The organism is Isoptericola sp. NPDC057653, assembly GCF_042799955.1.
GTDB lineage: Bacteria > Actinomycetota > Actinomycetes > Actinomycetales > Cellulomonadaceae > Isoptericola.
Genome location: NZ_JBHVHP010000001.1, coordinates 428,313 through 542,697 on the forward strand (window position 1 = coordinate 428,313; position 114,385 = coordinate 542,697).

The 114,385-nt window shown below is 73.0% G+C and carries 95 protein-coding genes, 3 tRNA genes, 1 pseudogene and 1 riboswitch (2 of these 100 only partly in view); of the genes and pseudogenes, 46 read left to right on the top strand and 53 right to left on the bottom strand.

All coding sequences use genetic code 11. The features are described from left to right. Window positions 1-440, top strand: partial view of an MATE family efflux transporter gene (locus ACFU9A_RS01925; RefSeq protein WP_430575322.1) — the end only. 865 nt of this gene lie to the left of the window's left edge; the window shows 440 of its 1,305 coding nt (coding positions 866-1,305); its start codon lies beyond the left edge, outside the window; the stop codon is at window positions 438-440. Between the two features lie 42 nt (window positions 441-482). Here ACFU9A_RS01925 and ACFU9A_RS01930 read toward each other — a convergent pair whose 3' ends face one another. Further along, complete coding sequence (locus ACFU9A_RS01930) at window positions 483-1,181, bottom strand: winged helix-turn-helix domain-containing protein (protein ID WP_430573577.1); 699 nt, start codon at window positions 1,179-1,181, stop codon at window positions 483-485. A 389-nt stretch (window positions 1,182-1,570) separates the two neighbouring features. On the opposite strand from ACFU9A_RS01930, the gene ACFU9A_RS01935 reads away from it, so the two are divergent. Then, window positions 1,571-5,542 carry a carboxypeptidase regulatory-like domain-containing protein gene (locus tag ACFU9A_RS01935; RefSeq protein ID WP_430573578.1) on the top strand — a complete coding sequence of 1,324 codons (3,972 nt, stop codon included), beginning with the start codon at window positions 1,571-1,573 and terminating at the stop codon, window positions 5,540-5,542. Between the two features lie 70 nt (window positions 5,543-5,612). On the opposite strand, the gene ACFU9A_RS01940 is transcribed toward ACFU9A_RS01935, so the two are convergent. The 5 genes from ACFU9A_RS01940 to ACFU9A_RS01960 form a co-directional block, all read right to left on the bottom strand. Continuing rightward, the gene (locus tag ACFU9A_RS01940; RefSeq protein WP_430573579.1) at window positions 5,613-6,614 is read right to left on the bottom strand and encodes a phosphotransferase family protein; all 1,002 of its coding nucleotides are present in this window, start codon (window positions 6,612-6,614) and stop codon (window positions 5,613-5,615) included. 118 nt (window positions 6,615-6,732) lie between these two features. Further along, window positions 6,733-8,673, bottom strand: coding sequence for a beta-L-arabinofuranosidase domain-containing protein (locus ACFU9A_RS01945; RefSeq protein ID WP_430573580.1), 1,941 nt, complete (start codon window positions 8,671-8,673; stop codon window positions 6,733-6,735). Between the two features lie 11 nt (window positions 8,674-8,684). After that, on the bottom strand, window positions 8,685-9,605 hold the full coding sequence (locus tag ACFU9A_RS01950; protein WP_430573581.1) for a carbohydrate ABC transporter permease: 921 nt from the start codon (window positions 9,603-9,605) through the stop codon (window positions 8,685-8,687). Then, a complete protein-coding gene (locus ACFU9A_RS01955) occupies window positions 9,602-10,546 on the bottom strand; it encodes a carbohydrate ABC transporter permease (protein WP_430573582.1) in 945 nt (314 codons plus the stop codon). The genes ACFU9A_RS01950 and ACFU9A_RS01955 overlap by 4 nt, the downstream gene beginning before the upstream one ends. A gap of 10 nt (window positions 10,547-10,556) precedes the next feature. Beyond that, complete coding sequence (locus ACFU9A_RS01960; protein WP_430573583.1) at window positions 10,557-11,846, bottom strand: ABC transporter substrate-binding protein; 1,290 nt, start codon at window positions 11,844-11,846, stop codon at window positions 10,557-10,559. 163 nt (window positions 11,847-12,009) lie between these two features. On the opposite strand from ACFU9A_RS01960, the gene ACFU9A_RS01965 reads away from it, so the two are divergent. Further along, window positions 12,010-13,008 carry a LacI family DNA-binding transcriptional regulator gene (locus ACFU9A_RS01965; protein ID WP_430573584.1) on the top strand — a complete coding sequence of 333 codons (999 nt, stop codon included), beginning with the start codon at window positions 12,010-12,012 and terminating at the stop codon, window positions 13,006-13,008. A 93-nt stretch (window positions 13,009-13,101) separates the two neighbouring features. Here the strand turns inward: ACFU9A_RS01965 and rplI are convergent, their stop codons facing one another. The 5 genes from rplI to ACFU9A_RS01990 form a co-directional block, all read right to left on the bottom strand. Then, entirely contained in the window at window positions 13,102-13,551 is a 450-nt protein-coding gene (gene rplI / locus ACFU9A_RS01970) for a 50S ribosomal protein L9 (protein WP_430573585.1), read from the bottom strand. Window positions 13,552-13,570: 19 nt separating this feature from the next. Continuing rightward, window positions 13,571-13,807 (bottom strand): 30S ribosomal protein S18, encoded by a 237-nt coding sequence (gene rpsR, locus ACFU9A_RS01975; protein ID WP_100422261.1) that lies wholly within the window; start codon window positions 13,805-13,807, stop codon window positions 13,571-13,573. Window positions 13,808-13,896: 89 nt separating this feature from the next. Next, window positions 13,897-14,448: a single-stranded DNA-binding protein gene (locus tag ACFU9A_RS01980; RefSeq protein ID WP_380318860.1), complete on the bottom strand. Its 552-nt coding sequence runs from the start codon at window positions 14,446-14,448 to the stop codon at window positions 13,897-13,899. 104 nt (window positions 14,449-14,552) lie between these two features. After that, window positions 14,553-14,843, bottom strand: coding sequence for a 30S ribosomal protein S6 (gene rpsF, locus ACFU9A_RS01985; RefSeq protein WP_430573586.1), 291 nt, complete (start codon window positions 14,841-14,843; stop codon window positions 14,553-14,555). Between the two features lie 157 nt (window positions 14,844-15,000). Continuing rightward, on the bottom strand, window positions 15,001-17,550 hold the full coding sequence (locus ACFU9A_RS01990; protein ID WP_430573587.1) for a transglycosylase domain-containing protein: 2,550 nt from the start codon (window positions 17,548-17,550) through the stop codon (window positions 15,001-15,003). A 312-nt stretch (window positions 17,551-17,862) separates the two neighbouring features. Here ACFU9A_RS01990 and ACFU9A_RS01995 point away from each other — a divergent pair, with 312 nt between their 5' ends. Both ACFU9A_RS01995 and ACFU9A_RS02000 read left to right on the top strand, forming a co-directional pair. Continuing rightward, entirely contained in the window at window positions 17,863-18,537 is a 675-nt protein-coding gene (locus ACFU9A_RS01995) for a PadR family transcriptional regulator (RefSeq protein ID WP_430573588.1), read from the top strand. Then, window positions 18,534-19,625: an inositol-3-phosphate synthase gene (locus tag ACFU9A_RS02000; protein ID WP_430573589.1), complete on the top strand. Its 1,092-nt coding sequence runs from the start codon at window positions 18,534-18,536 to the stop codon at window positions 19,623-19,625. Before ACFU9A_RS01995 ends, ACFU9A_RS02000 begins: the two co-directional genes overlap by 4 nt. A 108-nt stretch (window positions 19,626-19,733) precedes the next feature. Here ACFU9A_RS02000 and ACFU9A_RS02005 read toward each other — a convergent pair whose 3' ends face one another. The 7 genes from ACFU9A_RS02005 to ACFU9A_RS02035 are packed head-to-tail and all read right to left on the bottom strand — an operon-like array spanning window position 19,734 to window position 26,464. Next, window positions 19,734-20,792 carry a Gfo/Idh/MocA family protein gene (locus tag ACFU9A_RS02005; protein WP_430573590.1) on the bottom strand — a complete coding sequence of 353 codons (1,059 nt, stop codon included), beginning with the start codon at window positions 20,790-20,792 and terminating at the stop codon, window positions 19,734-19,736. Continuing rightward, complete coding sequence (locus tag ACFU9A_RS02010; protein WP_430573591.1) at window positions 20,789-21,871, bottom strand: Gfo/Idh/MocA family protein; 1,083 nt, start codon at window positions 21,869-21,871, stop codon at window positions 20,789-20,791. The genes ACFU9A_RS02005 and ACFU9A_RS02010 overlap by 4 nt, the downstream gene beginning before the upstream one ends. An 8-nt stretch (window positions 21,872-21,879) precedes the next feature. Continuing rightward, the gene (locus tag ACFU9A_RS02015; protein WP_430573592.1) at window positions 21,880-22,767 is read right to left on the bottom strand and encodes a carbohydrate ABC transporter permease; all 888 of its coding nucleotides are present in this window, start codon (window positions 22,765-22,767) and stop codon (window positions 21,880-21,882) included. Then, entirely contained in the window at window positions 22,760-23,734 is a 975-nt protein-coding gene (locus ACFU9A_RS02020; RefSeq protein ID WP_430573593.1) for a carbohydrate ABC transporter permease, read from the bottom strand. The genes ACFU9A_RS02015 and ACFU9A_RS02020 overlap by 8 nt, the downstream gene beginning before the upstream one ends. After that, window positions 23,731-25,032: an ABC transporter substrate-binding protein gene (locus ACFU9A_RS02025; RefSeq protein ID WP_430573594.1), complete on the bottom strand. Its 1,302-nt coding sequence runs from the start codon at window positions 25,030-25,032 to the stop codon at window positions 23,731-23,733. Before ACFU9A_RS02025 ends, ACFU9A_RS02020 begins: the two co-directional genes overlap by 4 nt. A gap of 29 nt (window positions 25,033-25,061) precedes the next feature. Beyond that, window positions 25,062-25,211 (bottom strand): hypothetical protein, encoded by a 150-nt coding sequence (locus ACFU9A_RS02030; protein WP_430573595.1) that lies wholly within the window; start codon window positions 25,209-25,211, stop codon window positions 25,062-25,064. Continuing rightward, a complete protein-coding gene (locus ACFU9A_RS02035; protein ID WP_430573596.1) occupies window positions 25,211-26,464 on the bottom strand; it encodes an ROK family protein in 1,254 nt (417 codons plus the stop codon). Before ACFU9A_RS02035 ends, ACFU9A_RS02030 begins: the two co-directional genes overlap by 1 nt. Before the next feature lie 220 nt (window positions 26,465-26,684). Between ACFU9A_RS02035 and ACFU9A_RS02040 the strand changes: the two genes are divergently transcribed. Beyond that, window positions 26,685-28,028 carry an MFS transporter gene (locus ACFU9A_RS02040; RefSeq protein WP_430573597.1) on the top strand — a complete coding sequence of 448 codons (1,344 nt, stop codon included), beginning with the start codon at window positions 26,685-26,687 and terminating at the stop codon, window positions 28,026-28,028. Between the two features lie 370 nt (window positions 28,029-28,398). Then, window positions 28,399-29,862, top strand: coding sequence for an MDR family MFS transporter (locus ACFU9A_RS02045; protein ID WP_430575323.1), 1,464 nt, complete (start codon window positions 28,399-28,401; stop codon window positions 29,860-29,862). A gap of 82 nt (window positions 29,863-29,944) precedes the next feature. Here ACFU9A_RS02045 and ACFU9A_RS02050 read toward each other — a convergent pair whose 3' ends face one another. Further along, complete coding sequence (locus ACFU9A_RS02050; RefSeq protein WP_430573598.1) at window positions 29,945-31,252, bottom strand: MFS transporter; 1,308 nt, start codon at window positions 31,250-31,252, stop codon at window positions 29,945-29,947. Window positions 31,253-31,351: 99 nt separating this feature from the next. Next, entirely contained in the window at window positions 31,352-32,833 is a 1,482-nt protein-coding gene (locus ACFU9A_RS02055) for a CCA tRNA nucleotidyltransferase (RefSeq protein WP_430573599.1), read from the bottom strand. Window positions 32,834-32,916: 83 nt separating this feature from the next. Here ACFU9A_RS02055 and ACFU9A_RS02060 point away from each other — a divergent pair, with 83 nt between their 5' ends. The 6 genes from ACFU9A_RS02060 to trxA all read left to right on the top strand — a co-directional run bounded on the left by ACFU9A_RS02060 (window position 32,917) and on the right by trxA (window position 41,440). After that, on the top strand, window positions 32,917-33,567 hold the full coding sequence (locus ACFU9A_RS02060; RefSeq protein ID WP_430573600.1) for an NUDIX hydrolase: 651 nt from the start codon (window positions 32,917-32,919) through the stop codon (window positions 33,565-33,567). 10 nt (window positions 33,568-33,577) lie between these two features. Further along, on the top strand, window positions 33,578-35,866 hold the full coding sequence (locus ACFU9A_RS02065; RefSeq protein ID WP_430573601.1) for a DUF6049 family protein: 2,289 nt from the start codon (window positions 33,578-33,580) through the stop codon (window positions 35,864-35,866). Then, complete coding sequence (gene murJ / locus ACFU9A_RS02070; RefSeq protein WP_430573602.1) at window positions 35,863-37,827, top strand: murein biosynthesis integral membrane protein MurJ; 1,965 nt, start codon at window positions 35,863-35,865, stop codon at window positions 37,825-37,827. The genes ACFU9A_RS02065 and murJ overlap by 4 nt, the downstream gene beginning before the upstream one ends. 148 nt (window positions 37,828-37,975) lie before the next feature. Then, window positions 37,976-39,913 (top strand): hypothetical protein, encoded by a 1,938-nt coding sequence (locus tag ACFU9A_RS02075; RefSeq protein ID WP_430573603.1) that lies wholly within the window; start codon window positions 37,976-37,978, stop codon window positions 39,911-39,913. Window positions 39,914-40,022: 109 nt separating this feature from the next. Beyond that, complete coding sequence (gene trxB, locus ACFU9A_RS02080; RefSeq protein WP_430573604.1) at window positions 40,023-41,072, top strand: thioredoxin-disulfide reductase; 1,050 nt, start codon at window positions 40,023-40,025, stop codon at window positions 41,070-41,072. Window positions 41,073-41,107: 35 nt separating this feature from the next. Continuing rightward, complete coding sequence (gene trxA, locus ACFU9A_RS02085; protein ID WP_430573605.1) at window positions 41,108-41,440, top strand: thioredoxin; 333 nt, start codon at window positions 41,108-41,110, stop codon at window positions 41,438-41,440. 2,941 nt (window positions 41,441-44,381) lie between these two features. Here the strand turns inward: trxA and ACFU9A_RS02090 are convergent. The 8 genes from ACFU9A_RS02090 to rpmH form a co-directional block, all read right to left on the bottom strand. Beyond that, on the bottom strand, window positions 44,382-45,815 hold the full coding sequence (locus tag ACFU9A_RS02090; protein WP_430573606.1) for a ParB/RepB/Spo0J family partition protein: 1,434 nt from the start codon (window positions 45,813-45,815) through the stop codon (window positions 44,382-44,384). Between the two features lie 163 nt (window positions 45,816-45,978). Next, window positions 45,979-46,923, bottom strand: coding sequence for a ParA family protein (locus tag ACFU9A_RS02095; protein WP_430575324.1), 945 nt, complete (start codon window positions 46,921-46,923; stop codon window positions 45,979-45,981). Between the two features lie 306 nt (window positions 46,924-47,229). Beyond that, on the bottom strand, window positions 47,230-47,895 hold the full coding sequence (rsmG, locus tag ACFU9A_RS02100) for a 16S rRNA (guanine(527)-N(7))-methyltransferase RsmG (RefSeq protein WP_430573607.1): 666 nt from the start codon (window positions 47,893-47,895) through the stop codon (window positions 47,230-47,232). A gap of 78 nt (window positions 47,896-47,973) precedes the next feature. Beyond that, window positions 47,974-48,507 carry a protein jag gene (locus ACFU9A_RS02105; RefSeq protein ID WP_430573608.1) on the bottom strand — a complete coding sequence of 178 codons (534 nt, stop codon included), beginning with the start codon at window positions 48,505-48,507 and terminating at the stop codon, window positions 47,974-47,976. 22 nt (window positions 48,508-48,529) lie between these two features. Next, window positions 48,530-49,462, bottom strand: a complete 933-nt coding sequence (gene yidC / locus ACFU9A_RS02110; RefSeq protein WP_430573609.1) for a membrane protein insertase YidC — start codon at window positions 49,460-49,462, stop codon at window positions 48,530-48,532. A 61-nt stretch (window positions 49,463-49,523) separates the two neighbouring features. Next, window positions 49,524-49,853 carry a membrane protein insertion efficiency factor YidD gene (gene yidD, locus ACFU9A_RS02115; protein ID WP_430573610.1) on the bottom strand — a complete coding sequence of 110 codons (330 nt, stop codon included), beginning with the start codon at window positions 49,851-49,853 and terminating at the stop codon, window positions 49,524-49,526. Beyond that, window positions 49,850-50,239, bottom strand: a complete 390-nt coding sequence (gene rnpA, locus ACFU9A_RS02120; protein WP_430573611.1) for a ribonuclease P protein component — start codon at window positions 50,237-50,239, stop codon at window positions 49,850-49,852. Before rnpA ends, yidD begins: the two co-directional genes overlap by 4 nt. 3 nt (window positions 50,240-50,242) lie before the next feature. Beyond that, window positions 50,243-50,380 (bottom strand): 50S ribosomal protein L34, encoded by a 138-nt coding sequence (rpmH, locus tag ACFU9A_RS02125; RefSeq protein ID WP_013840089.1) that lies wholly within the window; start codon window positions 50,378-50,380, stop codon window positions 50,243-50,245. Between the two features lie 405 nt (window positions 50,381-50,785). On the opposite strand from rpmH, the gene dnaA reads away from it, so the two are divergent. The 5 genes from dnaA (at window position 50,786) to ACFU9A_RS02150 (ending at window position 56,744) form a co-directional block, all read left to right on the top strand. Continuing rightward, entirely contained in the window at window positions 50,786-52,201 is a 1,416-nt protein-coding gene (gene dnaA / locus ACFU9A_RS02130) for a chromosomal replication initiator protein DnaA (RefSeq protein ID WP_430573612.1), read from the top strand. 633 nt (window positions 52,202-52,834) lie between these two features. Next, a complete protein-coding gene (gene dnaN, locus ACFU9A_RS02135) occupies window positions 52,835-53,968 on the top strand; it encodes a DNA polymerase III subunit beta (RefSeq protein WP_380321040.1) in 1,134 nt (377 codons plus the stop codon). A gap of 41 nt (window positions 53,969-54,009) precedes the next feature. Further along, window positions 54,010-54,906 carry a phosphogluconate dehydrogenase (NAD(+)-dependent, decarboxylating) gene (gene gnd / locus ACFU9A_RS02140; protein ID WP_430573613.1) on the top strand — a complete coding sequence of 299 codons (897 nt, stop codon included), beginning with the start codon at window positions 54,010-54,012 and terminating at the stop codon, window positions 54,904-54,906. 31 nt (window positions 54,907-54,937) lie between these two features. Beyond that, entirely contained in the window at window positions 54,938-56,134 is a 1,197-nt protein-coding gene (recF, locus tag ACFU9A_RS02145) for a DNA replication/repair protein RecF (protein WP_430573614.1), read from the top strand. 100 nt (window positions 56,135-56,234) lie between these two features. After that, a complete protein-coding gene (locus tag ACFU9A_RS02150) occupies window positions 56,235-56,744 on the top strand; it encodes a DUF721 domain-containing protein (protein ID WP_430575325.1) in 510 nt (169 codons plus the stop codon). Window positions 56,745-56,829: 85 nt separating this feature from the next. On the opposite strand, the gene ACFU9A_RS02155 is transcribed toward ACFU9A_RS02150, so the two are convergent. Beyond that, entirely contained in the window at window positions 56,830-58,386 is a 1,557-nt protein-coding gene (locus ACFU9A_RS02155; protein WP_430573615.1) for an LPXTG cell wall anchor domain-containing protein, read from the bottom strand. 448 nt (window positions 58,387-58,834) lie between these two features. Between ACFU9A_RS02155 and gyrB the strand changes: the two genes are divergently transcribed. The 8 genes from gyrB (at window position 58,835) to ACFU9A_RS02195 (ending at window position 66,353) form a co-directional block, all read left to right on the top strand. Next, complete coding sequence (gene gyrB, locus ACFU9A_RS02160) at window positions 58,835-60,934, top strand: DNA topoisomerase (ATP-hydrolyzing) subunit B (protein ID WP_430573616.1); 2,100 nt, start codon at window positions 58,835-58,837, stop codon at window positions 60,932-60,934. A gap of 103 nt (window positions 60,935-61,037) precedes the next feature. After that, complete coding sequence (gene gyrA, locus ACFU9A_RS02165) at window positions 61,038-63,644, top strand: DNA gyrase subunit A (protein WP_430573617.1); 2,607 nt, start codon at window positions 61,038-61,040, stop codon at window positions 63,642-63,644. Then, window positions 63,644-64,561, top strand: a complete 918-nt coding sequence (locus tag ACFU9A_RS02170) for a DUF3566 domain-containing protein (RefSeq protein ID WP_430573618.1) — start codon at window positions 63,644-63,646, stop codon at window positions 64,559-64,561. Before gyrA ends, ACFU9A_RS02170 begins: the two co-directional genes overlap by 1 nt. Before the next feature lie 117 nt (window positions 64,562-64,678). After that, window positions 64,679-64,752 (top strand) — tRNA-Ile (locus tag ACFU9A_RS02175). Between the two features lie 65 nt (window positions 64,753-64,817). Next, on the top strand, window positions 64,818-64,937 hold the full coding sequence (locus ACFU9A_RS02180) for a DLW-39 family protein (RefSeq protein ID WP_430573619.1): 120 nt from the start codon (window positions 64,818-64,820) through the stop codon (window positions 64,935-64,937). Between the two features lie 33 nt (window positions 64,938-64,970). Beyond that, window positions 64,971-65,043: transfer RNA gene (locus ACFU9A_RS02185), tRNA-Ala, on the top strand. Between the two features lie 115 nt (window positions 65,044-65,158). After that, on the top strand, window positions 65,159-65,911 hold the full coding sequence (locus ACFU9A_RS02190) for an MBL fold metallo-hydrolase (RefSeq protein WP_430573620.1): 753 nt from the start codon (window positions 65,159-65,161) through the stop codon (window positions 65,909-65,911). Between the two features lie 73 nt (window positions 65,912-65,984). Continuing rightward, window positions 65,985-66,353: a YciI family protein gene (locus tag ACFU9A_RS02195; protein ID WP_430573621.1), complete on the top strand. Its 369-nt coding sequence runs from the start codon at window positions 65,985-65,987 to the stop codon at window positions 66,351-66,353. Window positions 66,354-66,389: 36 nt separating this feature from the next. On the opposite strand, the gene ACFU9A_RS02200 is transcribed toward ACFU9A_RS02195, so the two are convergent. The 3 genes from ACFU9A_RS02200 to ACFU9A_RS02210 all read right to left on the bottom strand — a co-directional run bounded on the left by ACFU9A_RS02200 (window position 66,390) and on the right by ACFU9A_RS02210 (window position 68,544). Further along, window positions 66,390-66,605, bottom strand: coding sequence for a helix-turn-helix domain-containing protein (locus tag ACFU9A_RS02200; protein WP_430573622.1), 216 nt, complete (start codon window positions 66,603-66,605; stop codon window positions 66,390-66,392). Beyond that, window positions 66,605-67,381, bottom strand: coding sequence for a DUF2975 domain-containing protein (locus ACFU9A_RS02205; protein WP_430573623.1), 777 nt, complete (start codon window positions 67,379-67,381; stop codon window positions 66,605-66,607). The genes ACFU9A_RS02200 and ACFU9A_RS02205 overlap by 1 nt, the downstream gene beginning before the upstream one ends. A gap of 176 nt (window positions 67,382-67,557) precedes the next feature. Next, window positions 67,558-68,544: a hypothetical protein gene (locus tag ACFU9A_RS02210; protein ID WP_430573624.1), complete on the bottom strand. Its 987-nt coding sequence runs from the start codon at window positions 68,542-68,544 to the stop codon at window positions 67,558-67,560. Window positions 68,545-68,637: 93 nt separating this feature from the next. On the opposite strand from ACFU9A_RS02210, the gene ACFU9A_RS02215 reads away from it, so the two are divergent. Continuing rightward, window positions 68,638-69,177 (top strand): peptidylprolyl isomerase, encoded by a 540-nt coding sequence (locus ACFU9A_RS02215; protein ID WP_430573625.1) that lies wholly within the window; start codon window positions 68,638-68,640, stop codon window positions 69,175-69,177. 260 nt (window positions 69,178-69,437) lie between these two features. Beyond that, window positions 69,438-70,226 carry a rhomboid family intramembrane serine protease gene (locus ACFU9A_RS02220; protein WP_430573626.1) on the top strand — a complete coding sequence of 263 codons (789 nt, stop codon included), beginning with the start codon at window positions 69,438-69,440 and terminating at the stop codon, window positions 70,224-70,226. 55 nt (window positions 70,227-70,281) lie between these two features. On the opposite strand, the gene ACFU9A_RS02225 is transcribed toward ACFU9A_RS02220, so the two are convergent. Then, window positions 70,282-70,545: a cell division protein CrgA gene (locus ACFU9A_RS02225; RefSeq protein WP_430573627.1), complete on the bottom strand. Its 264-nt coding sequence runs from the start codon at window positions 70,543-70,545 to the stop codon at window positions 70,282-70,284. A gap of 135 nt (window positions 70,546-70,680) precedes the next feature. On the opposite strand from ACFU9A_RS02225, the gene ACFU9A_RS02230 reads away from it, so the two are divergent. Both ACFU9A_RS02230 and ACFU9A_RS02235 read left to right on the top strand, forming a co-directional pair. Next, entirely contained in the window at window positions 70,681-71,412 is a 732-nt protein-coding gene (locus tag ACFU9A_RS02230) for a DUF881 domain-containing protein (RefSeq protein ID WP_430573628.1), read from the top strand. Window positions 71,413-71,440: 28 nt separating this feature from the next. Further along, window positions 71,441-72,115, top strand: a complete 675-nt coding sequence (locus tag ACFU9A_RS02235; RefSeq protein ID WP_430573629.1) for an aminodeoxychorismate/anthranilate synthase component II — start codon at window positions 71,441-71,443, stop codon at window positions 72,113-72,115. 73 nt (window positions 72,116-72,188) lie between these two features. On the opposite strand, the gene pknB is transcribed toward ACFU9A_RS02235, so the two are convergent. From pknB to ACFU9A_RS02270, 7 genes are read right to left on the bottom strand one after another with little or no spacing between them, the layout of a single operon-like run. Continuing rightward, a complete protein-coding gene (gene pknB / locus ACFU9A_RS02240; RefSeq protein WP_430573630.1) occupies window positions 72,189-74,207 on the bottom strand; it encodes a Stk1 family PASTA domain-containing Ser/Thr kinase in 2,019 nt (672 codons plus the stop codon). After that, entirely contained in the window at window positions 74,208-75,824 is a 1,617-nt protein-coding gene (locus ACFU9A_RS02245; RefSeq protein ID WP_430573631.1) for a protein kinase, read from the bottom strand. Beyond that, a complete protein-coding gene (locus tag ACFU9A_RS02250; protein ID WP_430573632.1) occupies window positions 75,821-77,290 on the bottom strand; it encodes a peptidoglycan D,D-transpeptidase FtsI family protein in 1,470 nt (489 codons plus the stop codon). Before ACFU9A_RS02250 ends, ACFU9A_RS02245 begins: the two co-directional genes overlap by 4 nt. Continuing rightward, a complete protein-coding gene (locus ACFU9A_RS02255; RefSeq protein WP_430573633.1) occupies window positions 77,287-78,846 on the bottom strand; it encodes an FtsW/RodA/SpoVE family cell cycle protein in 1,560 nt (519 codons plus the stop codon). The genes ACFU9A_RS02250 and ACFU9A_RS02255 overlap by 4 nt, the downstream gene beginning before the upstream one ends. Next, window positions 78,843-80,219: a Stp1/IreP family PP2C-type Ser/Thr phosphatase gene (locus ACFU9A_RS02260; RefSeq protein WP_430573634.1), complete on the bottom strand. Its 1,377-nt coding sequence runs from the start codon at window positions 80,217-80,219 to the stop codon at window positions 78,843-78,845. Before ACFU9A_RS02260 ends, ACFU9A_RS02255 begins: the two co-directional genes overlap by 4 nt. 7 nt (window positions 80,220-80,226) lie before the next feature. Further along, complete coding sequence (locus ACFU9A_RS02265) at window positions 80,227-80,724, bottom strand: FHA domain-containing protein (RefSeq protein ID WP_430573635.1); 498 nt, start codon at window positions 80,722-80,724, stop codon at window positions 80,227-80,229. A gap of 10 nt (window positions 80,725-80,734) precedes the next feature. Beyond that, complete coding sequence (locus ACFU9A_RS02270; protein ID WP_430573636.1) at window positions 80,735-81,454, bottom strand: FhaA domain-containing protein; 720 nt, start codon at window positions 81,452-81,454, stop codon at window positions 80,735-80,737. A gap of 251 nt (window positions 81,455-81,705) precedes the next feature. On the opposite strand from ACFU9A_RS02270, the gene ACFU9A_RS02275 reads away from it, so the two are divergent. Further along, window positions 81,706-81,789 (top strand) — tRNA-Leu (locus ACFU9A_RS02275). Window positions 81,790-81,947: 158 nt separating this feature from the next. On the opposite strand, the gene ACFU9A_RS02280 is transcribed toward ACFU9A_RS02275, so the two are convergent. Beyond that, window positions 81,948-82,373, bottom strand: coding sequence for a winged helix-turn-helix transcriptional regulator (locus ACFU9A_RS02280; RefSeq protein ID WP_430573637.1), 426 nt, complete (start codon window positions 82,371-82,373; stop codon window positions 81,948-81,950). Between the two features lie 132 nt (window positions 82,374-82,505). Between ACFU9A_RS02280 and ACFU9A_RS02285 the strand changes: the two are divergent. From ACFU9A_RS02285 to ACFU9A_RS02295, 3 genes and pseudogenes are all read left to right on the top strand, one after another. Further along, a pseudogene (locus ACFU9A_RS02285) lies at window positions 82,506-83,430 on the top strand (oxidoreductase). 4 nt (window positions 83,431-83,434) lie between these two features. Further along, window positions 83,435-84,304 (top strand): DUF3800 domain-containing protein, encoded by an 870-nt coding sequence (locus ACFU9A_RS02290; RefSeq protein ID WP_430573638.1) that lies wholly within the window; start codon window positions 83,435-83,437, stop codon window positions 84,302-84,304. A 198-nt stretch (window positions 84,305-84,502) separates the two neighbouring features. Then, entirely contained in the window at window positions 84,503-87,202 is a 2,700-nt protein-coding gene (locus tag ACFU9A_RS02295; protein ID WP_430573639.1) for a polysaccharide lyase family 1 protein, read from the top strand. Between the two features lie 102 nt (window positions 87,203-87,304). Here the strand turns inward: ACFU9A_RS02295 and ACFU9A_RS02300 are convergent, their stop codons facing one another. The 3 genes from ACFU9A_RS02300 to ACFU9A_RS02310 all read right to left on the bottom strand — a co-directional run bounded on the left by ACFU9A_RS02300 (window position 87,305) and on the right by ACFU9A_RS02310 (window position 92,460). After that, a complete protein-coding gene (locus tag ACFU9A_RS02300) occupies window positions 87,305-88,105 on the bottom strand; it encodes an alpha/beta hydrolase (protein WP_430573640.1) in 801 nt (266 codons plus the stop codon). Continuing rightward, complete coding sequence (locus tag ACFU9A_RS02305) at window positions 88,102-89,004, bottom strand: GNAT family N-acetyltransferase (RefSeq protein ID WP_430573641.1); 903 nt, start codon at window positions 89,002-89,004, stop codon at window positions 88,102-88,104. The genes ACFU9A_RS02300 and ACFU9A_RS02305 overlap by 4 nt, the downstream gene beginning before the upstream one ends. Window positions 89,005-89,070: 66 nt before the next feature. Then, window positions 89,071-92,460 (bottom strand): DUF5979 domain-containing protein, encoded by a 3,390-nt coding sequence (locus ACFU9A_RS02310; RefSeq protein WP_430573642.1) that lies wholly within the window; start codon window positions 92,458-92,460, stop codon window positions 89,071-89,073. 193 nt (window positions 92,461-92,653) lie between these two features. Between ACFU9A_RS02310 and ACFU9A_RS02315 the strand changes: the two genes are divergently transcribed. Beyond that, window positions 92,654-93,613 carry a diguanylate cyclase domain-containing protein gene (locus tag ACFU9A_RS02315; RefSeq protein ID WP_430573643.1) on the top strand — a complete coding sequence of 320 codons (960 nt, stop codon included), beginning with the start codon at window positions 92,654-92,656 and terminating at the stop codon, window positions 93,611-93,613. A gap of 379 nt (window positions 93,614-93,992) precedes the next feature. Here ACFU9A_RS02315 and ACFU9A_RS02320 read toward each other — a convergent pair whose 3' ends face one another. Further along, on the bottom strand, window positions 93,993-94,916 hold the full coding sequence (locus ACFU9A_RS02320; RefSeq protein WP_430573644.1) for an SDR family oxidoreductase: 924 nt from the start codon (window positions 94,914-94,916) through the stop codon (window positions 93,993-93,995). A 102-nt stretch (window positions 94,917-95,018) separates the two neighbouring features. Here ACFU9A_RS02320 and ACFU9A_RS02325 point away from each other — a divergent pair, with 102 nt between their 5' ends. Then, complete coding sequence (locus ACFU9A_RS02325; protein WP_430575326.1) at window positions 95,019-95,525, top strand: low molecular weight protein-tyrosine-phosphatase; 507 nt, start codon at window positions 95,019-95,021, stop codon at window positions 95,523-95,525. Between the two features lie 79 nt (window positions 95,526-95,604). Next, window positions 95,605-96,147 carry a GNAT family N-acetyltransferase gene (locus ACFU9A_RS02330; RefSeq protein ID WP_430573645.1) on the top strand — a complete coding sequence of 181 codons (543 nt, stop codon included), beginning with the start codon at window positions 95,605-95,607 and terminating at the stop codon, window positions 96,145-96,147. Here ACFU9A_RS02330 and ACFU9A_RS02335 read toward each other — a convergent pair. The 4 genes from ACFU9A_RS02335 to ACFU9A_RS02350 are packed head-to-tail and all read right to left on the bottom strand — an operon-like array spanning window position 96,101 to window position 101,759. Then, window positions 96,101-97,270: an alpha/beta hydrolase gene (locus tag ACFU9A_RS02335; protein WP_430573646.1), complete on the bottom strand. Its 1,170-nt coding sequence runs from the start codon at window positions 97,268-97,270 to the stop codon at window positions 96,101-96,103. The genes ACFU9A_RS02330 and ACFU9A_RS02335 overlap by 47 nt on opposite strands. 58 nt (window positions 97,271-97,328) lie before the next feature. Next, window positions 97,329-98,753, bottom strand: a complete 1,425-nt coding sequence (locus ACFU9A_RS02340; RefSeq protein WP_430573647.1) for a gluconate:H+ symporter — start codon at window positions 98,751-98,753, stop codon at window positions 97,329-97,331. Window positions 98,754-98,794: 41 nt separating this feature from the next. Continuing rightward, window positions 98,795-100,411, bottom strand: coding sequence for an amidohydrolase family protein (locus tag ACFU9A_RS02345; RefSeq protein WP_430573648.1), 1,617 nt, complete (start codon window positions 100,409-100,411; stop codon window positions 98,795-98,797). 10 nt (window positions 100,412-100,421) lie between these two features. Beyond that, window positions 100,422-101,759 (bottom strand): amino acid deaminase, encoded by a 1,338-nt coding sequence (locus tag ACFU9A_RS02350; protein WP_430573649.1) that lies wholly within the window; start codon window positions 101,757-101,759, stop codon window positions 100,422-100,424. A 169-nt stretch (window positions 101,760-101,928) separates the two neighbouring features. Between ACFU9A_RS02350 and ACFU9A_RS02355 the strand changes: the two genes are divergently transcribed. Together ACFU9A_RS02355 and ACFU9A_RS02360 are read left to right on the top strand one after the other, a co-directional pair. Continuing rightward, complete coding sequence (locus tag ACFU9A_RS02355; RefSeq protein WP_430573650.1) at window positions 101,929-102,711, top strand: IclR family transcriptional regulator; 783 nt, start codon at window positions 101,929-101,931, stop codon at window positions 102,709-102,711. Then, window positions 102,708-103,115, top strand: a complete 408-nt coding sequence (locus ACFU9A_RS02360) for a RidA family protein (RefSeq protein WP_430573651.1) — start codon at window positions 102,708-102,710, stop codon at window positions 103,113-103,115. The genes ACFU9A_RS02355 and ACFU9A_RS02360 overlap by 4 nt, the downstream gene beginning before the upstream one ends. Window positions 103,116-103,128: 13 nt before the next feature. Here ACFU9A_RS02360 and ACFU9A_RS02365 read toward each other — a convergent pair whose 3' ends face one another. Genes ACFU9A_RS02365 through ACFU9A_RS02375 form a run of 3 tightly spaced genes read right to left on the bottom strand, consistent with a single transcriptional unit; the run spans window position 103,129 to window position 105,051 of the window. Continuing rightward, window positions 103,129-103,926 carry an HAD-IIA family hydrolase gene (locus tag ACFU9A_RS02365; protein ID WP_430573652.1) on the bottom strand — a complete coding sequence of 266 codons (798 nt, stop codon included), beginning with the start codon at window positions 103,924-103,926 and terminating at the stop codon, window positions 103,129-103,131. Continuing rightward, window positions 103,923-104,492: an AAA family ATPase gene (locus ACFU9A_RS02370; protein ID WP_430573653.1), complete on the bottom strand. Its 570-nt coding sequence runs from the start codon at window positions 104,490-104,492 to the stop codon at window positions 103,923-103,925. Before ACFU9A_RS02370 ends, ACFU9A_RS02365 begins: the two co-directional genes overlap by 4 nt. A gap of 7 nt (window positions 104,493-104,499) precedes the next feature. Further along, a complete protein-coding gene (locus ACFU9A_RS02375; protein ID WP_430573654.1) occupies window positions 104,500-105,051 on the bottom strand; it encodes a DUF1992 domain-containing protein in 552 nt (183 codons plus the stop codon). 83 nt (window positions 105,052-105,134) lie between these two features. Here ACFU9A_RS02375 and ACFU9A_RS02380 point away from each other — a divergent pair, with 83 nt between their 5' ends. From ACFU9A_RS02380 to ACFU9A_RS02390, 3 genes are all read left to right on the top strand, one after another. After that, the gene (locus ACFU9A_RS02380; RefSeq protein WP_430573655.1) at window positions 105,135-106,316 is read left to right on the top strand and encodes an aminotransferase class I/II-fold pyridoxal phosphate-dependent enzyme; all 1,182 of its coding nucleotides are present in this window, start codon (window positions 105,135-105,137) and stop codon (window positions 106,314-106,316) included. Window positions 106,317-106,466: 150 nt separating this feature from the next. Beyond that, on the top strand, window positions 106,467-107,252 hold the full coding sequence (locus ACFU9A_RS02385; RefSeq protein WP_430573656.1) for an endonuclease/exonuclease/phosphatase family protein: 786 nt from the start codon (window positions 106,467-106,469) through the stop codon (window positions 107,250-107,252). After that, a complete protein-coding gene (locus ACFU9A_RS02390; protein ID WP_430573657.1) occupies window positions 107,249-107,740 on the top strand; it encodes a DUF6328 family protein in 492 nt (163 codons plus the stop codon). The genes ACFU9A_RS02385 and ACFU9A_RS02390 overlap by 4 nt, the downstream gene beginning before the upstream one ends. Window positions 107,741-107,768: 28 nt before the next feature. Here the strand turns inward: ACFU9A_RS02390 and ACFU9A_RS02395 are convergent, their stop codons facing one another. Further along, the gene (locus ACFU9A_RS02395; protein ID WP_430573658.1) at window positions 107,769-108,092 is read right to left on the bottom strand and encodes a hypothetical protein; all 324 of its coding nucleotides are present in this window, start codon (window positions 108,090-108,092) and stop codon (window positions 107,769-107,771) included. 189 nt (window positions 108,093-108,281) lie between these two features. Here ACFU9A_RS02395 and ACFU9A_RS02400 point away from each other — a divergent pair, with 189 nt between their 5' ends. The 4 genes from ACFU9A_RS02400 to gcvT form a co-directional block, all read left to right on the top strand. Continuing rightward, window positions 108,282-109,190, top strand: coding sequence for a LysR family transcriptional regulator (locus ACFU9A_RS02400; RefSeq protein WP_430573659.1), 909 nt, complete (start codon window positions 108,282-108,284; stop codon window positions 109,188-109,190). A 72-nt stretch (window positions 109,191-109,262) separates the two neighbouring features. Next, on the top strand, window positions 109,263-109,922 hold the full coding sequence (locus ACFU9A_RS02405) for an HdeD family acid-resistance protein (protein ID WP_430573660.1): 660 nt from the start codon (window positions 109,263-109,265) through the stop codon (window positions 109,920-109,922). A 78-nt stretch (window positions 109,923-110,000) separates the two neighbouring features. Beyond that, a riboswitch (glycine riboswitch) is annotated at window positions 110,001-110,108 on the top strand. A 317-nt stretch (window positions 110,109-110,425) separates the two neighbouring features. Then, a complete protein-coding gene (gene gcvP / locus ACFU9A_RS02410; protein WP_430575327.1) occupies window positions 110,426-113,338 on the top strand; it encodes an aminomethyl-transferring glycine dehydrogenase in 2,913 nt (970 codons plus the stop codon). Window positions 113,339-113,381: 43 nt separating this feature from the next. Next, window positions 113,382-114,385: the 5' portion of a glycine cleavage system aminomethyltransferase GcvT gene (gene gcvT / locus ACFU9A_RS02415; RefSeq protein ID WP_430573661.1), read on the top strand. It continues 163 nt past the right edge of the window; 1,004 of the gene's 1,167 nt are visible here — the first part of the coding sequence; its start codon is at window positions 113,382-113,384; its stop codon lies beyond the right edge, outside the window.

A 114,385-nucleotide genomic window follows, 5' to 3' on the forward strand; every position in this document is an offset into this window, starting at 1 on the left:
GCTCGGGCGACGTCGGGCGGGTGCGCGCCGTCCTGCGCCGCTCGCTGCAGTGGGGCGTCGGCGCGGGCGTCGTCATCGGCGTCCTGTTCGCCGTCTCGGGATGGTGGGTCGCCCCGCTGTTCACCTCCGACCACGACGTGCGCGTCGCGATCGCCGCCGGCCTCCTCGTCACGGGCGTGCTGATGCCGATGGCGGGCTGGGTGTTCGTGCTCGACGGCGTCCTCATCGGCGCCGGCGACGGCCGGTTCCTCGCGTGGGCGGGCATGGTGACCCTCGTCGTCTACGTGCCCTTCGCCCTCGCGGTGCGGGCCTGGGCGCCCGACGGTGCGGTCGGCCTGGCATGGCTGTGGGGCGCGTTCGCCGGCGTCTTCATGGCGGCCCGCGCCCTGACGACCGGGCTGCGGGCGCGCGGCGACCGGTGGATGGTCACGGGCGCGTGACGCCGGCGGACCGCCCCGTGAACGCGGTGTGACGGCAGCCGGTCAGCCGGGCACCCGCAGCCGGTACCCGATGCCGCGCACGGACATGACGCGCAGCTCCGGGACCACCCGCAGCCGCTTGCGGAGGCGCTTGACGGCCGACGTCACCGGGTCCGGGTCGCCCAGGTAGCCCGTGCGCCACACGGTGCGGGTGAGCTCGGCGAACGACCAGACCCGGTCCGGCGCGGAGGCCAGCGCCGCCAGCAGGTCGAACTCGCGCATCGACAGGTGCACGGACACCCCGCCCGCGGTGACCTCCCGGGCCGCCAGGTCCACCGCGAGCTTCCCCAGCACGATCCGGCGCGCCCGGTCCGCCTCGCCCGCGAGCGCCCCCGGCCCGCCGGCGCGCGGCCCGGCGCGGTCCGGGGCACCGCGGCCCCCGGCGGGCGGGCTCGGGACGAGGACGTCGCCGCCCTGGTCGTCGTGCGGGGCGAGGGCGACGACGTGCGACGTCGGCCGGTCCTCCGCGGACGCGACGGCGGGCGCGCGGGCGTGCACCTCCAGCGCGTGCGGCGACCCGTCGTCGGGCATCACCGCGACGGCGGGCGGGCCGAGGAGCATCCGCGCCCCGTCCGTGTCGGCGGTCGCGATCACGGCCACCTTCCCGCGCAGCAGGCGGGCCACCTCGCCGACCCGGTGCAGGGGCAGGCCGATGCACAGGACGTAGCCGCCGGCCGGCTCGACCGGGTTCTCGTGGGGCATCGCCGTTCTCCGTCCGACACGTGCTCCGAGTAGGTCGTGGACACCGTTTACCCAGGTGCCTATCAGAGTTCAGCCGGGATCGCCCGGCGACCGGTGCCCGGGGCCCGACCCGGAGCTGTCCCGGGACTGACCGGAAACTGGCCGCCGCCCGCCCTTGTCCGCCGGAGGATCCCCGGCTGACCTGGAGGGTGGGCCCCGACCGGGCGCCCGTCACGACGTCCCCACACCCGGGGACTCCCCCACCGGGAGGAAGCGTGCACTCATCAACTCGCACGAGGAGGGGGTGGGTCGCGACGAGCGCGGCCCTCGCCCTCCTCGCCACGTCCGCGGCCGGGGTGGCGCCGGCATTCGCCGCCACCGCCGATCCGCCCCTCGCACCGTCGGGCACCGTGCCCGACCCCGAGGACAAGATCGCGTCCGCCGTCGAGAAGGACCTCGACGCCGGCCCCGCGGACTTCTGGCTCGAGCTCACCGACACCGCCGACCTCGGCGCGGCGCAGGACATCGCCGACTGGGACGAGCGCGGGCAGTACGTCTACGACACCCTCACCGCCGTGGCCGACCGGTCGCAGGCGGACCTCGTGAAGGCCCTCGACGCCGCGGGCACCGACTACGAGACCTTCTGGATCTCCAACCGCATCCTGGTGCGCGACGGCAACGACGCCCTCGCCACCTCGCTCGCGCGGTCCCCGGAGGTCACGCGCATCACCGCGCCCACGAGCTTCGACCTCGTCGAGCCGGTGAAGCGGGACAAGTCCGGGGAGCACGCCAAGCAGTCCGTCGAGTGGGGCGTGCAGGCGATCAACGCGGACGACGCCTGGGGGCTCGGCTACACCGGCCAGGGCATCACCGTGGCCAACATCGACTCGGGCGTGGCGGGCGACCACCCGGCGCTCGCCCCCCACTACCGCGGCCTGCAGGCCGACGGCAGCGTCGTGAACGACTACAACTGGTTCGACTCGTCGAACGCCTGCGCCGGTGACTCCCCCTGTGACACCGACGGCCACGGCAGCCACACGATGGGCACCATGGTGGGCGACGACGGCGCCGGCAACCAGATCGGCGTCGCCCCCGGCGCGGACTGGATCGCGGCCAACGGCTGCTCCACCTGCTCGGACGCCGACCTGCTCGAGTCCGGCCAGTGGGTGCTCGCGCCCACCAAGGTGGACGGCAGCGACCCCGACCCGAGCAAGCGTCCCCAGGTGGTGAACAACTCGTGGGGCCTGGACGCGTCGGGCGCCATCGACGACTTCATGGCCGCGGAGATCGCCGCGTGGGAGGCCGCCGGCATCTTCGGCACCTGGTCGGCGGGCAACGAGGGGCCGGCGTGCCGGTCCACGTCGTCGCCGGGCGCGAACTCGGCCACCTACTCGGTGGGCGCGTTCGACTCGTCGGGCAACATCGCGGCGTTCTCGTCGCGCGGGCCCGGTGAGAGCTCCGGCGTCAAGCCGAACATCGCCGCGCCGGGCGCGAACGTCCGCTCCTCCCTGCCGGGCGGCAGCTACGGCTCGTACTCGGGCACCTCGATGGCGGCCCCGCACCTCGCGGGCGCGGTCGCGCTGCTGTGGAGCGCGGCACCGAGCCTCGTCGGCCAGATCGACGAGACGCAGGCCCTGCTCGACGGCGCCGCGGTCGACGTCGACGACACGACCTGCGGCGGCACCGCGGACGACAACAACGTCTGGGGCGAGGGCAAGCTCGACGTCATGGCGCTGCTCGACGCCGCCCCCGTGGGCGACACGGGCACCGTCGCGGGCACGGTCACGGACGCCGACGGCGCTCCCGTCGCCGGCGCCGAGGTGACGTTCGACGGCGCCCGGGACCGCACCGTCTCGACGGGCACGGACGGCGCGTTCGCCGCCGAGCTGCCCGTGGGCGGCTACGCGGTCAGCGCGAAGGCCTTCGGGTACGTCGCCTCGGCGGCGACGGACGTCACGGTCGCCGTCGACGAGACGGTCACCGTGCCGATCACGCTGCAGAGGGCGGCGACCCGCACGGTCTCCGGCACGGTCACGGAGAAGGACGGCTCGCCCACGGCGGGCGCGGTCGTCAAGCTCTCCGGTCCGCTCGACGCCGTCACGACCGGCGCCGACGGGAAGTACTCCGTCGCCGGCGTCCCCGACGGCACGTACACGCTGAGCGTCTCGGCGGGCACCTGCGCCGCACCGTTCAGCACCGAGGTGGTCGTCGACGGCAACGAGACGGTCAACGCCACCCTCAAGCGGCTGCTCGACGGCTACGGCTACTACTGCACCACCGGTGACGCCGGCGTCGCGACCGGCGACACCCTGCTGGCTCTCACCGGGGACGACAAGGCCGCCCCGGTCGACCTGCCGTTCAGCTTCCCGTTCTACGGCGAGTCGTACGACAGCGCGTTCGTCTCGACCAACGGGTTCCTGAACTTCCTCGCGTCGTCGACGAGCCTGTCGAACGGTGCGCTCCCGAGCGCGGCCGCGCCGAACGGCGCGATCTACCCGTTCTGGGACGACCTGAACGTGGACGCGGAGTCGGCCGTCTACACCGGCAGCACGACCGTCGACGGCGTCGACGCGTTCGTCGTCGAGTGGCGCAACGTCCGCAAGTACACGCCGGCGACCGACCGCGTGAACTTCTCGGCCACGCTCCTCGCCGACGGCCGGGTCGTGCTGGGCTACGGCGCGATGACGGACACCGACACCGCCCGCGGCAGCTCCGCGACGATCGGCATCGAGGACGCCCGGGGCGCGGTCGCGTCCCAGTTCTCGTACAACGCGCCGGCCGTGCGCGACGGCCTGTCCGTCACGTACGACGTCACCGGCATGGGCGCCGTGAACGGCACCGTGACCGACGGCAACACGAAGGCGCCGCTCGAGGGCGTCACCGTCACGATCACGTCGAAGGACGACGGGGACGAGACGGTCGTGACCACGGGCGCGGACGGCACCTACACCGCTCGGCTCCCGCTCGAGCGGTACGGGATCACCTACGCGAAGGACGCGTACGCGGGCGCCACCCGCAACGCGGCCCTCACGGAGGACGGCCAGGTCGTGACGCGGAACGTCGCGCTCGGCGCGGGCCGTCTCGAGGTGAACAAGGAGAGCATCTCCGCCGCCCTCGGGATGGGTGGCACGGCGTCCCGCGCGTTCCGCGTGACGAACACCGGCACCGAACCGGTGGACGTCTCGCTGGGCACGGGCGGCGGCGGCTTCGAGATGCTCGGGGTCAAGGGGACCGAGGGCGCCGTGATCAACCACGTCACGGACGACGCCACCGTGCCCGCCTCGGCCGAGCCGGCGCGCGGCACGAACGGCTCCGGGTTCGGCACCGCGGACGGGAAGACGAAGGGTCTCGCGTCGTCCGGTGCGAAGTTCGGCACCGTGACGCCCGACCTGGCGGCCGTCCCGCTCGACGAGACCACCCTGACCCACTCCGCGTCGCAGGACATCGTCGCGAACAACTCGGCGGCCTGCACCAACCAGGTGACCACGGAGAACAACGCGTACCTGCGCACGTTCACCCTGAGCGACTTCGGCATCGACGGCGCGTTCGACGTGAAGAGCGTGTCGTTCGGCGTCGAGACCGTCCAGTCCGCCCAGCCGGTGACCGTGAACCTGTACACGCTGGACGGTGACCTCACGTACGCCAACATGACGAAGGTCGGCAGCGCCGACGCCACGGTCGGGACCGACGCCGGCGGCACCGTCGTGTCGGTGCCCGTCACGGGCGACGTGCCGAAGGGTGGCACGCTCGTCGTCGAGATCGACGTCCGGGCCACCGGGTTCTTCTTCATCGGGTCGAACGACGCCGGCCAGACCGCGCCGTCCTACCTGCGTGCGGAGGGCTGCGGGCTCACGGAGCCCACCGACGCCGTCGAGATCGGCTTCCCCGACATGCACATCGTCATGAACGTGTCGGGCGAGACCTCGGGCGGCGCCGGCGTCTCATGGCTGGACGTCCAGCCGCCGACGCTGACGCTGGCACCGGGGGCGTCCGTGCAGGCCGCGGCGACCCTCACCGCCGCGGTGGAGCAGCCGGGTGCCTACTCGGCCACCATCACGGTGGGCGGGGACACCCCGTACACCGCTCCCACCGTCGCCGCCCTGATGACCGTCAAGGCGCCGGCCGGCTGGGGCAAGGTCACCGGCACGGTGACCGGCAGCGGTGCGCCGATCGACGGGGCCGTGGTGCTCCTCGACGGCAAGGCGTACGACACGACGCTCGTCACGGGCGCCGACGGGAGGTACGCGTACTGGATGCCCAAGGCGAACGGGCCGCTCCAGCTCGTCGTCGCGGCGAACGGCTTCGTGCCGGCCGTCCGGACGGCGCAGGTCGTCGCCGGCCAGACGACGGTCTACGACGTCGACCTGAAGCCGCTCAAGTGACGACCTGACGGGAGGAACGACGACGGCCCCGGCCCCCTCGAGAGGGGGTCGGGGCCGTCGTCGTCGTGACCTACCAGACGAGCCCGTCCAGATGGTTGTGGCCGGACAGCAGGCGTGCGACGCGAGCCTGCGCCGCGTCACGGGCGTCGGGCCACGGGTGGTGTGCGGACAGCGTGAGCTCTCCGTACATGTCGTAGAAGTTCAGCCGCTCGCGCAGGTGCTCGCGCTCGAACAGCTCCGGGTACGCGCCGTGCAGCCAGCCGGGCACCTCCGCCAGCGTGGTCTCGTCGAGCCCTCGGTCGTCCGGCGTGGGGGGGAACTCGCGCGCTCGGGCGCACCAGCGGAGGAGGGTGTCGAGCTCGACGTCGGCCGGCTGGGCCACCGCCTCCGCGAAGTCGATGATGCCGGTGACGCGTCCGCGGTCGACGATGAGGTTCGATCCGTGGAGGTCGCCGTGGACGAGGACGGGCCGGTCGGCGGCGAACAGGTCCAGCCGCTCCCGGACCCACGCGTCGACGTCCGCGAGCAGGCGCGGGTCGTGCCCGGGCCGCCGCCGGGCAGCCTCGACCTGCTGGAGCGTCGCGCCCACCACGGGCGGGTGGAACGCCGGCCACGGGCCGCCGGCGAGCGCACCGGTCAGCCAGGGCGGCATCAGTCCGACGGGGACGGGGACGCGGTGGAGCGCGCGCAGCGCGGCCCCGAGGCTCTCGATGATCGAGCGTCGCGTGCGCCGGTCCGCCGTCGGCCACGCGTCGTAGAGGGTCCGGCCGGGCAGCCGTCCGGAGACGTACCACGGCCCGTCCGGGCCGTCGCCGTGGGCGAGGCGCCGCGCGTGCGGGACCTCGCTGCCGGCGAGCAGGTCGACGACCCGCGCCTCGTGGCGGTACGCGTCGCGGAACCGTGCGTCGGCGTTCAGCCGGACGACGAAGGCGTCGCCGACCCACGCGGTGCTCACCCAGCCCGCCGTGCGGACGAAGCGCCCCGTGGCCGGCAGGCCGGCGGACGCCAGCGTCCGCAACAGCGCCGGGTCGGTGGCCGGCTCGCCGGCGGGGGTGGTCGGTCGGGGGGTCATGGCTCCTCGGAACGGGGCGTCGGGCGGCGGCGTCGCGTGCAGGCGGGCGCCGGCCCGCGGGCACGATGGTCCCGCCGGCGAGGCGGCCGGCGGGAACCATCGGCACCCATCATCGACGTCAGGCGTACTGCGGGTCGTCCGGGTCGTCGCGGTCGGCCCAGCTCCCGACGACGGGGAACTCGGCCACGCGCAGACGCGCGAGGCCGTAGGGCACGAGGGTCACGTCGTCCCCCGCGCCGCGCTCCAGCAGCGGGCTGGGCGGCGGGGGCGGCGCGTCGACGCCCTGCGCGCGCCACTCGGTGGCGCGGGCGCCCGGGGCGTGGACCTTCACCGGGGAGCCCTCCCCCGGCCGCGGCCCGGCGAGCCCCCACGGGACCTCCCGGACGGGGGCGCGCTCGACCTCCCACGACGCGGCGTGCGCGACGTCGGCGAGCGCCTTGTTCCACGACGTGCGGCGATGGACCTCCCACTCGCCGAGGCCGGGCGCGCCCGCCACCTCGACCCAGTTCTCGCCCAGCGGGTGCACCATCGACAGCGGTCCGAGGAACACGGCCGCCGCCTGGCGCGCCCGGCGCACGACCCGCGGGGCCATCGGCAGCACGAGACGCACGTCCGCGGCGTCGGCCCACGACCGTCGCAGCGTCACGTACCCGTCCACGGGCTCGGCGTCGACGGCCTCGCCGTCCACGGTGAGCTCGAACGACGACGCCCAGCCGGGCACCCGCAGCTGCAGGTCGAACGGCTCGGCGCGGTCGGTGACGACGTCGACGGCGATCGTCTCCTCGAACGGGTAGGCCGTGCGGACGGTCACCTCCACCGGGTCGCCCCCGACGTCGGTGCGCACCACGGCGGGCGCGTACGCGACGGCGCGCAGGCCGCCGTCGTCGGCCCGCATCCACAGGTTCCGGACGAACTTGGGCCAGCCCTGGTGGAAGTTCGCCGTGCAGCACCCGAAGTGCGGCTCGAGGCCGAACAGGTTCGCGTCGTCGGAGGAGAACGACCAGTCGCGGCGTGCCACCGACACCTCGAGCTGGGTGGCCTGCTGGTGGTACTGGTGCGCCAGCATGCGCGGGTCGCACGACGCGGGCAGCAGGTTGAACGCCAGCGACTCCAGCCGGTCGCCGTGCACGCCGTCCCCGAACGTGGCGGCGAGCACGCCGCACGTGAACATCATCTCGACGACCTGGCACGTCTCGATGCCGGCCGCCGCCTCCGGGCCGCCGAGCCACTCGTCGCCGGAGAACCACCCGTGCGCCTGCCCGTGCCAGCGGTCGAGGTTCGCGAAGGAACGCTCCGTGGCGGCCCGGTGCGCGTCGTCGCCGTCGCGCACCCAGTCGACGGCGCCCTTCTTGAGGCCCATCGCGACGTTGGGCCCGTGGATGCGGTGCGAGAAGACGCGCGCGGCGCCGGTGATGAGGTCGCCGCCGAGGTAGTCGTCCCAGCGGATCGTCTGCGCGTCGAGGACGTCGACGAGGTCGAGGAGCCACTCCTCCCCCGTGCGGTGGTGCAGCCACCACACCGACAGGGCGTTGTCGGCGCCGCGCGCCCGCCCCCACGAGCGCAGCGGGCGCCCCGGCAGCTGCTCGAGCTGGTGCCGGAAGTACCGCTGGAGGAACGGCACGACGCGTTCGTCGCCGGTGGCGTCCGCGTGCTGGGTGAGCACCTTGAGGGCGACCATGCGCGGCCACCAGTCGTCGTTGGTCGCCGGCCCGAAGAAGCCGTCCTCGCGCTGGGAGGCGAGGATCGCCTCGACCCAGGGCTGCACCTGCGCGAGCAGCCCCTCGTCCTCGAGCACGTGCGCGAGGGGCAGCAGGCCGTCGAGGTAGTACGGGCCGCGCTCCCAGTCCTCTCCGTCGACGCCGCCGCGCCAGGCGTTGGTCGGGCCGACGTCCGGCCAGATCTTCTCGAGCTGGCCCGTGAGGCCGTCGGCCTGGAGGCGCAGCTGGTCGCGCAGCCAGCCCCGCGGGGTGATCGCGCCGAGGGGCAGCTCGCGCCCGGCGGGTGCCCGCGACGTGGTGCCCGACGGCGTAGTGCCCGACGGCGTGGCAGGAGTGTTCACGGTGGAGCCTTTCACTTGATCGAACCCCCGATGAGGCCCTTGGTGTAGTAGCGCTGGAGCGCGAGGAAGAGGATGACGACGGGGACGGTGGCGACGCAGGCCGTCGCCGTGAGGAGCCCGGGGTCGACGATCTGCACGCCCGGGATCTTGAACGACGTCGTGATGTTCGTGAGCGCGAGGGGCAGCGTGTACTTGTCCTCGCTCGACAGGAACACCACGGAGCTGAGCAGGTCGTTCCAGCCCGCCATGAAGCCGAACAGGCCGACGGTGACGACACCGGGCCACGCGAGGGGAACCATGACGGACCGCAGCAGCCGGCCGAGGCCGGCGCCGTCGAGCTGCGCCGCCTCCTCCAGCTCCACGGGGATGCCGTCCAGCGTGTTGCGCATGACGAACACGGAGAACGGCAGCTGGAGCGTGACCAGCACGAGGACGACGCCCGTGAGCGAGTCGAGCAGGCCGAGCTTGCCGAGCACGATCGACAGGGGGGTGAGAAGGCCCTGGTACGGCACCACCATCGGCCCGAGGAGGACGACGAAGACCAGCGCCGCGAGCGGGAAGCGCAGGCGGGAGAGCGCGTACCCCGCGAGCGTGGCGACGAGCCCGGTCAGCAGCGCCACGCTGATCGCGACGACGAACGAGTTGCGCACGTACGTCGTGATGCCGACGGACGGGTCGAAGATCCGCGCGTAGTTCGCGGCCGTGAGGTCGAGCAGCGACCCCCAGCCGATCCCGTCGGCGTCCGCGGACGGCGGCAGGAACGACCGGAGCGCGATGTACAGGACGGGCGCGAGGGACGCGAGCGCCAGGACGGTCCCCCCGACCACGTACGCGGCCGAGGACAGGGACCGGTGGCCGCCGTGCGCCCGCGGCTCGCGCCCGCGACGGACGGGGGCGGCGGCGCCCGGGGCGGTCCGGGTGAGCGTGGTCATGACTGCGCCTCCCCGCCGCCCGCCCGCAGGGCGCGCAGCTGGATCACGGCGAGCGCGAGGATGATCGCCGTGATGATCATCGACAGCGCCGCCCCGTAGCCGAGGTTGTACCGCACGAACGACTGCGCGTACGTGTACATCACGGCCGTGGTGGTGGCGCCGCTCGGGCCGCCCTTGGTGAGCACGAAGAACTGGTCGAACACGAGCAGGGTGCCGGACACCGCGAGGATGAGGCACAGCGCGAACTGGCGGCGGATGAGCGGGAAGGTCACCGACGCCTCCCGGCGCCACCAGCCCGCGCCGTCGATCTTCGCGGCGTCGTACACCTCGCCCGGCACCGCCTGCATGCCGGCCATCAGCAGGATCATCGCGACGCCCATCCCCTTCCAGACCGTCAGCACGACGATGGCCCAGAACGCACGCGTCGGGTCCGTGAACCAGGCGGTCTGGCCGTCGGACAGGCCGAGCGAGCGGAACAGCACGTTGAGCACCCCGGTGCCCGGCATGAGCATCACCGACGCCATGTAGGCGGCCGCCGTGAAGCCGATGACGACGGGCACGAAGAACGCGGTGCGCACGAACGACACCACGCGCCCCTCGCCGCGCACCATGACCGCCGCGGCGTAGGAGACCAGCAGCGAGAGCGGCACGAGGGCGACGGTGAAGAGCACGGAGAACACGAGGGCGCGCGCGAAGGTGTCGTCGCCGAACGCCCGCGCGTAGTTCGCCAGGCCGGCGGGACGGACCTGGCCCAGCAGGGGCCAGTCGGCGAACGACATGACCACGAGCAGGACGAGCGGCACCACGAAGAAGACGAGGGAGAGCAGCAGCGCCGGGGAGACCAGCAGCAGACCGAGCGCCGCCCTGCGGCCCGCGGCCCGGCGTCGTCCGACGCCGGGCCGCGGGAGCGCGCGGGTCACGGGAACGTGTGCGACGACCATGGGGACCGCCTCAGCCCACCTGGTTGTACGCGTCGGCGATGAGCTGGTCCGCCTGCTGCGTCGCCTTGTCGAGCGCGGTCGTCGGGTCGGCGCCCTGGAAGATCGCCGCCTGCGAGTTCTGCGCCCACGGGCCGTTCGGGTCATTGATGGTCGCGAAGTAGGCGATCGACTTCGGCAGCCTGCCGACGGCGAGCGACCCGACCCGGTGGGTCGCCCACTCGTCCTCGGCCAGATCCTCGGCGAGCTTCAGGTCGGGGGCGATCCAGCCGGCCTCGCCGTTGATCGTCGCGGCCTCGCGGTCGGTGACGAGCCACTCGAGGAGCGTCCACGCCTCGTCCGGGTGCTCCGAGCCGAGCGGGATGGCGGCCTGGTTGCCGCCCAGGAAGGACGCGAGCTCGCCGTCCGTGCCGGGGATGCCCGCGGCGGAGCCGAACTCGTCCTCCTGGCCGGCGAACACGTTCGCACCGGTGAACATGATGCCGACCTTGCCCGCGAGGGCGTTCTGGCTGCCGACGTTGCCCGGGTCCTGGTTGGGCTCGTCGGTCGGCTGCATCAGCCCCGACTCCCACATGTCCTGGTACCAGGACACCATGCCGACCATCGCCGGGTCGTCGAAGGTGCTCGTCTGGTCCGGCCCCGCCTCGGTGAAGACGTCCCCGCCGTCGGCCCAGCCGCTGGGGAACCCGGTGAACGCCTGTCCGACGCCGCCGATGGTCGAGAAGCCCGTGACGTCGTCGCCGAGCGCCTGGATCTTCTCGGCGTACGCCTTGACCTGGGCGAGGTCCTTCGGCGGGGTGTCGGGGTCGAGCCCTGCCTCGGTGAAGAGCTTCTTGTTCCAGAACATCTGCGACCCCGTGAGGGCCACCGGCAGGGAGTACACGGCGTCGTCGAGCGTGCCGATGTCGACCCCCGCCTCCGCGACGTCGGCGAGGTTCGGCAGGGCGTCCGCCTTGTCGGTGATGTCGAGGAGCTGTCCCTGCGTCGCCAGGAGCGGCGCGTTGATGATGTCGAAGTCGATGAGGTCGGGCACGGAGCCGGCGCGGATGGAGTTCGCGAACTTCGTCAGGTACTGGTCGTTGTTGACCAGCGTGACGTCGACCGCGATGTCGGGGTGCGCCTTCTCGAACGCGGCCACCTGCTTGTCGAGGGAGTTGTCGCCGTCGCGGGCCCACACGTCGAGCGTGACGGGCCCGCCGTCGCCGGCACCGTCGTCCGCGCCGCAGGCGGCGAGCACGGGGGTGGCGGCCAGGGCGGTGACCACGAGCAGGGCCAGCCTGCGTCGCCGGAGGGAAGGCTTCATCGTCGATCTCCTTCGTCGGGAGACGCCCGGCAACTGTGCCGCGCGTTTGCGGCAAACTATTCCGTCCGTTGCCGTGCTGTCAACGGCACAGGCGGGCGAACCTGCCCTATGATGCGGAAACGTTGCCGTCACGAAGGTCGGCAGAGCGAGGGAAGGACGGGGCATGGCGCACGGACGCGTGACGTTGGCGCAGGTCGCCGAGTCCAGCGGCGTCTCGATCGGGACGGTCTCCAAGGCGCTCAACGGTCGCGGCCAGCTGAGCGACGAGACGCGCCGGCGGGTGCTCGACGCCGCCGCGGCGCTCGGCTTCGAGCCCAGCCCGGACGCGCGGGCGCAGGCGGAGGGACGGTCGTTCATCGTCGGCGTGCTCTCGACCGACTCCTACGGCCGGTTCACCATCCCGATCCTCACCGGCGCGGAGGACACCTTCGGCGCCGGCGAGATCTCGATGCTCCTCGCCGAGAGCCGCGGCGACCCGATCCGCGAGCGGCACTACGTCCAGACGCTCCGGAGCCGTCACGTCGACGGCATCATCGTCGCCGGCCGCACCAGCGACGCCCGCACGTCGATCACGTCGCTCCTCGGCGTCCCCGCGGTGTACGCGCTCTCGCCGTCCCAGGACCCCGACGACGTCTCCGTGGTCCCGGACGACGCCGGCGGCGCCGCGCGGGCGATCGCGCACCTCGTGGGCACCGGCCGCCGCCGCATCGCCGTCGTCGTCGGCCCCCGGCGCCACACGGCGAGCAACCACCGCGTCGAGGGAGCGACCCGCGCGCTGGACGAGCTCGGCGCCGAGCTGGCGGGGGGCGAGGTCCTGTACGGGGAGTGGACCGAGCGGTGGGGCTACGAGGCGGCCCGTCGGCTCCTCGAGACCACCACCTTCGACGGGGTCTTCTGCGCCAACGACCAGATCGCGCGCGGCGTCCTCGAGTGCCTGCGCGAGAGCGGTGTCGCCGCGCCCGACGCCGTGGGTGTCGTCGGCGTCGACAACTGGGACGTCATCGTGGAGGCCGCCCGGCCCAGCATCACCTCGGTGGACCTCAACCTGCGGGCGGTGGGCCGCCGCGCGGCCGAGCTGCTCGTCCGCAAGATCGGCGGCGAGGACGTGCCCGGCGGCGTCGAGCTCGTCGACTGCATCCTCGTGCCCCGGCTGTCGACCTGAGCCGGCCGGGGCTCCCCCGCGCCGTCCCGGGGACGACAAAGGTCCCGGCCCCCTCGCGGGGACCGGGACCTTCGCGCGTCAGGCGTCAGGCGTTCAGCCGGCGACGACCTTGACGGAGATCTTCGCCGAGACCTCGGGGTGCAGGCGCACCGACACGGTGTACTCACCGGTCGTCTTGATCGGCTGGCCGATCTCGATCTTGCGCTTGTCGACCTGCGGGCCGTTGGCGGCCACGACCGCGTCGGCGATGTCACCGGTGGTGACGGCACCGAACAGACGGCCGGACTCGCCGGCGTGCGCCGAGACGACGACCGTCTTGGCGGCCAGCGAGTCGGCCACCGCCTTGGCCTCGTCCAGCGTGGCGATCTCGCGGGCCTTGCGGGCCTTGCGGATCGCGGAGACCTGGGACTCGGCGCCCTTGGTCCAGGGGGTGGCCAGACGACGCGGGATGAGGAAGTTCCGGGCGTACCCGTCCTTCACCTCGACGACGTCGCCAGGCTCACCGAGACCGGTGACCTCGTGGGTCAGGATCAGCTTCGACATGATTCAGTGATCCTTCCGGTCAGCGGGCCGAGGACGAGTACGGCAGCAGCGCCATCTCACGGGCGTTCTTCACCGCACGGGCGATCTGGCGCTGCTCCTGGACGGAGACGCCGGTCACGCGACGCGCGCGGATCTTGCCGCGGTCGGAGATGAACTTGCGCAGCAGCGCGGTGTCCTTGTAGTCGACGGACTCGATCTTGGCCGTCTTGAGCGGGTTGGCCTTCTTCTTGGGCTTGCGCACCACAGGCTTCGCCATGGTGTTGCTCCTTCTCAGGTGCAGTCCTCACGGCCGTCCGGCCACAGGGCCGGCGTCGGAGGACAGGATGATCTGGGGACTGGCGTCGATCAGAACGGGGGCTCGTCCGAGAACCCGCCACCAGAGGAGGCGGGACCGGCCGTGGCCCACGGGTCGTTGCTCTGACCGCCGCCGGAAGAACCGAAGCCTCCGCCGGGCTGGCCGCCACCCTGGGAGCCGCCGTAGCCGCCCCCCTGGTTGCCGCCGCCACCGCCGAAGCCGCCGCCGCCACCGGAGCGCTGGGCGCGGGTGACCTTCGCCGAGGCACTCCTCAGCGACGGGCCGACCTCGTCGACCTGCAGCTCCACGACGGTGCGCTTCTCCCCCTCGCGGGTCTCGTACGAGCGCTGCGTCAGACGGCCCTGCGCGATGACGCGCATGCCCTTCGTCAGCGACTCGGCGACGTTCTCGGCCGCGTCCCGCCAGATCGAGCAGCGCAGGAACAGCGTGTCGCCGTCCTTCCACTCGTTGGTCTGGCGGTCGAACAGGCGCGGCGTGGACGCGATCGTGAAGTTGGCGACGGCAGCACCTGACGGGGTGAAGCGCAGCTCCGGGTCCGCGGTCAGGTTTCCGATCACCGTGATGACGGTGTCACCAGCCATGCCAAGCTCCTTCGTTCGTCCGAGAGTCGTGAGGGGATCCCATCACGGGGCGCTGACATCCCGAAGGACGTCGCCCGCGACGGGGCAGAGTGTCGGTTCAGGTCTCAGCGGGCGTCGTTGCGCAGGATCTTGGTGCGCAGCACGGCCTCGTTCAGGCCGAGCTGGCGGTCCAGCTCCTTCGCGGTGTCCGGCGTCGAGGTGAAGTCGACGACGGCGTAGATGCCCTCGGAACGCTTGTTGATGTCGTACGCCATGCGGCGACGACCCCAGATGTCGACCTTGTCGACGGAGCCACCCTCGGTCGAGATGACCGACAGGTACTTCTCCAGCGACGGGGCCACGGTGCGCTCCTCGACCTCCGGGTCCAGGATCACCATCAGCTCGTACTGACGCATGTGTTCAACCCACCTCCTCTGGTCTCAGCGGTCACGGTCGTTCCGTGACAGGAGGGTTCATTCGTGCGTCGGCCGCGCCCCGCCCCGGAACGATCCGGGGTGGCGGGCACAGCCAGTCGACCAGGATACCCGCCCGTGCGGGTCTCCCGGAAATCGGTCAGTCGTCCTGCCCGACGCCGTCGAGGATGCCGCCCCCGTCGTCGGTGGGAGTCGGGTCGGGGCTGGGCGAGTTCCCGTTGCCGTTCCCGTTGCCGTTGCCGTTGCCGTCGTCCTTCGGCCCCTTCGACACGGTGATCGTCACCGGCGTCCCGGGGTCGACGCTGTTGCCGGAGCCGGGGTTCATGGCGATGACCACCCCGACCGGCTCGTCGCTGAACTCCTCGCGCACCTTCGGCTCCAGACTGTCCCCGCGCAGCATCTGCTCGGCGGACGTCCGGGGCTGGCCGACGACGTTCGGCACCACGACCTGCTCGGGCTGGTCGGGCTGTCCCGTCGAGACGACGATCGTGACGGTGGAGTTCTTCGGCACGTCCGTGCCCGCCCCCATGATCTGCAGCACGACGCCCTTGCGCTGGTCGCTGTTCTGCGCCTGGGTCCGGACGACGAGACCCAGCTTCTCCAGCTCGCTGGTCACCTTGGCCACGTCCTGGCCGGTGAGGTCCGGGACGGTGACCTTCTCCTCCTCGGTCTCCGTGGGCGTCGGCGTCGGCGTGAACGTGGGCTGCGCCGGCACGTACTCCGGGAAGTCCTCCTCGTCCATGCCCTCGGTCGCGACCTGCATGAAGTCGGTCCACGCGCGCACCGGCCACGAACCACCGGTGATGCCGAGCCCCTGCTGCTTCCACTCACCGAACGAGTCGATCGGGGCGACGCCGCCCAGCACCCCCTTCTCGAGGTCGACGTTCGCGTACTGGCGCAGCCCGACGACGGTGGTCAGCTGCGGCACGAAGCCGGCGAACCACGCGGACTTGTTCTGCTGCGAGGTACCCGTCTTGCCGGCCACGGGCCGGCCGAGCTCCTGCGCCGTCTTCCCGGAGCCCTTCTCGACGACCTGCGTCATGGCGTAGGTCGCGGCCGTGACGTCGTCCGCGTCGAAGACCTTCTTCTGCTCGACGGGGCCCGCGTAGACCTGGGTGCCGTCGGAGGTCTGCACCTTCTCCACGACGTGCGAGGTCGTGCGGTAGCCACCGGCCGCGATGGTCGAGTACGCCCCCGCCAGGTCGATGGGATAGACGTCCGCCGTGCCGAGCACGTTGGAGGGCACCGCCTTGATGTCGGTCGCGTCCCGGATGCCCGCGCGGTGCGCGACCTCCGCGGTGGTCTTCGGGCCGATGTCCAGGTTGAGCTGCGCGTACGCCGAGTTGACCGAGTTGGCCGTCGCGTCCGCGAGGCTGATCGCCGACCCGTAGTCGTAGTAGCCGAAGTTCTCGGGCTCCCACGGGACGCCTCCGCTGTCCACCCACGGCTTGCCCGTGTCGGGGTCGACGGGGTGCCCGGGCGAGTTGCCGTCGAACTTGTCCTCGAGGGTGACGCCCTTCTCGAGGGCGCCGAGCAGCGTGAACGGCTTGAACGTCGAGCCCGCCTGCACGGTGTCCTGGGTCGCGACGTTCAGCGACTGCTTGACGTAGTCCTTGCCGCCGTAGAGCGCCCTGACCGCACCCGTCTTCGGGTCGATCGACACGAGCGACATGCGCACGTTCTTGCTCGCGTCGTCGGGCAGCGACTTGGCGACGTCCACGGCCGCGTTCTGCAGCTTCTGGTCGATCGTCGTCGTGATCTTCAGGCCGCGGGTGTCGAGGTCGGCCTCGGTGAAGGCGCCGTCCGGGTTGGAGTCCGAGCGGAGGAGCTCCTTGCGCACCGCGGACAGGATGTACCCCTTCTGCCCGCCCCAGGTGTTGGTGGCTTCCTTCTTCTTCTGGAACTTGGGGAACTCCGCCTTCGAGCGCTCGTCCTTGGTGATGTACCCCTGCTCGTACATCCGGTCGATGCTGCGGCCCCAGCGGATCTTCGCCTGCTTCTCGTTGACCGACGGGTCCCAGTTCACCGGCGACGGGATGATGCCGGACAGCAGGGCCGCCTCGGAGGGCGTGAGGTCCTTCGCGTCCTTCTTGAAGTACTCCTGCGACGCCGCCTGGATGCCGTAGGTGCCGCGGCCCCAGTAGATGGTGTTGAGGTAGTTCTCGAGCACCTCTTCCTTGGGCTGCGTCTGCGCCACCTTGAGGGCGATGATCGCCTCGCGCGCCTTGCCCGCGTACGACGTCGTCGTGTCGAGGTAGTACCGCTCCACGTACTGCTGCGTGAGCGTCGACGCCCCCTGGCGGCCGCCGCCCTGGACGTTGCTGTAGGCGGCTCGCGCGATGCCCTTGAGGTCGACGCCGCTGTTGGTCCAGAAGGTCGTGTCCTCCGACGCGACGACGGCGTTGCCGACGTAGGGCGGGAGGTCGTCGAGCTTGATCAGCTCGCGCTTCTGCTCGCCGAACGTGCCGATGACCTTGCCGTTCGACCAGTAGACGGTCGTGGCCTGGTTGTTCACGTCGTTGAGACCGTCGGGGATCGTCGTCGTGCTCCACGCGGCCACGAACAGGCCGGCGCCGAGCGCCGTGCCGGTCAGGGCGGTGCCGACGACGATCCGCCACGAGGGCAGCCAACGTCGCACCGGGCCCTTGTTCGGGCGCGGGTAGTTCCAGAAGCGACGTCTCCTCGCCACGTCAAGCCTTTCGTCGTGCGGGACCGGCGGCGCTCTCGTACCGCGCTCGGCCGGCCTGCGGACCACAGGGAACACTAGGCGATGGCGAACGGCCGACGGGAGCCCCGTGCGCTCCGGGCGACGGTTTGCGCCGAGCGTCCCCATGCCTTTGGCCCGCGCTTCGCGGAACCTTCACATCTGGGCGGGCGTGCTGTCCGGACCTCTCCCGTTGCACGACCGTGTCGACGCGTCCTATTCTCACGATGTATCGACTCGATACGTCGTGACGACGGGTCGGCAGGGACGGGACATCGGACAGGGAGGGGAACCCTCGTGCGCAGCAGGTCTGTGGTGCTCGAGACGGCCATCCTCGGCCTGCTCAACTCCGCCCCGCTGCACGGGTACGAGCTGCGCAAGCGGCTCAACCTGCTGCTCGGCTCGTTCCGCGCGTTCTCCTACGGCACCCTCTACCCGGCGCTGAAGTCTCTCGTCGCCCGCGGCCTCATCGAGACCACCGAGCGCGAGGCCCCCGCGGCCGCGGTCCGGACGCCGGGGACCCGGCAGGCCGGCGCCAAGACCTCGGGCAAGGCACCCCTGACGGGCCGGCGCGGCAAGATCGTGTACCGGCTGACCGCGGACGGCAAGGAGCACCTCCAGACCGTCCTCGCGTCGTCCGGTCCGGCCGCCTGGGAGGACGAGAACTTCGACGTCCGCTTCGCGTTCTTCGCGCAGACGGACGCCGAGACCCGCATCCGCATCCTCGAAGGCCGGCGCACCCGGCTCACCGAGCGGCTGGAGGCGGTCCGGGAGTCCGCCGCACGCACCCGCGAGCGGCTCGACGAGTACACCCTCGAGCTGCAGCGCCACGGGCTCGAACAGGTCGAGCGCGAGGTGCGCTGGCTCGACGGACTCATCACCACGGAACGCGACCGTGCTCTCGGCCGCGACCGCGACCACAGCGCCGGGGTGCAGGATGCCCCGGCCCAGAGAAACAAGGAGCGAGGATGACCTCCGTCCGCGTTGCCATCGTCGGTGTCGGAAACTGCGCATCGTCCCTGATCCAGGGCGTGCACTACTACCGTGACGCCGACCCGACCGACACCGTCCCCGGCCTCATGCACGTGCAGCTCGGTGACTACCACGTGCGGGACCTGGAGTTCGTGGCGGCGTTCGACGTCGACGCGAAGAAGGTCGGCTTCGACCTCGCCGAGGCGATCCACGCCTCGGAGAACAACACCATCAAGTTCGCCGACGTGCCGCCGACGGGCGTCGTCGTCCAGCGTGGTCACACGCTCGACGGCCTCGGCGACTACTACTCCGCGACGATCGACGAGTCGGACGCCGAGCCCGTCGACGTCGTGCAGGCGCTCAAGGACGCGAAGGTCGACGTCCTCGTCTCCTACCTGCCCGTCGGCTCCGAGGCGGCGGACAAGTTCTACGCGCAGGCCGCGATCGACGCGAAGGTCGCCTTCGTCAACGCCCTGCCCGTGTTCATCGCCTCCGACCCCGAGTGGGCCAAGAAGTTCGAGGACGCCGGCGTGCCGATCGTCGGCGACGACATCAAGTCGCAGGTCGGCGCCACGATCACGCACCGCGTGCTCGCCAAGCTCTTCGAGGACCGCGGCGTCGTGCTGGACCGCACGTACCAGCTGAACGTCGGCGGCAACATGGACTTCAAGAACATGCTGCAGCGCGACCGCCTCGAGTCGAAGAAGGTCTCCAAGACGCAGGCGGTGACCTCGAACCTCACCGGCGCGCTCGGCGGCAAGAAGGAGGACCGCAACGTCCACATCGGCCCGTCGGACTACGTCGCGTGGCTAGACGACCGCAAGTGGGCGTACGTCCGCCTCGAGGGCCGCGCGTTCGGCGAGGTGCCCCTGAACCTGGAGTACAAGCTCGAGGTGTGGGACTCGCCCAACTCGGCCGGCATCATCATCGACGCCGTCCGCGCCGCGAAGATCGCCCTCGACCGCGGCGTGGGTGGCCCGATCCTGTCGGCGTCGACCTACTTCATGAAGTCCCCGCCCGTGCAGATGGAGGACACGGCCGGCCGCGCCCAGCTCGAGGCCTTCATCCGCGGCGACGTGGAGCGCTGAGCGCACCCCTCCCGCGTCCGACGACCGTCTGACGACGGCCTGACGACCGCGCACGACCGAGGCCGGGCACCGGGACACGGTGCCCGGCCTCGGTCGTGCCCACGACGCTCAGGCGTCGAGGCGCACCACGCTGCCGCCCTCGGCGACGGACCGTTGCGCCGCGACGACGGCGCGCAGCGTGCGCAGCCCCGTCCGGCCGTCGGGGCCGGGAGCGGCACCCGACCGCACGCACCCGAGGAAGTGCTCGAGCATCAGCGCGTCGAGGTTCTCGCCGAACCCGAGCCACGCCTGCCGGCCGCCGCCGGCCACGAGCCCGCCGACGTGCGCCCCGAACGGGTCGATCTCGACGGTGCCGCCCGTCCCCACGACCTGCAGCGTGAGCCCGCCCCAGGTGGCCGCGCCGTCGGGGACCGACCAGGAGCAGTCCACCGTCACCTCGGCGCCGCCCGCGTACGTGAGGCTCACCAGTCCGCCCGTCTCGGCGCGCACCCGCGCGTCGTCGCCGTGCAGCACGCGGTTGGTGACGGCCCGGACGGCCACGACCTCCTGGCCGAGCAGGGCGTCGAGCAGGTCGGCCACGTGCACGACGTGGTCGGCGAGCGCGCCGCCCCCGGCGAGCTCCGGGTCGGTGAACCACACGCGCCCCGCCGGGACCTTCCCGTTGTTCGTGCCCGTGCCGCCCAGGACGGTGCCGAGGGCGCCGTCCTCGACGAGGCCGCGCAGGGTCGCGAACTCGGGGCTGAAGCGCACGGGGTAGGCGGTCATCAGGTGCACCCCGGCGGCGTCGCAGGCCGCGACCATCGCCTCGGCGTCCTCGACTCGCGTGGCCAGGGGCTTCTCGCAGAGCACGTGCGCCCCGGCCTCCGCGGCGGCCAGGACGACGTCCCGGTGCCGCGCGTTCTCCGCGCACACGATCACCGCGTCCGGGCCCCAGGCGAGCGCCTCGGCGTAGCTGTCGACGTAGGGCGCGCCGTGCTGCGCGGCGAACTCCCGCCCGCGCAGCTCGTCGGCCGGCGCCGAGGCCGCGTCCGGGTCGGCGGTGAGCAGCTCCACCCCGGGCCGGTCGCGCAGGAGCGCGATGTACGACGCGGCGTGGACGTGGGCGAACGACAGGACGGCGACCCGCAGCGTGCGGGCGCCCCCTCCCGGCGTGGTGGTGTCGGTCATGCTCGGCTCCCGGTGGTGGCGAGGGTGGGGGTGGGCACCGGCGTGCTGCCGAGCTCGCGCGCGCGGGCGGCGGTGTCCACGGGGACGGGCGCCCCGGAGTCGATGGAGGCGAGGGCCGCATCGGCGAGCTCGACGGCGACCACGCCGTCGACCGCGCTGACGCGGGGCGTGCGGGGGTCGTCGGGGGCCAGCGCCGTCGGTGACGCCGCGAAGGCCCGGGCGAACTCCCGGATCTCGGTGAGGTAGGGGCTCTCCCCCGCGGCCGGGGCGGGCCGGTCCTGCCCGCCCGTGGGCACGGGCGGCAGGTCGGACCGGACGCCCCTGGCCTCCGCCGAGTCGAAGCGCAGCACGCCGGCGTCTCCCGCCACGTGGAACGACGTCCGGAAGGTGGTGTGCGGCGCGCCCCACAGCCCGCGGACGTGGGTGATCGCCCCGCCGGCGTGGGTGAGCACCACGTGCGCCAGCGTGTGCGGCCGCCCGTCCTCCTCGAGGGACCGGCGGGTGGCGAAGACGCTCGTGACCTCGCCCGCGACCCATCGGGCCACGTCGATGTCGTGGATCATGAGGTCGAGGACGACGCCGCCCGACGCCGCGTCGTCGGCGAACCACGGCGACCAGACGGGGAACATCCCGCCGCGGGCGAAGCGCAGCACGGCCGGGCGGCCGATCTCCCCGTCCTGCACGGCGCCCCGCATGAGCGCGTACTCGGGGAAGAACCGCACCACGTGCCCCGGGTAGAGCTGGCGGTCGGCCGCCCGGGCCGCGTCGAGCATGGCCACGGCGTCGGCCGACGTGCGCGCGAGGGGCTTCTCGCAGAGCACGTGCCGGCCGGCCGCGAGCGCCGCGGCGGCCACGTCGAGGTGCGTCGGCGTGGGGGTCACGACGTCGACGACGTCGACGGTGTCGAGCAGCTCGTCCAGCGTGGCGGCCGCGCGGCCGCCGTGCGCGGCGGCGAGCTCGGACGCGCCGGCGACGGAGTGGACGACGAGGTCGGCGCCGAGCGCGCGCCACGCGGGGGCGTGCGCCCGCGCGATGCCGCCCGCTCCGACGAGGCCGACCGTGAGGGTGGGGGAAGGCATGGTGCTCCCTACTTGAGTCCGGAATGGGCGAGGCCGTCGATCACACGGCGCTGCATGACGACGAAGAGCAGGAGGATGGGCGCCATCGCGAGCACGCTGGCCGCCATCATCACCGTGTAGTCGGTGGTGGTGCGACCCGCGAACGTCGCGATCCCGGCCGCCAGCGGCATGCTCTCGGCCCGGGTCGACACGACGAGCGGCCACAGGAGGTCGTTCCAGGACCAGAGCACCGTGATGATCGACAGCGCGCCGAGGCTGGGCCCGGCGAGCGGCAGCATCACCCGCCAGAAGACCTGGAACGGGTTGGCCCCGTCGAGCCGGGCCGCCTCCTCGAGCGAGTCGGGCACGCCCTTGAAGAACTGCATCATCAGGAAGGTGCCGAACGCGCTGAAGATGCCGGGCGCGGCGATGCCGGCCACGGTGTTCAGCCAGCCGAGCCCGTTGATGATCTGGTACTGCGGGATGAGGTACACCTGCGACGGCACCATGAGGATCGACAGGACCAGCGCGAGCAGCACGCCGCGCAGCGGGAACCGCATGCGGGCGAACGCGTAGCCGGCCATCGAGCACAGCACGAGCTGGCCCGCGGTCCGCACCACGGTGATGGAGACCGAGACCCAGAACTCCTGGAGGAACGGGAGCTTGGAGAACACCTCGGCGTAGTTGCCCCACTGGAGCTCCCCCGGCCAGAACACCGGGGGCACGCTCATCACCTGCGCGTTGGTGGACAGCGACGTGAGCAGCTGCCACACGAACGGGAACACCATGACCACGCCGCCGACGGCGAGCAGCACGTGCGCCCAGGTGTTCGACCCGTGGCGCGACGTGCGGCGGCGGGGCGTCCCCGACCGTCCCGCGAGCGTCGGGCCGGTGGTCGTGAGGGTCGCGTCAGGCATAGGTGACCCACCTCCTCTGCATGCGGAACTGGAGCAGGGTGACGGCGCCGACGATCAGCAGGATCACCATGGCGATGGCCGCGGCGAAGCCCTTGTCGTTGCGCAGGAACGCCTCGTTGTAGAAGAGGTAGACGAGGGACTGCGTCTGCCGCATCGCGGGGTTGCCCTGCCCCATGAGGGCGTACAGCAGGTCGAACAGCTGGAAGCCGTTGATGACCGTGATGACGGTGACGAAGAAGACGCTCGGGGTGAGCAGCGGCGCGGTGACGGAGCGGAACTGCCGCCAGGCCGACGCGCCGTCGAGCGAGGCCGCCTCGTAGAGCTCCGGCGGGATGTTCTTCAGGCCGGCGGACAGGATGATGATGGCGAAGCCGAGCGACGTCCACAGGCCGACGACGGACACGGCGACCAGCGCGAACCCCGGCGTGGAGGTCCACGCGGGACCGTCCACGCCCACCAGCCCGAGCGCCCAGTTGAGGACGCCGAAGTCGCCGTTGAAGATGAGCCGCCACACCATCGCGACCGCCGTCGGCATCGCGACGTACGGCATGAAGTACAGCACCCGGTAGAACGCGGTGAACCGCATCCCGGGCCGGTTGAGCAGGCTCGCGACGAACATCGCGATCGGGATGCCGAGCAGCACGATCGCGGTGTAGACGAGGGTGTTGACGACGGCCGTCCCGAGGTCCGGGTCGCGGGCGAGGCGCTGGTAGTTCTCCACGCCCACCCACGTCTGGCCCCCGAAGGCGCCCCACTCGGTGAGGCTGAAGTAGCCGGTCTGGATGATCGGCCACAGGTAGAACAGGACGACGCCGAACATCGTCGGCAGCACGAAGAGGACGGGCCACCAGCCGTCGTACCCCTGCCGGGGCCCGCGTGGTGCGCGGGCCCCGGCCGAGGCCGGAGGGGTGGAGCCCCGGGCGGGCGCGGCGACGCCCGCCCGGGGGCTGCGGTCGACGGAGGTCATTCCTTCGCCAGCTCCTCGTTCATGGCGTCGGCGAGCTCCTTGGCGACCTCCTCGACGGGCCGGTCGCCCGAGAACGCCTGCGGGAGGAGCTCGTTTTCGAGCGCGTTCCACGCCGCCGTGTTCTTGGAGATCGGGTACGGGAAGGACATCTCGTCCGCGGACTGCAGGAAGACGTCGATCCCGAAGCTCGGCACGGAGTCGACGAACGCCTGCTGCGTGCCCGTGTAGGCGGGGTTCGCGGCGCCCATCTCCGCCTGCGTGCGCTGCGCCTCCTCGGAGCCGAGGTAGGCGAGGAACGCGTTGGCGGCCTCCTTGTTCTCGCTGTCCGCGGCGACGACGTTCGCGAGGCCGTGGATGACGGTGGCGCGTCGCTCGGGGCCCTCCGGCAGCCGCACCGTGCCGAAGTCGTCCTTGTTCGGCGAGTCCTTCATCTCCGCGACCGACCAGTTGCCGGACCAGAACATGGCGGCCTTGCCGGAGCTGAACCAGACGTTCGGCTTGGTGTCGGACATCTGCTCGAGGGTCGGCGCGGACCCGTCCCCGACGAGGTCCGCCCAGAGCTGCAGCCCCTCGATCGACGCCGGGTCGTCGTACCCGGACGTCGTGCCGTCGTCCGAGATGACCTGGCCGCCGGCCTGCAGGATCGAGTCGTAGTAGCTGCTCTGCCCCGCGCTGTTGAGCTCGGTGACGACGCCGTAGACGCCCTGGTCGGCGAGCTCGTCGGAGATCGTGCCGGCCGCGGCGCTGAAGTCGTCCCACGTCCAGTCGTCGGTGGGGAGGTCGACACCGGCCTTCTCGAAGAGCGCCTTGTTGTACCAGAGCGCCACGGTGTCGAAGTCCTTGGGGAGCCCGTACTGGGCGTCCTCGAAGGTGTACAGCTGGTTGAGCGCGTCGGGGTACTTGGTCGGGTCCAGCTCGCCGGAGTCGACGAGCCCGGTGAGCGGCTCGAGCAGGTCGTTCGCCGCGTAGAGCTGGACGTTCGGGCCGTTCATCCAGAACACGTCGGGGAGGGTGCGCGACTCGCCCTGCGTCTGCAGCTTGGTGAAGTACTGCTGGTACGGGGTCAGGTCGACGGTGACCTTGATGTCCGGGTACTTCTTGTTGAAGTCCTTGATGTTCTGGTCGATCGCGGGCTTCTGGTTCTCGTCCCAGATCGAGTAGGTGATCTCGGCCTGGGCGTCGGTCGACGCGACCGCGCCGTCGGCCTCGGCGGCGTCGCCGCCGCTCGAGCAGGCGGTGAGCGTCAGTGCCACGGCAGCGACGCCCACGAGGGCCGAGCTGCGGATGAGGTGCTTCATCAGGGTGCTCCTCCGGTGGGGTGGGTACCTCAGGACCCGGGCGTCCTCGCCTCGGGCTCGACGACGTCGTCGAAGTGCGCCGCGACCTCGGGGGCCACGGGTCGGACACGCTGCGGCGCCGAGCCGGCGCGCAGCGAGACGGTGGCGGCGATGCCGGTCGCGACCGCGTCGCGCGCCATCACCGGCGAGGTCGTGATCGGCGTGCCGTCACGGGAGCCGCGGCGGTGGTCTGCGTCCGCGCCGCGGCGGCGAGCGCGTCGGCCAGGGACGCGGCCGGGTCGGCCACCCGCAGCGAGGGCGCCGCGATCTCGGCACTGCCGAACACCGCCTCGGAACCCACCTCGAGCGCGCGGACCAGCGCGCCCAGCGCGGCGCCGTCGGCGGCGAACGCCGACGTCACCAGCGGGGCGGCCGCCCGGGGGTGGACCAGGCGGTCGACCTCGGCCTGCAGGGGTGCGCGCAGCAGCTCGCCGGCGCGCGAGAGCCCGCCGCCGAGCACCACGCACTCCGGGTCGACGACCATCGCGAGCGTCGCGACCCCGGGGGCCACCCGCCGCACGTACTGCTCGAGCAGGTCGAGGGCCGTGCCGTCGCCCTGCTGGGCGCGGAGCGCGACCTGCTCGGCGCCGCCCGCCTGCTCGATCTCCCGGAGCAGGCTGCCCTCGTACCAGCCGTCCCAGCCCGTCCACGAGAAGTCCCCGACCTCGCCCGCGGCGAAGCGGTTGCCGCGATAGAGCTGGCCCCCGAGCACGAGGGCGGCACCCACGCGGTAGCCGAGCTGTACCAGCACGACGTCGTCGGCGAGCCGCGCCGCGCCCAGCGCGTGCTCGGCGAGCGCCGCCATGTTGATGTCGTTCTCGATCACGACCGGGTGGTCGCCGCCCGTCGAGAGGCGGGCCGCGAGGTTCACGCCCGTCCAGTCGGCGATCGGCAGGGAGAGCCGCACCCGCTCGCCGTCGACGATGCCGGGCACCGCCGCGGCGACGGCGGCGAGCCGTGACCGCGGCGCGTCGACCTCGTCGAGCAGCTCGCGCTGGACGTCGCGCGCGACCTCGAGCCGTGCCACGCCGTCGACCGGTCCGTCCACCGTGCGCCGCACGACCGCGCGGACGTGACCGGCCAGGTCGGCCACCATCCCCGTCACCGAGTGGACGCCCAGGTCGAGCCCGACGACGTACCGCGCGTCGGCGGCGAACGCGAAGTGCCGCGCGGGGCGGCCGAGGGTGGCCTCCTCCCCGCCCGGCACCTCGCGGGCCAGCCCGCGCTCCACGAGCTCCGCGACGATCGACTCGACGGTGGGGCGGGAGAGGCCGGTGTCCTTCGCCAGGGCCGTCAGCGTGCTCGTGGGGCTGCCCCGCAGCACCTCGATGCAGCTGAGCGTGTTGCGCCGTCGCACGTCCATGACGTGCCGGTCCCCGCCGCTGCGGACCATGTGCCCTCCTGTCGGTGCGCGTCGCCAGGGTGTCCTGGGTCACATCCCTCGTCGCGACTTCTGGAAGGTATCTTCATAAGTCGGCCCGCACAAGGGAATCGACGAGGAATCTCTTCCACAGAGCACTTTCACAACTCCCGGGACCCTCGCCGGACGGACCCGGGGGACCGCCCCAGCGAGGCCCGCGGGGTCGACCGCCTAGGCTGAGCAGGTGGGAGCGATGAGCGAGACCTGGCACGAGCTGCGCGCGCTGCTACGGCTGGAGGGCTTCCGCAAGCTCTTCACCGTGCGCCTCGTCTCGCAGGCGGGCGACGGGATGTTCCAGGTCGGCCTGGCGTCGCTGCTGTTCTTCTCCCCCGAGTCGCAGGGCACGGCCGCCTCCATCGCCGGGGCGTTCGCCGTCATGCTCGCGCCGTTCACGATCGTCGGGCCGTTCGCCGGCGTGCTCCTGGACCGCTGGCAGCGGCGGCAGGTCCTGGTGTGGGGCAACGCCGTGCGCGTGGCGCTCACGCTCACGATGGCCGGCCTCATGCTCGCCGGCGGCGTCAGCGGCTGGATCTACGCGGTCGGGCTGGCCGCGCTCTCCGTCAACCGCTTCCTCCTCGCCGGCCTGTCCGCGGGCCTCCCCCGCGTGGTCGACGGACCGCTGCTGCTCACGGCCAACTCGCTGTCCCCCACGCTCGGCGCGGGCGCGGCGTTCGTGGGCGGCGGCATCGGCTTCGTGCTGGGCCTGATGTTCGAGCCCGGGCGCGTCAAGGACTCGTCCGCGCTCGTGTGCGCGGCCCTCGTCTTCGCCGTCGCGTCGCTGCTCGCGACCCGGCTGGGCCGCACGCAGCTCGGGCCGGAGGCCCCCGCCGAGACCGGTCTGCGCAGCGAGATCGCCAAGGTCGCCCGCGGCCTGGCCGACGGCGCCCGGTACCTCGTCGCACGCCGCACCCCCGGCCAGGCGCTCCTCGCCATGGCCGTGCACCGCTTCCTCTACGGCGTCGTCTTCATCGCGTCGATCCTCATCTCCCGCAACCTGCTCGACCCGGGCAGCCAGAGCGCCGGGATGGGCACGTTCGCCGTCGTCATCGGGCTCACCGGCGCGGGCGGCGCCGTCGCGATGGTGCTCACGCCCACGCTCTCGCGCCGCACCGGTCCGCAGGGCTGGATCGCGATCATGCTGCTCCTGGCCGCGGCCAGCCAGCTGCTCCTCGTCACGACGCCGGAACGGGCCGTCGTCTACGCCGGCGCCACCTTGCTGGGCCTGGCCGCGCAGGGCACCAAGATCGCGGTGGACACGATCGTGCAGCGCGACGCCGAGGACGAGTTCCGCGGCCGCGCGTTCGCCTTCTACGACGTCCTCTACAACGCGGCGTTCGTCGGCGCCGCCGCCCTGGCCGCGTTCACGCTGCCCGACACGGGCTGGTCGCGCGGGGTGTTCGTCGGCCTCGCCGTCGCGTACGTGGTCGCGGCGCTCCTCATGGCCACGCGCGGCGCGCGCACCGCGGCCGAGCTGCCCCCGCGGCTCCGCCGCGCGGGCGGCGCCGGTGGCGCCGAGGACGCGGCCGCCCACGCCTGACCCGGGCGCGGCCGGCCGTCGCCGGCGGAGGGTGCGGTCGCAAAAGACCCGTCCGCCGGGCACCGACGAGTTCGGTCGAGAAATCAGGTCGTCACGGGTGCGGGAATATCGCAGGATGGTTCGTGGTCGTACACAGTACGGTCTCGCCCTCCGGCGACCGCACCGAGGGTGACCGTCCCCCGGACCACGACCGACCACGACGACGTGCCGCGCCCACGGGCGTGGTTCTTGACCTGCCCTCCGCCGGGCTCACCCGGCACCGACGCGAGCGGAGCACCGCGTGCCAGCCCCCCGACCGACAGACACCACCGTCCCGTCCGACGCGAGCACCCCGGAGGCCACCCTGACCCCCGCCACCACCGACGCGGCCATGACGACCGGCATCGTCATCGACGAGGCCGTGCCGCAGCGCCTCACGCGGCAGCAGTTCACCGTCATCGCGCTGCTGCTGGGCTCCGCGTTCGTCGTCATCCTCAACGAGACGACGATGAGCGTCGCCCTGGCGCCGCTCATGACCGACCTCGGCATCACCGCCAGCACGGGCCAGTGGCTCACCACCGCCTTCATGCTGACGATGTCGGTGATCATCCCGGCCACCGGGTTCCTGCTGCAGCGTCTCGGCACCCGCGGCGCCTACCTGCTGGCGATGTCGCTGTTCAGCGCGGGCACCCTGCTCGCCGCCCTCTCCCCCGGCTTCGGCTGGCTGCTGGGCGGCCGCATCGTGCAGGCGTCGGGCACGGCCATCATGATGCCGCTGCTCATGACCACCATCATGACGGTGGTGCCCCCGGGCATCCGCGGCAAGGTGATGGGCAACATCTCGATCGTCATGGCGGCCGCGCCGGCGCTCGGGCCGGCGATCTCCGGCGTCATCCTCGACCTGCTGAGCTGGCGCTGGGTCTTCGGCATCGTGCTCCCGATCGCCGTCCTCGCCCTGGTCATGGGCTTCCTGTACATCCGTGACGTGGCCGACCGTACGCACTCGCGCCTCGACCCGCTGTCGCTGTTCCTCGCGGCCGTGGCGTTCGGCGGGCTCGTCTACGGCCTGTCGAGCATCGGCGAGGCCGCGCGCCACGCGCCGCCGGTCGCGCCGTGGATCCCGGTCGCCGTCGGCCTCCTCGTGCTCGGCCTGTTCATCTGGCGGCAGCTGGTGCTCGCCCGCGACGACCGCGCCCTCCTGGACCTGAGCGTCTTCCGGTTCCGGGGCTTCAGCCTCGGCCTCGGCATCATGGCCGTCGGCATGATCGCCATGTTCGGCTCCCTGATCCTGCTGCCGCTGTTCCTGCAGCAGGGCATGGGCCTCGAGCCGCTGGAGACCGGGCTCGTCGTGCTGCCCGGCGGCCTCCTCATGGGCCTCCTCGGCCCGACGGTCGGCCGGCTCTACGACAAGGTCGGCCCGCGCCCGCTCGTCACGCCCGGGCTGATCGTCGTGTCGATCGCACTGGCGCTGTTCACGCAGGTGCACGCGGACTCGTCCCCCTGGTACGTGCTCGGGCTGCACGTGACGCTGAGCCTCGGCCTGGCGTTCATGTTCACGCCGCTGTTCACGTCGGCCCTGTCGTCGCTGACCCCGCCGCTGTACTCGCACGGTTCCGCCGCGATCGGCACCGTGCAGCAGCTCGCCGGCGCCGCCGGCACGGCGATGTTCGTGGCCGTCATGACCACGCGCTCCGTCGCGCTCGCCGCCGACGGCGCGTCGGCCCAGGTCGCGCTCTCCGAGGGCGTCGGCGACGCGTTCGTCTGGGGCACGGCGATCATGCTCGTCGCGGTGGGCCTGTCGTTCCTGCTGCGCCGGGTCCCGGACGGCGCCGACGGGGCGCCCGCGGCGCACTGAGCCGGCCGCCGGCCACGTCACGGGCCGGCCCCGGTCACGGGCGGCCACCGTCGTACGACGGTGGCCGCCCGTCGTCGTCCCGTCAGGCGGTGGACGTGGGGGCGTGCGCCGTGTCGCGGGCCGCGACGCGGAACGCGGGCGCGAGCACGACGACGCCCAGCGCCAGGAGCGCGGGCACGGCGAACGCGAGCCGCAGGCTCAGCAGCTCCGCCACGCCACCGATGAGGCCGGCGCCGACGACGAAGCCGACGTAGTTGAAGAGGTTGACCCGTGCGACGGCGATGCCGGTGCCCTCGGGGTCCAGGCGCCCGGCGACGGAGAACGACAGCGGCACCACGACGCTCAGCCCGAGGCCGGTGAGCGCGAAGCCCACGACCGCGACCCACGCGCTCGGGGCGAGCGTCACCGCGGTGAGCCCGGCGGCGCCGATCAGCCCGCCGACGGCCACGGGCACCACCGGGCCGAACCGGTTGACCTGCCGGTCCGCGGCGAGGCGACCCACGAGCTGGCAGCACAGGTATGCGGCGAGGCCGAGCGGGGCCACGTTGGCCGCGGCCCCGAGCGCGTCCTGGATGTACTTGGTGGACCAGTTCGACGTCGCGGAGTCGGCGACGTAGACGATGGTGACGGCCAGCCCCACCAGCACGAGGGGGCCCCACGGCGGGGCGGCGGGCTTCGGCGTCCCACCCTTCGGCTCGGCGCGGGCCTCCGCCCGGGCCGCGCCCGGGTCCGCGGCCGACGACGACCGCCGGTCCGGCACGACCAGGCCCGGCACCGCGCCGACCTCGGGCGCCGGCGGCCGCACCGGCCGTGACAGGACCGTCGCGACGAGGTCGACGGACACCCCCACCGCGGCCACGAGGCCGAGCCCGCCCGCGAGGGACCAGCCCGCCGAGTGGGCCAGCACCGCGGCGAGCGACCCGAGGATGCCGCCCACGCTCCAGGCACCGTGGAACGAGTTGAGCAGGCTGCGGCCGTACCTCTGCTCCACCTCGACGCCCTGCATGTTCATGCTGGCGTCCACGAGCCCCAGCAGCAGGCCGACGGCAGCGACCGTCGGGTACAGGGCGCCGACCGTGGGCGCCAGACCCGCCCCGAGCACCGCGAGCGCCACCAGCGGCCCGCACACCCGCAGCAGGCGCGCGCTGCCGACGCGTGGCGCCAGCGCCCCCGCGAGCACGCTGCCCACGCCGGCCACGACGGGCACCAGCAGCAGGATCAGCGTCAGCGTGCCGTCGGAGATGCCGAGGTCGTGCTGCAGCGTCGGGACCTGCGCGAGCAGCCCCGCGAAGCACATGCCCTGCACCAGGTAGAACGCCGCGACCACCAGCCGCGCCCGCCGGTCCCGGTGGTCCTCCGTCGTGGCGACCGCGCCCGACAGCCCGCTCATGTCCCGCCTCCGCTCGTCGCGCGACAGGGCTCGCCGTCGGGCCCGTGCGCGAGCCCGAGGATAGACCCGACCGACCGCACGAGGGGAAGGGGTGCCGGCTCAGGCGTCGCGGCCGTCCCACCAGGTGCGCAGCTCCTGGACGGCGCGCTCCTCGCCGAGGGGGCCGTGCTCCATCCGCAGCGCCAGCAGGTGCTTGTACGCCTGCCCGACGACGGGGCCGGGCGCGACGCCCAGGACCGCCATGATCTGCGAGCCGTCGAGGTCCGGTCGGATCGAGTCGATCTCCTCCTGCTCCCGCAGCGCCTCGATGCGCTGCTCGAGGCTGGTGTACGTGTCGGCGAGCCGCTGGGCCTTGCGCCTGTTGCGGGTCGTGGAGTCGGCGCGCGTCAGCCGGTGCAGGCGCTCCAGCAGCGGCCCGGCGTCGGTGACGTACCGGCGCACGGCGGAGTCGGTCCACTGCCCCTCGCCGTAGCCGTGGAACCGCAGGTGCAGCTCGACGAGCCGCGCCACGTCCTTGACCACCTGCTTCTCGTACTTCAGCGCGCGGAGCCGCTTGGCCACCAGCTTGGCGCCCACCACCTCGTGGTGGTGGAAGCTCACGCCGCCGCCGGGCTCGAAGCGGCGCGTGGCCGGCTTGCCGACGTCGTGCAGCAGGGAGGCGAGGCGCAGGACGAGGTCGGGCGCGGGCACCGGGCCGTCCGGGCCGGTCTCCTGCGCGATCGCCTGCTCCAGCACGGTGAGGGAGTGCTGGTAGACGTCCTTGTGCCGGTGGTGCTCGTCGATCTCGAGGCGCAGCGCGGGCAGCTCGGGCAGCACGTGGTCGGCGAGGCCCGTGTCGACCAGCACCTCGAGCCCGGCCCGCGGCCGGTCGCTCAGCAGCAGCTTGGTGATCTCGGCCTGGACCCGCTCGGCCGAGACGATGTCGATGCGGCCCGCCATGTCGACGATCGCCTGCCGGGTCGCCGGCTCGACGTCGAAGCCGAGCTGGGCGGCGAACCGCGCGGCGCGCATCATGCGCAGCGGGTCGTCGTCGAACGACCGCTCGGGCGCGATCGGCGTCCGCAGCAGCCCGCGGGCCAGGTCGGCCAGACCGTCGAACGGGTCGACGAACGTGAGCTCCGGCAGCCGCACCGCCATCGCGTTGACGGTCAGGTCGCGCCGGGAGAGGTCGCCCTCGAGGGTGTCGCCGAACGCCACCACGGGCTTGCGGGAGGCGGGGTCGTACTCGTCGCTGCGGTAGGTCGTGACCTCGACGACGACGTCGTCCGAACCGCCCGTGCCACCGCGCGCGAACCGGCGCGCGCCGATGGTGCCGAACTCCTTGCCGATGTCCCAGTGGGCGTCGCCCCAGCGCGCCAGCAGCACCTGCGTCTCGTCGGGGCTCGCCGACGTCGCGAAGTCGAGGTCGGCGCTCGCGCGGCCGAGGAAGGCGTCGCGGACGGGGCCTCCGACGAGGGCGAGCTCGTGCCCCGCGGCGCGGAACACCTCGCCCAGCTCGACGGCGGCGGGGGCCATCTCGGTCAGCACGGCGAGGGCGCGGCGCAGCAGCGAGGCGGGGGCCGGAGGCTCAGGGGTCGACACGGCGTCCCATCCTCCCAGATCCTGGGCGTCGGCGCCCCGGAGGCTGAGCCGGCGGACGGCCGCAACTCGGTAGGGTGGGGCGCATGTCAACCCCGGCCCCGGTCCCCGCCCCCCGGCGCGGGCGCCCGGCCGCAGGTGTCCCCGTGCCGCCGGGAGGGCACCCCCTCAAGGTCGACCCTGCCCGGCTCGCCGGGCCGCGCGGCACGACGACGCCCGCCGTCGTCGGTGTCGCGCCCTCGGGCACCACCACGCACCTCCCCGTGCACGAGGAGACGTCCGCCGGCGGGCTCGTCGTCCGGACGGCGCCGGGCGGCCCGCAGGCCGCCGTCATCGTGCGACGCAACCGCGGCGGCCGCCTCGAGTGGTGCCTCCCCAAGGGGCACCTCGAGGGCGAGGAGACGCCGGAGGAGGCCGCGGTCCGCGAGATCCGCGAGGAGACGGGCATCCTCGGCACCGTCCGGACCCGGCTCGGCGTCATCGACTACTGGTTCAGCGGCGAGGACCACCGCGTCCACAAGGTGGTGCACCACTTCCTCCTGCGCGCGGAGGGCGGCACGATCACCGCCGAGGGGGACCCCGACGGCGAGGCGGAGGACGCGCTGTGGATCCCGGTCGACCAGCTCCCCGACCGGCTGTCGTACCCGAACGAGCAGCGGCTCGCCGTCGCCGCGCAGCAGGCGCTCCGCCGCACGCCCGACGTCCTCGGGCGCACCGACCCGGGACCCGTCGAGTGAGGCCTGCCGCGTGACCACCTCCCGTCGTCCGGGTGCCGTCGTCGCACCCGTGCCCCCGCCCGCCCGCCCGGCCCGGGTCCTCGTCGTGCTCCTCCTGCTGCTCGCCGTGCTCACGACCGTGGCGCCGGTCGTGCTCACGGCGCGCACCGCGGCCGCCGCCCCGCAGCCCGGCGCGGCCACCGTGGAGCTGCAGACGTCCACCCCCACGCTCGCCCGGCCCGGCGACACCGTCGAGCTGTCCGTCCGCGTCACCAACGGCACGGACCGGCCCCTCGACGGCGCCGTCGTCGACCTGGGTGTCTCGTGGCGGCCGCTCACGTCGCGGGCCGAGCTCGCCGCCTGGGCCGACGACGGCGGCACGCGCACGGCCGTGCGGCAGCTGCCGTCGGAGCCGGTCGACCGCCTCGCGCCCGGCGAGTCCGCGCAGGTGAGCCTCGAGCTCGACGTCGACGCCCTCGGCTTCGAGGCCGAGAGCCCCTGGGGCCCCCGCGAGATGTCCGTCGCCCTGGTGCAGGGCGGCAGGCCCCTCGACGTCGTCCACACCTTCCTGCTCTACGCCCCCGAGGGCGGCGCGCCCTCCCCGGTCGCGGTGAGCGTCGCCGCGCCGGTCACCGGGCCCGCCGTCGACCCGCTCGACGCGGACGGGTACGACGCGCAGCTCGCCGAGCTCACCACGTCCGGCGGGCGGCTCGAGCGGCTCCTCGACGCGGCCACGGTCAGCGGCTCCTCGCCCGGGATGTCCCTCGCCGTCGACCCGGCACTCGTGGCCGCCGCGGAGTCCTCCGACGACGCCGACGTGCAGGCCTGGGCCACCCGCCTCACCGGCCGTACCCCGCCGGCGCCCGACGACACCGGCGACGACGGCGACGACGGCGGCGCCACGGACGCCACCAACGCGGCCGCGAGCACCGGCGCGGCGGGCGACGCGGCCGACGTCGCCGTCCTGCCCGGCTACGACCCCGACCTGGCCGCCGTCGCGCACACCCGACCGACCCGCGCCGACGTCGCCGCGGCCACGGGGGGCGAGGCCGCGCTCGGCAGCTCCTGGCAGCGGCCGCAGGGCTGGTCGTTGTCCCTCGCGTGGCCCCACGGGCGCCCCGACGCCGCCACGCTCGCCACCGGCCGCGACGCGCCCGTCGACCAGGTCGTCGTGGCCTCCGGGCTCGCGCCCACCTCCGACGTGCCCGCCTCCGCCCGCACCGCCGTCGACACGCCCTCCGGGAAGGTGTCAGCCCTCGTCGCCGACGCCGGGCTGTCCGCCGCTCTCGCGTCGCTCACCGACGACGCCGACGCCCCCACCGCCGCCGAGGGCGCGCAGCGCCTGCTCGCCGACACCGCGCTGCTCGCTCTCCAGGCGCAGGAGGCCGGCACCGGGGACCTGCACGTCCTCGCGGCCCTCCCCCGCGACTGGTCGCCCGACGCCGCCCTCGTCGGGCAGGTGCTCGCGGCCCTCCAGGGGGCCACCTGGGCCGACGTCGTCCCGCTGTCCGACACGGTCGCCGCGCCGGCGTCCCGCGTGGCACGGCACGGCCTCCCGCGGAACGACGTCGCCGACGCCGAGCTCGCGCCCCTGTCCGTCGACCGCCTGCTCGGCACGCACCGGTCGGTCAGCGCGTTCGCGACCGTCGCCGACGACCCCGTCGAGCTCAGCGGCGACGTCGACCAGGCGCTCGTCGCCCCGCTGGCCGTCGCCGCGCGGAAGGACCCCGTCGCCCGCGACCAGGCCGTCGACCTCGCCGTCGAGCGCGCCGACGACCTCCAGCAGGGCATCGGCGTCGCCGACCGGTCCGACGTCACCCTCGTCAGCGACACCGGCAAGCTGCCCGTCAAGGTGACGAACGAGCTCCCCGTCGACGCGACCGTCACCGTCGTGCTGCGGCCCAACGTGTCCCGGCTCGTCGTCGAGTCGCGGCCCACCGTCGTCGTGCCCGCCGGCACCTCCATGAACGTCCACGTGCCCGTCCGCGCCATCGGCTCCGGCGACGTCGACCTGCAGGTCGAGGTCCTCGCACCCAGCGGAGCCGTCGTCGCGGGCCCCACCAGCTTCTCCGTCCGCGTCCGCGCCGGCTGGGAGACCGCCGGCACCGCGGTCGTCGCCGCCGCCATCGCCCTCCTCTTCATCGGCGGCATCTGGCGTACCGTGCGTCGCGGCCGATCCTCCGCCCGCACCACCGACGAGGGCGTCGCCGACGCCGTCGACCCGCAGGGTCCCGACGCCGGACCTCAGGACGGCACCGCCGCCGCTACCCCCGCCGCTACCCGGACCACGGAGCACGACACGGAGAAAGACCCCTCATGACCGACCCGACCGCCTTCCCCGACGACGGCCGGCCCGAGCGTCCCCGCGACGGGTCCCCCGTCGACCCGGCCCTGCCGCCGAGCTTTCCGCCGGCCAACCCGCCCGCGCCCCGGCACACCTCGTCGCGGCCGACGCGACCCTGGCAGGAGCCTTCCGGGAGCAGGCCGTCCGAGAACGCCGCGTCGGACGCCACGCCCGACGCCGCTCCCGACGCCCCCCTGGACGGCGAGGACCAGGCCACCGGCGCGGCGGAGCCCGACGCCGGCGCGGCGGAAGCAGCGGCGTCGGCCGACGTCGAGGCCGGCAGCGGCTCGGCCGCCGGCAGCCCGGCCGACGCCGTGCGTCGCACCAGCCTGGGCCGCGGCTCCATCGTCATGACGCTCGGCACCGTCGCGTCCCGCGCGTCGGGCCTGATCCGGTCCATCCTGCTCGTCGCGTGCGTCGGGACGCTCGGCACCGTCGCGAACGCGTTCGACATCGCGAACAAGCTGCCCAACATGCTGTTCGCGCTCATCTCCGCCGGCGTGCTCCAGGCGGTGCTCATCCCGCAGATCCTGCGCGCGATGAACGCCCGCAACGCCCGCGAGCGGCTCGACAAGCTGATCTCGATCTCCGGCCTCGGCCTCCTGGCCCTCACGGCCGTCCTCGTCGTCGCTGCGCCGCTGATCGTCACCCTCTTCACGCTGCGGGGCGAGGTCGACCCGGAGGCCCGCCAGCTCGCCGTGGTCTTCGCCTACTGGTGCATCCCGCAGGTCTTCTTCTACGGCCTGTACATGCTGCTGGGCCAGGTGCTCAACGCCCAGGGGCGGTTCGGCGCCTACGGGCTCGCCCCCGTCGCGAACAACGTCGTCTCCCTGCTGGGGTTCGGCGCGTTCCTCCTGGTGTGGGGGCCGGCGCCCGAGAAGGGCATCTTCGACCTGTCCACCTGGTCGTCGGCGCAGACCATCGTGCTGGCCGGGACCGCGACCCTCGGCATCGCCGCCCAGGCGATCGTCCTCGTCTTCGCCCTCCGGCGCACGGGCTTCCGATGGCGCCCCCGCTGGGGCTTCCGCGGCATCGGCCTGCGCTCCGCCGGCACCGTCGTCGGCTGGACCATCGGCGCGGTCGTCCTGGAGCAGCTGGGCATCCTGTACCTGTCCAACGTCCTCTGGGCCGCCCAGGGCGCCGATGAGGCCGTGGCCGGGAACGCCGCCTACACCCAGGCCATGACGATCTACCTGCTGCCGCACTCGCTGGTCGTCGTCTCCATCATCACCGTTCTCTTCCCGCGGATGACGGCCGCCGTGCACGCCGGCGACCTCGACGGCGTGCGACGCGACATGTCGCTGGGCATGCGGTCGGCGGGCATCTTCTCGGTGTTCTCCGCGGCGGTGCTGGCCGTGCTCGCGGTGCCGCTCACCGGTGCGCTGCTCCCCACGGCGAGGGCCACCGGCGTGGCGGCGATCGCGCCCGTCATCCAGGCGATGGCGATCGGCATCGTCGCCCTCGGAGCCACGGTCATGGTCCGGCGCATGTACTTCGCGTTCGAGGACGGCCGGTCCATCTTCGCCATCCAGGTGATCGCGACGGTGTCGATGGTCGCCGTCCTGTGGGCCTCCATCAGCTTCCTCCCCGTCACCTGGTGGGCCGTCGCCGCCGGCGGCGCGTACGCGGTGTCGACGTGGATCTCCCTCCTGCTGCGCGTGCGCGGCATGCGGCACAAGCTGCACGGCATCGACGGTCGCAGGGTGATGCGGCTGTACGTCCGGGCGACGATCGGCGCGGGCGTCGCGGCACTGCTCGGGTGGCTGACCGTCCGCCTCATGGACGGCTACGTCGTCACGTCGTGGGGCCACTCGGTCCTCGTCACGTCCGTCGCCGGCATCGTCATGGTGCTCGGCTACGTCCTGTCCCTCAAGTTGCTGCGCGTGCGCGAGCTCGACGACGCGCTGGCACCCGTCCTCCGCCGGATCAAGCGATGACGGCACGCGAGTGCCCGGCTCGGGAAGGTTCCGTGAGGGCCCTGCAGGCGCGCCCGTCGGGCACCGCCTCGGGGCCGGCATCCCGCCCGTACCATGGTCCGATGGACCGGAGGACACCCTCCCCCCGCACCCCCACCGAGGAGTCCAGGTGAGCACCGCCCATCCCGGGACAGTCATGGTCGACCGCTATCGGCTCGTGCAGCCCGCAGCCACCGACCTCGCCGCAGCAGAGGCGTGGGAGGCGCACGACCAGATCCTGGACCGCCCGGTCCGGGTGACCTTCATCGACGGCCCGTACGCGTCCGCGGCGCTCGACGCCGCCCGCCGTGCCGCGCTCGTGGCCGACCCCCGTCTCTCCCGCGTGCTCGACGTCGGCAGCACCGACCTCGGCGACGGGCAGCGCAGCTACATCATCTCCGAGCCGTACCGCGGCTCGTCGCTGACAGAGGTCGTCTCCAGCGGCCTGGTCGACGCCCAGCAGGCCCGCGCCGTCGTCGGCGAGGCGGCCGCGGCGCTCGAGGCCGCCGGCCAGCGCGGCGTCCACCACCTCGCCCTGCGCCCCGAGGCCGTGCGGGTGGACGGGCACCGTGTCGTCGTCACCGGGCTCGGCATCGACGCCGCGCTCGCCGGTGTCGACGGCGGCCGGACCACGGTCGGCGCCGCCGCCGCGGCGGCCGACGCGCGCGACCTCGTCGCCCTCGCCTACTACGCGCTCACCGCGCGGTGGCCCGGCGACTCCCTCGACGAGCCCTGGATCGCCGGCGACGCGGTCCGGCCGCTCCCCGCCCAGACGGACGCGAACGGCGTCGTCCCGGTCTCCGCGCTCGTGCCGCACGTCGACCCGGAGCTGGACACGCTCGTCCGCCGCACGTTCGGCACCGAGACCCCGGACGCGCCCGGCAACCCGGGCGACGTCGTCGCGGCGCTCGCCCCCTGGGGCGAGGTGTCCGTGGTCGCGTCGCTGCCCCAGTTCGTGCAGCCGCCGACCGAGCCGCCGGTCCGCTCCTCGGTCCTCGGGGCCGGGAGCAACGGGGCGGGCCTGCCCGGCACGCCCCCGCCCGCGCCGCCCGTCCGCCGGCCGTCGAGCGGCCGGATCGCCCGGTCGGCCGCCGTCGGGGGCGCCGTCGGCGGTGCTGCCTACGCCGGTCAGGCCGCAGCGCAGTCCACGCAGGCGATGCCGCCGGCCGGCGCACAGACGGCGCCCCAGTCGCCCGTCCCGCCGCCGCCCGCCCAGGCGACGGCCGCGATGGCACCGGTGCAGCAGGGTGCGCAGGTCCCGCAGGGCGCCCCGGCGCAGCCGCCCGCCCAGGCCTACGGCGCCGCCCCTGAGGGCTACGCCACGCAGGCGTACGCCGCCCCGCAGCAGCAGACGGCGCACGCCCCCGTGCCCCCGCCGCCGGGTGGCGGTGAGCCGCGCACCGACACGGGCGGCTTCGCGTCGTCCCCCGCGCCGAAGCGGCGCGGCGTGAACCCGACGCCGATCGTCCTCGGCCTCGTCGTCGTGCTCGTCCTCGCGGGCGCGCTGTGGGCCGTGTCGAACGCCCTGTCCCCCGTGGACAACACCCCGGTCGCCGCGAGCCCGACCCCGACGCAGGCCGCGAACCAGGGCGGCGGCGCCGAGGAGCCCAGCGACGGCGCGTCGGAGCCCTCGGAGACCCCGGAGGCCCGCCCGGTCATCAAGTCGGGCGACCAGCTCGACCCGGAGGGCGACGGTCAGCACCCGGAGGCCGTGGACCTCGCGTACGACGGCGACCCGTCGACGTTCTGGTACACGATGTACTTCAAGTCGCCCGACTTCGCGGGGCTGCGCAGCGGCGTCGGATATGTCGTCGAGCTCGAGAAGCCCGCACCGGTCTCGTCCATCACGCTCAACACGAACTCCTCCGGCGGTCACGTGGAGGTCCGGGCCACGTCGCGGGACAAGCCGACCGATGGTGCGGTGCTCGCGGAGGGCTCGTTCAGCTCGGAGACCAAGCTCGAGCTCTCCGAGGAGACCGTCGCGGACTCCTTCGTGCTGTGGATCACCGAGCTCCCGGTGACCAACGGCAAGAACTACCTGGAGCTCAACGAGATCGTCCTCTCGTGACCCGTTCCCGGGCGGCGTCGGTCGTCGCCCGGGAACACCACACCGCCCCGCCTTGTTGACGGCGATGGCGCCCTAGGGCGCGACACACCAGCAAAGACCAGGAGAAGACGTGACCGATCAGCCGACCACCACCACCGCTGAGGGCACCGTGCACGACATCGTGATCGTGGGCTCGGGCCCCGCCGGCTACACGGCGGCCGTGTACGCGGCGCGCGCCGGCCTGGCACCCGTCGTGATCGCCGGTTCCGTCACCGCCGGTGGCGCGCTGATGAACACGACCGAGGTCGAGAACTTCCCCGGCTTCCCCGCCGGGATCCAGGGCCCCGACCTCATGGAGGCAATGCGCGAGCAGGCCGAGAAGTTCGGCGCCCGCGTGCTGTGGGACGACGCCGAGCAGGTCGAGCTGACCGGTGACGTCAAGACCGTCGTCACCGGCGGCGGCGAGACCTTCCGCGCCCGCGCCGTGATCCTCGCGACCGGCTCCGCGTACCGCGAGCTCGGCCTGCCGGAGGAGAAGCAGCTCTCCGGTCGTGGCGTGTCCTGGTGCGCGACCTGCGACGGCTTCTTCTTCCGCGACCAGCACATCGCCGTCGTCGGTGGTGGCGACTCAGCGATGGAGGAGGCGACGTTCCTCACGCGCTTCGCGTCCAAGGTGACGATCGTGCACCGTCGCGACTCCCTGCGGGCGTCGAAGATCATGGCCGACCGTGCGCAGGCCGACCCGAAGATCGAGTTCGCCTGGAACAGCGAGGTCGCCGGCATCTCCGGCGAGGACAAGGTCGCCGGCGTGACGCTGCGCGACACGGTCACCGGCGAGGAGCGCGAGCTCGACGCGACGGGCCTCTTCGTCGCCATCGGCCACGACCCCCGCACCGACCTCGTGAAGGGCCAGATCGACCTCGACGACGAGGGCTACATCCTCGTCGAGGGCCGCTCCACCCGGACCAACCTCCCCGGCGTCTTCGCCTGCGGCGACGCCGTCGACCACACCTACCGCCAGGCGATCACCGCCGCCGGCTCCGGGTGCGCGGCCGCGCTCGACGCGCAGTCGTACCTCACCGAGGTCGCCGACGACGAGGGCGAGCGTTCCCTGGCCGGCACCCCCGCGGTGCCGAACCCCGACGGGCTGCCCACGGCGCTCGACTCGGTCGCAGGCTGACCCCTTCCTCCCACCACGCATCGAAGGAGCGACACATGGCTACCGTCGCCGTCACCGACGACACGTTCAAGGCCGAGGTTCTCGAATCCGACGTCCCGGTCCTCGTGGACTTCTGGGCGACCTGGTGCGGCCCGTGCCGCATGGTCGCCCCGATCCTCGAGGAGCTCTCCGACGAGTACGAGGGCAAGATCAAGATCGTCAAGCTCGACACCGACGCCAACCAGGCCACCACGATGGCCTACGGCATCACGTCGATCCCGACGCTCAACGTCTACTCCGGTGGCGAGCTCGTGAAGTCCGTCATCGGCGCCCGCCCCAAGCGGGCCCTCCAGGAGGAGATCGACGCGGTCCTCGCGCCGAGCGTCTGATCATCCCCGAAGTCATCCCAAAGGCCGGGCCTGTTTCACGTGAAACAGGCCCGGCCTTCGGCGTCTCCGGCCTCAGGACGACGGCCCTGCCGAGCCGGCGGCGGTCCCCGTCCCGGCGTCCGCGCAGCGTGCGCCGAACGGGGCCCTCGAAGGGCCCGTCGGCGTCGCCGGCCTCGGCGCTCATCTGCGGACCTCGCTCCCGGCACGGGCATTCGACCGTGACGACGACGTGCCGCCCAGGCACCGCGGCCTTCCCTCACGACCGGGTCCGTGTCGGGTCCTGCCAGAGCCGGCAGCAGCAGGACGAGCCCCCACCACCCCGCGGACACCGCCACCTGCACCGGGCCACGACCGAGTCGCTGCCCGCATCGAAGCACCCGGGCACCCTGCGCCCTGCCCGGAACCATGCAGGCGCTCGAGAACAGAACGCTCGCCGTGCACGCGGCAAACCCAGGGGCCGCGCGACCGACGCTGCGCGTGGACTCCCGACACCGATGTAGCGCGCGTGGAGCGACGACCCGTCGCTGCGGGGCCGCCACCTGCCTCGGCCGCGTGCTGGCTCGTTCCTGCCCGGCTCGCCCGCTCGGGCCCGTCTCGCAGAGATCGCAACGACAGCGATCCCCAAGGCACTCACGGCGCTCTCTCCCCTTTGAGGCGAGATCTCCGGTTGGCCCAGTGCCGGCTGAAGTGCGCACTCTCCGCCCCGCCCACCATCCCGACGCCGCCGACCTTCGTCGCGCCTCATCCCACGCCCAGGACCACCGTGGTGCGCTCCGCACCCCCCGATCGGCGGGAGGGAGGTTGCGAGGGGCTCGGCTCCTGCCTGATCCGGGACGTCCCGCACTCACGGCCACGGCGACGGCCCGGCCATGACGACCACCGACGCGCGCAGTCCCGGCTGCCACGCTGTGCGCGGGCAGCGCCGAAGTAGGGCGCAGTCACTACCGAGCCGTACGCCTGAGGGCGGCGAGCTCGCCTGCCCTCCGCGGTACCGCCCTGCCCTCCGCGATGCCGCCCTGTCGTGCCGCCGTGCCGCCCTGCCGTCCGCGGTGCCGCCCAGCCCTCCGGCGGTGCCGCCCAGCCCTCCGGCGGTGCCGCTCTGCCGTCCGCGATGCCGCCCTGTCGTGCCGTCGTGCCGCCGTGCCGCCGTGCCGCCGTGCCGCAGGAGGCTTCCCTGGCGGGGGGGCAGCGCGGTCCGCCTCGCTGGCAGCATGCCCCCGGCGGCCGTGCCCATCGAGCTGGTCGATGTGCGTCCCCCGGCGGGGCCCGCCGGCACGCGGTGGCCCCGCGCCGGCTCCTCTCCCCCATCGGTCGCGGGGCATTCGTCCCCTTCCCGCCCCTCTGCCGGAAATCGCCGTCACGGGACGGTCAGGACTGGCAGCTCGGTCCTGACTGGTACGACCGGTCCGGCGGGCGCGCGGGGATGGAGGTCGGTACGGCGCGCCGGCCTTCCGGGCGGGCGGTCTGACGAGGCTCACGACCCTCGACCGGCGCATGGCCTGACGACTCGCCGTGGGTCGCGCGAGCCGGACCCGGCGGCACTCCACCTGCCGCGCCGGTCTGGCGAGCACTCGCGGGTGAGGACAGATCTGGCCCCTCAAGCGACCGGCTCCACATGTCCCGGCGCACGCCTGCGAACGGTGCCCAGCGCGAGGGTGCCCGGCGAGCGACGAGGCCATGCCGTCGGGTCCTCACCGCCACGAACCCGCAGGTCAGGCGCTACGGCGTCTGTCAGGGGCGAGGGCGATCGCGCTCCCTGCGGAGCGGCGTCGAGGAGAGGTTCGTCCGCCTCTCGCGATCATCCCGAGCGCCGTTCCCCTCGCAGCCACTCGCGCGTTCGGCTCCGACGTCCGGAGATTGGCGCTCCACCCGAGACAGTCCCCGGTCCCCCCACCGCCACCTTCGTCCTTGCGGGGCATGAGCGCTCCCCTCCGAGCCGTCTGTCGGGCCTGGCGGATCAGTGCCGGCCTCACGCCAGCCACCCACGCCCCTCGCATCGATCGGGTCCTGCGTCTCCAGCCGCGTCGCACATGTTTCACGTGGAACGCCACCCCTGCTCGTGAGCCGACATCCGACGTCCATCACCGCGCCCACCGCGACCCTCAACCCGCTCGCTCACTCGGCTGCCGCGAGCACGGCTCGTGTCTCGTCAGCTCTGAACAGCGCTCACGTCTCGTCCCCGCTCAACAGTGGCCTCGCCGCGTGCCCGTCGGTGTCGACCGGGGGCTCCCTCCGCAGCCTGCGTCATCTCCTCCCCCGCGTTCAACGCGTGCCGTCACTCCCGGCGACCGCTCGCCGGACCATGCCGCCAGGTTCCCTGGGACGACGACCGAGCGACCGTGGCCCCTGCCCCGCCGGCCGCCGGCGTCGAACGTTCGTCTGGCTGCGTCGGCACGCGACAACCAGACCTCCGCGCGGACCGGCCGTGCCCTCCGACCTGCAGACCGCCGGTCGGTGCGGCTGCGCGTCCTCGGCGTCGGGGCTGGTCACGTGAGGGAATGAACGGCCGACCCACAGCACCGATGGCGAGGGCCGCCGACACACCGGTGCCCTGGGCTCGCTGGGAGGCGGCGCTCCGAAGCCCCCAGCCATCGCCCCGAGCCCCTTGCTTCCTGGGAGCCGGTCGGCCCGCCGCCCAGTCCGGGACTGCCCCGACCTGGGACACCCCGCATCGAGACGAAACCCAGCCCAGTCGCGGGACCACCTCCCCGACACAGGGCGCCGGACCGTTGCCTTCACGGCCCCTGTTTCACGTGAAACAGGGACACCGGGGACGTCGGCGCGTCACCCAACCTCCCGCACCGCGCCAGCCCAGCTCGATGAACGAAACGGCCATCGGCGACAGTCAGCCGCGGCGGCCGTCACGACGGCCAGGACTCGCTACACACGAACGGGCGCCGCCTCATCAACAGAGGCAGCGCCCGTCGAACGTGTCGGGTGATCAGGAACGCAGGAGACCGGGGTCCTCCGGCGCCATGACACCGAGGATCCGGTTGAGGTCCTCGACGGAGGCGAACTCCACCGTCAGCCGCCCCTTGGTCTTACCGATGTTCACCTTCACGCGAGTCTCGAACCGATCCGCAAGTCGTGTGGCGAGGTCGTCCATCGCCTCGCTCCGCTGGCCCGCGCGAGGCGCGCGGCGAGTCGAACGCTCGGCGTCGCCGCTGGTCAGCAGCGTGACGATCTCCTCCGTCGCACGCACGGACAGGCCCTCGGAGACGATCCGTTGGGCCAGTCGTTCGATCTCAGCACCGTCGCTGAGCGACAGAAGCGCTCGCGCGTGCCCCGCCGACAACACCCCAGCGGCGACACGGCGCTGCACCAGCGGCGGGAGCTTCAGCAGGCGGAGCGTGTTGGAGATCTGGGGCCGCGAGCGAGCGATCCGAGTCGCGAGCTCCTCGTGCGTGCACCCGAAGTCGTCGAGGAGCTGACGGTAGGCCGCCGCCTCCTCGAGCGGGTTCAGGGCGGCGCGGTGCAGGTTCTCCAGCAGCGCATCACGGAGCATGTCGCTGTCGTCGGTCTCGCGGACGATCGCCGGGACCGTTTCCAGGCCGGCGACCTGCGACGCACGCCAGCGCCGCTCGCCCATGATGAGCTCGTATCGGTCCGGGTCAGCCGCATCCGGCCGCACCACGACGGGCTGGAGGACGCCGATCTCGGAGATCGACGCGACCAGCTCGTCGAGCTCGCCGTCGTCGAACACCGAGCGAGGCTGCCAGGTGTTCGGACGGATCGCATCGACCGGGATCTCCGCGAACCGCGCGCCCGGAACCGGGGCCAGCTCCGTTTCACGTGAAACGGCGTCGTGGATGGGCGCGTCGTCGCCCCAGTCCCCGTCTCCGCTGGCCTGCCCGTCGTCACTGCTCTGCGGGTTCGGCTCGGACTTCGACTCGAGGCCCGTTGCAGCCACGTCCTCGTCCAGATCCGGCAGGGCGATGCTGGTGATCAGGCCGAGAGACAGGGAGTCGGCACCGAACGCGTCGCCGCCGTCGTCGTCCTGTTCACGGGTCAAGGGTGTCGCCTCGCGAGCAGGCTGAGGATCGACCTCCGTCAGGAGCGCGCTGGCGCCCGGCTCAGTGCCCGAGACGTCGCGCGCGTCGCTCTTGACCTGCGACTCGCCGCCCGTCCGAATGCTCAGCCGCCCGCCGGCGATCGCCGAGTCCCATGAGGCTGCGCGACGCGTGGTCCGTCCGCCCTCGTCTGCGACGTCGGCGCCCGAGCGGTCGGCCGGCGCGGTGGCGAGCGCCCCGCTTCCCGAGCCACCCTCCCGGGGCTCCCCCGCGGGGAAGAAGACGTCGACCGGTCGGTCGCCTTCCGGGCCCGACGGGATCAGCGCACCGAGCCCGCGGCCCAGACCACGCTTCTTCTGACTCATGCTCCAGCCTCCTGAACCATGGGGCCCCGCGTTCCCCTAGTCGTCGTCGAAGTACGGTCGCGTCGTCGCTGGGACGAACCACGCGATGTGTCAGCCCCCGCGGCGCGGCGTGACGTGAAGTCTTCGGGCGTCGTTGCGCCCGTTCCCTGGCTTGTCATCGGCCTTATCCCAGGTCAGCGCGCTGCGGCGCACGATCAGCCAGCTCGCGGGCCGCTTCGAGGTACGCGAGCGAACCTGTTGATCCCGGGTCGTACGTCATGACCGTCTGTGCGTGACTCGGAGCCTCCGAGATGCGCACGGAGCGAGGCACGGTGGTCCGTAGGGTCTGGTTCGGGAAGTGCTCGCGGACCTCGGCTGCCACCTGTTGGGCGAGGTTCGTGCGCCCGTCGTACATGGTGAGCAGGATCGTCGAGACGCGAAGCTCCGGGTTCAGGTGCGCCTTGATGAGCTCGATCGTCTTCAGAAGCTGGCTCAGCCCTTCCAACGCGTAGTACTCGCACTGGATCGGGATGAGCACCTCGCGACCGACGACGAAGGCGTTCACGGTCAGCAGCCCCAGGCTGGGTGGGCAGTCGACCAGCACGTAGTCGATCCGCTCCTCTCCGCGCTCCTCACGCTGAGCCAGGTAGCTGTCCAGCGCCCGCCGCAGGCGTGTTTCACGTGAAACCAGGGAGACCAGCTCGATTTCGGCGCCCGACAGGTCGATGGTCGCCGGGACACCGTACAGACCCGGAACGGTCGGGCACTCCTGCACGGTGTTCGCCAGCGGCTCGTCCTCGACGAGGACCTCGTAGATCGACGGCGTTCCCGCGCGGTGCTCCAGCCCGAGTGCGGTCGACGCGTTCCCCTGGGGGTCGTTGTCGATGACCAGCACCTTCAACCCCGACTGGGCAAGGCCCGCCGCGATGTTGACGGTCGTCGTCGTCTTCCCGACGCCGCCCTTCTGATTCGCCACGGTGATGATGCGCGTGTGATCCGGGCGGGGGAACTGCCTCCCTTGGAGCTCGATCCGCCGCCGTGCGTCGATCGCGAGCTGGGCGGCCAGCGGCGTCGACTCGTCCGCCTCAGGGACCGACGCGACCAGGGCCGCTCGGTGACCGTCGATCACCGGAGGGAGCCCTCCGGGCGCCCAGTCGAGGCCAGGCGCTGTTTCACGTGAAACGTGCGGATCGCTCGCCACGGTCCCGTCGTTGCGCGGGACGTCGTCGACGTGCTCCGTACTCGTGCTCACGTGCCACTCCTCCGGTTCGCCACAGAGACTTCGTGACCGGCCCGACGCGAGCGCTGCCGTCGTCGACCGGATGCTCCGCGCTCACTCTACGGCCTCACGGACGGCGCGCCGGGGCAAAACTCCGGCCGACAGAGATCGATCAGACAGGGCCGGGCGAGCGTGACCCGTGGGTCCGCTCCCTGTTCAGGGGCGACGGATGCGCAGGATCGTCGTTGCCTCGACGTCGTCGATCGTGCGGCCCTCGAGGATCTCCGGCTCGGCCGTCTTGAAGGACCGCAGCACCTTGCGTGCGGGCTCGATCTCTCGCTCGACGTTGCGGCCCTTGAGAACGACCATCGCTCCACCGTGGCGCACCAGCGGCATGCTCATCCGCGCGAGCTTGCTGAGGGCAGCCACCGCTCGCGAGGTCACGATGTCGACCTCGAAGGCGTCGTGGTACTCCTCTGCTCTCCCCCGATCGACCTGCACGTTCGCAAGCCCGAGGTCGTCCACGACCTCCTGGAGCCACGCCGTACGTCGCTCCATCGGCTCGATCAGACGGAAGTCGACGTCCGGCCGCTGGATCGCGAGAACCACACCAGGGAGCCCCGCGCCCGAACCGATATCGGCGACCGAACGCGCCTCACCCAGGTAGGGCGTCACCGCTGCGGAGTTCAGGATGTGGCGCTCCCAGAGACGTGCGACCTCCCTCGGCCCGATCAGCCCGCGCAGCTCGCCCTCCGCGCGCAGGCTCGCGGCGAATCGAGCGACCAGGTCGTATCGGTCGCCGAAGTACGCACGGACCGCGGCGCTCCGGCCGAGCGCCTCGTCCCGCGCACCGGCCGCACCATCCGTCGCGTCGTCGGTCATCTCGGGCACCTTTCGTTCGTTCGTCTCATGACGAGGGCCCGTCGTTTCACGTGAAACAACGGGCCCTCGAGGTCTTCATCAGGACGCGGGGGTCTCTCCCGGCTCGACGGCCGCGGGCTGCACCACGACGTACCGCGCCGGCTCCACGCCGCGGGAGTCGCTCACCAGCCCGGCAGCAGCGACGGCGTCGTGCACCACCTTGCGCTCGAACGCGTTCAGGGGGTCGAGCTCGACCTCCTGACCCGACGCACGAACCCGCTCGATGGCCTCCTCGGCCAGCGTGGTGAGCTCCGCGCGACGCTCGGCACGGAAGCCGCCGATGTCGAGCATCAGCCGGCTGCGCTCGCCGGTGCGGGCCTGCACGGCCAGGCGCGTGAGCTCCTGCAGGGCCTCGAGAACCTCGCCGTCCTGGCCCACGAGCACCGAGAGGTCCTCGTCCTCGTCGGCCACCACCTCGACCGCGGCGCGGTCGTGCTGGATGTCCAGGTCGATGTCACCGTCCAGGTCCGCGATGTCGAGGAGCTCCTCGAGGTAGTCGGCGGCGATCTCGCCCTCTTCCTCGAGGCGCGCCGTGCGCTCGGGTCCCTGGTCCACGGGAGTGTCCGTCGTCATCGGTGTCGATTCCTCTCGCTGCTCAGCGGCGCTTCTGGCGGTTCTTGCGCTTGGGCTGCTCGCGCTGCCCGCGGGCCTGCTCGGGCTCCGGCTCGGGAGCGGCCTCGATGGCGCCCTTCGCGGCGGCCTTACGGGCCTGCTTCTCCTTGAGGAGGCGCTCGGCCTCCGACCCGGGAGCGGGCATCTTCTTGATCGTGTAGAACTGCTGGCCCATCGACCACAGGTTCGAGATCACCCAGTAGATGAGCACACCCACGGGGAAGTTGATGCCCGAGATCAGGAAGATCACCGGGAGGATGTAGAGCATCATCTTCTGCGTGCTCGCCATCGGCCCCTCGAGGGCGGCCTTCGGCATGTTCTTCATGGTCAGCTGGCGCTGGGTGAAGAACATGGTGGCGCTCATCAGCACGATGAGGCAGATGACCACGATGCGCGACGTCGTCGAGTCGGTGGTCCGGAAGACGTCGGAGAGCTGGGCCCCGAAGAGCTCGGAGTGTTCGATGTCAGCGGCGACGCGCTGGTCGATCGGACCGATCGTGCGGTAGGACCCGTCGGCGATCGCCGACAGGTGGTTGAGCACCCGGAACAGCGCGAAGAAGATCGGCGACTGGAGCAGGATCGGCAGGCAGGACGCCATGGGGTTGGTGCCGTGCTTGCGGTACAGCTCCATCGTCTCGCGGCCCATGGCCTCACGGGACGCCGGGTCCGTCTTGCCCTTGTACTTCTTCTGCACGGCCTGCAGCTCCGGCTGCATCATCTGCATGCCGCGCGAGGCCTTGATCTGCTTGAAGAACAGCGGGATCAGCGCGATACGGATGACGATCGTCAGCGCGACGATCGAGAACACCCAGGCCCAGCCCGGACCGTCCTGCATCCCGAGGGTCGTGAAGAGTGCGTGGGCCCCGTACATGATCCAGGCCACGACCCACTCGATGGGGTAGAGGATGGTATCCATCCCGATGTGTCTCCTCTGTCGGAAAAGTCTCTGCGGTCCCCGGCGGCGCGGTCCGGGATGGTCAGTGGCGAGCTGCGCCGCGGTGCTCGTGAGCCGGCGCGTCGACGGCGTCGTCGGCGTGCTTGTCACGAGCGGGCGGTACGTCGTCGACGCCGCCGAGGCTCCAGGGGTTGCATCGAAGGATGCGCCAGAGCGCGAGACCGGTCCCCCGCAGCGTGCCGTGCGTACGGATCGCGATGACCGCGTACTGCGAGCACGACGGGTAGTACTTGCAGGTGGGACCCGTGAGCGGGGAGATCACCGACTGGTAGACCCGGATCACACCGATGAGGACGGCCGCAGGAAGGTTCCGCAGCACGTCGCGGCCGTGCCCGAGCGTGGGGGCGGTCACGACGCCCTCCGTCCGCGCGCGAGAGCGCGGTCGAGGCTGCTCGCCAGGTCGCGGTCGAGCTCCGCGTACGTGGCGGAGCTCGAGGCCGGGAGCGCTCGCACGACGAGGCGGGAACCGGCGGGGAGCACCGAGAGGTGCCCCGCGGCGGCATGCCGGAGACGGCGCTTCACCTGGTTGCGGTGCACGGCGTTCCCCACGGCCTTGGATACGACAAGACCGACCTGTGGCGGTTCATCGCCCGAGACACCAGAGACACCGGCCTGTGAGCCGGTGTCGGGGTCGACGAGGAGATGGACCACCACGGTCGATCGACCTGCACGCGTGCCGCGGCGCACCGCCCGTTCGAAGTCGACGGAACGGCGCAGTCGGTGCGCCGCGGGCAGCATTCGTCAGGCAGAGAGCTCGGCGCGACCCTTGCGCCGACGGTTCGCCAGGATGGCGCGGCCGGCACGGGTGCGCATGCGCAGCCGGAAGCCGTGGGTCTTGGCACGACGACGGTTGTTCGGCTGGAAGGTCCGCTTGCTCACGAGGTACTCCAAGAAACGTCGGGGAGGCACACCGTCAGTTCCTCGACGATGCCGGTCTTGTTCTCGGTCGACGCACGCGTACAGGACGTGAGGCGTCGACCGGGCCGACCCGAGGACCGGCAGCCCAGTTGTGGGCGCGCGAAAGGACCTGGAACGGCTGTATGACGTTACGCCGTGCGGGCCCCTCAGGTCAAACCCGCCCAGGGGCGTCGCGGTGCCCCCGGTGGCTACGATGTGGAGGACCTCACGCACCACGGCGCGACGTCGCGCCGCCCGCCCCGGTACGGTCGTCACCCACAGCATTGTCCACAGGTTCCACAGCATGTGGACAACGCTGTGGACGGAGTCTGGGCGTGGCAGACTCGCGACCCGCTGCCCATCCAGAACGACAGAAGGACGACGCCCGTGGCCCAGCCGGACGAGAACATCACCGATGTCTGGGCACACACGCTCGCCACTCTCGAGGCACGGCCCGACATGTCGGCCCGCCAGCTCGCCTTCATCAAGCTCGCGAAGCCGATGGCCATCCTCGAGGACACCGTCTTCATCGCGGTCCCGCACGAGCAGACGCGCGCGTACCTCGAGACCAGCGTCCGGGACCAGCTCGTCTCCGCCATGGCGTCCACGCTCGGTCGCGACATCCGGTTCGGCATCACCGTGGATCCCGAGCTGAGCAGCGACACCCTCACCGGCCCGTCCCAGGACTACACCGCTCCCCCGGAGCCGGGAGTCCCCGACGAGCCCGAGGCCCCGCCACTGCCCGCGAGCCCGAAGCAGTCGGCCGAGCCGACCCGGCTCAACCCGAAGTACATCTTCGAGACGTTCGTCATCGGCGCCTCCAACCGGTTCGCCCACGCGGCGGCGGTCGCGGTGGCCGAGGCGCCGGCGAAGGCCTACAACCCGCTCTTCATCTACGGCGACTCGGGCCTGGGCAAGACCCACCTGCTGCACGCCATCGGGCACTACGCACACAACCTCTATCCCCATGTACGGGTGCGGTACGTGAACTCCGAGGAGTTCACCAACGACTTCATCAACAGCATCGGTGAAGGCCGCGCGGGGGCGTTCCAGCGCCGCTACCGGGACGTCGACGTCCTCCTCATCGACGACATCCAGTTCCTGCAGGGCAAGGAACAGACGATGGAGGAGTTCTTCCACACCTTCAACGCCCTGCACAACGCGGACAAGCAGGTCGTCATCACCTCCGACGTCCCGCCGAAGCAGCTCAACGGGTTCGAGGACCGGCTGCGCTCCCGCTTCGAGTGGGGCCTCATCACGGACGTGCAGCCGCCGGACCTCGAGACCCGGATCGCGATCCTCCGCAAGAAGGCGGCGAGCGAGCGGCTCGACGTGCCGGCCGAGGTGCTGAGCTACATCGGATCGCGCATCTCGACGAACATCCGTGAGCTCGAGGGTGCCCTGATCCGCGTCACCGCCTTCGCGAACCTCAACCGCCAGCAGGTCGACCTCGCCCTCGCGGAGATCGTCCTCAAGGACCTCATCACCGACGACGACACCGCGGAGATCACTCCCTCGATGGTGATCGCGCAGACGGCCGCCTACTTCGGCCTCACGATCGACGACCTGTGCGGATCCTCCCGCTCCCGCGTCCTGGTCACGGCGCGACAGATCGCCATGTACCTGTGCCGAGAGCTGACCGACCTGTCGCTGCCGAAGATCGGCCAGCAGTTCGGCGGCCGCGACCACACCACCGTCATGCACGCGAACAAGAAGATCGCGGGCCAGATGGCGGAGCGTCGCTCCACCTACAACCAGGTGACCGAGCTCACCAGCCGTATCAAGCAGCAGCACCGCGGCTGACCTGCTCCACGCTCCTCGCGGGCCCGACCACGCTCTTCACAGGGTGTGGGGCGGGCCCGCAGTCGTTTCTCCACATCACCGCCCACAGCCTCGACCGCGCCAGTCCGCCGATCTGTCGTCGCCGTCCCCATCCCTGTGGACGGACATCGTGGACAACTGGGCGTTATCCCCAGGCAGCGAGATTCACACCTGTGGACAAGGTTGTGGACGCATGTGGACCAGGGGGCCAAATCGGTGGACGACGGCGCCCGGATCGGTGGACGGCTGTGGGTACAGAATCCGTCGCCCACAGGCACAAGGCGTCGTCCACAGCGTCGCCCCCACGGCCTCCACATGCGGGGAAGTGCCCTGACCTGCGGAAACACCCGTCATCCCCAGAATCCACAACCCCTATGACGATGACTAACGTGTTCTCATCAAGAAATTCCCCACGCCTTCATCAGGGCGGCCGACGACCCGACCCACGCCCGAGCACAGGTCCGCAGATCGAGTGCCGAAGATGCCACGTCTCGCGTAGGGTTTGGCTCGGACGACGAGGCGGGTCGGATCGCGTCGGCGGGCCCCCACCGGGTCACAACGACACCCTCGACCGCCCACATCGATCGACAACAAGTCGACAACGCGAGGAGTGGGATGAAGTTCCGGGTTGAGCGTGACGTCCTGGCCGAGGCCGTGACCTGGACGGCGCGCACCCTCCCCACGCGCCCGCCGGCGCCGGTGCTGGCAGGGGTCCGCATCGAGGTCGACACGGCGGGCACGATCTGGCTGTCCAGCTTCGACTACGAGGTCTCCGCGCGCGCCGAGATCCCGGCCGAGGTCTCGGAGCCGGGCACCGTCCTGGTCTCCGGCCGGCTGCTCGCCGAGATCTCTCGCGCGCTGCCCAATAAGCCGGTCGACGTCACGCTCGAGGGCACCAAGGTCGTGCTGACCTGCGGCGCCTCGCGCTTCACGTTGCTGACGATGCCCGTCGAGGACTACCCGACGCTGCCGCAGATGCCGGAGCTCTCGGGCACCGTCACCGGGGACGCCCTCACCCACGCCGTCGCGCAGGTGAGCGTCGCCGCGAGCCGGGACGACACGCTCCCGCTGCTCACGGGTGTGCGGATGGAGATCGAGGGCGAGCGCATCACCCTCATCGCTACCGACCGGTACCGCCTGGCGCTGCGCGAGCTCACCTGGACCCCGGCCACCCCCGGCTACTCCGCGGTCGCCCTCGTGCGCGCCCGCACGCTTACCGACGTCGCGAAGTCGCTCGGCGGTGGCGGCGGCCTGGTGAACGTGGGGCTGTCCACAGGCCAGGGCGTGGACCTCATCGGCTTCGAGGCCGGCGGGCGCCACACGACGTCGCAGCTCGTGGACGGCGACTACCCGCCGGTGCGCCGCCTGTTCCCGGACGCGACGCCGATCCACGCCGTCGTCGCCACCGCGCCGCTCATCGAGGCGGCCAAGCGCGTCTCCCTGGTCGCCGAGCGCAACACGCCCATCCGCCTGTCGTTCACCGACGGCCAGGTGGTGCTGGACGCCGGGCAGGGCGACGACGCGCAGGCGTCGGAGGCCCTCGAGGCCGTGCTCGTGGGCGAGGACATCCAGGTCGCGTTCAACCCGCAGTTCCTGCTCGACGGCCTCGGTGCGCTCGGCACCGACTTCGTCCGGCTCTCGTTCACCCACCCGAACAAGCCGGTGGAGTTCACCGGCCAGGAGTCGCTCGACGGCGAGGACTCGTCGGAGTACCGCTACCTGCTCGTGCCCATCCGGTTCGCCGGCTGACGCACGGCAGCCCTCTCGCCCGCACCCTCCTGGAGGTACCCATGGTCAGCCACATCGGACTCGTCGGTCTGGGCAAGATGGGCAACAACATGCGCGAGCGCCTGCGCCGCGGCGGCATCGAGGTCACGGGGTACGACCCGCGACCCGAGGTGTCCGACGTGGCCTCGCTCGCCGACCTCGTGGCCACCCTGCCCGCCGATCGGCGCGTGGTGTGGGTGATGGTGCCTGCCGGCGACCCGACGCGCGGCGTCGTCCAGGAGCTCGGCACGCTGCTGGGCGAGGGCGACGTGGTCGTCGAGGGCGGCAACTCCCACTACCCGGAGGACCAGGCGCGGGCCGCCGAGCTCGCCGAGCGCGGTGTCGGCTACGTCGACGTCGGCGTGTCCGGCGGCGTCTGGGGCCTCGAGAACGGGTACGGGCTCATGTGCGGCGGCGACGCGACGCACGTCGAGGCGCTCATGCCGGTCTTCGACGCGCTGCGGCCCGAGGGTCCGCGCGAGGAGGGCTTCGTGCACGCCGGCGAGGTCGGTGCCGGGCACTTCGCGAAGATGGTCCACAACGGCATCGAGTACGGCCTCATGCAGGCGTACGCGGAGGGCTACGAGCTCCTGGCGGCCAAGAAGGACATCGTCACGGACGTGCACGGCACCATGAAGGCATGGATGCGCGGCACGGTCGTGCGCTCGTGGCTCCTGGACCTCATGGTCAAGGCGCTCGAGGAGGACCCGGCGCTGGCGGCCATCGACGACTGGGTCGACGACTCGGGCGAGGGGCGCTGGACCGTCGACGAGGCGATCGACAACGCGGTGCCGCTGCCCGTGATCTCTGCGGCGCTGTTCGCCCGCTTCGCGTCGCGGCAGGAGGAGTCGCCCGCGATGAAGGCCGTGGCCGCGCTGCGTCAGCAGTTCGGCGGGCACGCGGTCAAGCCGGCGCAGTGACCCGGCCGGTCGCCGGCCGTCGAGATCGCTGATGTACGTCTCGCACCTGTCCCTGCTGGACTTCCGGTCGTACGCCGCGGCCGACGTCGAGCTCGAGCCGGGCCCCAACGCCTTCGTGGGCCGCAACGGGCAGGGCAAGACGAACCTGGTCGAGGCCATCGGGTACGTCGCGACGCTGAGCAGCCACCGGGTCGCGAACGACACGCCGCTGATCCGCGCGGGCGCCGAGCGGGCCGTGGTCCGCACGCGGATCGTGCGCGCCGAGCGGGCGTCGACCGTCGAGCTGGAGATCACCGCCGGCAAGGCGAACCGGGCACGGGTCAACCGCGGTCAGCTGGGCCGGGCGCGCGACGTCCTGGGGATCCTGCGCACGGTGCTGTTCGCACCTGAGGACCTGACCCTCGTCAAGGGCGACCCCGACGGCCGCCGCCGCTTCCTCGACCAGCTGGTGGTGCAGCTCCTCCCCCGCGCCTCGGGTCTGCTGAGCGACTACGAGCGGGTGGTGCGGCAGCGGTCCGCGCTGCTCAAGTCGCTGCGCGGCGTCCGCAGGTCCGGGGGCGGGGCTGTGGACACCAGCACGCTCGAGGTGTGGGACGCCCGCGCCGCCCAGCTGGGCGGGCAGGTCCTCGCGATGCGGCTGGCGCTGGTGCAGGCGATGCGCCCCCATGTCGCGGCCGCGTACGAGCAGGTCAGCGACGCGGACGGCGACGCCGAGCTCACGTACCGCTCGAGCGTCCCGGAGGCGGGCGACGGCACCGGGCAGCTCCCGACGGCGGAGGATCTGGAGAAGGCGATGCTCGCGGCGATGGCCGCCGCGCACCCGCAGGAGCTCGAACGCGGCGTGAGCCTGGTCGGCCCGCACCGCGACGACCTGGTGCTCACCCTGGGCGGGCTGCCCGCCAAGGGGTACGCCAGCCACGGCGAGTCGTGGTCGTTCGCGCTGGCGTTGCGACTGGCGTCGTACCGGCTGCTCGGTGGCGGCGACGATCCGGAGCACGTGCCCGACGCCGCGTTCTGGGACCCCGACCTCGACACCGACGCCGACCCGGTGCTCATCCTCGACGACGTGTTCGCCGAGCTGGACGTGCGCCGTCGGGAGCGGCTCGCGGAGCTCGTCGCGCCGGCGCGCCAGGTGCTCGTGACCGCGGCCGTGCCCGGCGACGTCCCCGAGGGGCTCATGGGTGCGCGGTTCGAGGTGACCCCGGGACAGGTGCGTCGTGCGGGGTGACGACGACGCCGTGGACGACGGTCCGGAAGGTGTCTCCGACGGCGTCGGGGACGAGCCGCCCGGCCCGCGCTCCCGGCCCGACGCCGACCCCCGGCCGGTGCTGGACCGCACGGAGCTGACGCCGCCCTCGGCGGTGGCCCGCGAGGCCCTCAACCGCGCCAAGGCTGCCGCCCGTGCCAAGGGCCTGCGTCCCGGCTCGCCGGCGCGCCGCTCCCCCCTCGCGGAGCCGCGGATGTCGGGCCAGGGGCCGGGGGCGCGCGACCCGCAGCTGCTGTCCGAGGTGATGGGCCGCCTCATGCGGGACAAGGGCTGGACGGCGGACGTCTCCGTGGGCGGCGTCATCGGCCGCTGGCGGGAGGTCGTGGGCGACCAGGTCGCGGACCACTGCCAGCCGGAGACGTTCGAGCAGAAGGTCCTGGTGGTGCGTGCGGACTCGACGGCGTGGGCGACGCAGGTGCGCCTGCTCGTACCCACGCTGCTGAGACGTCTGGCCGAGGAGGTCGGCGAGGGCGTGGTCGAGCAGGTCACGGTGCTGGGCCCCGCAGGTCCGGGGTTCCGGCGCGGGCGCCGTTCCGTGCGCGGGCCGGGGCCGCGAGACACTTTCGGCTGAGTCCGGGCCTTGTCGGGGCGACCCGCGTGGTGGAACGACGAAGGCCCGGTCGCCGTGCGACCGGGCCTTCGTCGTGCTCAGCGCGTCAGTGCTGCACGCGGCGGCGCAGCCAGAACAGCGCGCCACCGCCGGCGACCAGCAGCAGGGCCAGGCCGGCGATCACGCCGACCGTGGCGCCGGTCTGCGGCAGGCTGTCGGCGCCGCCCGCGGCGTCGTCCGACGGCGTGTCCGCGGAGTCCGCGACCGTCTCGGTGTCGGGGCCGCCGACGCCGATCGGGTTGGCGCACTCGGACGAGGCCGGCGGGTAGTCGACCACGGTGGAGTACTCCGGGTTGACCTCGAACAGCACCTGCACGCCGTCCCGGGTCCAGGCGTAGTTCCCGTCCGTCTCGACGTAGGAGCCGTCGTCCTGCTGCTCCCAGCCCGGCCACTGCTTCGGCGCGGTGTCCGTGGCGCCCGGCCAGAGGAGCCGGCCCTCGAGCGGCTGGTCCGCGGCCACGTAGTCCTCGCCGCCGTCCGGGTTGATAAACGTGATCGTCAGCGGCGTGTCACCGTCGACCTCGACGCCCTCCGGCAGGGAGACGCCGTACGAGAGGTACGGGGTGTCGCCGTCGCAGACGGCGGCGATGTCACCGGGGACCAGCGCGCAGTCCTCCGCGGCCGGGACCAGCTCCGCGATCGGGAAGATCACGTCACCGCCCTCGGTACGCGTGTAGCCGGCGAGGTCCTCGCCGAACGTGTGACCCTTCGTCGGCACCGCGAGGACGCCCTGCTCCGTGCGCAGGTACGTGATCTCGGCGCTGTCCGCGGGAAGGATCACGTCGGACGAGTCCGCACCGCAGACCTCGAGCGCCGCCGGCGCCTGCGGCACGACGACCTGGGGCTCCTCGACCTCGGGAACCTCGGGGACCTCGGGCTCGGTCGGCGTCGCGCAGTCCTCGGCGGTCGGGAGCTCGATGCCGAAGTCGCTCAGCTCCTGGTGCTGCCAGTCGACGAGGTGCCCGTCCATGGAGGACCCGTCGGGGTACGTGATCGTGTCGGGCATCGTGTAGTCGTCGGGCCCGCCGCGCACCAGGTCCTGCTGGATGCCCCAGCCGGTGCACAGGTCGATGTCGTCGAGCGCGTCGGTCTCAGGGAGCTCCGTGTACCAGTGCTCGTCGTTGGTGAGCTCGTCCTCGGGGAGGGTGAGCGTCGTGGTGCCGAGCAGCTCCTGCTTCCCGGAGTTCTCCCACGCGGCGCCCTTGTCCTTGTCGAGCTTGGGGTACAGGTAGATGCCCACCTGGACCTCGGTGCCGTGCGGCGGCTCCGGCGTCGTGGGCGTGCAGGCCTCGGTGACGCCGCGCTCGTGGGCGTCGTACCGGTCGCCGTCGTGGGCGTCGACGTCCACGGTCCACTCGTGCCCCGTCGATCCGTCGAGCTCGAACGTCCGGTGCCAGGAGTCGCCGAAGCCCTCGCCGGCGACCTTCTTCCCGTCGATGGTGACGACGATGTCGGCACCCCGGTACTGGGTGAGGTTCACCTCCAGGCTGGTGCAGGTGTCCTTGACACGGGGGGTGTGGGCGGAGGCCGGCGCCGCGATGGCGACCAGCATCCCGCCGACGGCGAGCGTCGTCGCGGCGACGCCCGCCAGGATCCTCTTCACAGTGGTGTTGTCCCTTCGGTGGTTGACGGCGCGCGGAGACCGACGCCGATCGACGTGCGAGATGGGGATTCGTGGGGTAGTACACCAGTTTTTGGAGTAAATCGGGAGAGTCGTTGATAACGGTCAGAGCACGAAAGCCGGACACATCACCATGAGGGGTGCTCATCCCCCACCAGGTGTGGACAAGCCTGGGGAAAACCCTGTGGACAAATACCTGCGGCAGTGCCCGTCCGCCGCCTGTGGACAACGTGTGCGGAACTTCTCCCCAACGGCGTCAATCCGCCGTTTCCTTGCCTCCGGCAGGTAGACTGGGAAGGTCATTCCGGGTCGTGGTCCGACCTCTCTCGCACGGCTCGGTCGGGTGCGTGCCCGGAACCTGAGAGCCGCGCCGCGCGCACACCGCACGAAGCGCCGGCGCGTGCACGACGACCGAGGAGCAGCTCCGCCTGTGGCAGACCGAACCGACACCCCCCGTCCTGATGCTGTCGCCGCCGACGGAGCCACCGGACCGGGGAACGGGTACGACGCCGGCAACATCACCGTCCTGGAGGGCCTCGAGGCCGTCCGCAAGCGCCCGGGCATGTACATCGGCTCCACCGGTGAGCGCGGCCTCCACCACCTGGTGTACGAGATTGTGGACAACTCTGTGGACGAGGCCCTGGCCGGCCACGCCGACACCGTCGAGGTGACCCTCCTGGACGACGGCGGCGTCCGCGTCCGCGACAACGGTCGCGGCATCCCCGTCGCGATGCACCCCACGGAGGGCAAGCCCACGCTCGAGGTCGTCATGACGATCCTGCACGCCGGCGGCAAGTTCGGCGGCGGCGGGTACGCGGTCTCCGGCGGCCTGCACGGCGTGGGCATGTCCGTGGTCAACGCGCTGTCCACGCGCTTCGTCTCCGAGGTGAAGCGCGACGGCTACCACTGGCAGCAGGAGTACCGCGACGGCGGCGAGCCGGTCACGGGCGTCCAGCGGCTCGAGCCGCTGGCCGACGGCGAGTCCACCGGGACGACGCAGACCTTCTGGGCCGACGGGTCGATCTTCGAGACCACCGACTACGACTTCGAGACGCTGCGCTCGCGCTTCCAGCAGTACGCCTTCCTCAACAAGGGCCTGCAGATCACGCTGCGCGACGAGCGCGCCGGCCACGTCGTCGCGGACGACGAGGTGGTCGGGAGGCCCGCGTCGGAGGACTCCGTCACCGCCGCCGACGGAGGGACCGGCCCCGAGGCCGCGAACCCCGTGCGCACCGTGACCTACCGCTACGACAACGGCCTCACGGACTACGTGGCGCACATCAACGCGGCCAAGAAGTCCGAGCTCATCCACCCCGAGATCATCGACGTGGAGGCGGAGGACACCGAGCGCAAGATCTCGGTGGAGATCGCGATGCAGTGGACCAGCTCGTACAGCGAGTCGGTCCACACCTTCGCGAACACCATCTCCACCACCGAGGGTGGCACGCACGAGGAGGGCTTCCGCGCGGCGCTCACCACGCTGGTGAACAGCTACGCCCGCGAGAAGACGATCATCAAGGAGAAGGAGGACAACCTCACGGGTGACGACATCCGCGAGGGCCTGACCGCCGTCATCTCCGTGAAGCTCGGCGAGCCCCAGTTCGAGGGCCAGACGAAGACCAAGCTCGGCAACACCGAGGCCAAGACGTTCGTGCAGCGCGTGGTCCGCGAGAAGCTCGTGGACTGGTTCGACGCGCACCCCACGGAGGCGCGAGACATCATCCGCAAGGCGGTCCAGGCGTCGCAGGCCCGTATCGCGGCCCGCAAGGCCCGCGAGGCCACGCGCCGCAAGGGGATCCTGAGCTCGGGCGGGATGCCCGGCAAGCTCAAGGACTGCCAGTCCAACCGTGCGGAGGACTGCGAGGTCTACATCGTGGAGGGCGACTCGGCCGGCGGTTCCGCCGTCCGGGGTCGCAACCCGCACAACCAGGCGATCCTGCCGCTGCGCGGCAAGATCCTGAACGTCGAGCGGGCCCGCCTGGACAAGGCGCTCTCCAACCAGGAGATCCAGTCCCTGATCACGGCGTTCGGCACCGGCATCGGCGAGGACTTCGACCTGTCCAAGCTCCGGTACCACAAGATCGTGCTCATGGCCGACGCCGACGTCGACGGCCAGCACATCTGCACCCTGCTGCTCACGCTGTTGTTCCGGTACATGCGCCCGCTCATCGAGCACGGCCACGTGTACCTCGCGCAGCCGCCGCTGTACCGGCTCAAGTGGTCCAACGCGCCGCACGACTACGTGTACTCGGACCGCGAGCGGGACGCCTTCCTCAAGGAGGGGATCGCGGCGGGCAAGCGGATCCCCAAGGAGAACGGCATCCAGCGGTACAAGGGCCTGGGCGAGATGGACTACACCGAGCTCTGGGACACCACGATGGACCCGGAGCACCGCACGCTGCTGCAGGTCACCATGGACGACGCGGCCGCGGCCGACGAGATCTTCTCGGTGCTCATGGGCGAGGACGTCGAGTCCCGCCGCAGCTTCATCCAGCGCAACGCCAAGGACGTCCGTTTCCTCGACATCTAGCGGTACCGACACCGTCGTACAGAACGTGCGACTGCTGTTGTACATCAAGCTCGAGGACACGGAACCCGCGCCCCGGCGGCGCAGGACAGGAAGAAGGTAGACGGTGACGGACGAGACCCCCGGTCCCGACATGACGGACGGCGCCCCCGGCGACGAGGCGATCGAGACGACGGACGGCCAGGTCGCCGTGCAGCACGGCCGCATCGACCAGGTCGACCTGCAGCTGGAGATGCAACGCAGCTATCTCGACTACGCGATGAGCGTCATCGTCGGGCGCGCGCTGCCGGACGTGCGGGACGGCCTCAAGCCGGTGCACCGCCGCGTGCTGTACGCGATGTACGACGGCGGCTACCGCCCCGACCGCGCGTACTCGAAGTGCTCGCGCGTCGTCGGCGACGTCATGGGCAAGTTCCACCCGCACGGCGACACGGCGATCTACGACACGCTCGTGCGCCTCGTGCAGGACTGGGTGCTGCGGTACCCGCTCGTCGCGGGACAGGGCAACTTCGGCTCCCCCGGCAACGACCCGGCCGCGGCGCCGCGGTACACCGAGTGCCGCATGGCCCCGCTGGCCATGGAGATGGTCCGGGACATCGACAAGAACACGGTCGACTTCCAGGACAACTACGACGGCCGCACGCAGGAGCCCGTCGTCCTGCCCGCGCGCTTCCCGAACCTGCTCGTCAACGGGTCCGCCGGCATCGCGGTGGGCATGGCGACGAACATCCCGCCGCACAACCTGCGCGAGGTCGCGGAGGGCGTGCGCTGGCACCTCGCGAACCCCGACGCGTCCCGCGAGGAGCTCCTCGCCGCCCTGATGCTGCGCATCAAGGGGCCGGACTTCCCCACCGGCGCCACAATCCTCGGCACCAAGGGGATCGAGGAGGCGTACCGCACCGGGCGCGGGTCGATCTCCATGCGCGCCGTCGTGAACGTGGAGGAGATCCAGAACCGGATCTGCCTCGTCATCACGGAGCTGCCGTACCAGGTCAACCCGGACAACCTGGCGTCGAAGATCGCCGACCTCGTCAACGACGGCAAGCTCGCCGGCATCGCGGACATCCGCGACGAGACCTCGGGCCGCACCGGCCAGCGCCTGGTCATCGTGCTCAAGCGCGACGCCATCGCCAAGGTCGTGCTGAACAACCTCTACAAGCACACGCCGCTGCAGTTCAGCTTCGGCGCGAACATGGTGGCGCTCGTCGACGACGTGCCGCGCACGCTCAGCCTCGACGCCTTCGTGCGGCACTGGACCACGCACCAGATCGAGGTCGTGCGCCGGCGCACCGAGTACCTGCTGGCCGAGGCCGAGCGCCAGATCCACATCCTGCGCGGCTACCTCAAGGCCCTCGACGCGCTCGACGAGGTCATCGCGCTCATCCGCCGCTCCCCCGACGTCGAGCAGGCCCGCAGCGGGCTGATGGAGCTGCTCGACGTCGACGAGCAGCAGGCCAACGCGATCCTCGCCCTCCAGCTGCGCCGCCTCGCGGCCCTGGAGCGCCAGAAGATCATCGACGAGCACGACGCGCTGCAGCGGGAGATCGAGGACTACAAGGACATCCTCGCGAAGCCGGAGCGCCAGCGGACCATCGTCCAGGACGAGCTCGACGACATCGTCGAGCGCTACGGCGACGAGCGCCGCACCACGATCCTGCCGTTCGACGGCGACATGTCGGTCGAGGACCTCATCCCCGAGGAGGAGGTCGTCGTCACGATCACGCGCGGCGGGTACGCCAAGCGCACGCGATCGGACAACTACCGGGCGCAGCGTCGCGGCGGCAAGGGCGTGCGCGGCGCGGCCCTGCGCGAGGACGACATCGTCGAGCACTTCTTCGTCACGACGACGCACCACTGGCTGCTGTTCTTCACCAACCTCGGCCGCGTGTACCGGGCCAAGGGGTACGAGCTGCCGGAGGGCGGACGCGACGCCAAGGGCCAGCACGTGGCGAACATGCTGGCCTTCCAGCCGGGTGAGCGGATCGCCCAGGTGCTGGACCTGCCGGACTACGAGGCCGCGGACCACCTGGTCCTCGCGACCCGCCGCGGCCTGGTGAAGAAGACGCGTCTCGGCGAGTACAACTCGCCGCGCTCGGGCGGCCTCATCGCCATCAACCTCCGCGAGGACGAGCAGGGCAACCCCGACGAGCTCGTCGCCGCCCGTCTGGTCAACGCGGACGACCACCTGATCCTCGTGTCGCGCAAGGGCCAGTCGATCCGGTTCCCCGCCGACGACGACACGCTGCGCCCGATGGGCCGTGCCACGTCGGGCGTCACCGGCATGAAGTTCCGGGAGGACGACGAGCTGCTCAACGCGGACGTCGTGACGCCCGGCACGGACCTGTTCGTGGTGACCGAGGGCGGCTTCGCCAAGCGCACCGCGATCGGCGAGTACCGGGTGCAGGGACGGGCCGGCTACGGCATCAAGGTCGCCAACCTGGTCGAGGCTCGTGGAGACCTCGTGGGGGCCCTGGTCACAGAGGCGGACGACGAGGTGCTCGTCATCATGGAGCGTGGCAAGATCGTGCGCTCGGCGGTCGCAGAGGTGAACCTCACCGGCCGTACCACGCAGGGCGTGACCTTCGCCAAGCCCGACCGCGGCGACCGCATCATCGCGGTGGCCCGGAACGTCGAGCGTCGTGCTGACGACGAGTCGGTTAGCGTGGACGAGCAGGCCGCCGACGAGCAGACCACGAGCGGGGACGAGGACTGATGACGGAGAACCACGCGTCGACCAGGGCGTCGTCGGCGCCTCCCGTGCGGGGGGCCGAGATCGACGACGCCACGCACCGGCGGGCGCCCGTGCCTCCGCCTCCGCCTGCGCCCGGGTCCACGTCGCGCGGCGTGACCGTCGGTGGCGCGGCGGCGCAGCGGGGCTCCTCGGCCACCTCCGCCCCGGCGTCGTTCCAGACGACGCAGGTGCAGGCCGCCGTACCTGCGCCGGCTCCCGAGGCGCCGGCCACGGCGTCCGCAGCCGCACAGGCTCCCTCGCAGGGCGCGTCGCCGGTCAAGGAGGGCGCCGTCAAGGCGGCCGCCGCGGCTCTCGCCGCGGCACGCAACGCCGCGAAGAAGGTCCAGTCCGTCATGCCGGACGGTTCGGCCAAGGACCAGGAGCCGACCGGCAACGGCGCGGCGCCGGCGGCGAAGCCCCGGCAGGCCGAGCCGCGCCCGGAGATGCACTACTCCGCGGGCGGGGTGCACGGCACCGCGGCCCCGACGCCGGCGCCCGCCGCCGCGGCGCCGATGGTCGGTGCGGGCGTGGCCGGCAACGGCCCGCGCCGCGTGCGCCTGTCGGTCTCTCGTGTCGACCCCTGGTCGGTCATGAAGCTCGCGTTCCTGCTGTCCGTCGCGATCGGCTTCATCATCGTCGTCGCCACGATGGTCGTCTGGTACGTGCTGAACGACATGGGCACCTTCGCCACGATCCAGTCCTTCATGAGCGACACGATCGGCCCGCAGGCCGTGAACCTCATGCAGTTCGTGAAGTTCGACCGCGTCGTGTCGCTGTCGGTGCTGATCGCCATCGTCAACGTGGTGCTGATGACCGCGCTGGCCACGATCATGGCCATCCTCTACAACATCACGGCCGCGCTGGTCGGCGGCGTGCACCTCACGCTCACGGACGAGTGACCCCTCGCCCCGGACCGGGACCGACGTCACACCACGTGAGGGCGGTCCCGGTTTGGGCCGGGGACTCCCGGTACGGTAATGTTCCGTGCTGCACGCGCTCCTTCTGGGAGCGCGCTCGGGGCTATAGCTCAGACGGTTAGAGCGCTTCCCTGATAAGGAAGAGGTCGGAGGTTCAAGTCCTCCTAGCCCCACTCCAGGCCACACCAGGCCCGGGCCCGACACGCACGGCCTGACGGTCGTGACGAGGAGGCTGATGATGAAGAAGCTGTTCGTCGTCCTGCTCGCGCTCGGCGCGGGCTACCTGGTCTGGCGCCGGCTCAACGAGGACTCGGCAGACCGGGACCTGTGGTCCGAGGTCACCGACACCATCGACTGAGCCTCTCCCCCTTGCCCTGTCCACGGGCTGCTCGGGGCCATGGCGCAATTGGTAGCGCACCTGCTTTGCAAGCAGGGGGTTAGGGGTTCGAGTCCCCTTGGCTCCACCCTCGGCGAACGGCCGCCGACCCGATGTCCTCGGGTCGGCGGCCGTTCGCGCGCCCGGGCACGTCGAGCGGGACGGCGCTGCCGTGGGCGCCGGCCCGCCCTACAGTGGGCGCCGTGCGCCTCGTCGTCGTGGGTTCCTCCGGATCGGTCCCGGGCCCCGACTCGCCGTGCTCCTGCTACCTCGTCGAGGACGACGGGTACCGCCTCCTCCTCGACGTCGGCCCGGGCGCGTTCGGCGCCCTGCAGGCCTACGCGGCCCCGCACGAGATCGACGCGGTCGTGCTCTCCCACGCCCACGGCGACCACTGGGAGGACCTGAAGCACCTCGCCTACGCCCGCACGCACCGGCCGCTGTACCCGGACCCCCTGCCGCCCGTCACGGTCGTCGGGCCGCGGGACCTCCCGGAGGTCGTGCGGCAGCTGCCCGACGTGCTCGCCGTGCAGGAGACGACGGAGGGCGCGCTCCGCCTGGGCCCGTTCGACCTGCGCCTGGCCCGGGCGCCCCACACCGACCACAGCTTCGCCGTGCGGGTCGGGGACGCGCTGTGCTACACCGGCGACTCCGCGCCGTGCGTCGCGCTGGAGGAGCTCGCTGCGGGGTGCGAGGTCCTGCTCGCCGAAGCCTCCGGGTTCGACGACGGGCGCGAGGCGGTCGAGGGCGGCGCGTGGCAGCACCTCACCGCGGGCGACGCCGGCCGGCTCTCCGCACTCTCCGGGTCGCGGCTGCTCGTGCTCACCCACCTGCGGCCGTGGCACGACCCCGCGGCGCTGCTCGCCGAGGCGGCGGCCCACGCGTCGTGCCCCGTCGTCGTCGCGCGGACCGGGCTGACGGTGGCGCCGTCGACGGCGCCCGCCGACCGCGGCTGAGCGTCGAGCACGCACGGGGTGCAGGGTGGAGGGGATCCGCCGGCCACCAGGTCGGCACGACCGAGGAGCCACCATGACGCTGTACCTCCTGTCGGTGCCGCACGACTCCGCCACGGAGCCCACGATGACGTCCATGGACCCCGCGGAGCTGGAGGCCGCCCTCGCGGCGGTCGGGGCCCTCAACGCGGACCTGGAGGCCGCGGGCGCCCTGCGGTTCGCGGGTGGTCTGCACCCGCCGAGCACGGCGACGACGATCGACGGGGCGGTCGACACGCCCACCCGGACGCCCGGTCCGTTCGTGGAGGCAGCGGAGTACCTCGGCGGCCTGTGGGTGATCGAGGCGGACGACGAGGACGCGGCGCTCGAGTGGGGCACCCGCGCCGCGCGGGCCCTGCGGGGCCGGATCGAGGTCCGCGCCTTCCAGGACGTGCCGGAAGCCTGACGCTCCCGAGCACGGCGGGGTGGCGCGGCAGGGGCGTCAGGTGGCGGGACCGTCGACGTGCTCGAGCAGCTCCCCGGGCTGGCAGTCGAGCTCGCGGCAGACGGCGTCGAGGGTGGCGAGCCGAACCGCCTTGGCCTTGCCGGTCTTGAGGATCGACAGGTTCGCCACGGTGATGCCGACGCGGTCGGCGAGCTCCGTGAGCGTCATCCCGCGCTCGACGAGCATCCGGTCGAGCCGGACGACGATCGGCATCAGACCGTCAGCCTGCGCTCGTCCTCGATCTCCGCGCCGTGCCGGAAGATCTCGGCCACCAGCAGCACAAGGACGCCCAGGGCGACCTGCGCGAGGCCCACGCCGCCGGGGTAGCCCTCCGTGCCCACGGGCTCGAGGACCGGCTCTCCGTACGACGCGAAGTGGAGTCCCCCGACCTGGTGCGCGCCGGTGAAGTGGTCCAACGCCGGGGCCAGCAGGGCGGCCGCGATCGTCAGCCAGCCCAGCGCGCGGAGGAGGCGCACGGTCCTGGAGCTGAACGCGTCCCCGGCGGCCGATGCGGCGAGCAGGCGCCACAGCAGGAGCAGCCACGTCGTGATCACGGCTCCGATGACCACATTCTTGACGACCTGTGCGGCCACCCAGGAGTTCCAGCCTCCCGTCGTGGCGAGGCGCACCTCCCCGGTGAGCATCGCCTCCGTCGGCCGGATGCTCTCCTCCTGGGAGACGACGCCGTCGTGGATGATCTGCTCGCCACCGTCCTGGACGAGCTTGTAGCAGAAGTCCCCGTTGCCCGGGTACTCGTTCGGCAGGAGCCTGCGGATGTCGAACTCCTGGCAGACCGGCGACGCCGTGACGACCTGGACGGTGAGTGCGTCCCGGAAGTGCAGCGGCCCGGCGCTGTAGTCCACCGGGTAGGCCGCCTTCCCGGTGAGTGCGAGGACCCCGAACACCCCCGCGGTCACGGCCGTCGCGGCGGCGAGGACGGCGGCGACCAGGGCGGCCCAGCCGCCGATCCGGAACAAGCGTCGCGCCATGACGGTGGTGTCCTCTCGGGCGTCTTCGACCACGGGGCCATATCGAGGCGCGATGATTCCATATCGACTTGCGATATGTCATCAGCCTCCCGCGGGACGGTGGACATGCCGAAGGCCCCCGCCGTCGGGCGGGGGCCTTCGAGTGCGGTGGGGTGCCGTCCTGGACGGCGTGCGGGTCAGGCCTTGTCGCCCTCGCCCTCACCGGCGTCGTCGTCCTTCTTGGCGGTGGACCGGGTGCGGTTGGTCGCCTTCTTCGCGGCGTCGGTCGCCTTGTCCTTCGCCTTGTCCACAGCCTCGGAGACCTTGTCCCCGACGTCCTCGCCGAGCTCGGCGGCCTTCTCGCCGGCGCGCTCGGCCGCCTCGCGGCCCTTCGCGACGGCGTGGCCGGCGGCCTCGCCCACGGCCTCGGCCGCGTCGCCGACGGCGTGGCGGGCATCCCGCGCGGCGCCGTCGAAGTCGGGCCGTGACTGCTGCTCCCAGGGCTCGGCCCACGGGTCGTTCTGCGGCTGGGCACGACGCCAGAACGCGTACCCGGCCACGGCCGCACCGGCCAGCGCGAGGAACCAGAAGAGCCCCTTGCCCTTGCCGGAGGACTTCTCGGCCTCCTTGGCGGCCTTCTCGGCCGCGGCCTGGGCCTTCGCCGCCTCCTTGGCGGCCTTCTTCGCGGCCTTCTTGCCCGCTCGGCCTGCCTTCTCGGCGGCGTCGCGCGCGGCGTCGGCCGCTGCCACCCCCGCGGCCCCGGCCGCCGCCCCCGCACGGGTCGCGGCCTCGTTGAAGGCCGTCACCACGCGCGGCAGGTACTCGTCGACGATCTTGTCGTGCGCGGTGTCGACGAGCGGCCCGGCCTTGTCGGCCGCCTTCTCGATCCGCGGGGCGGCGGCGAGCACGCTCTCGCGCCACGCCTTCTCCGCCCGCGGGACGAGCCACTCCAGGAAGTTGTCGACGCGCGGCTCCGCCCAGTCCTTGGCCTGAGAGGCGGCGTCCTTGGCGCCACCGGCGGCCCGGGCGCCGACGTCGACCAGCACGGCGGCGGCCTCCGTCGCGGAGCCCTTGAGCTTCTCGGTGTCGATCTCGTTGACCTTCTCGCTCACCTTGGTGGCGAGCTTCTCGTTGAGGTCCTTGGCACTGTCCTTGACGCTGTCGCCCACGTTCTTTCGCACCATGGACCCACTGTGCCACCAGGTGCCCTGGCCTGCAGCGCTACGCGCGCGCCGCGTCGTGAGAGTCCGGGAGAGGGAGAGTGAGAGGATGAGGGCATGTTCGCAACCCTCCACACCTCCGCCGGTGACATCCGCATCGAGCTGCTGCCGAACCACGCGCCCAAGACCGTCGCGAACTTCGTCGGGCTGGCCAAGGGCACCACGACGTGGACGGACCCGGCCACGGGCGCCGAGCGCAACGACCCCCTGTACGACGGCGTGATCTTCCACCGCGTCATCGACAACTTCATGATCCAGGGCGGTGACCCGCTGGGCACCGGCACCGGTGGCCCCGGCTACACGTTCGAGGACGAGATCCACCCCGAGCTCGTGTTCGACGGCAAGTACATCCTCGCGATGGCGAACGCGGGCAAGCGTCGCAACCCCGTCACGGGCGCCGTCGAGGGCACCAACGGCTCGCAGTTCTTCATCACCACCGGGGCGACGCCCTGGCTCACCGGCAAGCACACCATCTTCGGCAAGGTGGCCGACGACGAGTCGCGTGCCGTCGTCGACGCCATCGGCAGCACCCCGACGCGTCCCGGCGACCGCCCCGTCAACGACATCGTCATCAACAGCGTCACCGTCGAGGACTGAGCAGGTCTCACCGACGCCTGACCGACGCCTGGTCGCCTGGTCACACGGTCGGGGTCGAGAACCTCGTCGCAGTCGCGTTCACGCGCCCCAGGGCGCTCCACGTCGGGAAAGATACGACTGCGACGAGGTTCTCGACCCCGACCTCTCCCTATCGCCGTTCGGAGGGCCGACCCATCTCCACGACACCCCCCGCCCCGCAGTCCGGGCAGCCCGCCGGGGCGCCGCCGGTGTGCCCGCGGCACCCGGACCGGGTCTCGTACGTGCGCTGCCAGCGCTGCGGCCGGCCCACGTGCCCCGAGTGCCAGCGCCCGGCGGCCGTCGGGATCCAGTGCGTCGACTGCGTCAACCAGGCCGCGCGCGCGGTGCCCAGCACCCGCACGATGTTCGGCGGCACGGTGCGCGGCGGGAAGCCCGTCGTCACGCTCACGATCGTCGGGATCTGCGTGGTGAGCTGGATCCTGCAGCTCGTCACGGGTGGCGAGTGGACCCAGCGGTGGGCGTTCGCCCCGTCGATCGGGCTCTACGAGCCCTGGCGCTTCCTCACGGCCGCGTTCCTGCACTCCACGAGCCCGCTGCACATCCTGTTCAACATGTACGCGCTGTGGCTCGTCGGCCCGTTCCTCGAGCAGGCGTTCGGCCGTGCGCGCTTCGTCACGCTCTACGTGCTGTCCGCGGTCGGTGGATCGGTGGGCTACCTGCTCCTCGCTGCTCCTGTGGAGGGCGGTGGCTGGAACACCGCCGTCGTCGGGGCCTCGGGGGCCGTCTTCGGCCTCTTCGGCGCGATCATCCCCGTGCTGCGTCGCACCGGGCGCAGCGCCGGACAGATCGTCGCCCTCATCGCCATCAACATGGCGATCCCGTTCTTCGTCGGCGGCATCGCGTGGCAGGCCCACCTGGGCGGCCTCGCCGTCGGACTCGCGCTGGGTGCGGGGTTCGCCTTCGCGCCGCGCGAGCGGCAGGCGCTCGTGGCATGGCTGCTCCCCGCCGGCGTGGCCGTCGTCCTCGTCGCCGCGACCCTGTGGAAGTACTCCTCGGTGGGCTGGCTCTAGCGTTCGCCCACAGGGTTATCCACAGGTGTGGAACGAACTACACCCGTGGAAGACGTCAGCGCCAGCGCGTGGTGAGCCCGAAGCCGCCGATGATCAGCACGAAGCCGACCGCGAGGTTCCATCCCTTGAGCGCCGGGATCGGCAGCCCCAGCCCCGGAGCGGTCAGGTAGTACAGGACGATCCACGCGAGGCCGACGATCATCAGGCCGAGCATCGTGGGCACGAGCCAGGGCGGGTTGCCCTGCGCCTTCGCCTTCGCGGGGGTCGCGGCCTGCTCGGCCGGGGCGCTCTTCTTCTTGCGGGACTTCGACTCGGGCACGGGGTGGGCTCCTGTCCGGACGGGCGGGTGCGGCGGTCGGAGGCCGGATGCCTGACACCGCCGGTGATTCTGTCGACTAGCGTAGTCGTCAGCAGGCTCGAGAAGGACAGCCGGGGACTGAAGGTGTGTGCCGCGATGAACCGTCGACTGCGCGCGAGCGCGACCGTCGCGTGCGTCCTTGCCGCGTCCGGGCTCCTCTTCACGGCCAGCGCCCAGCTCGCGGACACCAAGGACGGGCGCGACCCGCAGGACCTGGCCGAGCTCGTCACGACGGAGTCGGACCGGGTCACCGACCTCACGGACCGGATGAACGAGCTCGAGGCGGAGATCGACGACCTCGGGAAGAAGGCGGGCGCCGACCTGCCCACCCGCAGCCTCTCCCTCGTCGCCGACGAGTCCGTGGTGACGGGTGCGCTGCCCGTCTCCGGCTCCGGGGTCCGGGTGTCGCTCGACGACGCGCCGGCCTCCAGCCAGTCCATCGCGGGCGCCAGGCCCGACGACCTCGTGGTGCACCAGCAGGACGTGCAGCACGTCATCAACGCCCTGTGGGCGGGCGGCGCCGAGGCCATGACGCTGCAGGGCGAGCGGGTCACGGCGACCTCGGCGTTCCGCTGCTCCGGCAACATCCTGCTGCTGCACGGCAAGGTGTTCTCGCCGCCGTACGTCATCGAGGCCGTCGGCGACCCGAAGGCGCTCCGGGAGTCCCTCGACAAGGACCCGGGCGTGGCGATCTACCAGCAGTACGTCGACTGGGTCGCCCTCGGGTGGTCGGTCAAGGAGGCCGGCTCGCTGGACCTGCCCGCGTACACCGGCAGCTCCGAGATGAAGTACGCCTCGGTCCCCGAGGGCACGGACGTGTTCTCGTGACCATCCCGACCCGCACGAGGAGCCCCCGTTGAAGAGCACCCCCGCCGCGCCGCGCATCCTCGTGGTCGACAACTACGACTCGTTCGTCTACACGATCGTCGGCTACCTCGACCAGCTCGGGGCGCGCACCGTCGTCGTGCGCAACGACGCCGTCCCCGAGCCCGACGCCGACGGCGTCTTCCACGACGAGGACGGCACGCCCTTCGACGGCGTGCTCGTCTCCCCCGGACCGGGCACCCCCAAGGAGGCCGGGGCGTCGGAGGACGTCATCCGCGCCTGTGCGCGCTCGCGCACCCCGATGCTCGGGGTCTGCCTGGGGCACCAAGCCCTCGCCGAGGTCTACGGCGCCACGGTCGCTCACGCGCCGGAGCTCATGCACGGCAAGACCAGCCTGGTGGAGCACGACGGGGAGGGCGTCCTGGACGGCCTCGCCTCGCCGTTCACGGCCACGCGCTACCACTCGCTCGCGGTGCTGCCCGAGACGGTGCCCGCCGAGCTCGAGGTGACCGGCGCGACCGCGAGCGGCGTCGTCATGGGCCTGCAGCACCGCGACCTGCCGCTGCACGGCGTGCAGTTCCACCCCGAGTCCGTGCTGACCGAGGGCGGTCATCGCCTGCTCGCCAACTGGCTCGCCGTGTGCGGCGACGCCGGCGCGGTCGAGCGCTCCCGCGGCATGGCGCCGCTGGTCCACACCGCCGGCTGACGCGAACGCCGGTCGCGACCCGAAGGTCACGACCGGCGTCCGTCACGGTCTGCCGAGCCGGGAGACGGCGAGGTCAGTCGTTCCCGCCCAGGAGGTCGCCCAGACCGCCGTCTTCGCCGTCGGTCGGGGTGTCCGTCGGCGTGGGCTCGTCGGTGCCGCCCGCCTCGGGGCCGGTCGACACGACGATCCCCACGTGGGAGTCGACGTCCAGCTCCGTGCCCGCGGGCTTCTCCTGGGAGATCACGAAGCCGACGGGCACGTCCGCCGACGGGGCGAACGTCGTGTCGGGCTGGAGCTGCGAGTCGCCCATGAGGTTCTGGGCCTCCTCGGCGCTCTTGCCCACGACGTCGGGCACCGTGGTCTTCTCCGGCGCCTTCTCCTTGGCGATCACGATCGCGACCGTGCTGCGCTGCTGGACAGAACCCGGGTTCGGGCTCTGGCTGATGACCGTCCCCGGGGTCTTGTCGCTCTCCTCGGTACTGCTCTGCGAGCTGAGGTTGAGCTTCGAGAGCGCGTCCTTGGCTTCCTTCTCGGTCTTGCCGATGAGGTTCGGCACGTCGACCTGACCCGTGGAGGTCACGATGTCGACGGTGTCGCCCTCGCTGACCGCCTGGCCCTTGCCCGGCTTGGAGCTGATGACGAGGTCCTTCTCCACCGTCGCGCTGTTGCTCTGGCTCACGTCACCGAGCACGAGCTTGAGCTCGGTGAGCTTCGCCTCGGCCTCGGACTCCGTGAGGCCGGCGAGCTCGGGCACGGCCACCGTGTCCGGCCCCGCGGAGAACGTCACCGTGACGACGGTGTCGCGCTCCACCGAGGTGCCGCCATCCGGGTCCTGACCGAGGAAGGTGTTCTCCGGCTCGGTGGACTCGGTGTCCATCTCCTGCGCGTACTTCAGGCCCGCCTGGGTGATCTGCTGCTCCGCCTCGGCCGGCGTGATCGTGTCCGACAGGGGCGGCACGGTGACCATGTCCTTGCCGGCGGAGTTGATGACGATGAGCGTGATGATCGTGGCCAGCGCGATCGCGCCGATCGCGATCAGCGTCCACATGAGCCCCTTGCGGCTCTTCTTCTCCTCCTCGGGGGGCTCGCCGCCCGCCGCGGTCTGCACGGCGGTGGCGCCCCACGGCGTGGACCCGGCCGGGTCCATCACCTGGGTGGCGCCGCCCTGGCCCAGCACCTGCGTGGCGGCGGCCCCGGCGGCGGCCGCGCCGATCAGCGGCGCGGTGACGTCGCCGCCGCGCAGCGCGGTCTCGAGGTCCGAGCGGAACTCCGCGGCCGTCGAGTAGCGGGCGTCGCGGTCCTTGGCCAGGGACTTGAGGACGATGCGGTCCAGCACCTCGGGCACGTCGGACGCGAGCTCGCTGGGGCGCTGCGGCGCCTGCCCGACGTGCTGGTACGCCACGGCCACCGGGGAGTCGCCCATGAACGGCGGGCGGCCGGTGAGCAACTCGAAGAGGAGGCAGCCCGTGGAGTAGATGTCGCTCCGGGCGTCCACGGTCTCGCCGCGGGCCTGCTCGGGCGACAGGTACTGCGCCGTGCCGATGACGGCGTGGGTCTGCGTCATCGTCGCCGCGGAGTCCGCCATCGCGCGCGCGATGCCGAAGTCCATCACCTTGACCGCGCCCGTGGGCGTGATCATCACGTTGGCGGGCTTGATGTCGCGGTGCACGATCCCGGCCTGGTGCGAGTACTCGAGCGCGCTGAGCACGCCCGCCGTGATCTCGATGGCCTCCTCGATCGGCACGGCTGCGCCGTCCTGGAGGATGTCGCGGACCGTGTGGCCCTCGACGTACTCCATGACGATGAAGGGGATGGGCACCGTGGCACCCTGCGGGTCCGTGAAGGCGTCCTCGCCCGTGTCGTACACGGCCACGATGGCGGGGTGGTTCAGCGCCGCCGCGGACTGCGCCTCGCGGCGGAAACGGGCCAGGAACGACGGGTCGCGCGCGAGATCGGACCGCAGCACCTTGATCGCGACGGTGCGGCCGAGGCGCGTGTCGTGCCCGATGTGCACCTCGGCCATGCCGCCGCGGCCGATGAGCTCACCGACCTCGTACCGGCCCGCGAGTACCCGGGGCGTGTTGTCCACCACTCAGTCGTCCTTTTTGGTCATGGCCGCACGCGCGGCGCGCGGCGTGTCTCGGAGCATCATCCCAGAGTCGGGACGGACGCCCGCGCGAACGGTCGTCGGGCACGGCGACGTGTCGCCGGCGGTGCCCGATGTCGTGCCCGGCGCGTCGCGCAGCGCCGCGCGTCGAGCCTCAGGGCGGGTCGAGAGGGGCGCCGGCCGGCCGCCGGTCAGCGCGAGGGCGGGGCCGAAGAGCACCGCCGCGGCCTGGCCGTCCGCACCTGCCGCCATCGCCTGGACCATGGTGGCGATCAGCAGCACCACCAGCAGACCGAGCAGCGCGAGCAGCGGCCACGACAGCCGCCCGAGCGGGCCGAACCGCTGGCCCGTGGACGTCGACGTGCGGCGCGCCTCCCGCTCCGGCGGGGACGCGGGGCGGGCCGCGCCCGAGCGGCTTCGGGTCGCGGCGGGAGCCGACGGGGTGCTGCGGACCGCGGGGCGGCGTGCGTCGTGCGTCCCGGCGCGCACGTCGCGGCGCGAGGGAAAGGCGCGCACGACGTCGTCCGCGCTCGGGGTCACGGGAGCGGGCTCCGGCCGGTGCTCGGGCGCCGTGGCGCGGTCCGCCGTCGCGTGCGCGTCGTCGGACGGCGTCACCGACGCCCACGAGACGGGCAGGGCGGTGGACGGAGGAGTGGCGGGGGTGCTGGGCCGCGGCGCGGGTGCCGCGTGCGCGGGGACGGACCGGGCGGGTCGCGCCCCCTGGCGGGAGGCCGCGGCGACACGGCGGGCCGACCGGGAACGCGCTCCCAGCGGGTCCTCCGCGATCTCCCGGGCGAGGGCCTCGAGCTCTCCCGCGAGGGCGGCTGCGGACTCCGGCCGGCGCGACGGGTCCTTCTCGAGCATGCGGCCGATGACGTCCGTGAGCCCGGGGTGCACGTGCGTGGGCAGCGCGGGCACGGGCGCGTTGACGTGCGCGACCGCGATGTCGACCGGCGTCGACCCCGTGAAGGGTCGCTTGCCCGCGGTGGCCTCGTACGCGACGACACCGAGGGCGTACAGGTCGGAGGCCGCCGTCGCCGGCTGCCCCACCGCCTGCTCGGGCGACAGGTACTGGGCGGTGCCCATGACCATGCCCGTGGCCGTCATCGGCGCCTGGTTGGCCGCCAGGGACACACCGAAGTCGGTGATCTTCACGCTGCCGCCGTGCTCCAGCAGGATGTTGCCGGGCTTGACGTCGCGGTGCACGACCTTCGCCAGGTGCGCGTGGTGCAGTCCCCGCGCCGTCGCGGCGAGGATCGGCAGCAGCTTGCGGGGCGCGACGACCGGCTCGCGCTCCAGCAGGTCGGCCAGCGGCTCCCCGAGGACGAGCTCCATGACGAGGTACCCGGCGCCGTCCTGCTCGCCGTAGTCGTACATCTGGGCGATGTTCGGGTGCGACAGGGCGGCGCTGTTGCGCGCCTCCGTGCGCAGGCGGCGCAGGAAGTCCTCGTTGCCCGTGTACTCCTCGCGGAGCACCTTCACCGCGACCTCGCGGCCCAGGTAGCCGTCGTCGGCCACCCAGACCTCGCCCATGCCGCCCACGGCGATCTGGCGCGTCAGCCGGTACCGCTCGCCCAGCGCGAGCCCGGTGCTCGGCCTCATCCGTTCAGCACCGCCTCGATGACCGCCTTGGCGATCGGCGCCGCCACACGACCACCGGTGGCCTCCGAGCCCATGGAACCGCCGTTCTCCACGATCACGGCCACCGCGACCTTCGGGTCGTCGGCGGGCGCGAACCCGGTGAACCACGCGTGCGGCTTCGTCTTCGTCGTGTCGCCGTGCTGGGCGGTGCCGGTCTTGCCGGCCACCTTGACGCCGGAGATCTGGGCGGCGGTGCCGGAGCCGCTGTCGACGACGCCCACCATCATGTCCGTGAGCTGGTCGGCGGTGGACTTCGAGACGGACTGCTCCAGCTTGTGCGGCGACGTCTGCTGCACGACCTCGAGCTGCGGGTCGCGGATGGTGTCCACGGAGTACGGCTGCATCATCGTGCCGCCGTTGGCGATCGTGGCAGAGATCATCGCGACCTGCAGCGGCGTGGCCACGTTGCTCCACTGCCCGATGGCGCTGTACGCCTCGAACGGAGGCGCCCAGGCCGGGTCGTCCGGGGCAGGGAAGACGCTCTTCGCGGTGTCGAACGGGATCTCGAACGGCGAGTTGTAGCCGAACTGGTTGGCCTGGTCGTACATCGCCTCGTTGCCCAGCTTGACGCCGAGCTCCGCGAAGGCCGTGTTGCAGGAGATCCGGAGGGCGTCCGCGAGGGACATCTTTCCGGTGGGCGAGCAGGCCTCGCCGCCGTAGTTCGGGATCGCCTTCTCGGTGCCGGGCGGGGTGTAGGTCACCGGCGCGTCGATCTGGGTGTCCTTCGTGTAGTCGCCGGACTCCAGGGCGGTGGCGGCCGTCACCAGCTTGAACGTGGACCCCGGCGGGTACGCCTCGGCCGTGGCGCGGCTCAGCAGCGGCTTGTCCTCGGCGCTGGCGAGCTCCTCGTACGCGTCGTTGGCCTTCTTCGTGTCGTGCGTCGCGAGGTCGTTCGGGTCGAACGACGGCTTGGACACCAGGGCGAGGATCTTGCCCGTGGACGGCTCGACGGCCACCACGGCGCCGCGCTGGTCACCGAGGGCGTCCCACGCGGCCTTCTGAGCCTTCGCGTCGATCGTGAGCTCGACGGACGAGCCCTCGGGGTCGCGGCCGGTGAGCAGGTTCTGCAGCCGGTCCATCCACAGGGCGTCGGCCTGCCCGTTGAGGAAGTCGTTCTCCGTGGACTCGATCTTCGACTTGCCGCTGACCAGGGAGAAGTAGCCCGTCAGAGGGGAGTACAGCGGTCCGTTCGCGTACTTGCGCTGGTAGCCGTACGGGTCGTCGATCGGGGTCGACGAGGCGATGGCGTCGCCGTCGACGACGATCGGGCCGCGCGCGTTGCCGTACTCGGCGTAGATGGCACGCACGTTGCGCGGGTCGTTATTGAGCTCGTCCGCGTGGAAGAACTGGATCCACGTGGTCGACACCATGAGCGCCAGGAACATGACCATGACGACGCCCGCCAGCCGACGCAGGGTCGTGTTCACTGCTGCTCACCTCCTCGGGTGTCGCGGTACGGATCGATGGTCTGGGTCGCGTCCGCCGGGGTCGACCCGCGCGACGGCGCGTCGGAGGCCGACCGCCGGACCGGGGTGCCCGCGGCGGGGGTGCCGGTGCCCGACCGGGCGTCGTCGAACGCGCCGACGACGATCGGGTCGTGCATCGCGCCGCCCTGCGAGACCGTGCCTCGCATCGGCAGGGCGGACGGGCGCCGGGCGTTGTCGGAGATACGCAGGAGCAGGGCGATGACGATCCAGTTGGCCAGCAGCGACGACCCGCCCTGCGCCATGAACGGCAGCGTCAGGCCGGTCAGCGGGATGATGCGCGTGATGCCGCCGACGACGACGAACAGCTGCAGCGCCATGACGAACGCGAGGCCGCCGGCGAGCAGCTTGCCGAAACCGTCGCGGACGGCGACCGCCGTCCTCAGGCCGCGCTGCACGATGAGCAGGTACGCCATGAGGATCGCGAGCAGGCCCGTGAGGCCCAGCTCCTCGCCCAGGGACGAGTAGATGAAGTCGGAGAACGCGTACGGCACCTTGTAGGGGTACCCCTCGCCCCAACCGGTGCCGAACAGGCCGCCGGCCGCCATCGCGAACGTGCCCTGCACGATCTGGTACGACGACCCCGACGCGTAGAGATCGGCGTCGAACGGGTGCAGCCACACGTCCATGCGGGCCGCGACGTGCGAGAACATGCTCGTCGCGAGCACCGCGCCCGCCGCGAACAGCACGAGGCCGATGAGCACCCAGCTGAAGCGCTCGGTGGCGAGGTACAGCATCGCGACGAACAGGCCGAAGAAGAGCAGGGACGTGCCGAGGTCGCGCTCGAAGACGAGCACGCCGAGCGAGGCCGCCCACACGATGATGATCGGGCCGAGGTCGCGGATGCGCGGCAGCTGGAGCCCGAGCACCTTCTTGCCCGCGAGGGCCAGGGTGTCGCGGTTGGCGACCAGGTAGCCGGCGAAGAAGATGGCGAACGCGATCTTCGCGAACTCGGCGGGCTGCACGGAGAAGCCGATGTTGATCCAGATCCGCGCGCCGTTGATCTCACGGCCGATGCCCGGGACCAGCGGAAGCACGACCAGCACCAGGCCGACCAGCATGGCCGTGTACGTGAGCCGCCGCATCCAGCGGTGGTCGCGCAGGAACCAGACGATGAGGATCGCGATGACCGCGCCCAGCGCGGTGTACATCATCTGCGCCCAGGCGTTCGCGCCCTTCATGCCCGCGAGCTCGAGGCGCAGGATCATCGCGAGACCCAGCCCGTTGAGCAGCACGACGGCGGGCAGGATCACCTGGTCGGCCCACGGCGCGCGGACGCGCAGGACGACGTGCGCGGCGAGCGCGACGGCGACGAACAGGACGCTGACCGGCCAGAACTCGGTGGGCAGCGAGCCCGTGACGCTGCGGCCGACCATGGCGAACGCCGCGATCCCGGCGGTGAGCGCGAGGATCAGCAGGAACAGCTCGGCCAGGCGTGCCGGCCGTCGCTCCGTGGACTCGACGGTGCGCGCGGAGGATGTGTCGACGGCGGCGCTCACCCCTTCGACCCCCCGTCGGCCTTGGTGTCCTTCGCCTTCGTCGGGGTGGTGCTGGGGGTCGGCGTGCTCTTCGGCGTCGTCGACGGGGTGGGGGTAGGCGTGGGCTCGGGGGCGGCCTCGGCGATGAGCCGCTCCGCACGCTCGCGCGCCTCGGCCTCCGACGACGCCCGGATGGACCCGTCGAGGCGTTCGGCCCAGTAGTCGGGCAGGTCGGAGACCGGCGTGCCGGTGAGCTCCACGGGCGTCGACAGGGTGATGGGGCCGGCGCTGGCCGGGATGCCCTGGAAGACGGCGACCTCGCCGTCGGCCACCCCGACGTAGTACTGCTGCTGCGTCCAGCCGTACGCCCACCACAGGCCGTACCCGACACCGCCGAGGACGACCAGCAGCACGAGGACCGTGATCCAGGGGCGCCGCTTCCGCCGCGGGCGCGCGTCGGCGTCGTCCGCCTCGTCGTCCGGGTCCTCGTCGTCGGGGTCGATCGCGTCCGTGGGGGCAGGGTCCTCCGCGGGGGCCTCCGCCGGGGTCGCGAGGACCTCGGGCAGCTCGCCGGTGGCGGCGGCGCCCACGACCTGCGGCACGGTGCTGGCCGTGGGCAGCGCCGTGGTGGCGCCGGCGGCGCTCTCCTCCGGCTCCGGGGCGGCCTCGTCGTCGACGACGTCCGCGACGATGACGGTGATGTTGTCGGTGCTCCCCGCCGTCATCGACAGCGTGATGAGCAGGTCGGCGGCCTCGTCGGGCGAGGGGGTCTCGGTGAGGACCTCGGCCATCTGGTCGGGCGTGACGAAGCCGGACAGGCCGTCGGAGCAGAGCAGCCACCGGTCGCCGGCGCGCGCCTCACGGACGGACATGTCGGGGGTCAGGTCGACGTCGAAGTCGCCCAGCACCCGCATGACGACGTTGCGCTGCGGGTGGTGCTCCGCCTCCTCCGGCGAGATACGGCCGGTGTCGACGAGGTGCTGCACGAACGTGTGGTCCACCGTGACCTGCGTGAAGCGGCCCTCGCGCAGCAGGTACGCGCGTGAGTCGCCGAGGTGGGCCATGACCAGCGTGGTGCCGGTGTGCAGCAGGGCCGTGACGGTGGTGCCCATGCCGACCAGCTCGGGGTCGGCGTCGCTGGCGCGCACCAGGTCCTGCCGGGCGCGCTCCACGGTGTGCTCGAGGTCGGTCAGCGCCTCCTCGGGGCCGTGCTCGGTGCGGTCGAGCGGAGCGAGCGCGGCGATCGCGAGGCGCGATGCGACGTCGCCGCCCGCGTGGCCGCCCATGCCGTCGGCCACGACCAGCAGGTGCGGCCCGGCGTAGGCGGAGTCCTGGTTGTTGGACCGCACGAGCCCGACGTCGGACCGCGCGGCGTAGCGCAGGGTGAGGGTCACGTAGCGGTCACCCCTGGAGCTCGACGACGGACTGGCCGATCCGGACACCGACACCCGGCGCCAGCGGCTGCGGTCCCGACACCTGGGCGTCCCCGATGAAGGTGCCGTTCGTCGACCCGAGGTCCTCCACGTACCACTGGTCGCCCTGCGGGAAGATGCGGGCGTGCCGCGACGACGAGTAGTCGTCGTCGAGCACGAGGGTGCAGCCCGGCGACCGGCCGATGAGGATCGACGCGGACGTCAGCGGGAGCGTGGTGCCCGTCAGGGGCCCGGTCGTGACGACGAGGCGCGTGGGGCCGGAACGACGGGGAGGGGCTGGGGCCGCGGCGGCGCCGGCCGGCGTGGCGGCGGGCGCCGCGTCGGTCCGGCGGCGCTCCGCCCGCGAGGCCCGGGGGGCGCCACGGGGGGCCAGGTCGCGGCGCAGGACCGCGATCGCGGAGAGCACGAACACCCAGAGCAGCACCAGGTAGCCCAGCCGCAGCAGGGTGATCGTCAGTTCGCTCATCCTGGGGGGATCACCAGCCTTCGGTCTGCTGGCCGGAGGCGCTGCCGGTCCAGAACATGATGCGGGTACGGCCGATCGTCAGGGTGTTGCCGTCCAGCAGGGTGGCCGCGGGCACCTGGTGGCCCTCGACGAACAGGCCGTTCGTGGAGCCGAGGTCGGTCGCGACGACGCCGTCCGGCGTCACGCGGATCTCCAGGTGGCGGCGCGAGACGCCCGGGTCGTCCACGACGATGTCGGCCTCGGCGTCACGGCCGATGACGGTGACCGGTCCGGTGAGGAGGTAGCGCTGCCCGTCGATGTCGATGAGCGGGTGGCGGGTGGACGGCGCCGCCGAGGTCGCCGGCGCGACGTTCCCGCGCACGGTGGCGGAGCGGAGCTCGAAGCGGCCCGCGGGAATGTCCTCGTGCTCCTCGAACGACACGCTGACCGGGCCCACGAAGGCATAGTGCTGCGACGCCGCGTACTCGGTGAGGTTCGTCGCGAGCTCGTCGGCCATCGTCTCGGCACCCCAGGCGTCGATCTGGGAGAAGTCCGCCGTGGACAGCTCGATGGTGAACTCGTTCGGCACGACCGTCCGGTCGCGCCCGACGACGGCGGCGCGGTCGTCCACCTCGCGCCGCAGACGGCTCGCCAGCTCGACCGGCTTGATCTCGCTGTTGCGTCCTACCTTCGCGAAGGCGTTGTTCATCACGCGCTCCACGCTCTTCTCGAAGCGCTCCAGGGCGCCCATGCCACCTCCTCCCGTCGGCCCGACTCGTTCGCGGGCAGACTATCTAGATCGTAGGCAGGGCCGCAGCACCACTCCTCCGCGCGGTGTGGATTTCCTGCGAACGCTCGGCGCAGAAGCGGGACCTTCCGGTCACGAGCAGGTGACGGCGGGTGCTCGCGACCTGGGTCGGGACCGGGTCGGTCGGGGTCGCCCGGGGCCGCCAGCAGGCGATTGGGAGGCACCCCCCGCACCGTGTTAATGTTCTGCGGCACGCGCGAGTGGCGGAATAGGCAGACGCGCACGGTTCAGGTCCGTGTGCCCGAAAGGGCGTGGGGGTTCAACTCCCCCCTCGCGCACGTGAGGAGGGTTTCGGCTTCAGGGCCGGAACACCTTCGGAAAGTCCCGGTCAGGTTCTCCTGGCCGGGACTTTCGTCGTTCAGGACCGGGCCGCTCGTGGGCGCTGAGGTCCATGCCGCCCCATGAGCGATGCAGCACCGGGTCGTCGAGCTCACGGTCAGCGCCGGGTGTCGTAGAGGTCGCGGCTGGCTTGGACGCTGTCCATGTGGCCCTCCGCCCATGCCCGGAGCTGACGGGTGGTCCGATAGAGCGAGAGCCCCAGGTCAGTCAGCGCGTATTCGACGGTGACCGGGACGGTCGGGGTGACGGTACGAGTGAGCAGTCCGTCGCGTTCCAGAGAGCGCAGAGTCTGGGTGAGCATCTTCTGGCTGACGCCGGCAACGAGGCGGGAGAGCTCGGAATACCGCATCGATGCCGGCGCGCCCGTGCCACCGGTGCCGTCACCTCCGAGCGCGCACAGGATGAGCACGGCCCACTTGTCGGCGAGCCGGTCCAAGAGCTGGCGACTCGGGCACGTCGCAAGGAACGCGTTATAGGCATCCCGGGCTGCGTCTCGTTCCTCGGCTGCGGTTGTCGTCGCCATCACACCCGACCTTCCGTCCAGGGCGTAACGCACTCTGAAGTGCGTTCTTCCTCCGAGAGAGTTGCTCCCCAATAGTGGTGCGGGACGCCGCGCGACGCCAGCTCTGATCCGAACGAAGGAAGGTACGGCACCATGACCACAGTTCGGACGACCCTCCCTGGCGGTACCTGGAACCTCGGCGACCGGACCGTCACCCGCTTCGGCTACGGGGCCATGCAGCTCGCCGGACCCGGGGCCATGGGGCCCCCGGCCGACCGTGACGGTGCGATCGCCGTGCTGCGTGTCGCCCTCGCTCAGGGCATCACGCACATCGACACCAGCGACGCCTACGGTCCGCGCGTCACCAACGAGCTGATCCGCGAGGCACTGCGTCCGTATCCAGGGTCGGCGGTGATCGCGACCAAGGTCGGCGCGAACCGCGACGCCGAAGGCGGGTGGCCCACCGCACGAACCCCTGGCGACCTGCGCCAGCAGGTCCACGACAACCTCGACTCCCTGGGCGTCGAGCGCCTCGACCTGGTCACCATGCGGATGGGAGACGCCACCGGGCCGGCCGGGTTCCATCACCGAGGCCATGGAGACCCTCGCCGACCTCAAGCAGGAGGGTTTGATCGCCCAGCTCGGGCTCAGCAACGTCACCGCCGAGCAGGTCGCCGAGGCACGCGCAGTGGCACCGATCGTGTGCGTACAGAACATGTACAACCTCGCCAACCGATGGGACGACCGACTGATCGACGACCTGTCAGCCGACGGCATCGCCTACGTCCCCTTCTTCCCCCTCGGCGGGTTCGCACCCCTTCAGGCCGAGGCGCTCACCAGCGTGGCGACCCGACGGGAGGCGACCCCGATGGCGGTAGCCCTGGCCTGGCTTCTCCAGCGCTCCGAGAACATCCTTCTGATCCCCGGCACCTCGAAGCTCGCGCACCTGCGCGAGAACATCGCCGGCACGGCGCTCACCCTGACCGACCAGGACATCGCGGAGCTCGACAGCATCCACTCCCGACGGGCTCAGAGCGGCAATGTGGTGGTGCCGCGCCCACAGGCCAGCCCAGGATGACCTCATGACCGCGCCCGCCGGAGAGCCTGCCGTCGTGGAGATCGCCTGCGACGAGTCGGGGTTCTCCGGCACGAACCTGCTGGACCCGGGGTCGCCGGTGATCGTGCACGCGGGCGTCGACGTCACGGAGGCGGAGGCGTCGGCGTTGCTCGACACGCTGCGGTCCCGGTTCAACCACCGGCGGGCCGAGGAGCACAAGGCCCACCTGCTGCTGCGGCCCGGGCAGCCGGAGGCGGTGGCGTGGTTCCGTGCCGCGCTCGACGGGCGGTCGACGGTGCACGTCGTGGACAAGCGCGACCACCTCGCCGGCCGGGTGCTGGACCTGCTGGCGGGCACGCCGTCGTACCTCGACGGCACGCCCCTCGGCCGCGACCACGGCGCCGTGGCCGCGACCCTGCGGGAGCGCACCGACCTGCTCGCGGCGTTCGTCGCGATGACGCGGCTCAAGCACCGGCGCCGGGTGGACCGCGCCGCCGTCGACCGCTTCCTCGCGCTGGTCCCGCGCGACCTGCCCGAGCTGGCCGCGCTCACCCGGGACGGCGTCGTCGGTGTGCTCGAGCGCCTGCTCGACGGCGACCCCGCCGTCCCGCCGCCGCTCGAGCCGCTGGTCCCGGCGCTCGCGGGGACGGCGCTGCGGTGGAGCGACGGCCGCCGGTCGGTCGCCGTGGTGCACGACGAGCAGAGCGCCCTCACCCCGCAGCGCACCGCCCTCCTGGCGGCGAGCCTCGCCGCCGCCGTGTCCCCCGCCCCGCCGCCGCTGCTGGGCGTGCGGCAGGTGGACTCGCGGCGCGACCCGCGCGTGCAGGTCGCGGACCTCCTGGCCGGGCTCGCGCGCCGCGACGCCCTGCGCGCGGCCGTCGACCTCGAGCGCTGACGCTCCGCCGGGCGTGCGCCCGCGCCAGATCGTGGACCAGGGGTTGCGTAGCGGGAAACCGGTCTCTACGGTCAGGAAACCGGTTGCTGTGATCTCTTCGTGACCAATGAGGGTCGTGGACGACGGGATCGCCCCCGCGAGGGCGTCCCGCGGCACCGGTGAAAGTCCCGCGTTCGACGACGAAGGTGAGGCAACGAGATGAACCGACAAGCTGCGCGACGACTCCTCGCGGCGGGGGTGACGACATCCCTGGCCGCCGCGATCGGAGTGACCGCCCTGACGCTCCCCGGCGCCCAGGCCGCGACAGGCGGCGTGACCGGGTTCGCCACCCAGAACGGCGGCACGACGGGCGGCGCGGGAGGCGCCGTCGTCAAGGCCACCACCGGCACCCAGATCCACCAGGCGCTCTGCAGCCGCGCCGCCGACGACACGCCGATCACGATCCAGGTCGAGGGCACGATCAACCATGGCAACACCAGCAAGGTCTCCGGGGGCAGCTGCAACACCGCGGACGGCGTCATCGAGCTGAAGCAGATCAGCAACGTCACGCTCGTGGGGGTGGGAGCCGGGGCCACGTTCGACCAGCTCGGCATCCACATCCGCGAGTCGAGCAACATCGTCATCCAGAACGTCACGGTGAAGAACGTCAAGAAGTCCGGCTCCCCCACCTCCAACGGCGGCGACGCGATCGGCATGGAGTCCGGGGTGTCGAACGTGTGGGTGGACCACGTGACGCTCGAGGCGTCCGGCGGCGAGTCCGAGGGCTACGACGGGCTCTTCGACATGAAGGCCGACACGCGGTACGTGACCCTCTCCTACAGCGTCCTGCGCGGCTCCGGCCGCGGCGGGCTCGTCGGGTCGGGCGACGGCGACCTGGAGAACGGGCCGGTCACCTACCACCACAACCTCTACGAGAACATCGACTCGCGCCTCCCCCTGCTGCGCGGGGCGACGGCCCACATCTACAACAACCACTACGTGGACATCCACGAGTCCGGCATCAACGCGCGCGCCGGGGGCAAGGCCAAGGTCGACAACAACTACTTCGAGGACTCGAAGGACGTGCTCGGCACGTTCTACACCGACCTGCCCGGCTACTGGCAGGTCTCCGGGAACACGTTCGACAACGTGACCTGGTCCGCGCCGGGCACCGACACCAACCCGGCCGGCCCGAACCCGACGTCGACGACGACGGTCTCGATCCCCTACGCGTACGCGCTCGACGACGCGAGCTGCGTGCCCGACGTCGTCGCGGCCACCGCCGGCGCGAACACGGGGCTCCAGGTCTCGGACGGCTCGTGCCGGCCCCAGTCGCCCGAGCCGACGCCGGACCCGACGGACGAGCCGACGCCGGACCCGACCGACCCGCCGACCGACCCGCCCACCGGCACCAACCTCAGCCTCGGCGCGGGCGCGGACGGGTCGAGCAAGGGCTCCGGCACCAGCTACGGCAGCGTCGTCGACGGCGACCGGAGCACGTTCTGGTCGCCGTCGGGCACCACGGGCCGCGTGTCGGTCAAGTGGGCCTCCCCGCAGACGGTGTCGCAGGTGAACGTGGTCGAGGCGGCGGGCTCCGAGGGCACGATCACCGGGTTCCGGATCGTGAACCACGACACCGGGGCCGCGCTCGCCACGGGCGGCCGCGCGGGCGTCGTCGCCCTGCCGACGACCACCCTGAGCAAGCTCGACCTCGAGATCACGGGAGCCTCCGGCACGCCGAAGGTGGCGGAGCTCGAGACCTACGCCGGCCAGGGCTCGACGGATCCGACCGATCCGACCGACCCGACGGATCCCACGGACCCGACGGATCCGACCGACCCGCCGACGGGCGCGCCGACCCCTGGGGCGGGCGCGATCTTCGCCGCCCCGGACGGTTCCGCCGGCGCGGCGGGCACCCAGGCCGACCCGACCACCGTCGCGGCGGCCGTCGCCGCCGTCGAGCCGGGCGGGCAGATCTTCCTGCGCGGCGGTCGCTACGACCTCTCCCAGACGCTGACGATCGAGCCGGGCGACGACGGCACGTCGTCGGCGCGCACCGTGCTGGCCGCGTACCCGGGCGAGACGCCGGTGCTCGACTTCTCGGCGCAGGCGGAGGACCCCTCGAACCGCGGCCTCGCCATGGGCGGCGACTACTGGCACGTCTACGGCATCGTCGTGCAGAACGCCGGGGACAACGGCATCCTGCTCGGCGGTGACGACAACGTGGTCGAGCGGGTCGTCACGCGCGGCAACGCGGACACGGGCCTGCAGATCGCCCGCCTGGTCGCGGGGGCACCGAAGGCGGAGTGGCCCGCGGACAACCTGGTGCTGACCTCGGAGTCGTACGACAACGCCGACTCCGACGGCGAGGACGCGGACGGGTTCGCGGCCAAGCTGACCGTCGGGGAGGGCAACGTGTTCCGCGACTGCGTCTCCCACAACAACATCGACGACGGCTGGGACCTGTACGCCAAGACCGACACCGGCGCGATCGGCGTCGTGACGATCGAGCACTCCCTGGCGTACGAGAACGGGACGCTCTCCGACGGCTCCCAGGCCGGCAGCGGCGACCGGAACGGCTTCAAGCTGGGCGGCTCCGGCATCGCGGTCGACCACGTGATCAGGGACTCGATCGCGTACCGCAACGGGCACCACGGGTTCACGTACAACAGCAACCCCGGCTCGATCACGGTCACCGACAACGTGGGCATCGGCAACGAGGAGCGGAACTTCGCGTTCGACGAGGGATCCCACGTGTTCCGCGGCAACGTGTCCTGCGGCGGCGGCTCGAACGACAAGCTGTCCGGCTCGGACGACGGCTCCAACGCCTGGAACGGCACCGGCGACTGCGGCGCCTACGCCAGCGACCTGGACTGGACGTTCGCGTCCGACGGGACCCTGGAGGTGACGTTCGGGTGAGCTGACCCGCCCCACGACGTCGCTTGCACGGCGTCCCCCGGACCCGGCCGGCCCGCCGTCCCCCTGCGACGGGCCGGCCGGCCCGTGCGCGGACGGTCGCGGTCAGCCCAGGCCGAGGAAGGCGCCCGCCGCGGCGAGCACGTCGCCCGCGACGGCGGTGCCGACGAAACCGTGCTCCGCGCCGGGCAGCTCCAGCAGGCGGCACGGCACGCCGTCGCGGCGGCACGCCGCGGCCAGCTGCCGCGCCTCGGGCAGCAGCGAGTCCAGCTCGCCGACGGCGAGGAACGTCGCCGGCAGCCCGCGCGCCGACCGGTGCAGGCGCGGCGCGGACCCCGGGGCGACGCCCGTCCACGCGCGCATCGCGTACTCCGAGAGCTCGCGGCCCGGGCCGCCGGGCAGGGTGTCGTCGTAGGTCTCCAGCGACAGGTCGAGGTTGGGGTTCGTGAGCAGCAGCCCGGCGAGCGGGTGCGGGCTGCGCGCCGCGGCGAGGGTCGCGACGGCGCCGCCGGCGGAGTCGCCGTCCAGGTACAGCCGGTCGAAGCCGTCGCGGGCGAGGAGCTCGACCGCGGCGAGCGCGTCGGCGACCGCGTCGTCCAGCGTCCACCCCGGCGCGAGCCGGTAGTCCACCGACAGCACGACGACGCCCAGGGCCTCCGCCGCGCGGCGGCACCAGCCGTCCTGCAGCTCGAGGTCGCCGAACAGGCCGTACCCGCCGTGCAGGAAGACGACGGCCGCCCCGGTACCCCGGACCTCCGGCGTGTAGCGGCGCAGCGCGACGCCGTCGTGCACCACGTCCTCCACGACGCCCGCGAACGGGAGCCGTGGCCGGGCCAGGGCGCGCTCGCGAGCGGCGCGCCGCAGCCCGGCCACGTCAGGGGCGCCGGGGACGCCGCCCGAGGTCACGACGCGATCCGCAGCTCGCCCATGTCGACCACCGGCTCGAACCCGAGCCGCTGGTAGAGGGCGTTCGACACGGGGTTCTCCAGGTCGGTGAACAGGCAGACGCGGTGCCCGCCGTCCCGCAGCAGCGCCGACACGTGCGCGACCAGGGCGCCCGCGTACCCGCGGCCGCGGTGCGGGGCGGGGGTGAACACCGGGCCGATGCGGGCCACGCCGAGCGCGGGGCCCATGAAGCCGACGAGCGACACGGGCTCGCCGTCGACCTCCCACCACCAGAGCTTCTCGTCCGCCACGCGCCGCTCCACCGTGTCGCGCGGTGGCAGGGCGACCGTCGTGCCCGGCTCGCGCCCGGCCTGCGCGTCCGCGGCGGCGACGAAGCCCCCGAACCAGCCGTGGGCGGCGTCCACCTCGTCCGCCGTGACGGGGCGCGGTCCGCCCGCGGGCGTGCGCGACGGCGGGACCAGCGTGCCCAGCTCGAACAGGCGGGTGGGGCGCGCGAGCCCCACCTCGCCGCCCACCTGCTCGCGGACGCGCTCGAGGAACGCGCGGGCCGGCGCCTGGGCGCCGTTCGCGGCGTGCACCTCCTCCCCCCGGGCCAGGAGCAGGTCCGCCAGCGCCGCCGCGAGCCGCGGGTCCATCGGCATGAGGTGGGCCTGGTGGGGCGGCATGGTCGCCGTCCGCATCGCCGCGCCGGCGACCTCGCCGTCCGCAGTCCGGGCGACGGCGAACCAGTGCGGGTGGTCGGGTGCCGGCTCCCCACGGGCGGCCCGGGCAGCCAGCCGCTGCGCCGTCGTCGCGACGATCGTCGCCCGCACCGGGTCGGTGGCGAGCACGCCCGCCACGACGTCGAGGAAGGCCTGCGGGTCCTCGGTGAGCTGCCACGCGGCGGTCGGGTGGTCCATGCGCGCACGCTAGCGGGGCGCCGGTGCCCCACGCACCGGGAATCGTCGCCCCGGCGCGCGGGGCCCTCAGCCGCGGACCACGCGGGCCAGCCGGCGCACGACGAGCCCGAGGAGCACGAGGCCCGCGGCCAGCAGGGTCAGCGGGCCGCCGGCGAAGCCCGTCTGCGGCAGCTCCGGCGAGACGGGCCGCTCGGGCGTCGGCGTCACCGGTGCGGCCGTGTTGGTGAGCGTGACCGCGTTGAGCCGCTCGTCCTCGGCGTGGATCACGACCCAGCCGTCGTCGTCGGGCTCCAGGGCCTGGCCGCCGATCTCCCACCGTTCGGCGCGCCACGTGACGCCGTCGACGCCGGGCGGGTCGGCCTCGCGGAGCGTCACCGTGGTCCCCAGCGGGACGTCGTCGGCCACGAACGGGTCGCCGAGCACCAGGTCGCCCTGCTGCACCGGACCGTCGTCCACGCGGTACTCGACCGGGAACCGCGTGCCGTCCGGCACGTCGGCTCCGGTGACGACCTTCTCCACCCGCACGGTGGTGACCGGGACGGCGGAGTTGGTCACCGTGAGCGCCGTGGTCCCCGTGCCCTCGTCGATCGTGACGCTGCTGCCGGGCGACCAGGTCGGCACGCCCCACGTCCAGCCGTCGGGCAGGACCCCGTCGGACGGCGGGTCCTCGGTGACGTGCACGGTGGTGCCGACCGGGAAGTCGCGGTCGGGGGCGGCGGCGGAGCCGTCCGCCGGCACGCGGAGCACGCCGTCGTCGGTGCTGCCGTCGGGCAGCGTCGCCGTCCACGGGACGGCGAACGTGTCGGTGCCGAGGTCGCTCACGTCCGCGCCGAGGAGGTCCTTGCTCACCTCGAAGGTGCCGTGCTCCACGGTCGCGGTGTTGGTGACCTCGACGGCCGCCGTCTCCCCGTCGCCCACGGTGATCTCCGACGGCGTGATCGTCGGGGTGCCCCAGTCCCAGCCGGGCAGGTCGGGCAGGTCGGCCTCGTCGAACGTCACGGTGGTGCCCGCCGGGAAGTCGAGCGGGTCGCCGGCCGCGTCGGTCGGGGCGACGGGCTCGCCGTCCGGCGCCAGCGTCGTGGAGCCGGACGCGGTGGTGCCGTCCACGTACGTCGCGGTCCAGCCCACCGTAAACTCGAGGCCGTCCGGGACGTCCTCGGCGTCAGGCCCGTCGAGGGCCTTGGCCAGCGTGAAGCCGCCGGTGGCGACGTGCCCGACGTTCGACACCTCGAGCGTGACCTGCGGCCCGCCGTCGAGCTCCAGGGGGTAGTACCCGTCCTCGTCCGGGTCGGTGAGCGGCACGCCGCCCACCGACAGCACCGGGTCCTCCCAGGTGATGCCGTCGTCGAAGATCGGGTCGTGCTCGCGCACCCACACGGTGGTCCCCGCCGGGATGTCGCTGCCGTCCAGCAGCGACAGCACCGTCACCGGGTCGCCGACCGCGATCTCCCGCGTGCGGCCCTCGCGCGGACCGCCCGGCGGGTCGAACGTGTAGTCCACCGAGAACTGCAGGTCCGGGTCCACCGGGCCGTCGACGTCGAGCACCTTCACCACGCTGAACCGCGCGGTGGCGGGCACCGTCTGGTCCTCGGCGAGGATGTTCGTGACGTCGTCCTCGACCACCTGGCCCTCGCGGTCGATCGTGAACGTCGTGCCCGGGCTCCACGACACGCCGGACCAGACGGAGCCCTCGGGCGGGGTGCCGGGGTCGGTCTCGGCCAGGGTGACCTCGGTCCCGACGGGGAACGTCACCGCCTCCCCCGCGTCGTCGACCGGGCCCTGCGGGGCGAACGTGCCGCCGGCGCCCGCGACCAGATCGATGGTGCCGGCGCTCTCGTTGCCGTCCGGGTCCACGGCGGTCCACTCCACGACGACCGTGGTGCCCTCGTCCACCGCGACCGGCTCGTCGGTGGCGGCGTGCACGGACTTCACCACCTCGAAGGTGCCGCGCGTGCGCTCCGCCGTGTTCGTCAGCGCCGCGGTCGCGACGGCGTCGCCGTCGTCGGTGATGGTCAGCGAGGACGGCGACACGGACGCGCCCGTCCACTCCCAGCCCGGGGCGTCCGGGGGCTGCTGCTCCTCGAACGTCACGACCGTGCCGACCGGGAACGTGCTGAGCGTGCCGTCCACGTCCTGGGGGCGCACCGGGCTGCCGTCGGCGGGCAGGTCGAGCGTGCCGGAGCCGAGCACCTCGCCGTCGGGCGAGGTGGCCGTCCAGTCGACCGGGAACGTGGTGCCGTCGGGCAGGTCGCCCGCGCTGACGCCGTCGAGCTCCTTGGAGACCTCGAACGTGCCGTGCGGGGACCCGCAGGGCACGGTCCCGGCGAACATGAACGAGTGCACCTCGCCGCCTCGCAGGATGACGTCCCTGCCGATCACCTGGCCGTCGAGGGGCGCCGCGTCCACGGTGACGTCGGCGAACGGCGCGTAGATCGACCCGTCGATGCGCTCGCCCGTGTGCTCGACGGTGACCGCGCCGGTCACGGCCGAGAGGTCCCACAGGATGTACGGCGAGTACTGGCCCTGCGGGTCCACCCGCAGGCCGTGCACGTCGGTGGTGCCGGCGGGCACCCGGATGATCAGCGGGTTGTCCTTGCCGGGCACCGCGCTCCCCGCCGAGAACTGCAGCAGGTCGGCGCCCGCGACGAGCTCGTACGGCACCACGTTGGGCCGGTCGGAGGCGAGCGGCGAGAGGACCTTGCGGTTGCCCGCGTCCTCGGCGACCGTCACGTGGTTCACGTCGTGGCCGTCCGGGTCGCTGATCGTCGCGAGGCACTCGGCGCTGTCCTGCATCGTCGCGTCCTGGGCCGCCTGCACGTACCCGGCGACGACGTCCTGGGTGTCGCCGGTCCGCGCGGTGAAGATCGAGTTGTTGCTGCCCGTGGGCGGCTGCGCGTCCTGCGGGAACGTCTGCGCGGTGGCGTCGATGAGGGGCGGGCTGGAACCCTGCGCGGACTCCCGCACCCAGCCCTCACCCCGGGCCGCCGTCCCGAACGGGCCCAGGTCGCGGTCCACCGTCTTGAGCGCACCGATGTTCTCCGGCGAGGTCGCCCCGCGGCTCGTGATGTTGACCTGGCCGACGTTCCGGGACTCGTCCGGGTCGAAGCGCCCGATGAGCAGTCGCGTGGGGTCGCCGTCCACGGTGGGGATCGTGTAGTCGGCCGTGCCGGCGGCGACGTGGATGACCGCCCACTGCGCCCCGGTCGTGTCCGTGAGGTTCCGCCCGGCCGCGAGCGATCCCTCCAGCTCCTGGTCGGCGACGACCGCGTCACGCTGCGCGTACACGGTGAAGCCGCCGGCCGACGTGAACGGGTTGACGTTCCCCTCCGCCGCCGCAGCGGCCCGCGGCGCGGTCGCGGTCTGCGCCCCCAGACCCACCAGCCCGCCCAGCGCGAGGGCTGCCGCGAGCAGCCCGCTCGTCGTCCTGCGTCCGGTCGTCGAGCCAGTCCCGCGCATCTACCGCTACCCCCTGCAGCGTCGTGGTGTCCCGCGCCACTCTAGGGACGGTCGGGCGGCACCGCCGGGTGGTTGCGCTCCCACCAGTCGGGGCGCCCAGGGCGGGGCGGTGGTGCTGAACGGCGGACGAACGCTCGGCGAACATCGCGCCCGACCCCCTGACGGCGGACCGGGGCGCGACCATACTTCCGCTGTGCACGACGAGATCGCCCGACTGGCCCGCCACGTCGCCCCGCGCGGTGCGACCCGCGCCGGCACCGTCGCGGAGCTGACGCAGCCCGTGCTCGTGGTGGGCTCCACCATGCCGGTCGGTGAGCTCGAGGTGATGTTCCGGCGGCCCGAGGTGGGCTCCGTCGCGGTGCAGGACGACGCCGACACGTCCCGGACCGGGATCGTCACGCGCGCCGGCCTGGCCGCGGCGCTCACCGGCCGGCTCGGGTACGGGCGCGCCGTCCTGGAGCGCCGCCCCACGGGCGCGGTGGCCGACTGGTCGCCGCTCGTCGTCGGGCCCGGGACGCCGGTCGCGGACGTCGCCGGGCTCGCGATGTCCCGGACCGCGGAGCGCCGCTACGACGACGTCCTCGTCCCGGGCCCGACGTCGTGGGGTGCCGCGAGCACGGCCGACGTGATGCGCGCGGTCGTCGCGGAGCTGGCGGACCGGTCCACGCACGACCCGCTCACGCGCCTGCCCGGCCGGCCCGCCACCTGGTACGCGCTGACCCGCCGCTGCGCGCTGGTACGCGGCGGCGCGACGCGCGTGGTGCTGGTGCTGCTCGACGTGCGCGCCCTCGCGGCGCTCAACGCCGAGCGCGGCCAGGACGCCGGCGACGCGGTGCTCGTCGAGCTGGCGGCGCGCCTCGAGGCGGCTCTTCCCGCCGGGTGCGAGGCCGGGCGGGTGGACGGCGACGGGTTCGCGGTCCTCGCGACGCTGCCGGCGATGGACGACATCCAGGCCGCGGCGTCGGCCGAGGCGCTGCGGCAGCACCTGCTGGCGCACCTGGCGGAGCCGTCGGGCGGCATCGACCCGGTCGCCTGGCCCGCGCTGCACTCGGCGGCCGCGTGGTCGGTGGCCGGGGCCGCAGACGCGGACGAGCTGGTCGCCCAGGCGGAGCGGCGCCTGCTGCGCGAGCGTCGCGCGGCGGTGCTGGTCTGAGGGTCCGGACCGCCGGGTCCCGGGCAACGTTCCAGGCAATGTTCCGGGCAATGTTCCGGGCAACAAAGAGCCCGCGGGCTGGAGGCCGAACCTCCTGCCGTGCTGGACGAGGGCACGGCACCCGCGGGATCCGGTGGTCGCGAGGAACTCGCTACCCGTCCCGTGCGCCGTCGGCCTGGACGAGCTGGTCGTCAGGGGGACAGCGCGAAACGCTCAAGGGCGCACGCGACTAGCGCGCGACCACCTCATGGGTCCGAAGAGTCTTCACTACTCCGATCACCTCCTTTCTCATGTGCGGACGACGCTACGCCCGCCCCGGCGGGGAGGCCAAGGGTTTTCCCCAGGGTGAACGCGGGCCGTGCCGCCCGTCGTGCGGCCGTCAGGCGCGGCGGAGGTGCGCCCACTCGCCGGGGTAGTCGTCGAGCCACTGCGCGAGGGAGCGGGCGGGCCGGCCCACGAGGCGGCCGACGTCGCCGGAGACGTGCGCCAGCTCGCCGGCGGCGATCGCCGTGTACGACGTCACCCACCCCTCCACCTCGAACGGCTCGGCGCCGTAGCCGGCGCGAGAGGCGTACGCCTCCTCCTCGGTCTCCGGGTGGTAGGTGATGTCGCGGCCGGCGGCCCGGCCGAGGACGGTCGCGACCTCGTCGAGGGTGAGCGCCTCCGGCCCCGTGACCTCGTAGACCGCGCCGTCGTGCCGCGCGGGCCGCTCGTCGAGGATGACGGCCGTCGCGACGTCGGCGACGTCGTCGTGCGAGACGGCCGCGACGCGACCGTCCGCCGCCGGGCCGCGGATCACGCCGTCGCGCCCCACGAAGGTGCTGAGCGCGTGCAGATAGAGGTTGTCGCGCAGCACGGTCCAGCGCAGACCGGTGCGTGCCGCGATCTCCGCGAGGTGCTGCTCGGTGTGCCAGTGGTCGCGGGCGAACGTGAACACCGCGTCCGGCGCGGCGCCGGCGAACGACGTGTACACGACCCGCTCGACGCCGGCCGCCGCGGCCGCGTCGATCGTCGCCGTGTGCTGCGCGACCCGGTCCGGCGCCTCGCGGGCGCTCACCAGGAAGACGGTGCGCACGCCCTCGAACGCCGCCCGCATCGCGGCGGCGTCCTGGTACCCGTCCGCGACCGCGACCTCCGTGACCGGCAGCGGCCGGCCGTCGCCGAGGCGCGGCGCCCGCGCCCGGTCACGCACGACCAGGCGCTGCCGCGCGCCCTCCGCCGCCAGCCGGAACGCCAGCCGCGACCCCAGGCGACCGCTCGCCCCGGTCACGGCGATCAGCCCGTCCGCCGCCCATCTCGCCATGACCCACGGTAGGCACGACCTCGCCCGCCGGGCCCGTCGAGCGGCGGACCCGGTCGTGACCCGGGCGAGAATGGGCCGGTGACTGCCACCACCTACCGCGTCATGACCGTCTGCACCGGCAACATCTGCCGCAGCCCGATGGCCGAGATCGTGCTCCGCGACCGGCTGGAGGCCGCCGGCCTGGGCGACCGGGTCGAGGTCCGCTCGTCCGGCGTCAGCGACGAGGAGCACGGCCACCCCGTGGACCCGCGCGCCCGCCGCACCCTGGTGGCGCACGGCTACCCCGCCGGCGACGGCCACCGCGCGCGCCAGGTGACCCGCGACGACCTCGCCTCCTTCGACCTGCTCCTGCCCATGACCGCCCAGCACGCGCGGCGCCTGCGGCGGCTGGTGGACGGGGCACCCGCCGAGGGCCTCGCCGAGATCCGGATGTACCGGTCGTTCGACCCCGACGCGCCCGTCGTCGAGCCCGGCGGTGACGAGCAGCGGCTCGACGTCGACGACCCCTGGTACGGGGACGAGGCCGGCTTCGAGGACTGCCTGGCCGAGATCGAGGCCGCCGCCGACGGCGTCGTCGCGCACGTGCGCGCCCGGCTGGACGGGCGCTGACCCGGGGGACGCCCCGGCCGGGGGCGTCGTCGTCGAGACCGCGCGGCGACCGGCGCCCTCGGGATGGAAGGATCGCCGGATGACGACCTCCCCGCCCCTCACCGTCCGCCGTGCCCGCGCCGAGGAGTGGCGCGAGACCCGGGCGCTGCGCCTCGCGGCGCTGCTGGACCCGGCGGCGCCGGTCGCGTTCCTCGAGACGCACGAGGTGGCCGAGGCCAAGCCGGACGTGTTCTGGGAGCACCGCGCGCGCACGGCCGCCACGAGCGACGCGGTGGCGGCGTTCGTGGCCGTCGACGACGCCGGCCGCTGGGTGGCCACGACCACCGGGCTGGTCGAGGAGCCCGGCGCGACGGAGGTGCTGGGCGGCCCGGTCGAGCAGCGGCAGGTGCACCTGGTCGGTGTGTTCGTGCGGCCGGAGTTCCGCGGCGCCGGCCTGCTCGGGCGACTGTTCGACGGTGCGCAGGAGTGGGGCCGCGCGCAGGGCGTCGAGCGGGCGCGGCTGTGCGTGCACGTCGACAACCCGCGCGCGCAGGCCGCCTACCGCAAGCTGGGCTTCACGCCGTCGGGCGTGCGGTTCACCCTCGACCAGGGGGAGGAGCTGGAGATGGTGCGGGCGCTGTGACCGCGCCCGGGCCGGGGTCGGCGGAGCCCGCCCGGGCCCGGTCCGCGCGGCCCCGCCGCCGGAACGCCCGCCGCCACCACGACCCCGCCCGCGACGGCTCCTCGGGCTCGGGCTCGGGGCGCGGCGGGACGTAGGCGGCGAACCAGCGGGCGGTCTCGCGCCACACCACGTCCCGCACGTCGGGGGCCGAGAGGGTCACGTCGTGCAGGGCGCCGTCGAGGCGCACCAGCGTGACGAGGCTGCCCAGCGCCGGCACGCGCCGGGCGACGCCGCCGACCTCCAGCACCGAGTCGGTGCGCATCATCTCGGGGGTCCACCGCACGGGGGCGGTCGAGCGCGCGGACAGCAGCACCAGCACCGGCACGTCGATGCCGAGGCCCCGCGACACCCGGTCCTGCCCCTGGAAGATCGCCGTCAGCCACGCCGGGGTGGTGCGCCAGCCGTTGTCGGGGCGCCAGGCGGGGTCGATCTCCCAGGCCCCGTCGTACCGGTTGGACACGCTGCGCACGTAGTACCCGAGGTCGACGTTCACGAGGTGGCTGCGTGGCGCGAGCGCGGCCTGCGCGCGCAGGCCCGGCTCCAGCATCCAGCGGCCCACGCTGCGGGTCTGGAACTCGAGCCACGGGCTGTTGAGCACGAGCGCGACCGCGCGGCCCGGCTTGTACGCCGCCCACAGGCTGAGCACCAGGCCGCCCGTGGAGTGCCCCATGAGCACCAGCCGGCGGTCCGACGACGGCTCCGCCCCGTGCCCGATGGCGGCCAGCGCGGCCTCCACGTCCTCGTCGTACGTCAGCAGCGCCGTCACGAAGCCGGGCGTCTGGTGCTCGCGCAGGCTGCGGCCGTACTTGCGCAGGTCGAGGGCGTAGAACCGGGCGCCCTGACGCTCCCAGAACGCGGCGAGGTGGGTCTGGAAGAAGTAGTCGGTCCAGCCGTGCACGTACAGCACGTCGATCCCGGCGTCCGGCGCGCCGTCGGCCTCCCCGGGCGCCCGCCGCACCAGCGTGGCGACGACCTCGCCCTCGAAGTCCGGCGCCAGGGGCAGCGTGCGCTGCTCGAAGCCGGGCAGCACGTCGGGCCGCCACCCGTCGGGCTGCGCGGTGCTCTCGGTGCCGGGGTCCTCCACGCCCCGAAGGTAAGGAACCTCGTGCGCGCGCGCGACCGGACCGCGCCGGACCGGACCGCTAGACGACGACCCAGAGGATGCTGGTGAACAGCAGGCCGAGGACGGCGATGAGCGTCTCCATCACCGTCCAGGTCTTCAACGTCTGGCCGACGGTCATGCCGAAGTACTCCTTGACCAGCCAGAACCCGGCGTCGTTGACGTGCGACAGGATGAGCGACCCGGCGCCGACCGCCAGCACCACGAGCGCGAGGTGCGTCGGGGACAGGCCGGCGGCGAGCGGTGCGACGATGCCGGACGCGGTGATGGTCGCGACCGTGGCCGAGCCGGTGGCGATGCGCACCAGGGCGGCGATCATCCAGCCCAGCAGCAGCACGGACAGGCTGAGCGCGACCGCCGCCTTGCCGATCGCGATGCCGGTGCCGCCGTCGACCAGGACCTGCTTGAACCCGCCGCCGGCACCGACGATCATCGTGGCGCTCGCGATGGGCTTGAGGCTGTCGGTCATCTTCGACGCGATGCCCGACAGCGAGAAGCCGACGCTGGTGCCGAAGGTGAGCATGGCGAGCAGGACGGCGATGAGCAGCGCGATCATCGGCTCGCCGATGAACACGAGGAAGCCGTAGTAGCCCGCGGACGGGTCGCCCCACACCTCGACGGCGGCGCGCAGCAGCATGAGGACCACCGGGCTCAGGATCGTGGTGAGCGTGAGCGCGAAGGTGGGGCGCCGGGTGCGGACGGTGCCGGGCTCGCCCGAGCCCTCGTCCTCGGCGACGATGCCGCCGCCGGAGCCCTGGGCGCCGATGGGCACGAGCCGCGCCGCGAACCGGCCCCACACGGGGCCGGCGAGGACGACCACCGGGATCGAGATGAGCAGGCCGAGCGCCATCGTGAGGCCGACGTCGGCGCCCAGGTTGGCGATGGCGGCGAGCGGGCCGGGGTGCGGCGGGATGAAGCCGTGCAGCGCGGACAGGCCGGCGAGGGCGGGCATCGCGAGCAGCATCGCGGGCAGGCCGGAGCGGCGCACCGCGAGCATGATCACCGGGATCAGCAGGACGAGCCCGACCTCGAAGAACATCGGGATGCCGATGATGAACGCGATGAGCGCCATGCGCCACGGCAGGCTGCCCTTCCCGCCGTGCAGGATCTTCGCCACGATCTCGTCGGCTCCCCCGGAGTCGGCGAGGAGCTTGCCGAGCATCGCGCCCAGCACGATGAGGACGCCGACCCCCCCGAGCACGGCGCCCACGCCTTCCTCGATCGTCTTCGCGACGTCGGTGAGCGGGATGCCGGAGCCGACCCCCACGAACACCGACCCGAGGATCAGGGCGAGGAAGCCGTGCATCTTGAACGCGACGATGAGCACCACGACCAGTGCGATGCCGATGGCCGTGACCACCAGCACCTGCGTGTCGTGACCGGTCCACGGCTGGTTGATCAGCTCGAGGGTGTCGTCGTCGCCTGCTGCCTGCAGCAGTGATCGCATCGGAGGGGTCTCCTGTCTGTGTGTCCGCGTCGGCGTGGACGTCAGCGGGTGCCGTTCCCGGTGCGCCGGAGGGCGCGGCCCGGGAGGGCGTCGGTGCGGGCGCCGTCGTCGATGACGGGGGCGCCGTCGACCAGGACCAGGTCGATGCCCGACGCCTGGCGGCGCGGGTCCTCGAACGTCGCGTTGTCCTGGACGGTGTCGGGGTCGAGCAGCACGAGGTCCGCGGCGTAGCCGGGGCGGACCAGGCCGCGGTCGGTCAGCTTCAGCCGGGCCGCGGGGCGGCCCGTGAGGTGGTGCACGCAGTCCTCGAGGGTGAGGACGCCCAGCTCGCGCACGTACCGCGCGAGGTAGCGGGGGAACGTGCCCCAGGCGCGCGGGTGCGGGCGGCCGCCGACGAGGATCGCGTCCGAGCCGCCGCAGTGCACGCGGTGGCGCATGATCGCGCGCACGTTCTCCTCGTGCCCCACGTGCTGCAGGATCGTGGTGCCCAGCCGGTCCGCCAGGAGCTGCTCCACGAACACGTCGCCGGGCGCGCGGCCCTCGGCGCGGGCGATCGCCTCGACCGTGCGGCCCACGCGTCCCTCGAGGGCGGGGTTCTGCACCCCGCTGATCTCGATGGTGTCCCACTCGGCGACGCAGCCGTGGCAGCCGTCGGTGCCGACGTGCTCCACCTCGTGCAGGATCCGGGCGCGGTCCGCCGGGTCGGCGAGCCGCGCCAGCAGCGCGTCCGGGCCGCCGGAGAACGACCAGCTCGGCAGGACGGCGCTGAGCGTCGTGGAGCCCGGCAGGTACGGGTACGTGTCCAGCGTGACGTCCACGCCGTCGTCCAGCGCCCGGTCGACGAGGGCGAGGAAGTCGCCCGCGCGGCCCTTGTTGGGCGCGAAGTTCATGGTGGCGTGCGTGAGGTGCAGCGCGCAGCCCGTGGCCCGCGCGAGGTCGACCATCTCCGCGTACGCCTCGAGCGCGCCCTTGCCGTACGACCGGGTGTGCGGGCTGTAGTAGCCGCCGTGCGCGGCGACGACGCGCAGCAGCGCGGCGAGCTCGGCGTCGTCCGCGTACATGCCGGGCGTGTAGGTGAGCCCGCTGCTCATCCCCAGCGCACCCTCGCGCAGCCCCTGCGCCAGCAGCTCGCCCATCCGCGCCACCTCGGCGTCCGTGGCGGGCCGCTCGTCCGGCCCGACGACGAGGTGACGGAGCGTGCCCTGCGGCACCAGGTAGGCGGCGTGGCACGCGATCCCGCGGTCCAGCCGGTCCAGGTAGCCGGCCACGGACTCCCAGTCCCAGGAGAAGTCCGGCGGGTCGTCGTTCCAGCCCGCGATCTGCGCACGGATCGCCGTGCGGGTGCGCTCGTCCACCGGGGCGAACGACAGGCCGTCCTGACCCAGCACCTCGAGCGTGACGCCCTGGCTCACCTTCGCGGTGTGGTCCGGGTGGGCCAGGATCTGCACGTCCGAGTGCGCGTGCATGTCGATGAAGCCCGGCGTCAGGGCGCGGCCGTCCGCGTCCACCGTGCGGCGCGCGCCGGCGGCACGGGCGTCGGAACGGCCCTCGTCGACGGCGGTGATGCGCCCCGCCTCGACGGAGACGTCGGCGACGACCCCGGGCGCGCCCGTGCCGTCCAGCACGAGGGCGTCCCGGATCAGCAGGTCGGCGGTCATCGGGCCGCCCTCAGAACCACGTGCGCACGAGGTCGACGACGACCGGGTCGGCCGCGTCGGCGTCGTCCACCACCGGCACGAGCGACCACTTGTCCATCGCCGTGCAGGGGTGCGACAGGCCGAGCCGCAGCTCGTCGCCGATGGCGACCGGCGCGTCCCCCTCCCAGCGCAGGAAGCCGTGCTGGTCGTTCAGGGCCGTGACCTGCACGCCCGTGACGGGCGCCGGGTCCTCCCCCGCCGCGCGGGGGCGGCGGAGCTGCGCCTCGGGCAGCCCCTCGTCGAAGGGCAGGTCGCGCTTGCCGGCGTCGAAGAGCGCGAGGCCGGGCTCGGGCTGCGAGGTGACGCGCACCCAGCCGTGCATGGCGCTGCGGAACCCGGGCCCGCCGGTGCGCGGGTCCTCGCCGAGCGGCGAGATGTGGCGGTAGAAGCCGTCGTCGTGCACGACGTAGGCGCCGCTGCGCAGGACGACCCGCGCGCCCGTCGAGGTCAGCGGGGACAGGACCTCGTCGACGAGGTCGAAGTAGGCGCTGCCGCCCGCGGACACCACGGGCACGTCGACCTCGTAGCGGCCGGCGTCGGCGAGGCGCTGGTGCACCTCGACCATGTCGTCCAGGTAGGAGCGCACCACGTCGCGGCTGCGGGCGTCCGAGTCGTGGGCGAGCGCGCCCTCGTACCCGGCGACGCCGGCCAGGCGCAGGTGCGGGGAGGCGACGACGCGCTCGGCGACCGCCAGCGCGGTGTCCAGGTCGCGGGCGCCCGTGCGTCCGCCGGCGCCGCCGCGCTCGACGAGCACGTCGATCGGCGGGCGCGACCCGGCGGAGGCGACGTGCGCCGCCAGCGCCTCGTGCATGAGGTCGACCGTGGCCGGCGAGTCCGCCCAGACCAGCACGCGCAGGTCGCGGTCGGCGGCCAGCTCGTCGGCGATCCAGCGCAGCGCGAGCGGCGAGATCACGCTGTTCGCCACCATCACGCGGCCGACGCCGAACTCGAGCGCGACGCCGAGCTGGAACGGGTTGGCGACGGTGATCGCCCACGCGCCGGCGTCGAGCTGCTCCGCCCAGAGCTGGGGCGCCATCGTCGTCTTGCCGTGGGGCGCGAGGTCGAGACCGCGCTGCGCGCACCAGTCGGCCATGACGCGCAGGTTGGTGTCGAGCGCCGCGCGCGAGAGCGTGAGCAGCGGCGTCGGCAGCTCCGACAGGCGGGGCCGGCGCTCGCGGACCTCCGCGACGGTCAGGCCCCAGAGCTCCGGCGGCAGGGCCTTGTGGCGCCAGCCCACCTGCTCGGCGTCGCGCTGCGCGACCTTCTCACGGTCGATCCGACAGGCGTCGTCGGCTCCGGTGCGGTCCATCGGCAGACCCTCCTTGCTCCCCGCTGCGTTGCACATAGCGCAACGTTCGTTGCGCATGATGACGCACCTTGCTAACATCGCGCCGGTCGTGCCGTCAATCCGGCACGAGTCCGAGCATGTGCCCGGCGGCGGGTGACCGCGAGCCGGGCCGCAGGTCAGGGAGGGTCCGTTGAGCCAGAGCGTGGGGCGCGCGCTGCGGATCGTCGGCCTCCTCGGTCAGGGCCCCCGCACCCTCGACGACCTCGCCCAGGAGCTCGGCGTCCACAAGACCACCGTGCTGCGGCTGCTGCGCGCGCTCGAGGACGAGCGCTTCGTACGCCGCGACGACCGGCACCGCTACTCGCTCGGCTCGCGCCTGTTCGAGCTCGGCCGCCAGGCCCTCGAGGGGCACGGCGTGCGCGACGTCGCGCTCCCCCACCTGGAGCGCCTCGGGCGCGACACCGGCGGGCAGGCCGTGCACCTCGCCGTCCTGGAGGGCACGCGGCCCGTGTACGTCGCGAAGGTCGAGAGCACCAGCTCCGTGCGGATGTACTCCGAGCTCGGCCTGCCCGCCCCGCTGCACGCCACCGCCGTCGGGAAGGTGCTCGCCTCCGAGCTCCCCGAGGGCCGGCTCGCCCAGCTGCTCGACGCCACCGACTTCCACGCCTACACGCCCCGCACCCTCACCGACGCCGACGCCTACCGCGCCGAGCTGGCGCGCGTGCGCGAGCAGGGCTGGGCGCAGGACGCCGCCGAGCACGAGCCGTTCGTCAACTGCGTCGGCGCGCCCGTCCGCGACACGTCCGGCACGATCGTGGCGGCGGTGTCCGTCTCCGTGCCCGACGTGATCCTCGACCTGGACGGGGTCCGCGACCTCGTCCCCCTCCTGACGGCGACCGCCGCCGCCGTCGAGGCCGACTGGGCGGGGCACGACGCGCCCCGCACGCCATCCACCGAAAGGACCCCGGCATGACCACCAAGACCGCGATCTCCACCGACCAGGCCCCGGCCCCCGCGCACACGTTCCACCAGGGCGTCCGGGTCGGGAACCTGCTGCAGGTCTCCGGACAGGGCCCCGTCGACCCCGCCACCAACGAGTACCTCTACCCGGGCGACGTCGCCGCGCAGACGACGCGCACGCTGCAGAACGTCGAGGCGATCGTGACGGCCGGCGGCGGCACGATGGCGGACGTCGTCATGCTGCGCGTCTACCTCACCACCCGCGACGACTTCGCCGCGATGAACGACGCCTACGGCGCCTTCCTCACCGAGCGCCTCGGCGCCGACGCCGTGCTGCCGTCGCGCACCACGGTGATGGTCGGGCTGCCCCGCGAGGAGATGCTCGTCGAGATCGACGCGCTGGCCTTCGTCGAGTGAGGTAGCCCCTCGATCAGCCTGCGGCGCCCTCCGCGCCCGCGAGCAGCGCCGGCAGCTCCGTGACGTCGGCGACCACGTGCTCCGGGCGCGGCAGGGCGCCGTCGTGCTCCTGCCGCGCGAACTTGCCCGTGCGCACCAGCACCGTGCGGACGCCGGCGGCGCGGCCCATCGCGACGTCCGACGACCGGTCGTCGCCCACGACCCACGTGCGCCCCGGGCCCGGCGCGGGGCTGATCGTGCCCAGCGCGAGCCGCAGGAACTCCGTGCTCGGCTTGCCGAGCGTGCGCGCCGTGACCTCCGCGCCGTGCTCGATCGCCGCCACCACCGACCCCGTGTCCAGGGCGGGGCGCCCGCCGCGCAGGAACCAGCGCCCGTGCTGCAGCGCGAGCAGCTCCGCGCCGTCGAGCACCGCGCGGAACGCCGCGTCGAGGGCCGGGTAGTCGAGCACGTCGTGCACGTCGCCCACCAGCACGTGCGTCGGGTCCTCGTCCGCGCGGACGACGTCGAGCCTCGCGGCGAGCTGGTCGCGCACCGCGCCCGTGGCGAGCACGTGCACGCGCGCGCCCCGCGGCGCGAGGTCGGCGACCGCCGCGTCCACCGGGGTGAACAGCTCCGCCGCGTCCAGGACCAGGCCCATCCCCCGCAGCCTGTCGACGATCGACGGCGAGTCCTGCGAGTCCGTGTTCGTCACGAACCGGACCGCGTGGCCCGCGTCGCGCAGCGCCGCCACCGCGCCGTCCGCGCCGGGCACCAGCCCGTCGCCCTCGTACACCGTGCCCTGCAGGTCCAGCAGCACCGCGTGCCCGGTCATCCCCGCACCTCCCCCTCGACCCGGAGCGCCGGCACCCGCAGCGCGCCCGCGGCCACCTGGTCGTGGATCTCGCGCGCGACCTCCCGCGGCGACGCGTCCGTGGTGCTCCAGACCGCCTGCTCCGGCGCGGCCACCGCCTCGGCCGCGAAGGCGGCGTGCATCGCCCGTGTGGCGGCGGGGTCGTCGAAGCCGTGCCCGGTGCGGGCGGCCACGCGGCGCAGGCAGGCGTCCACCGGCGGGAGCAGGACCGCCCGGTGCACGACGGCGCCGGCGTCACGGGCCAGCGTCGCGAGCTCGCGGGCGTCGTCCGCGTGCAGCACGCCGTCGTAGACCACGAGGGCGTCCGTGCGGGCGAACTCCACGGTCGCGGCGCGCGCGGCGCGGCCCGCCACGGCGGTCTGGGGCGCGGCCTCCGGCAGCCACGGGTCCGTCCCCCCGCGCCGCCAGCGGCCGAAGAACCAGTCGGCCTCCAGCAGCAGCGACCGTCCGGCCAGGTCGGCGAGCGCGGCGGCCACCGCGGACTTGCCCGCGCCCGGCGGTCCGGTCACGACGACGACGTCTCCCACGGCGGGCTCAGTAGATCCCGCGGGCGCGCCGGCGGTCGCGCCACCGCTGCACCTCGCGCTCGACGTCGCGCGTGGGCGTCACGACGGGCGGGCCGCCCATGAGCTGGCGGCGCGCGTCCACGACGCGCGCGTTGAACTCCTCGACGATCGTGCGCACCCGCGCCTCCTCGGGCTCGCGGTCGAGGGTCTCGTCGAGCTCGGCGTCGTCGCGGCGCAGCTGCCCGGCCGGCAGGACGCCGGTGATCTGCTCGCGCTCCACGAGGTTCTTGAGCCACCAGTCCGGGTCGTGCGTGCCGCGCAGGCCGGGGATGGGCTTGCCCTCCAGCGGCAGGTCGTCGAACTCGCCGCGCCGGATCGCCTGGTCGACCACGGTGTCCACCCACAGGGCGCGGTCGTCCATGCGGCGCCGGGTGCGGCCCGTGCCCGCGGCCGCCTCGTCGGGTGCGCCCTCGCCGGCCTCCTCCGCGGCCGCGGCCTCGGCGGCCGCCTCCCGGTCCACCTGGTACTGCGCGGCCCGGCGCGCCGGGTCCGTGTCCTTGTCGCGGCGTCGTCGGAACATCGGCATCCCCCTCGGGTCGGCTGCTCCCAGCCTAGGGGCGGACCGGCCGCCGCCGCGGGGACCGGACCCGGCATGATGGCCGTATGAAGGTCTCGCGCCGCAGCCACGTGCCGCCGTTCGCCGTCATGCAGGTGCTGGCCACCGCCAACGAGCGGCGTGCCGCCGGCCACGACGTGCTGAACCTGTGCGCGGGCGAGCCGTCGACCGGTGCCTCCGACGTCGTCCGCGAGAAGGCCGCCGACCTGCTGCGCCACGCGGACCTCGGGTACACCGAGGCGATGGGCGTGCCCGCCCTGCGCCAGGAGATCGCCGGGCATTACCGGCGCTGGTACGACGTCGAGGTGGACCCGGCGCGGATCGCCGTGACGACGGGCTCGAGCGGCGGGTTCCTGCTCGCCTTCCTCGCGGCGTTCGACGTCGGCGACCGCGTGGCCCTCGCCCGCCCCGGCTACCCGGCGTACAAGAACATCCTCGCGGCGCTCGGGTGCGAGGTGGTGGAGCTCGACTGCGGCCCGGCCACCCGGTACCAGCCCACGGTCTCCCAGCTCATGGAGGCGTACTACGACGGCGGCCTCGACGGCCTGGTCGTGGCGTCCCCCGCGAACCCGACCGGCACGATGCTCCCGCCCGCGGAGCTGGCCGCGCTCGCGCGCTGGTGCGAGGAGCACGACGTCCGGCTGATCAGCGACGAGATCTACCACGGCATCGCCTACTCGCCCGATGTACAGCAGGCCACGGCAGCGATGTACACGGACGCCGGGGCGGTCGTCGTGAACTCGTTCTCCAAGTACTGGGCGATGACGGGCTGGCGCCTGGGCTGGCTCGTGCTGCCCGACGAGCTGGTCGGCCCCGTCGACGCCCTCGCCGGCAACGTCGCCCTCTCTCCGCCGGCGCTGGCGCAGCACGCGGGCGTCGCGGCCTTCTCCCCCGCCGGGTACGCCGCCGCGGCCGACAACGTGGCGCGGTACGCGGCGTCGCGCGAGGCCCTGCTCGACCGGGTCGACGAGCTCGGCTGGCGCCCCGTCGCCCCCGCGGACGGCGCGTTCTACCTGTACGGCAACGTCGCCGGCTTCCGCGACGCCGTCGGCGGCGACTCCGTCACCTACTGCCGGCGGCTGCTCGCCGAGGCCGACGTCGCGATCACCCCCGGCGCCGACTTCGACACCGTGCACGGCGGCGACTGGGTGCGCCTCTCCTTCGCCGCGGCGCCGGACGTCGTGACCCGCGCGGTCGACCGCATCGTCGCCTGGCACCGCACCCTCTGACGCCGGGGTGGTCCGGGCCGGCCCGGTCGTGGGTGCGAGGTCGGACGTCGTGCGGGAGGCTCGCACTACCTCGCGGGGTTCCAGCGACCCCGTCGAGACCTGGACTGGCTCGCGGGGTGTCGGACCGCCCCGGCGGACGGAGGCGCGCGGATGATCCGGCTGGTGACGGCGAACGTCCAGCACGGGGTGGTGGACGGGCGCCGGGTGGACGTGGAGCGGCTGGGGGCCGCGCTCGCGGCGCTGGACGCGGACGTCGTGGCGCTGCAGGAGGTGGACCACGGGCAGACCCGGTCCGGCGGCGAGGCGCAGACGTTCCGCCTCGCGGAGGCGCTGGGGATGCGGGAGCACCGGTTCGTCCCCGCGCTCAGCGGGCCGCTGGACGGGCGGCGGCGCCGGGCCCGGGCGGTCGCGCTGGCCGACGACGGCCGCTCCCCCGCGCTCGACGGCTACGGCGTCGCCCTCCTCAGCCGTCACCCCGTGCACGCGTGGCGCCCGATGCGCCTGCCCGGGCTCAACGTGCCGGGGCTGCCGCCCACCGGCGTGGACGAGCCGCGCGTGGCGGTGGCGGCCGCCGTCGCGACGCCCGAGGGCCTGCTGACCGTCGTCGCGACGCACCTGTCCCGGGCGGACCCGTGGAAGCGGCTGCAGCTCCGCCGGCTGCGGCGCCGGCTGCGGCACGCGCCGCGCCCGCTGGTGCTGCTCGGCGACCTCAACACCCGGGGTGACCTGCCGTCCCGGCGCACGGGCTGGCGCGAGCTGGTGCACGTGCCGACCTACCCGCGCGTGCGACCGCGGCTCCGCATCGACCATGTGCTGGCCGACGGGGCGGTGACCGCCCTCGGCGCCGCCCGCGCGGTCGACCTCGGCGTCAGCGACCACCGCGCCGTCGTCGTCGACGTGACGCTCGACCCCGCCGAGGGCGAGGAGACGACGTGACCGAGGAGCCGATCGGCACGGCCGGCCGGGCGGACCGGCGTCCGGAGACGCCTGAGCAGCGCTCGGACCGCAACTGGAACGAGCTGCTGCAGGAGCTGCGCGTCATGCAGACGGGCGTGCAGATCCTCACCGGGTTCCTGCTGATCCTGCCGTTCCAGGCGCGGTTCGGTGACCTCGACGACTACCAGCGCGCGGTGTACCTGGTCCTGGTGCTGGTGTGCGTCGCGACGACGGGCCTGCTGGTCGCGCCCGTGGCGCTGCACCGCGCGCTGTTCCGCAAGCACCTCAAGCGCTCGGTGGTCACCGGCGGCGACCTGATGGCGCGCGCCGGGCTGGTGCTGCTCGCGGTCGCGCTGTCCGGGACGGCGCTGCTGATCTTCGACGTCGTCGTGGGCCGGGCGGCCGGGCTCGTGGTGGGCGGCGCCGCGGCCGTCGTGCTCCTCAGCCTGTGGGCCGTGGTGCCCGCCGTCGTACGACGGCGGTCGTGACCGGTGGACCTGGCGGCGGCCCGGAGGTTCAGGCGGCGAGGTCGACCTGGGCGGGCGACTCGACGCGCGCGGCGTCCTGCTCCTCCAGGCGGGCCGCGGCGCGGGCCTTGCGCACGGTCACGAGGGTCTGGGTGCCGATGACGATCCAGGCGACGTTGGCGGCGGCCGACGGCCACACGCCGTTGACGCCCGCGACGACGGTCATGACGACGGCGCCGGCCATGTTCGTGACCTGGAACGCGAAGGAGTTCGCGGTCCACCGGCCCTTGCTCACCATCCCGTAGGCGACGAGCCCGGCGAGGGCGCCTCCCCACCCGAGGGCAGTAATCACGGTCAGCAGGGAGATCGTCATGACGGGCACCTCCGGGTAGGTCGGCGAGGCACACGTGTGCCACGGCAGAAGGAAGATCTGAGGGATGTGGACGCCGGTCCGCCGAGCGGGGCCGGGGCGAGGCACCGGCGTGGCGTCGAAACGATTCTGCGACACGAACCGCGTTCAGCACAATCAAATCCTTCTCCGAGAGGCAGTTAGTATTCCTACATGGCTACCGACCCACGGAGACTTGCCTTCCTCCTTGCCGTGCACCGGTCCGGGGGCGTGCTCGCGGCAGCAGATCTTCTGCATGTCACCCCGTCCGCGGTGTCCCAGCAGATCGCCCGGCTGGAGGCCGAGGAGGGCTTCGCCGTCCTCGACCGCGGGCCGCGCGGCGTCACCCTCACCCCGGCGGGCCGCGTGCTGGCCGAGGCGGGCGAGCGCATCGAGGCCGAGCTGCTGGAGGCCCGGCAGGCCATCGCGGCGCTCGGCGAGGGCGTGAGCGGCCGCGTCGTCCTGGGCGCGTTCCAGACGGCGATCCGCGCCGTCGTCGCGCCCATGCTCCTCGACCTGGCCGAGCGCTACCCCGGCGTCGAGGTCGACGTGCGCGAGCACGAGCCCGCCGAGGCGATCCGCATGCTGCGCGCCGGCGACCTCGACGTGATCCTCCTCGAGCGCGACGCCGACATGGACGCCCCGGCCCCCCGCGGCGTGCACGACGTGCCCCTGCTGGACGAGCCGTGGTGCGTCGTCGTGCCCGCCAGCCAGCCCATGCCGGAGCGCCTCGACGACCTGGCGTCGCTGCAGTGGATCGGCGCCGAGCACGACACGGCGTCGGACCGCGCGCTGCGCCGGCTGGCGCGCACGCTGGGCACGACCGTCAACCAGCGGCACCGGTTCTTCGACTTCGACACGGCGCTCGCGCTCGTCGCCGCGGACCAGGGCGTGGCGATGCTCCCCGCGCTGGCGCTGCAGGGCGGCGACGTGCCGGAGGGGCTCGAGATCGCCCGGCTCGCCGGCCTCGGCACCCGGCGCATCGCCGCGCGGCACCGGGCCACGCGGCACGAGCCGGGCCCTGCCGTGCGCGCGGTCGTCGACGCGATGGTCGAGGTGACGCGCGACCTCGAGCTCGGCTGAGCGGAGGCCCTCGGCGGTGACGCCGCAGGTCCCGGCGCGCGACCTGACGGCAGCGCTCCTAGCATCGCGAGCATGAGCGACACGACGCCGGGGTCGGCCGGAGCGTCGGACGCGGGGGCCGCTCCCCTGTCCGACCGCACGTTCGGCGTCGCGCGACGCCTCTGGGGGCTCGTCTACCTGCGGGCGCTGATGTACCTCGCGGCGGGGATCGTGCTGTTCGCGAACCCGGACCGCGGTCTCGTGTGGGTGCGGTGGCTCGTCGGTGCGCTGATCGTCGTGCAGGGCGTGCTGCTCACCGTCGAGGGGGCGCCGACCAAGCGCTCGGGCCGTCCTCAGGGCGCCGGCGACGAGATCAGCTGGCGCCTCATCGCCGGCGTCGTGAGCCTGCTCGCGGGTGTCCTCATCATCGTGTGGCCGTCGATGACCGGCCCCGTGATGTACCTGGTCGTGGCGGTGTGGGCGTGCGCCGCGGGCGTCGTCGGGGTCATCGGGGCGCTGCGCGGGCGGGCGCTGCGGACAGCGTCGTGGGACTGGCAGCTCGTCAACGCGGTGCTGTGGATCGTGCTCGGCCTCGTCATGCTGCTGCGGCCCGGCGCGGACGTCTCGACCTCGGCACAGCTGCTGGCGCTGTACCTGGTGCTCGCCGGCGCGGTGCTGGTCGTGGGCGCGTTCGCGACGGGGACCCGGGCGCGCGACGCGCGCAAGGCCCGGCCGGGCGGCGCGGCCGGGTAGGATCGGCGGCGTCACACGGCAGCCCCGGCTGCCACCACAACGCGGCGGCCCTCCGGGCGCTGCCGCCACATAGCCGCTCGAACCGCGACGGGAGAGCTCGCGCCGCGCCCCCGATGGAGGCCGGCCGGCGCCGAAGGAGCAACCCTCCCCGGGAATCTCTCAGGCACCCCGTACCGTCGCGGCGAGGCAACTCTGGAAAGCGGCCCGGCATCGCCCTCGCGGCGGTACGGGCCCACCGACGGTGCAAGTCGGCGCGCCCCGTCGACGTCGCAGGCCACGCCTGCGACGACGCCATGGCGGACCGGCAAAACTCTCAGGTCGACGTGTGCGCGTCGGATGACAGAGCGGGGAGGACCTGCCCGTCCCCCGCCTGCCCCGGCCCGACCTTCGGAGCGTCCGACGTGACCACCACCCCGCACGACTCACCCTCGCAGGGCACCGGCGTCGACCCGGACGTCTTCGCCGACCGGCACATCGGCCCGCGGGGCCGCGAGGTCGCCGCGATGCTGGAGCAGCTCGGCCACGCCGACCTCGACGCGCTCGTCGACGCCGCCGTCCCGAAGTCGATCCGCGCGGACCGCCCGCTCGACCTGCCCGCCGCCCGCTCCGAGGCCGAGGTGCTGGCGCACCTGCGCGACCTCGCGGGCAAGAACCAGGTCAAGCGCCAGATGATCGGCCTCGGCTACTACGGCACCACCACTCCCCCGGTGATCCGCCGCAACGTGCTCGAGGCGCCCGCCTGGTACACGGCGTACACGCCGTACCAGCCGGAGATCTCGCAGGGCCGGCTCGAGGCGCTCCTCAACTTCCAGCAGGCCGTCGAGGACCTCACGGGCCTGGGGATCGCGGGGGCTTCCCTGCTCGACGAGGCGACCGCCGTCGCCGAGGCCGTCGCCCTCATGTGGCGCGCCTCGCGCGCGAAGAGCGGGTACGTGGTGCTCGACGCCGACCTGTTCCCGCAGAGCCTGGCCGTGACCCGCGGGCGCGCGGAGGCCATCGGGCTGCCCGTCGTCGTGGCGGGCCTCGACGGCGGCCTCGCGGCGGGCCTCGACGCGGTCGTCGCGGCGGGCGGCACCCTGCCCGAGGGCGACCTGGTCGGCGTGGTCGTGCAGCAGGCCGGCGCGTCGGGGCGCGTGCTGGACGCGCGCGACCTGGTCGCGGAGGCCAAGGAGCGCGGCGCGCTGGTCACCGTGGCCGCCGACCTGCTGGCCCTGACGCTGCTGACCTCCCCCGGCGAGCTGGGCGCGGACGTCGCGGTCGGCTCGGCGCAGCGCTTCGGCGTCCCCCTCTTCTACGGCGGTCCGCACGCGGCGTTCATGGCCGTCCGCCGGGGCCTCGAGCGGCAGCTCCCGGGCCGCCTGGTCGGCGTCTCGACCGACGCCGACGGCGCCGTGGGCCTGCGCCTCGCGCTGGCCACCCGCGAGCAGCACATCCGCCGCGAGAAGGCGACGAGCAACATCTGCACCGCCCAGGCGCTGCTGGCGATCGTGGCCTCGATGTACGCCGTCTACCACGGCCCCGACGGCCTGCGTGCGATCGCCGAGCGCACCCACGCCCGCGCCGCCGCCGTCGCGGCCGGCCTGCGCGCGGCGGGGATCGCCGTCGAGCACGACGTCTTCTTCGACACCGTCCGCGCCGTCGTCCCGGGCCGCGCGCAGCAGGTGCTCACGGCCGCCGCAGACGCGGGCTACAACCTGTACAAGGCGGACGCCGACCATGTACAGATCGCCTGCGACGAGACGACCACACCGTCCGACGTCGCCGCAGTCCTCGCCGCCGTCATCGGCCAGGGAAGCGAGGCGACGAACGGAGCGGGGAGCTCGGAAACCCCTCGCGCGGACGTAGAACTTCCCGAAGTGGAGGGCGCCCTGGCGCCCGTGAACGCGTCCGCGCGAGGGGTTTCCGAGCTCCCCGCGGCCGTCACCCGAACGACCCAGTACCTCCAGCACCCCATCTTCCACGTCCACCGCAGCGAGACGTCGATGCTCCGCTACCTGCGGGCGCTGAGCGACAAGGACCTGGCGCTGGACCGCACGATGATCCCGCTGGGCTCGTGCACGATGAAGCTCAACGCGACGGCGGAGATGGAGGCCATCAGCTGGCCCGGCTTCGCGGACATCCACCCGTACGTGCCGGCCGACCAGGCGCTGGGCTACGCGGAGCTGGTCTCGACGCTCGAGGCGCAGCTCGCGGAGATCACGGGGTACGCGGCGGTCTCCGTGCAGCCGAACGCGGGGTCGCAGGGCGAGTTCGCCGGCCTGCTCGCGATCAAGGGGTACCACCGGTCGCGCGGCGACGAGCACCGCGACATCGTGCTGATCCCGGCGTCGGCGCACGGCACGAACGCGGCGTCGGCGGCCCTGGCGGGCCTGCGCGTGGTGGTGGTGGCGACGGCGGACGACGGCGAGATCCAGCTCGACGACCTGCGCGCGAAGCTCACGGACCACGGCTCGCAGGTGGCGGGGATCATGATCACGTACCCGTCGACGCACGGCGTCTACGAGGAGCACGTCCGCGAGGTCTGCGACCTTGTACACGGTGCTGGTGGCCAGGTGTACATCGACGGCGCGAACCTCAACGCCCTGGTCGGGCTGGCGCGGCCGGGGGAGTTCGGCGGCGACGTCTCGCACCTGAACCTGCACAAGACGTTCTGCATCCCGCACGGTGGCGGCGGCCCGGGCGTGGGCCCGGTCGCGGTGGCGGAGCACCTGGTGCCGTTCCTCCCGGCGGACCCGACGCCGGGCGCCGGCGCGCAGGAGGGGATCGCGCCGGTGAGCGCCGCGCCGCACGGGTCGGCGGGCATCCTGCCGATCTCGTACGCGTACCTCGCGCTGATGGGCCCGGACGGCCTCACCGAGGCGTCGAAGGCCGCCGTCCTCACCGCGAACTACGTGGCGTCGCGCCTCGACCCGTACTTCCCGGTCCTGTACACCGGCGAGAACGGCCTGGTGGCGCACGAGTGCATCCTCGACCTGCGCCCGCTGACCGCCGAGACGGGCGTGACGGCCGAGGACGTGGCGAAGCGCCTCATCGACTACGGCTTCCACGCCCCGACGATGTCGTTCCCGGTGGCGGGCACGCTCATGGTGGAGCCCACCGAGAGCGAGGACCTCGCCGAGCTGGACCGCTTCGTCGACGCGATGATCGCCATCCGCGGCGAGATCGACCGCGTCGCGGCGGGGGAGTGGACGCCGGACGACTCGCCGCTGCGCCACGCCCCGCACACCGCGGCGAGCCTCATGACCGACGAGTGGGCGCACCCCTACTCCCGCGACCTGGCGGCGTTCCCGCTGCCGAGCCTGCGGGCCGGGAAGTACTGGTCGCCGGTGCGCCGCATCGACGGCGCCAAGGGCGACCGCAACCTCGTGTGCGCCTGCCCGCCGCTGGAGTCGTACGCGGAGCCCGCCGCTCTCTGAGCGCCCACACCACTCGACCCGGGACACACCGAAGGGAGCCTCGATGGCCGAGGACCAGCAGGACACGACGCAGGACAAGACGACGCCCCTGCACGACGAGCACGTCGCGCTGGGCGCGAGCCTCACCGGGTTCGGCGGGTGGCTGATGCCGCTGCGCTACACCTCGGACCTGGCCGAGCACCGCGCGGTGCGCGCCGCCGCGGGGCTGTTCGACCTGTCGCACATGGGGGAGATCCACCTCGAGGGCCCGGAGTCGGGCGCCGCTCTGGACCTCGCCCTCGTGGGCAACGCGAGCGCGATCGGCGTCGGCCGGGCGCGGTACTCGATGATCTGCGCCGAGGACGGTGCCGTCCTCGACGACCTCATCGTGTACCGCCTGGCGGACGAGCACTTCCTCGTCGTCGCGAACGCGGGCAACGCGCCGCGCGTCGCGGCGGAGCTGGTCGCGCGGACCGCCGGGTTCGACACGACCGTCACCGACCGGTCCGCCGAGACGGCGCTGGTCGCGGTGCAGGGTCCGCGCGCGGAGGAGATCGTCGCCTCCCTCACGGCCGCGGACGACGTCGAGACGGTCCGCTCCATGAGGTACTACGCCTCCGCGCCGGCCACGGTGGCCGGGATCGCGGTGCTCCTGGCCCGCACCGGGTACACGGGGGAGGACGGCTTCGAGCTGTTCGTCCCCGCCGGCCAGGCCGTCGAGCTGTGGCGGGCGCTGCTCGCGGCGGGGGAGGGGCGGGGCCTGGTCCCGGCAGGCCTCTCCGCGCGCGACTCCCTGCGCCTCGAGGCGGGCATGCCGCTGTACGGGCACGAGCTGGACGAGTCCACCACGCCGTTCGAGGCGGGGCTGGGGCGGGTCGTGAAGCTCGACAAGACCGGCGCCGACGGCGAGCCGCTGCCGTTCGTGGGCCGTGCCGCCCTGGCCGCGCGCGCCCAGAGCGAGCCGGCGCGCGTCCTCGTGGGTCTGCGCGGCGAGGGCCGCCGCCCCGCCCGCGCCGGGTACGACGTCGTGCAGCGCGGCCTCGACGGCGCCGTGGGCGCCGTCGTCGG

What these genes read in the sequence shown, in the direction of transcription:
- ACFU9A_RS02245 (WP_430573631.1), bottom strand. Translation starts at nt 75,824, where the DNA reads ATGAGGCCGAGCACCGGGCTCGCGCTGGGCGAGCGGTACCGGCTGACG.
- ACFU9A_RS02210 (WP_430573624.1), bottom strand. Translation starts at nt 68,544, where the DNA reads ATGGTGCGAAAGAACGTGGGCGACAGCGTCAAGGACAGTGCCAAGGAC.
- ACFU9A_RS02230 (WP_430573628.1), top strand. Translation starts at nt 70,681, where the DNA reads ATGAACCGTCGACTGCGCGCGAGCGCGACCGTCGCGTGCGTCCTTGCC.
- ACFU9A_RS02000 (WP_430573589.1), top strand. Translation starts at nt 18,534, where the DNA reads ATGACCTCCGTCCGCGTTGCCATCGTCGGTGTCGGAAACTGCGCATCG.
- ACFU9A_RS02270 (WP_430573636.1), bottom strand. Translation starts at nt 81,454, where the DNA reads ATGGGCGCCCTGGAGCGCTTCGAGAAGAGCGTGGAGCGCGTGATGAAC.
- ACFU9A_RS02200 (WP_430573622.1), bottom strand. Translation starts at nt 66,605, where the DNA reads ATGCCGATCGTCGTCCGGCTCGACCGGATGCTCGTCGAGCGCGGGATG.
- ACFU9A_RS02015 (WP_430573592.1), bottom strand. Translation starts at nt 22,767, where the DNA reads ATGCCTGACGCGACCCTCACGACCACCGGCCCGACGCTCGCGGGACGG.
- ACFU9A_RS01980 (WP_380318860.1), bottom strand. Translation starts at nt 14,448, where the DNA reads ATGGCTGGTGACACCGTCATCACGGTGATCGGAAACCTGACCGCGGAC.
- ACFU9A_RS02105 (WP_430573608.1), bottom strand. Translation starts at nt 48,507, where the DNA reads ATGACGACGGACACTCCCGTGGACCAGGGACCCGAGCGCACGGCGCGC.
- ACFU9A_RS02010 (WP_430573591.1), bottom strand. Translation starts at nt 21,871, where the DNA reads ATGCCTTCCCCCACCCTCACGGTCGGCCTCGTCGGAGCGGGCGGCATC.
- ACFU9A_RS02310 (WP_430573642.1), bottom strand. Translation starts at nt 92,460, where the DNA reads ATGCGCGGGACTGGCTCGACGACCGGACGCAGGACGACGAGCGGGCTG.
- rnpA (WP_430573611.1), bottom strand. Translation starts at nt 50,239, where the DNA reads ATGCTGCCCGCGGCGCACCGACTGCGCCGTTCCGTCGACTTCGAACGG.
- ACFU9A_RS01950 (WP_430573581.1), bottom strand. Translation starts at nt 9,605, where the DNA reads ATGACCACGCTCACCCGGACCGCCCCGGGCGCCGCCGCCCCCGTCCGT.
- ACFU9A_RS02035 (WP_430573596.1), bottom strand. Translation starts at nt 26,464, where the DNA reads ATGGTCCGCAGCGGCGGGGACCGGCACGTCATGGACGTGCGACGGCGC.
- yidC (WP_430573609.1), bottom strand. Translation starts at nt 49,462, where the DNA reads ATGGATACCATCCTCTACCCCATCGAGTGGGTCGTGGCCTGGATCATG.
- ACFU9A_RS02195 (WP_430573621.1), top strand. Translation starts at nt 65,985, where the DNA reads ATGACGCTGTACCTCCTGTCGGTGCCGCACGACTCCGCCACGGAGCCC.
- ACFU9A_RS02395 (WP_430573658.1), bottom strand. Translation starts at nt 108,092, where the DNA reads ATGACGATCTCCCTGCTGACCGTGATTACTGCCCTCGGGTGGGGAGGC.
- recF (WP_430573614.1), top strand. Translation starts at nt 54,938, where the DNA reads ATGTACGTCTCGCACCTGTCCCTGCTGGACTTCCGGTCGTACGCCGCG.
- gnd (WP_430573613.1), top strand. Translation starts at nt 54,010, where the DNA reads ATGGTCAGCCACATCGGACTCGTCGGTCTGGGCAAGATGGGCAACAAC.
- ACFU9A_RS02090 (WP_430573606.1), bottom strand. Translation starts at nt 45,815, where the DNA reads ATGAGTCAGAAGAAGCGTGGTCTGGGCCGCGGGCTCGGTGCGCTGATC.
- trxA (WP_430573605.1), top strand. Translation starts at nt 41,108, where the DNA reads ATGGCTACCGTCGCCGTCACCGACGACACGTTCAAGGCCGAGGTTCTC.
- rplI (WP_430573585.1), bottom strand. Translation starts at nt 13,551, where the DNA reads ATGTCGAAGCTGATCCTGACCCACGAGGTCACCGGTCTCGGTGAGCCT.
- ACFU9A_RS02045 (WP_430575323.1), top strand. Translation starts at nt 28,399, where the DNA reads ATGACGACCGGCATCGTCATCGACGAGGCCGTGCCGCAGCGCCTCACG.
- ACFU9A_RS02025 (WP_430573594.1), bottom strand. Translation starts at nt 25,032, where the DNA reads ATGAAGCACCTCATCCGCAGCTCGGCCCTCGTGGGCGTCGCTGCCGTG.
- murJ (WP_430573602.1), top strand. Translation starts at nt 35,863, where the DNA reads ATGACCGACCCGACCGCCTTCCCCGACGACGGCCGGCCCGAGCGTCCC.
- ACFU9A_RS02405 (WP_430573660.1), top strand. Translation starts at nt 109,263, where the DNA reads ATGAGCGACACGACGCCGGGGTCGGCCGGAGCGTCGGACGCGGGGGCC.
- ACFU9A_RS02040 (WP_430573597.1), top strand. Translation starts at nt 26,685, where the DNA reads ATGAGCGAGACCTGGCACGAGCTGCGCGCGCTGCTACGGCTGGAGGGC.
- rpsR (WP_100422261.1), bottom strand. Translation starts at nt 13,807, where the DNA reads ATGGCGAAGCCTGTGGTGCGCAAGCCCAAGAAGAAGGCCAACCCGCTC.
- ACFU9A_RS02350 (WP_430573649.1), bottom strand. Translation starts at nt 101,759, where the DNA reads ATGGACCGCACCGGAGCCGACGACGCCTGTCGGATCGACCGTGAGAAG.
- dnaN (WP_380321040.1), top strand. Translation starts at nt 52,835, where the DNA reads ATGAAGTTCCGGGTTGAGCGTGACGTCCTGGCCGAGGCCGTGACCTGG.
- ACFU9A_RS02215 (WP_430573625.1), top strand. Translation starts at nt 68,638, where the DNA reads ATGTTCGCAACCCTCCACACCTCCGCCGGTGACATCCGCATCGAGCTG.
- ACFU9A_RS02340 (WP_430573647.1), bottom strand. Translation starts at nt 98,753, where the DNA reads ATGCGATCACTGCTGCAGGCAGCAGGCGACGACGACACCCTCGAGCTG.
- ACFU9A_RS02330 (WP_430573645.1), top strand. Translation starts at nt 95,605, where the DNA reads ATGACGACCTCCCCGCCCCTCACCGTCCGCCGTGCCCGCGCCGAGGAG.
- ACFU9A_RS02050 (WP_430573598.1), bottom strand. Translation starts at nt 31,252, where the DNA reads ATGAGCGGGCTGTCGGGCGCGGTCGCCACGACGGAGGACCACCGGGAC.
- ACFU9A_RS01955 (WP_430573582.1), bottom strand. Translation starts at nt 10,546, where the DNA reads ATGGTCGTCGCACACGTTCCCGTGACCCGCGCGCTCCCGCGGCCCGGC.
- ACFU9A_RS01965 (WP_430573584.1), top strand. Translation starts at nt 12,010, where the DNA reads ATGGCGCACGGACGCGTGACGTTGGCGCAGGTCGCCGAGTCCAGCGGC.
- ACFU9A_RS01930 (WP_430573577.1), bottom strand. Translation starts at nt 1,181, where the DNA reads ATGCCCCACGAGAACCCGGTCGAGCCGGCCGGCGGCTACGTCCTGTGC.
- ACFU9A_RS02265 (WP_430573635.1), bottom strand. Translation starts at nt 80,724, where the DNA reads ATGAGCGAACTGACGATCACCCTGCTGCGGCTGGGCTACCTGGTGCTG.
- ACFU9A_RS02380 (WP_430573655.1), top strand. Translation starts at nt 105,135, where the DNA reads ATGAAGGTCTCGCGCCGCAGCCACGTGCCGCCGTTCGCCGTCATGCAG.
- ACFU9A_RS02325 (WP_430575326.1), top strand. Translation starts at nt 95,019, where the DNA reads ATGACCGTCTGCACCGGCAACATCTGCCGCAGCCCGATGGCCGAGATC.
- rsmG (WP_430573607.1), bottom strand. Translation starts at nt 47,895, where the DNA reads ATGACCGACGACGCGACGGATGGTGCGGCCGGTGCGCGGGACGAGGCG.
- ACFU9A_RS02280 (WP_430573637.1), bottom strand. Translation starts at nt 82,373, where the DNA reads ATGGCGACGACAACCGCAGCCGAGGAACGAGACGCAGCCCGGGATGCC.
- rpsF (WP_430573586.1), bottom strand. Translation starts at nt 14,843, where the DNA reads ATGCGTCAGTACGAGCTGATGGTGATCCTGGACCCGGAGGTCGAGGAG.
- ACFU9A_RS02060 (WP_430573600.1), top strand. Translation starts at nt 32,917, where the DNA reads ATGTCAACCCCGGCCCCGGTCCCCGCCCCCCGGCGCGGGCGCCCGGCC.
- ACFU9A_RS02170 (WP_430573618.1), top strand. Translation starts at nt 63,644, where the DNA reads ATGACGGAGAACCACGCGTCGACCAGGGCGTCGTCGGCGCCTCCCGTG.
- ACFU9A_RS02375 (WP_430573654.1), bottom strand. Translation starts at nt 105,051, where the DNA reads ATGTTCCGACGACGCCGCGACAAGGACACGGACCCGGCGCGCCGGGCC.
- ACFU9A_RS02400 (WP_430573659.1), top strand. Translation starts at nt 108,282, where the DNA reads ATGGCTACCGACCCACGGAGACTTGCCTTCCTCCTTGCCGTGCACCGG.
- ACFU9A_RS02205 (WP_430573623.1), bottom strand. Translation starts at nt 67,381, where the DNA reads ATGGCGCGACGCTTGTTCCGGATCGGCGGCTGGGCCGCCCTGGTCGCC.
- ACFU9A_RS02020 (WP_430573593.1), bottom strand. Translation starts at nt 23,734, where the DNA reads ATGACCTCCGTCGACCGCAGCCCCCGGGCGGGCGTCGCCGCGCCCGCC.
- ACFU9A_RS02295 (WP_430573639.1), top strand. Translation starts at nt 84,503, where the DNA reads ATGAACCGACAAGCTGCGCGACGACTCCTCGCGGCGGGGGTGACGACA.
- gcvP (WP_430575327.1), top strand. Translation starts at nt 110,426, where the DNA reads ATGCTGGAGCAGCTCGGCCACGCCGACCTCGACGCGCTCGTCGACGCC.
- ACFU9A_RS02360 (WP_430573651.1), top strand. Translation starts at nt 102,708, where the DNA reads ATGACCACCAAGACCGCGATCTCCACCGACCAGGCCCCGGCCCCCGCG.
- ACFU9A_RS02345 (WP_430573648.1), bottom strand. Translation starts at nt 100,411, where the DNA reads ATGACCGCCGACCTGCTGATCCGGGACGCCCTCGTGCTGGACGGCACG.
- ACFU9A_RS02365 (WP_430573652.1), bottom strand. Translation starts at nt 103,926, where the DNA reads ATGACCGGGCACGCGGTGCTGCTGGACCTGCAGGGCACGGTGTACGAG.
- ACFU9A_RS02005 (WP_430573590.1), bottom strand. Translation starts at nt 20,792, where the DNA reads ATGACCGACACCACCACGCCGGGAGGGGGCGCCCGCACGCTGCGGGTC.
- ACFU9A_RS01940 (WP_430573579.1), bottom strand. Translation starts at nt 6,614, where the DNA reads ATGACCCCCCGACCGACCACCCCCGCCGGCGAGCCGGCCACCGACCCG.
- ACFU9A_RS01960 (WP_430573583.1), bottom strand. Translation starts at nt 11,846, where the DNA reads ATGAAGCCTTCCCTCCGGCGACGCAGGCTGGCCCTGCTCGTGGTCACC.
- ACFU9A_RS02385 (WP_430573656.1), top strand. Translation starts at nt 106,467, where the DNA reads ATGATCCGGCTGGTGACGGCGAACGTCCAGCACGGGGTGGTGGACGGG.
- ACFU9A_RS02305 (WP_430573641.1), bottom strand. Translation starts at nt 89,004, where the DNA reads ATGGACCACCCGACCGCCGCGTGGCAGCTCACCGAGGACCCGCAGGCC.
- ACFU9A_RS02030 (WP_430573595.1), bottom strand. Translation starts at nt 25,211, where the DNA reads ATGGCGCGCGACGCGGTCGCGACCGGCATCGCCGCCACCGTCTCGCTG.
- ACFU9A_RS02290 (WP_430573638.1), top strand. Translation starts at nt 83,435, where the DNA reads ATGACCGCGCCCGCCGGAGAGCCTGCCGTCGTGGAGATCGCCTGCGAC.
- ACFU9A_RS02180 (WP_430573619.1), top strand. Translation starts at nt 64,818, where the DNA reads ATGAAGAAGCTGTTCGTCGTCCTGCTCGCGCTCGGCGCGGGCTACCTG.
- ACFU9A_RS02320 (WP_430573644.1), bottom strand. Translation starts at nt 94,916, where the DNA reads ATGGCGAGATGGGCGGCGGACGGGCTGATCGCCGTGACCGGGGCGAGC.